At 63.2% G+C, this 102,839-nt stretch carries 97 protein-coding genes and 3 pseudogenes (1 of these 100 only partly in view); 51 read left to right on the forward strand and 49 right to left on the reverse strand.

What is annotated here, in order from left to right; genetic code table 11:
- Positions 1-429, reverse strand: partial view of a DUF1524 domain-containing protein gene (locus CXY74_RS06470; protein ID WP_104199674.1) — the beginning only. Its footprint begins 534 nt before the window's first position; the window shows 429 of its 963 coding nt (coding positions 1-429); it begins with the start codon at positions 427-429; the stop codon falls past the left edge of the window.
- Between the two features lie 160 nt (positions 430-589).
- Between CXY74_RS06470 and CXY74_RS06475 the strand changes: the two genes are divergently transcribed.
- Entirely contained in the window at positions 590-1,321 is a 732-nt protein-coding gene (locus tag CXY74_RS06475; RefSeq protein WP_104199675.1) for a hypothetical protein, read from the forward strand.
- Here the strand turns inward: CXY74_RS06475 and CXY74_RS06480 are convergent.
- Positions 1,318-1,533, reverse strand: a complete 216-nt coding sequence (locus CXY74_RS06480) for a hypothetical protein (protein WP_146070072.1) — start codon at positions 1,531-1,533, stop codon at positions 1,318-1,320. The genes CXY74_RS06475 and CXY74_RS06480 overlap by 4 nt on opposite strands.
- A 262-nt stretch (positions 1,534-1,795) precedes the next feature.
- Here CXY74_RS06480 and CXY74_RS06485 point away from each other — a divergent pair, with 262 nt between their 5' ends.
- Positions 1,796-2,674 (forward strand): nuclease-related domain-containing protein, encoded by an 879-nt coding sequence (locus CXY74_RS06485; RefSeq protein ID WP_104199677.1) that lies wholly within the window; start codon positions 1,796-1,798, stop codon positions 2,672-2,674.
- Positions 2,675-2,683: 9 nt separating this feature from the next.
- Here the strand turns inward: CXY74_RS06485 and CXY74_RS06490 are convergent, their stop codons facing one another.
- Both CXY74_RS06490 and CXY74_RS06495 read right to left on the reverse strand, forming a co-directional pair.
- The gene (locus CXY74_RS06490; protein WP_104199678.1) at positions 2,684-3,346 is read right to left on the reverse strand and encodes a hypothetical protein; all 663 of its coding nucleotides are present in this window, start codon (positions 3,344-3,346) and stop codon (positions 2,684-2,686) included.
- Positions 3,347-3,472: 126 nt separating this feature from the next.
- On the reverse strand, positions 3,473-3,943 hold the full coding sequence (locus tag CXY74_RS06495) for an L-lactate permease (protein ID WP_104199679.1): 471 nt from the start codon (positions 3,941-3,943) through the stop codon (positions 3,473-3,475).
- Positions 3,944-4,106: 163 nt separating this feature from the next.
- On the opposite strand from CXY74_RS06495, the gene CXY74_RS06500 reads away from it, so the two are divergent.
- Positions 4,107-5,900, forward strand: coding sequence for an L-lactate permease (locus CXY74_RS06500; RefSeq protein WP_104199680.1), 1,794 nt, complete (start codon positions 4,107-4,109; stop codon positions 5,898-5,900).
- Positions 5,901-6,054: 154 nt separating this feature from the next.
- On the opposite strand, the pseudogene CXY74_RS06505 reads toward CXY74_RS06500, so the two are convergent.
- The 4 genes and pseudogenes from CXY74_RS06505 to CXY74_RS06520 all read right to left on the reverse strand — a co-directional run bounded on the left by CXY74_RS06505 (position 6,055) and on the right by CXY74_RS06520 (position 12,566).
- Positions 6,055-8,989: pseudogene (locus tag CXY74_RS06505) on the reverse strand (FAD-binding and (Fe-S)-binding domain-containing protein).
- Between the two features lie 50 nt (positions 8,990-9,039).
- Positions 9,040-10,818, reverse strand: coding sequence for a glyoxylate carboligase (gene gcl / locus CXY74_RS06510; RefSeq protein ID WP_104199681.1), 1,779 nt, complete (start codon positions 10,816-10,818; stop codon positions 9,040-9,042).
- A 16-nt stretch (positions 10,819-10,834) separates the two neighbouring features.
- Positions 10,835-11,734 carry a 2-hydroxy-3-oxopropionate reductase gene (locus CXY74_RS06515; RefSeq protein WP_104199682.1) on the reverse strand — a complete coding sequence of 300 codons (900 nt, stop codon included), beginning with the start codon at positions 11,732-11,734 and terminating at the stop codon, positions 10,835-10,837.
- A gap of 16 nt (positions 11,735-11,750) precedes the next feature.
- A complete protein-coding gene (locus CXY74_RS06520; protein WP_104127448.1) occupies positions 11,751-12,566 on the reverse strand; it encodes a hydroxypyruvate isomerase family protein in 816 nt (271 codons plus the stop codon).
- 192 nt (positions 12,567-12,758) lie between these two features.
- On the opposite strand from CXY74_RS06520, the gene CXY74_RS06525 reads away from it, so the two are divergent.
- Positions 12,759-13,520, forward strand: coding sequence for an IclR family transcriptional regulator (locus CXY74_RS06525; protein WP_104199683.1), 762 nt, complete (start codon positions 12,759-12,761; stop codon positions 13,518-13,520).
- A gap of 185 nt (positions 13,521-13,705) precedes the next feature.
- On the opposite strand, the gene CXY74_RS06530 is transcribed toward CXY74_RS06525, so the two are convergent.
- Complete coding sequence (locus tag CXY74_RS06530) at positions 13,706-14,359, reverse strand: hypothetical protein (RefSeq protein WP_199183161.1); 654 nt, start codon at positions 14,357-14,359, stop codon at positions 13,706-13,708.
- Positions 14,360-14,447: 88 nt separating this feature from the next.
- Here CXY74_RS06530 and CXY74_RS06535 point away from each other — a divergent pair, with 88 nt between their 5' ends.
- Positions 14,448-14,657: a hypothetical protein gene (locus CXY74_RS06535; RefSeq protein WP_104199685.1), complete on the forward strand. Its 210-nt coding sequence runs from the start codon at positions 14,448-14,450 to the stop codon at positions 14,655-14,657.
- Between the two features lie 115 nt (positions 14,658-14,772).
- On the opposite strand, the gene CXY74_RS06540 is transcribed toward CXY74_RS06535, so the two are convergent.
- Positions 14,773-15,012, reverse strand: coding sequence for a hypothetical protein (locus CXY74_RS06540; protein ID WP_104199686.1), 240 nt, complete (start codon positions 15,010-15,012; stop codon positions 14,773-14,775).
- A 50-nt stretch (positions 15,013-15,062) separates the two neighbouring features.
- Here CXY74_RS06540 and CXY74_RS06545 point away from each other — a divergent pair, with 50 nt between their 5' ends.
- The 4 genes from CXY74_RS06545 (at position 15,063) to CXY74_RS06560 (ending at position 18,697) form a co-directional block, all read left to right on the forward strand.
- Entirely contained in the window at positions 15,063-16,223 is a 1,161-nt protein-coding gene (locus CXY74_RS06545; protein ID WP_104199687.1) for an ROK family protein, read from the forward strand.
- A 134-nt stretch (positions 16,224-16,357) separates the two neighbouring features.
- Positions 16,358-16,837: a PTS sugar transporter subunit IIA gene (locus CXY74_RS06550; RefSeq protein ID WP_104199688.1), complete on the forward strand. Its 480-nt coding sequence runs from the start codon at positions 16,358-16,360 to the stop codon at positions 16,835-16,837.
- Positions 16,834-17,106, forward strand: a complete 273-nt coding sequence (locus CXY74_RS06555) for a PTS sugar transporter subunit IIB (protein ID WP_104198216.1) — start codon at positions 16,834-16,836, stop codon at positions 17,104-17,106. The genes CXY74_RS06550 and CXY74_RS06555 overlap by 4 nt, the downstream gene beginning before the upstream one ends.
- Positions 17,107-17,152: 46 nt before the next feature.
- Complete coding sequence (locus tag CXY74_RS06560; protein WP_104199689.1) at positions 17,153-18,697, forward strand: PTS ascorbate transporter subunit IIC; 1,545 nt, start codon at positions 17,153-17,155, stop codon at positions 18,695-18,697.
- Positions 18,698-18,767: 70 nt separating this feature from the next.
- Here CXY74_RS06560 and CXY74_RS06565 read toward each other — a convergent pair whose 3' ends face one another.
- Positions 18,768-19,745, reverse strand: coding sequence for an NAD(P)H-quinone oxidoreductase (locus CXY74_RS06565; protein ID WP_104199690.1), 978 nt, complete (start codon positions 19,743-19,745; stop codon positions 18,768-18,770).
- A 330-nt stretch (positions 19,746-20,075) separates the two neighbouring features.
- On the opposite strand from CXY74_RS06565, the gene CXY74_RS18195 reads away from it, so the two are divergent.
- Positions 20,076-20,198 carry a hypothetical protein gene (locus CXY74_RS18195; protein ID WP_255409522.1) on the forward strand — a complete coding sequence of 41 codons (123 nt, stop codon included), beginning with the start codon at positions 20,076-20,078 and terminating at the stop codon, positions 20,196-20,198.
- Between the two features lie 41 nt (positions 20,199-20,239).
- Positions 20,240-21,382 (forward strand): MFS transporter, encoded by a 1,143-nt coding sequence (locus CXY74_RS06570; RefSeq protein ID WP_158252309.1) that lies wholly within the window; start codon positions 20,240-20,242, stop codon positions 21,380-21,382.
- Between the two features lie 110 nt (positions 21,383-21,492).
- Here CXY74_RS06570 and CXY74_RS06575 read toward each other — a convergent pair whose 3' ends face one another.
- From CXY74_RS06575 to CXY74_RS06590, 4 genes are all read right to left on the reverse strand, one after another.
- The gene (locus tag CXY74_RS06575; protein ID WP_104199692.1) at positions 21,493-21,987 is read right to left on the reverse strand and encodes a DNA alkylation repair protein; all 495 of its coding nucleotides are present in this window, start codon (positions 21,985-21,987) and stop codon (positions 21,493-21,495) included.
- Positions 21,984-22,625 carry a hypothetical protein gene (locus tag CXY74_RS17680; RefSeq protein ID WP_199183162.1) on the reverse strand — a complete coding sequence of 214 codons (642 nt, stop codon included), beginning with the start codon at positions 22,623-22,625 and terminating at the stop codon, positions 21,984-21,986. Before CXY74_RS17680 ends, CXY74_RS06575 begins: the two co-directional genes overlap by 4 nt.
- Positions 22,626-22,768: 143 nt before the next feature.
- Positions 22,769-23,392 carry a LysE family translocator gene (locus CXY74_RS06585; protein WP_104199693.1) on the reverse strand — a complete coding sequence of 208 codons (624 nt, stop codon included), beginning with the start codon at positions 23,390-23,392 and terminating at the stop codon, positions 22,769-22,771.
- Positions 23,393-23,491: 99 nt separating this feature from the next.
- Positions 23,492-24,289, reverse strand: coding sequence for a hypothetical protein (locus tag CXY74_RS06590; RefSeq protein ID WP_104199694.1), 798 nt, complete (start codon positions 24,287-24,289; stop codon positions 23,492-23,494).
- A 296-nt stretch (positions 24,290-24,585) separates the two neighbouring features.
- On the opposite strand from CXY74_RS06590, the gene CXY74_RS06595 reads away from it, so the two are divergent.
- Together CXY74_RS06595 and CXY74_RS06600 are read left to right on the forward strand one after the other, a co-directional pair.
- Positions 24,586-24,840 carry an AbrB/MazE/SpoVT family DNA-binding domain-containing protein gene (locus CXY74_RS06595; RefSeq protein WP_104198208.1) on the forward strand — a complete coding sequence of 85 codons (255 nt, stop codon included), beginning with the start codon at positions 24,586-24,588 and terminating at the stop codon, positions 24,838-24,840.
- An 8-nt stretch (positions 24,841-24,848) separates the two neighbouring features.
- The gene (locus tag CXY74_RS06600) at positions 24,849-25,232 is read left to right on the forward strand and encodes a PIN domain-containing protein (protein ID WP_233193247.1); all 384 of its coding nucleotides are present in this window, start codon (positions 24,849-24,851) and stop codon (positions 25,230-25,232) included.
- Between the two features lie 89 nt (positions 25,233-25,321).
- Here CXY74_RS06600 and CXY74_RS17685 read toward each other — a convergent pair whose 3' ends face one another.
- Positions 25,322-25,660: a hypothetical protein gene (locus CXY74_RS17685; protein ID WP_199183163.1), complete on the reverse strand. Its 339-nt coding sequence runs from the start codon at positions 25,658-25,660 to the stop codon at positions 25,322-25,324.
- A 417-nt stretch (positions 25,661-26,077) separates the two neighbouring features.
- Here CXY74_RS17685 and CXY74_RS06610 point away from each other — a divergent pair, with 417 nt between their 5' ends.
- The 11 genes from CXY74_RS06610 to CXY74_RS06660 all read left to right on the forward strand — a co-directional run bounded on the left by CXY74_RS06610 (position 26,078) and on the right by CXY74_RS06660 (position 38,125).
- Complete coding sequence (locus CXY74_RS06610; protein WP_233193255.1) at positions 26,078-27,145, forward strand: thermonuclease family protein; 1,068 nt, start codon at positions 26,078-26,080, stop codon at positions 27,143-27,145.
- A gap of 97 nt (positions 27,146-27,242) precedes the next feature.
- Positions 27,243-28,037 carry a nuclease-related domain-containing protein gene (locus CXY74_RS06615; protein ID WP_233193248.1) on the forward strand — a complete coding sequence of 265 codons (795 nt, stop codon included), beginning with the start codon at positions 27,243-27,245 and terminating at the stop codon, positions 28,035-28,037.
- 85 nt (positions 28,038-28,122) lie between these two features.
- Positions 28,123-28,521 (forward strand): (deoxy)nucleoside triphosphate pyrophosphohydrolase, encoded by a 399-nt coding sequence (locus tag CXY74_RS06620; RefSeq protein ID WP_104199699.1) that lies wholly within the window; start codon positions 28,123-28,125, stop codon positions 28,519-28,521.
- Entirely contained in the window at positions 28,518-31,409 is a 2,892-nt protein-coding gene (locus CXY74_RS06625; RefSeq protein ID WP_233193249.1) for a DUF3427 domain-containing protein, read from the forward strand. Before CXY74_RS06620 ends, CXY74_RS06625 begins: the two co-directional genes overlap by 4 nt.
- A 322-nt stretch (positions 31,410-31,731) precedes the next feature.
- Entirely contained in the window at positions 31,732-34,515 is a 2,784-nt protein-coding gene (locus CXY74_RS06630) for a UvrD-helicase domain-containing protein (RefSeq protein ID WP_104199700.1), read from the forward strand.
- 116 nt (positions 34,516-34,631) lie between these two features.
- Entirely contained in the window at positions 34,632-34,880 is a 249-nt protein-coding gene (locus CXY74_RS06635; protein WP_104089781.1) for a type II toxin-antitoxin system Phd/YefM family antitoxin, read from the forward strand.
- The gene (locus CXY74_RS06640) at positions 34,877-35,134 is read left to right on the forward strand and encodes a type II toxin-antitoxin system RelE/ParE family toxin (protein WP_104199701.1); all 258 of its coding nucleotides are present in this window, start codon (positions 34,877-34,879) and stop codon (positions 35,132-35,134) included. The genes CXY74_RS06635 and CXY74_RS06640 overlap by 4 nt, the downstream gene beginning before the upstream one ends.
- A 151-nt stretch (positions 35,135-35,285) precedes the next feature.
- Positions 35,286-35,582: a hypothetical protein gene (locus CXY74_RS17530; RefSeq protein ID WP_158252311.1), complete on the forward strand. Its 297-nt coding sequence runs from the start codon at positions 35,286-35,288 to the stop codon at positions 35,580-35,582.
- Positions 35,583-35,767: 185 nt separating this feature from the next.
- Entirely contained in the window at positions 35,768-36,103 is a 336-nt protein-coding gene (locus tag CXY74_RS17535; RefSeq protein ID WP_158252312.1) for a hypothetical protein, read from the forward strand.
- 828 nt (positions 36,104-36,931) lie between these two features.
- Complete coding sequence (locus tag CXY74_RS06655) at positions 36,932-37,282, forward strand: hypothetical protein (RefSeq protein ID WP_146070074.1); 351 nt, start codon at positions 36,932-36,934, stop codon at positions 37,280-37,282.
- 432 nt (positions 37,283-37,714) lie between these two features.
- Positions 37,715-38,125 carry a DUF2256 and DUF3253 domain-containing protein gene (locus tag CXY74_RS06660; protein ID WP_104199705.1) on the forward strand — a complete coding sequence of 137 codons (411 nt, stop codon included), beginning with the start codon at positions 37,715-37,717 and terminating at the stop codon, positions 38,123-38,125.
- A gap of 52 nt (positions 38,126-38,177) precedes the next feature.
- Here CXY74_RS06660 and CXY74_RS06665 read toward each other — a convergent pair whose 3' ends face one another.
- Positions 38,178-38,552, reverse strand: a complete 375-nt coding sequence (locus CXY74_RS06665; protein ID WP_104199706.1) for a YccF domain-containing protein — start codon at positions 38,550-38,552, stop codon at positions 38,178-38,180.
- Between the two features lie 9 nt (positions 38,553-38,561).
- Entirely contained in the window at positions 38,562-38,888 is a 327-nt protein-coding gene (locus CXY74_RS06670) for a hypothetical protein (protein ID WP_104199707.1), read from the reverse strand.
- Positions 38,889-39,058: 170 nt separating this feature from the next.
- Between CXY74_RS06670 and CXY74_RS06675 the strand changes: the two genes are divergently transcribed.
- The 3 genes from CXY74_RS06675 (at position 39,059) to CXY74_RS06685 (ending at position 43,040) form a co-directional block, all read left to right on the forward strand.
- Positions 39,059-39,607, forward strand: coding sequence for a PadR family transcriptional regulator (locus CXY74_RS06675; RefSeq protein WP_104199708.1), 549 nt, complete (start codon positions 39,059-39,061; stop codon positions 39,605-39,607).
- Between the two features lie 4 nt (positions 39,608-39,611).
- Positions 39,612-41,318, forward strand: coding sequence for an AarF/ABC1/UbiB kinase family protein (locus CXY74_RS06680; protein ID WP_104199709.1), 1,707 nt, complete (start codon positions 39,612-39,614; stop codon positions 41,316-41,318).
- Between the two features lie 138 nt (positions 41,319-41,456).
- Complete coding sequence (locus tag CXY74_RS06685; RefSeq protein WP_104199710.1) at positions 41,457-43,040, forward strand: HNH endonuclease signature motif containing protein; 1,584 nt, start codon at positions 41,457-41,459, stop codon at positions 43,038-43,040.
- Positions 43,041-43,148: 108 nt separating this feature from the next.
- Here the strand turns inward: CXY74_RS06685 and CXY74_RS06690 are convergent, their stop codons facing one another.
- From CXY74_RS06690 to CXY74_RS06720, 7 genes are all read right to left on the reverse strand, one after another.
- Positions 43,149-43,694: an HAD domain-containing protein gene (locus CXY74_RS06690; protein WP_104199711.1), complete on the reverse strand. Its 546-nt coding sequence runs from the start codon at positions 43,692-43,694 to the stop codon at positions 43,149-43,151.
- Between the two features lie 456 nt (positions 43,695-44,150).
- Positions 44,151-45,365 (reverse strand): M20 family metallopeptidase, encoded by a 1,215-nt coding sequence (locus CXY74_RS06695; protein WP_104199767.1) that lies wholly within the window; start codon positions 45,363-45,365, stop codon positions 44,151-44,153.
- A 61-nt stretch (positions 45,366-45,426) separates the two neighbouring features.
- On the reverse strand, positions 45,427-46,197 hold the full coding sequence (locus CXY74_RS06700; RefSeq protein WP_104199712.1) for an amino acid ABC transporter ATP-binding protein: 771 nt from the start codon (positions 46,195-46,197) through the stop codon (positions 45,427-45,429).
- Positions 46,194-47,156 carry an amino acid ABC transporter permease gene (locus CXY74_RS06705; RefSeq protein ID WP_104199713.1) on the reverse strand — a complete coding sequence of 321 codons (963 nt, stop codon included), beginning with the start codon at positions 47,154-47,156 and terminating at the stop codon, positions 46,194-46,196. The genes CXY74_RS06700 and CXY74_RS06705 overlap by 4 nt, the downstream gene beginning before the upstream one ends.
- Before the next feature lie 2 nt (positions 47,157-47,158).
- Positions 47,159-48,091: a transporter substrate-binding domain-containing protein gene (locus CXY74_RS06710; RefSeq protein WP_104199714.1), complete on the reverse strand. Its 933-nt coding sequence runs from the start codon at positions 48,089-48,091 to the stop codon at positions 47,159-47,161.
- Between the two features lie 115 nt (positions 48,092-48,206).
- Positions 48,207-49,067, reverse strand: a complete 861-nt coding sequence (locus tag CXY74_RS06715; RefSeq protein ID WP_104199715.1) for an IclR family transcriptional regulator — start codon at positions 49,065-49,067, stop codon at positions 48,207-48,209.
- The gene (locus CXY74_RS06720; RefSeq protein ID WP_158252314.1) at positions 49,064-50,341 is read right to left on the reverse strand and encodes an amidohydrolase family protein; all 1,278 of its coding nucleotides are present in this window, start codon (positions 50,339-50,341) and stop codon (positions 49,064-49,066) included. Before CXY74_RS06720 ends, CXY74_RS06715 begins: the two co-directional genes overlap by 4 nt.
- A 353-nt stretch (positions 50,342-50,694) precedes the next feature.
- Between CXY74_RS06720 and CXY74_RS06725 the strand changes: the two genes are divergently transcribed.
- Positions 50,695-52,053 (forward strand): M20/M25/M40 family metallo-hydrolase, encoded by a 1,359-nt coding sequence (locus CXY74_RS06725; protein ID WP_104199717.1) that lies wholly within the window; start codon positions 50,695-50,697, stop codon positions 52,051-52,053.
- On the opposite strand, the gene CXY74_RS06730 is transcribed toward CXY74_RS06725, so the two are convergent.
- Complete coding sequence (locus tag CXY74_RS06730; protein WP_146070075.1) at positions 52,050-52,292, reverse strand: hypothetical protein; 243 nt, start codon at positions 52,290-52,292, stop codon at positions 52,050-52,052. The two genes, CXY74_RS06725 and CXY74_RS06730, sit on opposite strands and share 4 nt — an antisense overlap.
- Positions 52,293-52,565: 273 nt before the next feature.
- Here CXY74_RS06730 and CXY74_RS17690 point away from each other — a divergent pair, with 273 nt between their 5' ends.
- Together CXY74_RS17690 and CXY74_RS06740 are read left to right on the forward strand one after the other, a co-directional pair.
- Entirely contained in the window at positions 52,566-53,456 is an 891-nt protein-coding gene (locus CXY74_RS17690) for a phospholipase (RefSeq protein ID WP_199183164.1), read from the forward strand.
- A gap of 353 nt (positions 53,457-53,809) precedes the next feature.
- On the forward strand, positions 53,810-58,660 hold the full coding sequence (locus tag CXY74_RS06740; RefSeq protein ID WP_104199768.1) for an NAD-glutamate dehydrogenase: 4,851 nt from the start codon (positions 53,810-53,812) through the stop codon (positions 58,658-58,660).
- A gap of 76 nt (positions 58,661-58,736) precedes the next feature.
- Here CXY74_RS06740 and CXY74_RS17540 read toward each other — a convergent pair whose 3' ends face one another.
- The 4 genes from CXY74_RS17540 to CXY74_RS06755 all read right to left on the reverse strand — a co-directional run bounded on the left by CXY74_RS17540 (position 58,737) and on the right by CXY74_RS06755 (position 60,132).
- A complete protein-coding gene (locus CXY74_RS17540; RefSeq protein ID WP_158252315.1) occupies positions 58,737-58,892 on the reverse strand; it encodes a hypothetical protein in 156 nt (51 codons plus the stop codon).
- 241 nt (positions 58,893-59,133) lie between these two features.
- The gene (locus tag CXY74_RS06745; RefSeq protein WP_104199719.1) at positions 59,134-59,457 is read right to left on the reverse strand and encodes a hypothetical protein; all 324 of its coding nucleotides are present in this window, start codon (positions 59,455-59,457) and stop codon (positions 59,134-59,136) included.
- A gap of 56 nt (positions 59,458-59,513) precedes the next feature.
- Entirely contained in the window at positions 59,514-59,786 is a 273-nt protein-coding gene (locus tag CXY74_RS06750) for a glutaredoxin domain-containing protein (protein ID WP_104199720.1), read from the reverse strand.
- A 49-nt stretch (positions 59,787-59,835) separates the two neighbouring features.
- Positions 59,836-60,132 carry a hypothetical protein gene (locus tag CXY74_RS06755; RefSeq protein WP_104199721.1) on the reverse strand — a complete coding sequence of 99 codons (297 nt, stop codon included), beginning with the start codon at positions 60,130-60,132 and terminating at the stop codon, positions 59,836-59,838.
- A gap of 62 nt (positions 60,133-60,194) precedes the next feature.
- Between CXY74_RS06755 and CXY74_RS06760 the strand changes: the two genes are divergently transcribed.
- Positions 60,195-60,485, forward strand: coding sequence for a hypothetical protein (locus CXY74_RS06760; RefSeq protein WP_146070076.1), 291 nt, complete (start codon positions 60,195-60,197; stop codon positions 60,483-60,485).
- 77 nt (positions 60,486-60,562) lie between these two features.
- On the opposite strand, the gene CXY74_RS06765 is transcribed toward CXY74_RS06760, so the two are convergent.
- Both CXY74_RS06765 and CXY74_RS06770 read right to left on the reverse strand, forming a co-directional pair.
- A complete protein-coding gene (locus tag CXY74_RS06765) occupies positions 60,563-61,339 on the reverse strand; it encodes an ice-binding family protein (protein WP_104199723.1) in 777 nt (258 codons plus the stop codon).
- 265 nt (positions 61,340-61,604) lie between these two features.
- Positions 61,605-62,204, reverse strand: a complete 600-nt coding sequence (locus CXY74_RS06770) for a histidine phosphatase family protein (RefSeq protein WP_104199724.1) — start codon at positions 62,202-62,204, stop codon at positions 61,605-61,607.
- A gap of 221 nt (positions 62,205-62,425) precedes the next feature.
- On the opposite strand from CXY74_RS06770, the gene CXY74_RS06775 reads away from it, so the two are divergent.
- Positions 62,426-63,187 (forward strand): endonuclease/exonuclease/phosphatase family protein, encoded by a 762-nt coding sequence (locus CXY74_RS06775; protein ID WP_146070077.1) that lies wholly within the window; start codon positions 62,426-62,428, stop codon positions 63,185-63,187.
- Positions 63,188-63,212: 25 nt separating this feature from the next.
- On the opposite strand, the gene CXY74_RS06780 is transcribed toward CXY74_RS06775, so the two are convergent.
- Positions 63,213-63,956, reverse strand: coding sequence for a sulfite exporter TauE/SafE family protein (locus CXY74_RS06780; RefSeq protein ID WP_104199725.1), 744 nt, complete (start codon positions 63,954-63,956; stop codon positions 63,213-63,215).
- A 129-nt stretch (positions 63,957-64,085) separates the two neighbouring features.
- Between CXY74_RS06780 and CXY74_RS06785 the strand changes: the two genes are divergently transcribed.
- Complete coding sequence (locus CXY74_RS06785) at positions 64,086-64,766, forward strand: HAD-IA family hydrolase (RefSeq protein ID WP_104199726.1); 681 nt, start codon at positions 64,086-64,088, stop codon at positions 64,764-64,766.
- 248 nt (positions 64,767-65,014) lie between these two features.
- Positions 65,015-65,854: a DarT ssDNA thymidine ADP-ribosyltransferase family protein gene (locus tag CXY74_RS06790; protein ID WP_146070078.1), complete on the forward strand. Its 840-nt coding sequence runs from the start codon at positions 65,015-65,017 to the stop codon at positions 65,852-65,854.
- Positions 65,855-65,918: 64 nt separating this feature from the next.
- Here the strand turns inward: CXY74_RS06790 and CXY74_RS06795 are convergent, their stop codons facing one another.
- Positions 65,919-66,476 carry an MOSC domain-containing protein gene (locus CXY74_RS06795; protein WP_104199728.1) on the reverse strand — a complete coding sequence of 186 codons (558 nt, stop codon included), beginning with the start codon at positions 66,474-66,476 and terminating at the stop codon, positions 65,919-65,921.
- 137 nt (positions 66,477-66,613) lie between these two features.
- Between CXY74_RS06795 and CXY74_RS06800 the strand changes: the two genes are divergently transcribed.
- The 3 genes from CXY74_RS06800 to mgrA all read left to right on the forward strand — a co-directional run bounded on the left by CXY74_RS06800 (position 66,614) and on the right by mgrA (position 68,653).
- On the forward strand, positions 66,614-66,916 hold the full coding sequence (locus CXY74_RS06800; RefSeq protein WP_104199729.1) for a hypothetical protein: 303 nt from the start codon (positions 66,614-66,616) through the stop codon (positions 66,914-66,916).
- A gap of 158 nt (positions 66,917-67,074) precedes the next feature.
- Positions 67,075-67,554 (forward strand): Dps family protein, encoded by a 480-nt coding sequence (locus tag CXY74_RS06805; protein WP_104199730.1) that lies wholly within the window; start codon positions 67,075-67,077, stop codon positions 67,552-67,554.
- Positions 67,555-67,627: 73 nt separating this feature from the next.
- Positions 67,628-68,653, forward strand: coding sequence for an L-glyceraldehyde 3-phosphate reductase (gene mgrA / locus CXY74_RS06810; protein WP_104199731.1), 1,026 nt, complete (start codon positions 67,628-67,630; stop codon positions 68,651-68,653).
- On the opposite strand, the gene CXY74_RS06815 is transcribed toward mgrA, so the two are convergent.
- The 4 genes from CXY74_RS06815 to CXY74_RS06830 form a co-directional block, all read right to left on the reverse strand.
- A complete protein-coding gene (locus CXY74_RS06815; RefSeq protein WP_104199732.1) occupies positions 68,654-71,341 on the reverse strand; it encodes a DEAD/DEAH box helicase in 2,688 nt (895 codons plus the stop codon).
- 4 nt (positions 71,342-71,345) lie between these two features.
- A complete protein-coding gene (locus CXY74_RS06820) occupies positions 71,346-73,472 on the reverse strand; it encodes a S9 family peptidase (RefSeq protein ID WP_104199733.1) in 2,127 nt (708 codons plus the stop codon).
- 44 nt (positions 73,473-73,516) lie between these two features.
- A complete protein-coding gene (hutI, locus tag CXY74_RS06825) occupies positions 73,517-74,698 on the reverse strand; it encodes an imidazolonepropionase (protein ID WP_104199734.1) in 1,182 nt (393 codons plus the stop codon).
- A 342-nt stretch (positions 74,699-75,040) separates the two neighbouring features.
- Positions 75,041-80,113 (reverse strand): multicopper oxidase domain-containing protein, encoded by a 5,073-nt coding sequence (locus tag CXY74_RS06830; protein ID WP_104199735.1) that lies wholly within the window; start codon positions 80,111-80,113, stop codon positions 75,041-75,043.
- Between the two features lie 348 nt (positions 80,114-80,461).
- On the opposite strand from CXY74_RS06830, the pseudogene CXY74_RS18370 reads away from it, so the two are divergent.
- Positions 80,462-80,645 (forward strand): annotated as a pseudogene (locus tag CXY74_RS18370) (ISAzo13 family transposase); the annotation flags it as partial.
- Between the two features lie 26 nt (positions 80,646-80,671).
- Positions 80,672-80,899: pseudogene (locus CXY74_RS18375) on the forward strand (hypothetical protein); the annotation flags it as partial.
- On the opposite strand, the gene CXY74_RS06840 reads toward CXY74_RS18375, so the two are convergent.
- The 4 genes from CXY74_RS06840 to CXY74_RS06850 are packed head-to-tail and all read right to left on the reverse strand — an operon-like array spanning position 80,859 to position 84,151.
- Entirely contained in the window at positions 80,859-82,202 is a 1,344-nt protein-coding gene (locus CXY74_RS06840; protein ID WP_233193250.1) for a formimidoylglutamate deiminase, read from the reverse strand. The pseudogene CXY74_RS18375 and the gene CXY74_RS06840 overlap by 41 nt on opposite strands.
- Positions 82,199-82,321 (reverse strand): hypothetical protein, encoded by a 123-nt coding sequence (locus tag CXY74_RS18200; protein WP_255409523.1) that lies wholly within the window; start codon positions 82,319-82,321, stop codon positions 82,199-82,201. Before CXY74_RS18200 ends, CXY74_RS06840 begins: the two co-directional genes overlap by 4 nt.
- 2 nt (positions 82,322-82,323) lie before the next feature.
- The gene (hutU, locus tag CXY74_RS06845; protein ID WP_104199738.1) at positions 82,324-83,988 is read right to left on the reverse strand and encodes a urocanate hydratase; all 1,665 of its coding nucleotides are present in this window, start codon (positions 83,986-83,988) and stop codon (positions 82,324-82,326) included.
- Positions 83,939-84,151, reverse strand: coding sequence for a hypothetical protein (locus CXY74_RS06850; RefSeq protein ID WP_104199739.1), 213 nt, complete (start codon positions 84,149-84,151; stop codon positions 83,939-83,941). Before CXY74_RS06850 ends, hutU begins: the two co-directional genes overlap by 50 nt.
- A gap of 85 nt (positions 84,152-84,236) precedes the next feature.
- On the opposite strand from CXY74_RS06850, the gene CXY74_RS06855 reads away from it, so the two are divergent.
- A complete protein-coding gene (locus CXY74_RS06855; RefSeq protein ID WP_104199740.1) occupies positions 84,237-84,509 on the forward strand; it encodes a DUF2277 domain-containing protein in 273 nt (90 codons plus the stop codon).
- On the opposite strand, the gene CXY74_RS06860 is transcribed toward CXY74_RS06855, so the two are convergent.
- From CXY74_RS06860 to CXY74_RS06870, 3 genes are read right to left on the reverse strand one after another with little or no spacing between them, the layout of a single operon-like run.
- Positions 84,506-84,943 (reverse strand): hypothetical protein, encoded by a 438-nt coding sequence (locus CXY74_RS06860; protein ID WP_104199741.1) that lies wholly within the window; start codon positions 84,941-84,943, stop codon positions 84,506-84,508. The genes CXY74_RS06855 and CXY74_RS06860 overlap by 4 nt on opposite strands.
- A 16-nt stretch (positions 84,944-84,959) precedes the next feature.
- Positions 84,960-85,454 carry a hypothetical protein gene (locus tag CXY74_RS06865; protein WP_104199742.1) on the reverse strand — a complete coding sequence of 165 codons (495 nt, stop codon included), beginning with the start codon at positions 85,452-85,454 and terminating at the stop codon, positions 84,960-84,962.
- Between the two features lie 39 nt (positions 85,455-85,493).
- Positions 85,494-86,591, reverse strand: a complete 1,098-nt coding sequence (locus CXY74_RS06870) for a type I restriction endonuclease (protein WP_104199743.1) — start codon at positions 86,589-86,591, stop codon at positions 85,494-85,496.
- A 278-nt stretch (positions 86,592-86,869) separates the two neighbouring features.
- Between CXY74_RS06870 and CXY74_RS06875 the strand changes: the two genes are divergently transcribed.
- The 5 genes from CXY74_RS06875 to CXY74_RS06890 all read left to right on the forward strand — a co-directional run bounded on the left by CXY74_RS06875 (position 86,870) and on the right by CXY74_RS06890 (position 92,588).
- Positions 86,870-87,217: a hypothetical protein gene (locus CXY74_RS06875; protein ID WP_104199744.1), complete on the forward strand. Its 348-nt coding sequence runs from the start codon at positions 86,870-86,872 to the stop codon at positions 87,215-87,217.
- A gap of 83 nt (positions 87,218-87,300) precedes the next feature.
- Complete coding sequence (locus tag CXY74_RS17545) at positions 87,301-87,477, forward strand: hypothetical protein (protein WP_158252316.1); 177 nt, start codon at positions 87,301-87,303, stop codon at positions 87,475-87,477.
- Between the two features lie 41 nt (positions 87,478-87,518).
- Entirely contained in the window at positions 87,519-89,486 is a 1,968-nt protein-coding gene (locus tag CXY74_RS06880) for an Ig-like domain-containing protein (protein ID WP_104199745.1), read from the forward strand.
- Positions 89,487-89,511: 25 nt separating this feature from the next.
- Positions 89,512-90,666: a threonine synthase gene (locus CXY74_RS06885; protein WP_104199746.1), complete on the forward strand. Its 1,155-nt coding sequence runs from the start codon at positions 89,512-89,514 to the stop codon at positions 90,664-90,666.
- 305 nt (positions 90,667-90,971) lie between these two features.
- Positions 90,972-92,588 carry an isocitrate lyase gene (locus CXY74_RS06890; RefSeq protein ID WP_104199747.1) on the forward strand — a complete coding sequence of 539 codons (1,617 nt, stop codon included), beginning with the start codon at positions 90,972-90,974 and terminating at the stop codon, positions 92,586-92,588.
- Between the two features lie 131 nt (positions 92,589-92,719).
- On the opposite strand, the gene CXY74_RS06895 is transcribed toward CXY74_RS06890, so the two are convergent.
- Positions 92,720-93,622, reverse strand: coding sequence for a DUF808 domain-containing protein (locus CXY74_RS06895; RefSeq protein ID WP_104199769.1), 903 nt, complete (start codon positions 93,620-93,622; stop codon positions 92,720-92,722).
- A 239-nt stretch (positions 93,623-93,861) separates the two neighbouring features.
- Here CXY74_RS06895 and CXY74_RS06900 point away from each other — a divergent pair, with 239 nt between their 5' ends.
- The 3 genes from CXY74_RS06900 to CXY74_RS06910 are packed head-to-tail and all read left to right on the forward strand — an operon-like array spanning position 93,862 to position 97,097.
- Positions 93,862-94,956: a permease gene (locus tag CXY74_RS06900; protein WP_104199748.1), complete on the forward strand. Its 1,095-nt coding sequence runs from the start codon at positions 93,862-93,864 to the stop codon at positions 94,954-94,956.
- 58 nt (positions 94,957-95,014) lie between these two features.
- On the forward strand, positions 95,015-95,695 hold the full coding sequence (locus tag CXY74_RS06905) for a TIGR03943 family protein (RefSeq protein ID WP_233193251.1): 681 nt from the start codon (positions 95,015-95,017) through the stop codon (positions 95,693-95,695).
- Positions 95,685-97,097 (forward strand): Ig-like domain-containing protein, encoded by a 1,413-nt coding sequence (locus CXY74_RS06910; protein WP_146070080.1) that lies wholly within the window; start codon positions 95,685-95,687, stop codon positions 97,095-97,097. The genes CXY74_RS06905 and CXY74_RS06910 overlap by 11 nt, the downstream gene beginning before the upstream one ends.
- A 300-nt stretch (positions 97,098-97,397) precedes the next feature.
- On the opposite strand, the gene CXY74_RS06915 is transcribed toward CXY74_RS06910, so the two are convergent.
- Together CXY74_RS06915 and CXY74_RS17695 are read right to left on the reverse strand one after the other, a co-directional pair.
- On the reverse strand, positions 97,398-97,889 hold the full coding sequence (locus tag CXY74_RS06915; RefSeq protein ID WP_146070081.1) for a hypothetical protein: 492 nt from the start codon (positions 97,887-97,889) through the stop codon (positions 97,398-97,400).
- 52 nt (positions 97,890-97,941) lie between these two features.
- Positions 97,942-99,300, reverse strand: coding sequence for a hypothetical protein (locus tag CXY74_RS17695; RefSeq protein ID WP_199183165.1), 1,359 nt, complete (start codon positions 99,298-99,300; stop codon positions 97,942-97,944).
- A gap of 666 nt (positions 99,301-99,966) precedes the next feature.
- Here CXY74_RS17695 and CXY74_RS06925 point away from each other — a divergent pair.
- From CXY74_RS06925 to CXY74_RS17550, 3 genes are all read left to right on the forward strand, one after another.
- On the forward strand, positions 99,967-100,449 hold the full coding sequence (locus CXY74_RS06925) for an HIRAN domain-containing protein (RefSeq protein ID WP_233193256.1): 483 nt from the start codon (positions 99,967-99,969) through the stop codon (positions 100,447-100,449).
- 261 nt (positions 100,450-100,710) lie between these two features.
- Entirely contained in the window at positions 100,711-101,163 is a 453-nt protein-coding gene (locus tag CXY74_RS06930; RefSeq protein WP_104199753.1) for a hypothetical protein, read from the forward strand.
- Positions 101,164-101,473: 310 nt separating this feature from the next.
- Entirely contained in the window at positions 101,474-101,695 is a 222-nt protein-coding gene (locus CXY74_RS17550) for a hypothetical protein (RefSeq protein ID WP_158252318.1), read from the forward strand.
- Positions 101,696-102,283: 588 nt separating this feature from the next.
- Here the strand turns inward: CXY74_RS17550 and CXY74_RS06940 are convergent.
- On the reverse strand, positions 102,284-102,839 hold a 556-nt coding region (locus tag CXY74_RS06940; protein WP_146070082.1), incomplete at its 5' end, for an STAS domain-containing protein.

Raw genomic sequence — 102,839 nt, forward strand, 5'->3', positions numbered from 1 at the left:
GGTGTACGGTCCGAGCAGGGTGCCGCCCTGCACCTCGCAGCCGCCGTCGACTACGAGGGCGCTCAGGTCGCGGGCCAGGATGTCGTTGCGGGTGTCGCATCCGTTCTGGTCCACGTCTTGCCAAGCCGATCCGAAGCTTTCCTCGCGGTCGTAGCCGGTCTGGGGGGCGCGCCCCTTCACCGGCAGGGTCTCCAGCACGGACAGGGCGGCGGTGTCGGTCGTGGCCGTCGCTTCGGCGGTCGAATCGGGCGTCGAATCGCGCGTCGGCGCGGGTTCGGCTGTCGCTGTTGGCAGCGCGCTGTTTGTCGGGACGGCCAGGTTCGACGAAACGGATGATCCCGCCACCGCGGTTCCCACCAGGATCGACCCGAGCACAGCCGCGACCAGCCCCATCACCAGAAAGGATCGGGTCGAGCGTCGAACGGTCATGATGCTCCTTCTGGCCGCACGGCACGACCCTCCGAATATACGTGGTGCGGCGTGGTCGCCTCGCACCAGGGCAGCATCCGTTTCGTAAAACGTCCCCCATTCTGGGGGTCTTGTGGCAGGGGCGGCACTGGCAAGATATAAAACCCGGCGAGGAGCACTGATGATCCACATACTCTCCACGTGGCGGCGTCGTTCGATGCCCCCGGAATCACTCGAATCGAATCGCACCGCACCGCCGCAATTATTGGTCGGGCCAGCCTGGCTGCCCGGCTATGCGCCCCGCCCTGCGGTCACGCCGATCGACCTGGCGTTGGCCAGAGCTCGCAGTGAATCCGCCATCGATACGCTCCTCGCGACGCTTCCCGAAAACTGGGCCGCATTCACGTTGCCCAGGTTCGGCGGTGATGGCGCGGGCGTGGTGCGCCTGCTGGTGGGCCCCGGCGGGGTTCTTGCCCTGCATGCACGGCTGTTCGACGGCCAGATCGCCTGGGTGCACCGACAGACTGTGTTCGTTGCCGGGCAGCGCTCGCCGGATTTCACGGTGGCCACAGCCGGCGCGAACCGCCTCACGGTGCGCCTGCGCGGTCGACTGCCGCTGCGCACCGCGGTGCAGCCCGCACTCGTTCTGCTGGGCACCCGCGCGCTATGGATCACCGGGCGTTCCGGGTTGGTCAAGTCGGGTTTGGGGAAGGCGGGGCCGGCCAAAATGGTTTCTGTCAGGACACCATTGGTGCCGGTGCTCGGTGCTGCAGCGCTCGGCGACTGGTTGGTCGCACGCCCACAGGTGCTCCGCCCGATCGAACGAATGGAACTCGCCGCCGTGATCGACAACCCGCTGACCTGGGGTATTCGTCCGACGATCCTGCCCCAGCCCGGTAGCGTGGGGGTTTAGCGCACGCGCTTCGCCGGGCCGTTACCCTTGGCCGACAGCAGTCGCGCGCGCACCGAGAACGCGCCACCGACGACGAGCGAGACCACGGCGGCCGGTAGAATCACGTCGACGAACTGGTTACCCGAGAGCAGGTTGGCCAGCAGCAGAAGCACTGCCAGGCCGCTGAAGGCGAGTCCCGCGATCGCGCAAACATTGAAAGTCAGGTGTTTCACGAGTGAATCCAATCGGTGGGGTGATTTCAGGCTAGCCGACGTTGCCCTACTTAGTGGGGGAGGCCCCGGCAGGGGGCCCCACCTTATATTGACAGCGGATGCTTTGCACCAGCCTCGGGGGTCGCCTCGGAGCGTGAATGAGAATTACTTAACATTTGCTAACTAAAGCTGTGATGCAGCCGATTGTTAGGACGGGATCGGCAGGTGTCGGTGGCACGATAATACGGGGTTCGAACCCGTGGTAAGGCAAGTGAACGTGGCTATGACAACTCTTGGTGCTGGACTGCAGGCTCATGATCACGAGCCGGCAGTCTCTGTGGCGCGCAGCATGCCCACGGTGTCCATCGCCCCCGGTCGGTTCGCCGGTCAATCCGTTGTCGAGGAACTGCTGCGCCAGCACGAAGACCGGCCGCCGCAGTCCTGGTTCGCACGCACCCTGGGCGTCGCGCCGCTCGATGCGAATGGACTGGGCTGGCTCCGCGCTGCGCAGGCCGAGATGATTGTCGGCGACATTCTCACACGGCTGCCCGATGGCTACAGTGTCTACCATTCTCTGCCCATTCGCAGTACGGCGTTCTGGGTCGACCACCTCGTCGTGGGTCCGGGAGGAGTCTTCTCGATCAATGCGAAAACTCACTGGGACCGCGACCTGACCGGGTCGCCGCGCTCGATTCCGATCGGCGACCACGCCATGCCGTACCTGCGTGATGCGCGGTTTGAATCGGCCCAGATCACCGCGTTGCTGGCAGCGGTGATGCCGGCAGCGAGCGTTGTTGAACCCATGATTGTGCTGGTCAACCCGCACAAAATTCTGCTTGCCCGCAAACCCAATGCCGTCACGGTCATCGATTCGCCTCGCCTGCGCCGGTGGCTCGTGGCGCGCCCGCGAACGTTCACCCCGGAGCAGCAGGCCGCGGTCACCGCGGTCATCGACGACCCCGCGACCTGGCGAGCAGCTCCCCAGCCGCTTGCGCCAGCGCACCTGCACGCCCGGTTCACCGCGCTCGAACAGCAGGTCGCGGCCGCCCGAACGCGACGTACCACGTTCACGGTACTGGCCGCCGCGGCGGCCGCGGCCCTGCTTGCCGCCCTGACATCGCCCCTCATCGTCGCTGCCGTCGAGTACCTCGCCGTGCGCTGAGCCAATGGGTCAGGCGAGGCGCTCGAGAACCGTGCCCTCGCGCATCCGCTCGACGCGTACGACGTGGTCGCGCAGGTCACGCACCCCGCGCACGATGGCCAGTTCGGCGATGTCCTGTCCCTTGGTCACCGCGTGAGAACGGGTGGGGTGCCGGTAGTCCTCGATCGATTCGAAGGTGCCCCGCCCGCGCGGCTCCTTGCTGTGCCGCTGCGCGAAGCCGGAGTTGATCCCGCTCAGCTCGATCTCGTCTTCGTGGGCAGCGACCAGGCTCCTGGTGTTCACGGTGATCACCGTGTGGGCATCGTCGCGATAGGAGCGGGCGTTCAACAGGTCGCGCAGCAGCCGTGGCTGCAGGTGAAAGAAGACGCGGTCGTTCAGCGCCGCGTACCATTCGGCCAGTGTCAGGTCTTCGAGGGCATCTTCGAGCGACGGCTCATGGATGGCCTTCTGATGACGGATGACCGCGGTGCCGAATTGGGAATGCTCCAGCACGCGCGACTCGCCTCGGCGCTTGCCCAGAATGGCAGCCTGAGGGGTACCCTGCTTGACGCCCCATCGGGTGACGAGCGCGGCTGGACTGAGCAGCCCGTGCCGCCAGATGGCGGGCCAGCTTCCATCGGCGGCCACGTGATAGAGCTCGGGGTATAGACGAATCAGCTCGCGAGACAACACATTTCGAGCGTACTCGCCGCCGGAGCGGCCCCGAGCCAGCCCGAAAGTTCACCGTCAGTGCTGTCAGCGCAGGCGGCGCAGTCAGTCGGGGCAGTCGGGGCAGGTCGAGCGTTGCGAGCGCCGTCGTCAGGGCACCATCCAGCCGAGCACGGGGGTCGATTGCAGCCAGATCACGAGGGTCATCAGCACGAGGAGGCCCAGACTCCAACCGATCAGCTTGCGGAGGAGCGTGCTCTCCGCCCCAGCGAGCCCGACAGCGATGGTCCAGCGCAGCTGCATCAGGGTTTCCCGGTAGACCCGCAGTCCCTGGCGGGGCGTGATCTTGTATAAGGCCATCAGGACCGCACCGGAGATCAGCACGGATGTGCCCGCTGCCTTGAGATGGTCCAGTTTGAAGAGCTGAGCGACAACGGGATTGCCAGCCGGGTCGATCACATTCTGCCCCGGCCACCGGAACGTCACGCTGCCGAAAGCGGTCAGCCAGGCCTTGACTATCGGCACTTGGGCAATCGAGAAGATCACGATGATGATCAGGTAGGGGGCAATAGCCGTCCAGACCTGGCGCGCGGCAGGCCGCGTCTCTGGTGCACCGAACATCGTGATGCGCTGGCTCTAGACCGTGGGTGCGGCCTTGTCAGTCATCCCCTGAGCCTAAAGACGGCACATCCGTTGACCCTGAATGAAGCGACGCTCTAGGATGACATCCACAACACAATATTAAAATTTCACCATACGAAAATTGGTCAGAGAGGACCTAATCGTGGACAATCTCGCTGTGCTGAGCCTTCTGGCGCTGGCACCAATTCTGGTGGTGGGCATTTTGCTCGCCGGATTTCGATGGCCCGCCAAGTACGCCATGCCAGTGGGCTACATCGCGACCGTGATCGTAGCCCTCGTGGTGTGGAAGATGGACTCTCGCGGAGTCATCGCCGCTTCGCTCGAGGGAGTGATCATCGCGGCAACCCTGCTGTACATCGTGTTCGGTGCCCTCCTGCTGCTGTCGACGCTGACGGTCGGAGGGGCGATGTCCAGGATCCGTGCCGGGTTCAACAACATCTCGCCCGACCGGCGCATCCAGGCGGTCATCATCGGGTGGCTGTTCGGAAGTTTCATCGAGGGCGCTTCGGGCTTCGGTACTCCCGCCGCGGTCGTCGCGCCGCTGCTGCTGGCGATGGGCTTCCCGGCGATGGCCGCCGTTATGGTGGGCCTCATCATCCAGAGCACGCCGGTGAGCTTCGGTGCGGTCGGCACCCCCATCATTGTGGGCGTCGGCGGCGGACTCGGCGGCGATCCCGCGGTGGCCGAACGCCTCTCCGTACTTGGTGTCACGATGCCTGAGTTCGTGGTCTCGATTGGATTCCAGGTGGCGTTGATCCACGCGATCGTGGGACTGCTCATTCCGCTGATTCTCGTCTGCATGCTCACGGGCTTCTTCGGCCCCGAGCGCCGTTTCCGTGACGGGCTCGCGATCTGGCCGTTCGCGCTATACGCCTCGGTCGCCATGACCATCCCCTCGGTTCTCGTGGCCCGTTTCCTCGGCCCGGAATTCCCCTCGCTTTTCGGCGGCCTCTTCGGACTCATCCTGGTGATGTTCACCTCAAGCAAGGGCTTCTTGATGCCGAAGAAGACCTTTGACTTCGGTCCGCGCGCCACGTGGAGCCCGCGCTGGATGGGCACTATGGAGCCGGCGGCGGCACCCGCCGCATCCGCTCGCCCCATAAGTATCGTGAGTGCCTGGGCGCCCTACGTGCTGATGGCTGTGCTCCTCGTGGGCAGCCGAATAATCGTCCCGGCCAAGGAATTTCTCACCGGCATCACCATCCCCTTCAACAACATTCTGGGCACCGACATCTCCACCGCCGTGCAGCCGTTCTACTCGCCAGCCTTCCTGCTCATTCTGGCGTCACTGTCCGCCTATGCACTTCACCGCATGAACGGCAGACAGATTCGCGAGACCTGGGCTGTCTCCGGCAAGCAACTCGCTGGAACCGCCGTGGCCCTGCTGTTCGCCGTGCCGCTCGTGCGCGTGCTGATCCAATCTGGGCCGGACCTCAACGCGTCCGGTCTCTCGAGCATGCCTGTGACTCTTGCCGAAGGTGCCGCGGCCGTCTCGGGCAGTTCCTGGCCGTTCATCGCCCCGTTCATCGGAGCGCTCGGAGCGTTTGTCGCCGGTTCCAATACCGTGTCGAATCTCACGTTCTCCCAGTTCCAGTTCTCCACCGGTAACGCCATCGGAGTGAACCCCGAGCAGGTAGTGGTCGCACAGGCTGTAGGAGGCGCCGGCGGAAATCCGATCGCCATCCACAACATCGTGGCAGCCTCGGCGACGGTGGGACTGCTCGGCCGAGAGGGAGACCTGCTGCGCAAGACGATCCTGGTCACGCTGTACTACTGCATAGCAGCCGGCTCGATCTCGTTCATTTTCATCTACGGCCTCGGCTTCAACCTCGGCTCAATCATGCTCGTGCTGCTCATGACGACGCTCGGGCTGATCGTGCGCTGGATGTTGCGCCAGAAGGCAGCCGTGCTGGCCCCCGAACCAACACACGTTTAGTACCGTCACCCGAAGAGCGGGCGGCAGCGGAGGCATCCGTTGTCGCCCGCTGTGTTGTTCCGGGCACGCACAAAAAACCGGAGAATGTGAGACACACGAAGCGGGTTGGTTCACCGCGGTATGTCTCACAAACCCCGGTTTCAGGGACGTGGGCCTACGGCCGGGTGACCTCTTCCAGGATCTCGAGTACATGACGATACGGTTTGCCGGTGGCACGCGTCATTCCGAGTTCGCAGGTGCGGTTGCAGGAGGCGTGGGCGGTGGCGCCCATGGCGACGACGTCCGCGGCCTGAGCGCGGGTTGCGGATGCGGTGAGTTCAGGATGGAGCATTCCTCGGTCGCCGGCGAACGCGCAACACCCCCAATTCTCCGGGATCTCAACACGTTCGGCGATGGCGTCGGCGATGGTGTCGAGGGCCGGGTTGATGCCCAGTCGGGTCGAGGAGCAGGTGGGGTGCAGCGCCAGAGACTCGATTTTGTGATACCCCGGCAGGCTCGGCAGGATGTGGGTGGCTGCGAACTCCACCGCGTCGATGACGGTCAGGGGCCGCGCGCTGGTATCGCCCTCGATGATGTGGCGAAGGCCCTCGGTGCAGGAGGAGGCATCACAGACGACGGGCAGGGCGCCCTCATTGGTGGCGGCACGCAGTACGGCAAGGGTTTTGTGGCTCATGGTGGCGAGCCCGTCAGCCATGCCCTTGGACGACCATGGTGTGCCGCAGCACAGCGCGTCGATTCCGGCCGGAACGAGAAGGGTGATGCCGGCGCGTTCGCACAACTGCTCGAAGCCGACCTGCACGCCGCAAGTTCCCGTGGTGGCCGGACCGAACATTGTTTGCACGCAAGCGGGAAAATAGACGGCCTGCGGCGCATTTGTTGGCTGGGTACGCTGCCGGGTGGTTTCCGACGGTGGATTACGCATGTCTGGTTTCGCTTTCTTCGACTGTGATGGACGGGCGTGCCTTGGGCGCAGTCGTCACCGCCCGATGTTTGCGGCTGGCGCCGCCACCGGGCAGTTCGGGGGAATAGAGGGGGACGGCGTCTGTGCCGAGCACGGCGCGGGCCAGCTTGTTGGGCGCGAGGATGACGCCGACGGGTACCGTGCGAACCACATTCAAGGCCACGCCGGCAACCCGGGTCACAGCGCCCCAATTCTTCGCGGCAACATTCCAGATGGCCTTCTCGACCGGATTGGCGTCATCTCGGCGCAGGCGCTTCATGAGGTCGCCGGTGTTGATCGTCACCGGGCAGGCTGTCTGGCACATGCCGTCGGCGGCGCAGGTCTGCACGGCGTCGTACTCGTAGTCCTTCTCCAGCTCGGCCACCAGGGCGAGATTGCCATCGAGCCGGGCCTGTTCGATTGCACGCAGCGACACGATGCGCTGCCGGGGGGTGAGCGTCACATTGCGGCTCGGGCACACCGGTTCACACCAGCCACACTCGGTGCAGCGATCTACTTCACTTGCCACGGCAGGGATGGCCTTGAGATCTTTGAGGTGCGCGTTCGGGTCGTCATTGATGAGCACACCCGGGTTGAGCAGGCCGGCCGGGTCGAACAACACCTTGATGCGCCGCATGACGTCATAGAGCTCGTCGCCGTATTGGCGTTGCACGTAGGGTGCCATGACGCGCCCGGTGCCGTGCTCGGCTTTGAGCGAACCACCCTCGCCGAGTACGAGGTCGACGAGGTCTTCGGTGAACTGGCTGAACCGTTCCAGCCCGGTCGGGCTGCCGAAATCGTCGGTGAGCATGAAGTGCACGTTGCCGTCTTTGGCATGACCGAAAATCATCGAGTTCTCGTACTCGTACTTGGCGAATAGTCGCATGAGCTCCATGCAGGTGCGGGCGAGCGCCGGCACCGGAACCACGATGTCTTCGAGCAGGGCGCTCGTACCCTGCGGCCGGGTGCCGCCCACGGCTGGGATGATCCCCTTGCGCAGGTACCACAGTTGGCCGCGAATGCCCGCATCGGTCGTGAAATCGGCCGGCAGGGTGAGATCCAGCGTGTTGACGGTCTGCATGCCGGTCTCGAGCAGCTGCGCCAGCTTCTCGGACGACTCGGCGTGGTATTCCACGAGGAGGGCAGCGTGCTCCTGAACAACGAGGTCGAGCACGATGGCCGGGGCACCGGGCATCTGCTGCCCCACAGTCAGCGATAACGCGTCCATCAGTTCCAGGGTGGCCGCGCCGGTCGCCACAAGGGCCGGCAGCGCGGCTGTGGCGGCCTCGAGCCCGGGAAACACGAGCAGCGCCGTCGTCACGTGCGGCAGTTTGGGCACGGTACGAAAAACCGTCTCGGCCACGAACCCCAGCGTGCCCTCGCTGCCCACAATCAGGTGCGCGAGCATGTCCACCGGCCGGTCGAAGTCCAGAAGAGAGTTCACGCCATAACCCATGGTGTTCTTCATCGAGAACTGCTGCCGAATGGTGGCGACGGAGGCCGGATTGCTCCGGGTGCGCCGTGCCAGTTCGAGCAGGCCGTTATATAAAACCGGCTCCCGCCGGAGGAGCTGATCGTCGGCATCCGCTGCACCGGTGTCGACGACGGTGCCGCTAGGCAGCACCACGACGACCGATTCGAGGGTCTGGTAGGTGTTATCGACGGTGCCGCACGCCATTCCGGAGGAATTGTTGGCCACGACGCCGCCGATGGTAGCGGCGGACTCGCTGGCCGGGTCTGGCCCGAACTTGCGGCCGTACTTGGCCAGCCGGGTATTCACGGCCCGCACGGTGGCGCCCGGCTGCACCCGCACCCGGAGCCCCCCGTCGAGCACCTCGATGTTTTTGAAGTTGCGACGCACATCGACCAGTACCCCGTCGGTGATGGCCTGCCCGCTCAGGCTGGTGCCTCCCGACCGGAACGTGAGGTGTACGCCCTGCGCGGCAGCAACGCGCAGGAGCGCGCCGACCTCCGCAGCGTCCGTGGCTACCACGACCGCCTGCGGGATCAGCAGGAAGTGCGAGGCATCGTGGGCATTGGCGTAGAGGTCGATGGCCCGGGTTTTCACCCGGGCCGGATCGGTCACGGCCGCGCGGAGGGCTCCGAATACGGTACTGCCGGTCTGGGCACTAACGGTTGTTGTACTCACAAGAACTCCTTTGTTCGTGAATTGCACGTGCACTCAGTCAATGGGGCGAGTCAGGCCATAAAGGAGAGCGCGGTGGGCACATCGGCCGCTGTCTCAGCCAGGGCTTCGAACTCGGTCACGGCGTCGATCTCGGCGGCGGCCATGGAGATATTCGTGACTCGCTCGAGGATGACCTCGACGACCACGGGTACCCGGAACTCGGCCATCCATTCCCGAGCCTGGGCGAACGCTGCCTGCAGATCATCGGCTTCGCGCACCCGGATGGCCTTGCAGCCGAGGCCCTCGGCCACCTTGACGTGGTCGACGCCGTACCCCTCGAGCTCGGGCGAATTGATGTTCTCGAACGCGAGCGACACCTGATAATCCATGTCGAACCGGCGCTGCGCCTGCCGGATCAGGCCGAGATAGGAGTTATTCACGACGACATGGATGTACGGGATGTGGAATTGGGCCCCCACCGCCAGTTCTTCGATCATGAACTGAAAGTCGTAGTCGCCGCTGAGTCCCACGACCGTTTTCGTCGGATCGGCCACCGCTACGCCGAGGGCGGCGGGCAGCGTCCAGCCAAGGGGACCGGCCTGGCCGCAATTGATCCAGTGCCGCGGGTGGAACACGTTCAGAAACTGTGCCCCGGCAATCTGAGAGAGCCCGATCGTGGTCACATAGCGGGTCTCGGTGCCGAACGCCCGATTCATCTCCTCATACACGCGCTGCGGCTTCATCGGTAGGTTGTCGAAGTGGGTCTTGCGCTGCATCGTGTTCTTGCGGTGCACGCAGCTCTCGACCCAGCTCTCCCAATCGGGCAATCCGCCTTGGGCCTTGCATTCCCGTGCCAGCTCAACCAGACCGCGAAGGGCAGCCCCGGCATCGGAGACGATGCCGAAGTCGGGGGAGAAGATGCGCCCGATCTGGGTGGGCTCGATGTCGATATGAATGAAGGTGCGACCCTTCGTGTACGTGTCGAGGCCGCCAGTGTGCCGGTTGGCCCACCGGTTGCCGATGCCGAGTACGAAATCCGATTCGAGCATGGTCGCGTTGCCGTAGCGGTGCGAGGTCATCAGTCCCACCATGCCGGCTGCGAGCCGGTGGTCGTCGGGAATGCTGCCCCAGCCCATCAGTGTGGGAATCACCGGAATATTCAACACCTCGGCGAGCTGCACCAGCTCCTCCGAGGCATCCGCGTTGATCACGCCGCCGCCGGCGATGATCACTGGGCGCTTGGCCAGCAGCAGCATCGCCAGTGCCTTCTTCAACTGGGCAGCCGATGCCGCGGGCCTGACCACCGCCAGTGGCTCATAGGTGTCGATGTCGAACTCGATTTCCGTAAGCTGCACATCGATGGGCAAGTCGATCAGCACCGGGCCCGGGCGGCCGGAGCGCATCAGATAGAACGCTTTCTGGAAGACGCCGGGAACCTGCCCGGCCTCGAGCACGGTGACGGCCATTTTGGTGACGGGGGCCGCAATAGAGGCGATGTCGACGCCCTGGAAGTCTTCCTTGTGCAGCTTGCTCACCGGCGCCTGGCCGGTGATGCAGAGGATGGCCGTGGAGTCGGCCCACGCGGAGTAGAGCCCGGTCATCATGTCGGTGCCTGCCGGTCCGGAGGTGCCGATGCACACGCCGATGTTGCCGGCTTTGGTGCGGGTGAATCCCTCGGCCATGTGCGAAGCGCCCTCGACGTGGCGGGCCAGGATGTGGTCGATGCCGCCATGGGCGCGCATGGCGGAGTAGAACGGGTTGATGGCGGCGCCCGGAACGCCGAAGGTTTGGGTGGCTCCCTCTTTCTCGAGGATGGCGACGGCAACGTCGACTGCACGCATTTTAGACATGTGGTTCTCCTTGGAGCTAAATAGTTGGTGTGTCGACGGGTGAGCGGCCGGACATCTGCTCGACCAGCAACAGCAGAGCCGAGTGATCGAGCGAACCGTGGCCTTCGGCGCGCAGGGCGCCCATCAGCTGGGCCACCACCGCACCCAGCGGAATGGCGACACCGGCGGCGCGGGCGGCGGCGGTGACGATGCCGAGGTCCTTGTGGTGCAGGTCGACCCGGAAACCCGGTTCGAAGCGGCGTTCCAGCATCGAGGCGGCCTTGCGGTCCAGGATGCGATTGCCGGCCAGCCCGCCGGCTAGAACCGTGACAGCGGCCTGGGTGTCAACCGAGTGTGCCTCCAGAAAAACGAGCGCTTCGGCGACGAGCTGGATGGTACCGGCGACGATGAGCTGGTTGGCGGCCTTGACCGTCTGGCCGGACCCGGCCGGACCGACGTGTACGACGGTGCTGCCCATCGAGTCGAGCACGCCGCGAATGGCCTCGACGTCGGCGGCATCCCCGCCGACCATGATCGACAGGGTGCCCTCGATCGCACCGGCCTCACCGCCGGAGACGGGGGCGTCGACGGCTCTGAGGCCGGCCTCCCGTGCGGCGGTGGCGAGGCGAACGGTGACGTCGGGACGGATGGTGCTGGTGTCAATCCAGGTGGCGTCGGCGGGGGTGTTGGCGAAGACGCCGTCCGGGCCGCCGACGACGTCCTCGACATCGGGCGAGTCGGGCAGCATCGTGATCACCACATCGGCTTCCCGCACGGCTGCGATGATGTTGGCCGCGCCGCGGCCGCCCGCGGCCACCAATTGATCGATCCGTGCCGGACTGCGGTTGAAGCCGATGACGTTATGGCCGGCCTTGACGAGATTGATCGCCATGGGAAGGCCCATGATTCCCAGGCCGATGACGGCAACATTGGTCATTTTCGTTGTCCTTTTCTCACTGGTGGTGGATGCTTGTGGCCGGTTGGACAGCGTCGAGCCAGGCAAACGGATTCGCTGCGGCCGTCTTGTACTCCAGCCCGATGACGCCCTGGTAGCCGAGCCCCTGACTGTGCGCGAGCCACTCCTGAATCGGCAACGTGCCCGTTCCTGGTTCGCCGCGGCCCGGTGCATCGGCAATCTGGATATGGCCGAATTCGTGGGCGTGCTCGATGATCACAGCGTCGACGTCGTCGCCGTTGACGGCCAGGTGGTAGAAGTCGGCGAGCAATTTGATGTTCGTGTCGCCGGTCTCGGCGCGTACCCGGTCGATGACGGCCAGCACGTCGGCCGCCGTTCGCAGGGGATACCTCGGTGCACCGCTCACCGGCTCCAGCAGCACGGTGCCACCGATCGGGGCGACGGATCGCGCGGCGAGGGAGAGGTTTTCGACAGCCAGCTCGTCTTGTTCCTCGGCGGTGACGCCGTCGATGCGGTTTCCGTAGAGGGCATTGAAGGACGTGCAGCCGAGGCGCCCGCCGATACCGGCCGCGACCGCCAGGTTGTCGCGGAACTCGTGGGAACGGGCGGGCCAGGAGACCAGGCCCCGGTCTCCGGCCGGCATGTCCCCGGCCGCGAAATTCAAACCGGTCAGCCGAACATCGGCATCCGTGATCGCGTTTTCAAAGTCGGCAATGTCCGATTCGGTGGGAACCGCGGCGGCAAAGGGCCACCAGAACTCGACCGCGTCGAAGCCGGCGGCCTTGGCGGCGGCCGGGCGCTGGAGCAACGGCAGCTCGGTCAGCAGGATGGAGCAGTTTACGGTGTACGGCATGGGCGTCCTTGCTCGAGTCGACAAATCAGCGACTTCGTTCCAGATGATTTCGTATTATGGAAGTTAGTTTCTGTTATACGAAAAGAATAGGGTCGGTGCGGCCCCGCGTCAACTGCTGTGTACTCTGAAGAACCCGGCGACGATTTTCGCAGTGCAGAAATCTGTTGTCACACACGGTCTGGAGAATGGCAGATGGCGGAACGCGGCGCTGGTAGCGGTGTGCAGTCGGTGGAACGGGTTTTCGAGCTCCTGGAGCTGATCACGGCTGCCGGTGGAGAGGTGATGCTGAGTGAGCTCGCGGCCTCTACCGACCTGCCGCTGCCCACCATCCATCGGCTGCTGCGCACGCTGATGGCCAAGGGGTACATCCGCCAGCTCGCCAATCGGCGGTACGCCCTGGGCCCCGGACTCATTCGTCTTGGAACGGCAGCAAGCCAGCAGCTTGGTGTCCTCGCCGGCCTGCAACTTCGTTCGCTGGTCGATCAGCTCGGGGAGACGGCGAACATGGCCGTTCTCGATGCCGACATGGCGCTATACATCGCCCAGGCTCCGTCCAAACACTCCATGCGCATGTTCACGGAGGTCGGCCGACGCGCGCACACTCACGCCACCGGGGTCGGCAAGGCGATCCTGGCGCAGCTGGGCGATGACGCCGTGCGCGCCATTATGGCCAGGACAGGCATGCCGAGGCCCACGGCCATGAGCATCGGAACGGTGGATGATCTGCTGGTGGACCTGGCCCGAATCCGGGAACGCGGTTACTCCATCGACGATGGCGAGCAGGAACTCGGTGTGCGCTGCTTCGCGATGGGGGTTCCGAATGCGCCGACGCCCACCGCCATCAGCGTGTCCGGGCCGGTATCGCGGGTCGATGATGCGTTTGCGCAGCGTGCCATTCCCGCGCTGCGCGCCGCTGCGGACTCCATTTCTCTGGACCTGAACCCCGCAGCCTAAGTGGCTTCGGGTGCGGTGTCGCACCGCACCTCCGCTCGGACGCACCCATTCCTGTCGCTCTAGCCCGCCGAACCCCGCCGATGGTGGCGGTCACGGCAACGAAGGTGGGGCGACCGGTGCGCTCGGCGGCGAGCCGCAGCATCTGGCTGGGTACGAGAGCGAATGCTCGTGCCTGCAGGTGAGTGTCAGTCCGGCAGCACCGTGACCGTTACGAGCACCTGGGGCGCGGATTGCTGGGACCAGATGCCGGTGACGGTGGCGGTGTCCTTCCTGCGTGGCGCCGTTGACGTGCCGTCGAGTACCCGCACGACGGTTACGCGCAGGGCGCCGGCCGTTGCGATCGTGGTGCCCGCCGTCGAGGTGGTCTCGATGGTCGCAGAAAGTTCCGGAACTGGTGTTTCGGGGATGCCGTTGCCGCGAACGGCGGCGCTCGACGCGACCGGAATAAGGTCACCGTCGAGCTGCTCGAATTGGTCGGCCTCGTGCCCGCCGTTCAGGGCTACGGTCGCAACCGTCGCCAGATAGATCGGGTCGCCGGTGGCATCGTAGATCCAGCGGTCACCGAGCACGGAGTGCGTCATGGTGCCGATGAGCCAGTTCTCGCCGCCATCTATCGGTGCGCCGCGGTAGGTCAGGGGAATCTGCAGAAGGGGCCCGGTGCCAAATCGCAGCAGGAGCGTTTCGACGCCGACCTCGCCGTCGGGGTCGTCGAAGCGAAACGATGCGACTCGCTCGACGGTGGCCGCCGCGTCGCCGACGAACCACGTCTGCGTCGGTGCCCACGCGGCGATGAGCTCAGACTTGGAGGGCCGCAGAACGGCGTCGTAAAGAAGTGCCATAGCTTCGATCGTAGGTGTTGTGCGGCATCCGTCTCAGAAACATCAACGTCTCTTGACATCAAGTGAAACGTCAATCCATGCCGACGGAGTGGGTGAAACAACAAGCGACACGATCGGCCATCTCGTGGCCCTGCGCGCAGTCGCCGCAGCCGGCCGCGACATCGACGACAGTGAGTATTTTTACGTGCTGCACGCCCACGCACTGGGCGCAAGCCGGGAGGAGATCGCATCGGCTCGTGGAGTCACGCACCAGGTCGTGCGTCGAAGTGCCGGTATTTTTCCCTGGTTTGCTTTGTGACGTCGATGCAATCGGTCACGAACACGGTAGGCGGGGTGGGGCTTCGAATTATTCGCTACACGCTGAGGGGAATGGTCCAGCACGGTGGCATGCACGAGCGCTAAGGAGCTCTATTTCAATTGTCGAGACAGAGCGTGCCGGCCAGGCTCGAAGCCTCGGCCGAGACGCCCTCCTGCAGGCAGCCGGCGCCAGCGACGGCCCAGACGGTGTGGTCGAGCAGGCTCGATGCGGGGGTAAACGTGGCAGCCTCTTTGCGCGCGGCGATCGCCATTTCCACAGCGGCGGCCACTGCCCGAGCTTCAGCGGCACGATCAACATCGACATCGATGGTGACACGGCGAGGTTTCCCAGTCATACTTCACACATTGGTATATAAATATACTTAAGTCAATCAGAGGAGTTCCGGTGGCGCACGCCATGTCGACCGGGTCGGGCGTTGTGCTCGACTTCATTCGCGCGGGCACGGCCACAACCCGGCCGGCACTGATCGACGAGCTGGGCTGGTCACGCATCACGCTGGCTCGCCGGCTCGACGAACTGCTCGCGGCCGGCATCATCATCGTGGCCGGCCAGAGTGACTCGCGCGGCGGCCGACCGGCCGAAAGCTTCGCGATCAACAAAGACGCCGGCCTGCTCCTCAGCGTCGATATCGGCGGCTCGCACACCCGCGTCGCCGTCACCGATCTGGTTTCGACGATCCTCATTGAAGACGAAGCCGACATCGGTCTCTGTGAAGGCCCGGACACCGTTTTTACCTGGGCCAACCAGGTCTTCGACTATCTGCTGCGCCAGCTCGGCAAGACTCGCGCCGAGGTGCGGGGGATCGGCATTGGCGTACCCGGTCCAGTGGATGCCGCCACGGGCCGGCTCGCTGCCCCCCAGATCGACGAGCAGTGGAACGACGTCCTCGTGCAGAACTATTTTCCGGCCGACTTCACTGCAATTTTCGCCGTCGACCGTGACGTGAACATCATGGCGGTCGCGGAATCCCGGCTCGGCTGGCCCGAGCACCAGGACCTCACCGTGCTCAAGATGGGGCTCGGAATCGGCTGCGCCTTCGTGCTTGACGGCCGGGTTTACCGCGGTGCCCGCGGCGGTGCCGGCGACTTCTCACACAGCTATCGCTTTGGCGCCGAGCAGTGCAGCTGCGGGCAGAACGGCTGCCTCGAGGCTGTCGCGAGCGGCTATGCCATTCGCCGCGAGCTCAATGCCCTCGGGTATCGCGTTCGCACCACCGGCGACATCGTGGCGCTGTCGCGCATGGGTTCACCCGACGCTGAACGACTGCTCGCGGCGGCCGGCGCCGAGATCGGGCAGGCCCTCGTCGACGTCGCCGGGCTTCTGAACCCCGCCATGATCGTCCTCGGTGGCCAGCTGGCCGAGGCCGGTGACCCCTACCTGTCGTCGCTGCGCGAGGCGCTACTGGCGCAGGCGCGCGCGTTTTCCGGCTCCGGCCTCACGGTGGAGCCGAGTCGCCTCGGGAACAAGGCGGGTGTGCTGGGCGCCTCGCTCATTGCCCAGGATGCTCTTTTCGACGCCGACCGCATCAGCCGTCTCACCCGTTAGAGTCTGTCGCCTCGACTTTGGATCACTTGTAGACAAAAGTTTCGAATTCGCATTAGGCTCGGGGCACGGCACCAAGTATTTTGGCGCAGACGATGTGGTCTTGCAGTGTGAAGGCCGGAATCAGGAGTCACCGCATGGCAGCCAATCTCGCTTCCAACCTCGACCAAGCGTCCGTTCGCACGCACGTCGTCGCTGCTGATTGGCAGGCTGCGATCACCCTGGCCGGCGATGCGCTCGTGGCTGGTGGCGTCACTACCGACGAGTACACGGCAGAAATGATCGCCGCCGTCGATAAGCTCGGCCCGTACATCGTCATCGCGCCCGGCCTGGCCATCGCCCACTCGCGGCCTTCGCCCTCCGTGCTGCGCGCCGGGCTCAGCTGGGTCACCCTCAAAGAACCGGTGAGCTTCGGTCACAAGAAGAACGACCCGGTGTCGCTCGTCATCGGGCTGGCCGCCCCAGACCATGAAGGCCACCTCGAGATGATGCAGGCCCTCGCCGGGGTACTCATGAACTCCGACCTGCTCGTCGCGCTCAAAGCTGCCGGCTCGCCCGCCGAGGTGCTCGCTCTCCTGTCCAACCCCGAACTGCTCACAGAAAAGGCACAGTCATGAAGATCATCGCGGTCTGCGGAATGGGGATCGGCACATCCGTTCTCCTGAAAATGAACACCGAAAAGGTACTGCGCACTCTCGGCATCGACGCCGACGTTGAGGCCGCTGATATCGGCGTGGCCCGCGGCATGGCCCGCGACGCAGAGATCGTGCTCACGAGCGAAGAGCTCGCCGAGGAAATCGGCGACGTCGAGGCCCAGGTCATCGTCATCGACAACTTCTTCGACCTCGACGAGATCACCGAAAAGCTCACCAGCGCACTCGAATAATCCGTTCTTCAACCGCACGACTGAGTAAGAGAGGAAGCGCCCCGACATGGAGTGGTTCTTAGTCATTCTGGATTTCATCGGCCAGCAGATTTTGAATGTGCCGGCCTATCTCGTGGGCATCATCACCGCCGTCGGGCTCATCGCCTTGCGCCGGCCGGCGGGCGCCATCATTGGCGGCAGCCTCAAGGCAGCCCTCGGCTTTCTCATTCTCGGCGCCGGTGCCGGCGTGGTTGTTGCCTCGCTGACCCCCCTCGGGGACCTTATTCTGAAGGTCACCGGCGCGCAGGGCGTGATCCCCACCAACGAGGTCATCACCGCTCTAGCGGCCGAAGAATTCGGAGCGACGAGCGCCTACGTGCTCGTGGTGGGATTCATCGTGATGCTTCTGCTCGCCCGGTTCACACCGCTCAAGTACGTGTTCCTCACCGGACACCACATGGTCTTCATGGCCATGATGCTCGCGGTCGTGCTCTCGGTTGGCTTCGGTTCCGAGCTCAGCTGGCTCGTCGTCGTCATCGGCGGTGGCCTGCTCGGCGTGATCATGGTGGTCATGCCGGCCTTCGCCCAGCCGTGGACCAAGCGCATCACCGGCGACGACACCATCGCCATTGGCCACTTCGGCACCCTCGGCTACATCGCCGCCGGTGCCGTCGGCCAGGCTGTCGGCAAGCGCAGCAAAAGCACCGAGCACATCGACTTTCCGCAGAACCTGCGGTTCCTGCGTGACTCCATGGTGGCCACCTCGGTCTCGATGGTTGCCATCTACATGGTCTTCGCCATCTGGGGCCTTATCGCCCTTCCTCGAGCGGATGCCCTCGGCACCTTCGGTTCCATCGATGCCGGCGCGTTCATCATGGCTGCCTTCGCCCAGGCATTGCAGTTCGGTGTGGGTGTGGCCATCATTCTCTATGGTGTGCGTACCATTCTCGGCGAGCTCGTGCCCGCCTTCCAAGGTATTGCCGAGAAGGTTGTTCCCGGCGCGCGCCCGGCGCTCGACATTCCGATCGTCTTCCCCTTCGCGGCAAACGCCGTGCTCATCGGGTTCCTCGCGTCTTTCGCCGGCGGCCTGCTCAGCCTCGGTGTGCTGGCCATTTGGCTTGGGCCGGTGTTCGGTCTCGCGCTGATCCTGCCCGGCATGGTGCCCCACTTCTTCACGGGTGGTGGAGCCGGTGTCTACGGCAACGCCACCGGTGGTCGCGTCGGTGCCATGGTCGGTGGTTTCGTCAATGGAATTCTCATCACCATCCTGCCCGCCATCCTGCTGCTGGTACTGGGTAGCTTCGGCTTCGCCAACAGCACCTTCGGCGACACCGACTTCGGCTGGTTCGGTGCGCTCATCGGTGTGAGCCTGTCTGGTGACAACACCGCCATCGGTGTGCTTCTCACCGTGTTGATCGGTGTGGTGCTGGTGCTCACAGCTTGCCTGTTCCAGGTGAAGGTCGTCAACAAGGGTTGGCTGCCCGGTGGGAGGCACACTGCGTTCGTCGACGCGATCGACGCCGACCTCAAGGCAACCGCGGCCGCAGCCAAGGCCGAGGCTAAAGCTGCACGTGCGGCCGCGGCGGCCGAGCTGGCCGACAAGCCGGCGTAGTCGTCGAGGCTGGCCAAAGAGGGGTTGCGCCAATTGGTGCGGCCCCTCTTCGGGTACAGCCTCGTCGAGGTCAGGGCACCAGCACAATCTTGCCCACGTGAGCGGATGCTTCCAGCCGGCGGTGCGCATCCGCTGCATTCGCGAATGAGAATCGATCGTCGATCACCGGTCGAAACTCGCCCGAGGCGATCCACGGCCAGACCGCCGACTCGAGCGAACGCATGATGGCGACCTTTTCGGCGTGCGACCGCGCGCGCAGGGTGGTGCCCCAGTAGCGGGCGCGTTTTTGCATGAGGCGAAACGGGTCGAACGTGGCCGGTTCACCGCTCTGGTTGGCGAGCACCATGATGCGCCCGTTCACCGCGACCGCCTCGATGTTGCGCGCCGCATAAGAGCCACCCATGATGTCGAGGATCACGTCGGCGCCCCGCCCGTCGGTCGCGGCGGTGGTCTCGGCGACGAAGTCCTGCTCCCGATAGTTGATCAGGACTTCTGCCCCGAGGCTCTCACACACGGCGAGTTTCTCGGCTGACCCGGCCGTCACGGCCACGCGCGCATCCAGGAGCCGGGCGATCTGAATGGCGGTCGTACCGATTCCGCTTCCGCCGCCGTGCACGAGCAACGTTTCCCCGGGCTGGAGCTCAGCGGCCATGAACACGTTCGACCACACGGTGGCCAGGGCTTCCGGCAGGGCTGCGGCGTCGATGAGGTCCATCGACAGTGGCACCAGCAACGCCAGGTCTTCGTGCACCACAGCTTCGGTGGCGTAGCCGCCGCCGGCGAGCAGCGCGCAGACGCGATCGCCGATGCCGAACCGAGTCACGTCGTCGCCCACCTCGGTCACCACGCCAGACACCTCCAGCCCCGGCCACTGGGGTGCGCCGGCGGGCGAGGGGTAGCGGCCCCGCCGTTGCATGATATCCGCTCGGTTCACGCCCGCCGCAGCGACCTCCACCCGAATGTCATGGGCCCCGACTTCCAGGTCGGGCAGGGTCGAGAGGGTGAGGGCATCCGGCCCGCCGGGGGAGCTTACGATGATTGCGCGCATATGCGCAGCCTACGCGCAGGGTGAGACAGGGCTGCCGGGGGCCGAGTACCCCAACTGCGCTCGTGCACACCCCGTAATCGTCAACGTTGGTTCCCCGCCCAGCCCCTAGCGAGGCGCCGTAAAACTGAACCGTACCGGCCTGCGCCTCGGCCGCCCGCTCCCAGGTGGCCTCGTACGGCAGCGTGCGATCCACGAAGTTGCCGGCGTCGCTCATCCGTTTATTCGGCCCCGCGCAGCGTGCCAGGGCTGCGCTTGGATTATTCATCGGATGCCCCGACCTCGCCGGTCGTGTGGCCCGGACGATACTGTCCTCCGGCCTACGATGGAAGAATGTGGCTAGATGTGGTGCCCGCCGACGCGGTCGATTCAGCGAATGGCACCCCGCTGCACAGTCAGGTGGGGGCGAGCATCCGTTCTCCCAGCGCCGACACGCGAGCGCTCGTGCGCAAGTGATGCTCCGGCGCCAGTCGGGCACTCGCGCGGTGGTTCTCGCAATGGGCGCCACCATCACGGGCGGCCTGCCGGTGTTTTTGCTCGGCGCCCTGTTCGTGCGGATCCAGCTCGATATTCCGGCGCCGCAGTGGGTGCTGGGCGCGGCCGTGGCCAGTTACTGGGCCGCCGCCGCGATGATGTCAGTGCTCGCCGGGCGCGTAGTGTCTTGGTTGGGAATTCGTTCCACAACGTTGTTCGGGGTGGCGGTGGGCGCCCTGAGCCTGGTTGGATCGGCTTTTCTGGTGCCGTCCTGGGCCTGGCTGCTGGTGTGGGCCGCGGTTGGTGGTGTGTGCAACGGCATCAGCCATCCCGCCGCGAATCAGCTGATCAACCTACGGGTACAACGCGGAATGCTCGCGACCGCGTTCGGCATCAAGCAGTCGGCGATTCCGTTTGCCGCGTTCCTGGCCGGGCTGGCGGTGCCGGCGCTCGCGCTCACCTTGGGCTGGCACTGGGGGTTCGGTCTCGCCGGCCTCTTCGCGCTCGCCGTAGGGGGCCTGTTCTGGTGGTCTGTGCCGCGGGGGGAGCTCGCGCGTCCCCGGCTCGGCGGTTCGCACGTGCCGCTGACCCCGCCGCTGATGAAATACCTGCTGCTGATGGCCAGCGTCACCACGCTCTCGGCGGCTGCCACCGGCGCCGTGACTGCGTATGCGGTGATCACAGGCATCGAGCGCGGGCTGCCGTTGGCCGGGGCCGGCATTTTGTTGAGCGTCGCCGGGCTGCTCAGCGTCGTCGTGCGCGTTGTCGTCGGCCGAATCGCCGACCGGGCCAACAGCACGTTCGCGCTCGCCACCGTGGCCGCCATGATGTTCATCGGCGGTGCCGGAGTATTGCTCATGGCGGTGGACACCCAGTGGACGTTCGTGGCGGGCATGCTGCTGGCCCTCGGTATCGGCTGGGGGTGGCCGGGGCTCACGCACTTCGTGGTGTCCCGGGTGGCGGGTCCGGCCACCCCGAGCGCGACCGGCGTCGTGCAGATCGGTACCTATGTCGGCAGCGGCGCCGGCCCGCTCGCCTTCGGACTGCTCTACGCGGCTCTACCGCAGACGACGTTGTGGATCATCGTCGGCGCGGTGCAGATCGTAGCCGGGTACATCGCGTTCGTGCTCGCCCGAAAGACGCCGCCCGCTGTGCCCGTCAGCTAGGGACGATTCGCAGCCTCAGTAAAACCCATCCAGACCCTGCTGTTCCGGGGCTTTCTCGATGATCTCGGCGCACCTCAACTCCGATGAGGAGTTTTCCTTGGTGTTGGCAGTCACGCGCGAGCGATTTTCGTGTTGACGCCGTGGGCCGCGCGGCGCAGCCACGGGTCACCGTCGCCGGCCCAGCGCGCCAGGGACGCATTTGCTCGGGCACGATTCGCGCCGGTCAGCGCCTGCACCAGGGGCAGCACCACGGTGAAGGTGAGCGGATCCGCGAGCTCTGGCAGCCCCGCTCCGCGCAGAAACCCTTCAATGCGGGTGAGATCGGTGTTGTCGAGCCGGGTCACGTTCGATTGCAGCAGCACGATGGCGGCGAGGCGGCGCTCGAACACCGGCACGTTCCAGAGCTCGGAACTCAGTGCGGTCACCTCGTCGTGGCTCATGTTCTTATGCCGGCGGGCCAGGTCGCGGATGGTTCCCCGCACGGCGCCCACCGAGGCGCCGTAGAACTCGAGATCGTTCCCGTACCGGGCCTCTGCCTCAGCCGCCCGCTCCCAGGTTGCTTCGTACTGAAGCGTGCGGTCCACGAAGTCGCCGGCATCGCTCATCCATCTATTCTGCCTCGGTCAGTGTCTCGGGCGGCAGCCGTGCGTGCGGCGCGAATAATCAGCACGATCAAGGCGAGCAGGGCGGCGGCACTGATCAGGTACAGCACGATACCCCACGGGGCGTGATCCCCGCCCGAAATCATGAACGTGTCGGCGATCGACATGCCGGGCCCGAAAGCCACAAAGAAGTGCCCGGGAGCCGCAAACACGAGCAGTACGAGATAGGCCGCCACAACCAGCCCGACCGCACTCATGTTTCGCACGATCGTCACCACGAGAACCGCGGCGGCGAGCGCCATTCCTATCGCCGCCCAGATGACGACGCCGTTCGCGACAAGCGGTTCATTCGCGAGGGTCATATCCGCGCGAATTTGCGCGAGCGTCGCGCCCGGCACGGCCGCCAGCGGATTCCACACCAGTATCTGCAGAACCCCGACGAGCGCGTACAGCGCAACGGCCCCGAAGCCCACGGCTGCCGCCCTGATGGCGCGGCGCGGTTGTCGTGTGTCGGTGTTCGTCATCTTGCCAGCGTACCGACCGGCCGCGCCTACTCCGAAGCGGATCCCGCCCAGCGGCTCGACGCCGCGACCGTACTGCTGTCTGATCGAGCACATGCGGGCCGACGTCGTAGACGTCATTACAGAACTGCGCGATAAGACCACGCGCAACCGTTACACGGTGCACGCTCGCCAGCCCGGCCGGTCAGACGATCTGTTCGCCGCGCGTGAAGCGGCAAGTATGGCCGCGATTCCTGAAACCGAATGGTGCGGCCGATGGGCGCTCAGTGCACCAGCGCCAGCAGCAGGGCAACGGTCACGAAGAGTCCGCCGAAGGTGCGGTTGAGAATGAGTTGCCCGCGGGCGGTGTTGGTGAAGCGCTGGAACGATTTGGCCGCCACCGCGAAGAAGAACCACATCACGACGATGTCGATCAGTACCACGGTGACGGTGAGCACCACGTATTGGGGGAGCAGCGGCTGTTCCGGCCGAATGAATTGCGGCATGAACGCGAGAAAGAACACGAGTGCCTTGGGGTTGAGCAGGTTCACCCAGAAGCCGCGGCGAAACATCGACCTGGCTGGCTCCCTGATCAGCGGCATGGTCGGGTCCCGTTGGGAGCCGGGCTTCTGCAGAATCAAGCGGATGCCCAGATAGACCAGGTAGGCGGCGCCGGCATAGCGAATGACGTTGAACAGCACGGGGGAACCCGCGACGAGTACCCCGACACCGAGCGCGACAACGATGATGTGCACGATGAGCGCAGCCTGCTGCCCGAGGATTCCCCAGATCGAGCGCCGAAATCCGCTGGTCAACGAGTTGTTCATGGTGTTGATCGCGCCGGCGCCCGGGGTGAAGCTGATCAGTACGCCGGCACCTGCAAGGGCCAGCCAGAGGGAAAGTTGCACACGTCAGCGTAGCGCGGGCGGGTCGTGCCGATGGCACAACGGCACCGGCCTCCGCCTTCGTACGTCGCCCGGTGAGGACGCTGCCATCGGTGGTGCTGTTTATTCGCGGTTAAAGAAATTGCCGAGTGCCGAGAGACCGGGGATCTCAAAGTTCGACCCTAGATCGGACACCTGCTCGCCGAGGCCGGTCGCATACTCGCCCGCTCCGTCGGCGACGCCCTGGGTGACTCCTTCGAGACCACCGGTGACGCCCGCGAGTCCGCCGGCAAGGCCTTCGAAATCGACGCCCAATCCCGCCGCTTGTTCCAGAAGGGGGCCAGCCACATTGCTGAGCACCGCTCCACCGGCGACGGCGGCGAGTAACCCGCCAGCACCGAGCCCGAGGGCGGCGACCCCCGCTCCGGCAAGGGCGCCGCCGGCTCCTCGGCCGGACGGCTTGGCGAACAGTTTCTTCAGTAGGCCGGGCTTCTGAGCTTCGCCGCGGGTGGCCGACCGGGCCAGGTCCTCGGGGCTGGTCGATGCCGGGTATTCGTTGGCGGGCAGCTCGGTGCGCAGCTGGGCGTCGACCTCGTCGCGTTGCGCCGGGGTGAGCCGCGCGAACGCATCGCGGTGCACCTGTTCAAGCTGCCGGGGCTCTGCGGTCTGCAGCAGGTAGTCGTAGCGGGCGATGGCCGCGCGGTCTTCGGCGCTCACCGCCGGCGACGCGTGCGACCCAGAACGTGGAACGGCACTCCGCTGCACATTGCTCGCCGGGGGCCGGGTGTCTCCGGTGACCTTGTCGGCGGCGGTGCGCGCCATCTCGCGCCAATCCGTCTTGCCTGACCCGACGGAAGACGGCTGCCCCTTCTGCTCGAGGGCCTTCGATGCCATGCGCAGAATGCGTTGGAGGTTGCTCATTGGGGGCCTTTCTGTTTGATTGGGTCCTCAAGTGTGCCTAGCGCGCCTGAGTAAAGGCTCCCAGCCATCCCGACGTGCGGTACCGAGCGCCGCGGTGCAGAGCGGGCAGCCAGAGTGACACGTGCACACGGCAGCGAATCGCAGGTGCGCGTCGATGCACGGATGGTCCCGCTCGCGCTGCATTCCACACGGTGGCCACCATATCGACGCAGCTGCGACGCGAGTGCGCTTACTCTTACCCACGCCTGCACGACAGACCGTAGCCATATTGACTTACGTGTCATAAACTGTAAGACATGAAGACCGTCGTAACGTTGAGCAGCAAGGGGCAGCTAACGCTTCCCGCGGCCGTGCGTAAGGCCCTGCGACTCGAACAGGGTGATCGATTTGAAATCTCGATCGACGAAAAGACCGGCACGATGAATATCGCACCGGTTGCCGGCATCGAAGCGCTCAGCGCGCTAATCTCCAGCTACGCGACCATCATCGAGCCCGTGACAGACGTTGACGCCTATTACCAAGAACATCGGAACGGCGAGCGCGCAAATTGAGCGCATCCTTGGATGCAAATGTCGTTCTCCGATTGCTACTCAACGATGTGCCCGAGCAACATGACGCCGCTGTGGTCCTGCTTCAGACGGGCGGCACGTTTTTCGTATCGGACATCACACTCGTCGAGACAATCTTCGTGTTGGGCCGCGCCTACGGGCTGAATCGAGAGCAGCAGCAAGAAGCTATTCATGGCGTCGTGAATCTCCCCCAGATCGTCGCCAACGCGTCACTGTTTGATCGCGCGTTGACCCTGTATGTCGGGCACCCCAAATTGTCCTTCGAAGACTGCTATCTCGTTACGGCGGCAGACGTGACGTCGAACCAGCCGCTGTATACATTTGACCGCAAACTGGCCAGCCAAACAAGAGCTCGCCTGCTGGCGACGGGCTAAAGTCTCCGAAACAGGCTGGCTCAGGACGGCCCCTACCCATCTGAACCGCCCGTTTCCCGCGTCGACGCCGCTGCTTGTCGCCGACAGGCCTACGCGCCCCACCAATCCCGGTCATCATCCCGCTCCTGACCAACCGCTGCGGCCGTGACCGCCGCTTTCAGATCATCCCAGGCGGTCGCGCCGCCTGACAATGATTTCACGCGCGCGATTCCGAGGCTGTTCTGATCGGTCAAGGCCAAATCGATGCGTGGCACCACGTAGAAATCCCATTGGGCCACATTCAGCTGGTCGTAGACATCGTGTGAGGTCGCGGTCTGAACGCAGAACACGTAGACCATGGCGTTCAGCCGCCGGTCGAGAATCACCCAGGCCTGCAAGCGCTCTGGCACAAAGAGCCCGCCGAGCGCATCCGCCGTACCGACCACCAAGCGGATGCATACTAGCAAGTCGCCGCGGCACTCGCGTGAGCGGTTCTGCCGGGCTAAAGTCCTTGAGTGCACCAGCGCTAGCAGTAGGGCGACGGTCACGAAGAGCGCGCCGAAACCCGCTCTTCAGCGAATTGTTCATGGTGCTGATCGCGCCGGCGCGCGGGGCGATGCTGATCAGCACACCGGCCCCTGTAAGGGCCAGCCAGAGGGAAAAGTGCGGGCGGTAGCGTAGGGCGGGCACAGTCGTGTCCATGGCGACACAAGCTCCGGCATAATCAGGATCACTGCAGGGTTCGATACCGCACGGCGATCGTTCTTGTCTGCAGTCGTATTGGGGGCGCAGTGTCATTCGTATCGTCGAGTTCAAATCGTCACCGTTGGTTGTCTGCCAAGGCCTCAGCCGCCGCAACCGTGTTGATGGTAATCGCTGGAATCACGTTCACTGCTGCGCCGGCCAAGGCCGCCAAAGACGATCGTGCGGTCGTGGTCCGTGTGATCGATGGCGACACCGTGGTGCTAAAAATAGATTCAAAAGAGACGCGAGTGCGCCTGCTCAACATCGACACCCCCGAAACAAAAGACCCGACCGAGCCCGTGGAATGCGGAGGCTTAGTAGCCTCGGCTTACCTCACTGCATTACTCCCTGTCGGGGCCAAGGTCACCCTGAAATACGACCGGGAGCGACTCGATCGCTACGGGCGCACGCTGGCCGCTGTCTACACCGCCGACGACAAGTTCATCAGTGAGGAAATCGCTCGACAAGGCTATGGAATGGCGGTCACCTTCGGTGCCAATGACAAGAATTTCAAAACCGTGCAGGCCGCCCAGAAAATAGCTCAGACGAAGTTCCGGGGCCTCTATTCAAAGACAACGGACTGCACCGTTCGCACCCAGGTCAAGGCCTTGAAAGCCGAGACGCAGCAACTCGCGGCGGTCGACAGCGGGACCGCTCCATCCGGCGAGGTGACAGCGCTGGTCGCGCGGGCCGCTGCACTCATCGCCGGCATCGCGGCACTGCAACGTCTTGCCGATCTGGATCAGCCGTCTATCGCCATGTCCATCCTGCTGGCCACGCCCAAGATCGGCTACGGCAAGGGCTTGAGAAACATGGACACCAAGGCGCGTTCGATACACAAGAAGCTCGTGACGGCTGAGACCGGCGCAGTGGCACGCGAGGCGGCGGCCGCAGAACAGGCTGCCGCAGCGAAGGCCGCCGCAGACGCCGCGGCCGCAGCGAAAGCCGCTGCTGACGCACGGGCCGCTGCCGACGCACAAGCTGCCGCTGACGCACGGTCTGCTGCCGACGCGAGAGCTCTTGCCGCCCAGCGTGCTGCCGAGCAACCGTATGTCGCTCCTTACGTTGAACCGTACGTTGCGCCCGCGGTTCCCAGCGTCGACACGTACACCGGATGCCGCGCCTACGGCAACAACGGAACCTCCGTCGACGACAAGGGTCGCCGGTACACCAAGATCCCCTGCCCGTAGGGTTAGGCGGCGGCCGACTCCAGTCTTGGTAGCGACGCTATGCCCGCTAGATTGGCTCTAAACCATCGGGGGCTGCATGACAACACAGGCACCGGGTATGCGCGATCAGATCGCCGCCCAATCGGTCATCGAAGAGTTGCTCCGCCAGCAACAAGCTGTGCCGCCACGCTCGCGTTTCGCTCGGTTCTGGGGATACTCCCCGCTGGCCGCCGACAGCGTCGCCTGGTACCTCGGCGCTCAGGGTGAGATTGAGGTTGGCAGGATTCTCGACCGCCTCCCGCCCGAATGGAGAGTTTTCCACGCTCTTCCGATCGGCAACGCCGGCGCCGACATCGATCATCTCGTGCTCGGCCCGGGCGGAATCTTCACGATCAACACCAAACACCACCGCGGCAAGAAGATCTGGATCGCCGAACGGTCGTTCCTGGTCAACGGCCAAAAGCAGCCCTACCTCCGCAACTCGAAATTCGAGGCCACTCGCGTCACGAAAATGCTTCGAGAGCGGATGCCGCAGCTTCCGCCGGCGCAGGCTGTGATCGCGCTGGTCCGCCCGGGGCAGATCACGATCAGGAAGACGCCCGACGCGGTCACTGTTCTGGATGCGGTCAGTTTGCGCCGTTGGCTGCTAAAACAACCAGTTTCTCTCGTCGAAGTCGATCTGGTCGAACTTGAAGCGATAGTTGACGCGCCAGGGACCTGGACTGCACTCGCATCGCTACCGAATCCGAGTTTGATGGCGAAATTCGCTGTGATCGACAGCGATGTAAAAACAGCGCGCGTGCGGCGAGTCTCGTGGACCCTGCTCAGTTTCGCGACAGTTGCGACACTCGGAGTGTTCGGGGGCTTGCCTCTCTACAACAAGTTGGTCCTCGGAATCATCGGCGGTCTTTAAAGCCCCTGCGGCTGCTTTGATCACCAGCGCACCGCGCTGGCTAAGCTGGCGTTACGGATTGACGGCTAGGCATCGGAGTTCACCTGTGAAAAAGAGAATCAATGTCGTCGGCGCCGTCCTCACGCGGGGCCAGACAATTCTCGCGGCACGTCGTAGTTCGACAATGTCCCTGCCCGATATGTGGGAGTTTCCCGGGGGCAAGATAGAGATGAACGAATCACCCGAGCAGGCTTTGCTCCGCGAACTCGAAGAAGAGTTGCTCTGTACAGCGGAGATCGGCGCGCGCATCGAAACCACCGAGCACGAGTACGACTTCGGGATCGTTATCCTGACGACTTATTACTGCTCCCTAACCGGCGAAGAGCCCCGACTTACCGAGCACTCAGAAATTCGGTGGGTTCAGGCTGCAGAGCTTGACCAGCTCGATTGGGCACCTGCTGACATTCCCGCAGTGGTTCAGGTCATGAAAGACTTTCACGAGTGAGTGCGACTCGCCGCCAGCTGACCTTCGACAACAACTTCGGATTTCTCAACTCGCAAGTCAAGGCCGATCAAGTCTTTAACCCGACACTCGTATCAAATACTGACGGCAACACCATGCTCCGAGCGATTCGTGAAGAGCTAAAGCGCTCGCGTCGCTTCGTGTTCTCTGTCGCCTTCGTTACACCGAGCGCGATAGCCCTGCTAAAGCAGGCAATTATTGACTTTCAAGGGTCGGGCACAATAATCACATCCACGTACTTGGGATTCAACTCGCCCGCGGCCTTTCGGGAACTCTTCAATCTCGATGGAATCAACGTTTATGTGCATCCAGATTCCGCCGCTGGGTTTCATGCAAAGGGATACGTTTTCGAGCAGGAAGCGAGTACAACCGCGATAGTAGGAAGCTCAAACCTGACGGATCGTGCGCTTCTAAACAACCACGAGTGGAATCTACGCTTTTCGGCTCTCCCGGATGGGGACATAGTCCAGCAGCTTAATCGCGCTGCGCAGGCTCATATTGATGCTTCGATTCCCCTTACCAAAGACTGGATCGACGCCTACGCGCTGACGTGGATCGCACCCTCATCTTCACCCGCAATCGACCCGATCGACCCGGTGACTGATCTGCCGGTCAATGGAGTCATTCGGCCCAACGAGATGCAGGTCGAGGCGCTCGCTGAGATTGCGGCATTGCGCGACATTGGGGAGAAACGCGCGGTCGTTATTTCTGCGACAGGAACTGGAAAGACCATCCTCTCGGCGCTCGACGTGCGGGCATGTGCACCGAAACGGATGTTGTTCGTGGTGCATCGTGAGCAGATCTTGGACCGTGCCATATTTGAATTCAAGCGTGTCTTAGGAGCCCCAGACAGCGACTTTGGCAAATTTGTGGGAACGAAAAGGGAGCTTGATCGTCGTTATGTGTTCGCCTCGATTCAATCACTATCAAGACCGGCGAATCTCGCTGGGATCGAGCCTGATGCATTTGACTACGTTCTGATCGACGAGGTGCACCGGGCGGGCGCCGAGAGCTACCGGAGTGTGATCGAACACCTCCAGCCGAAATTTCTGCTCGGAATGACAGCGACGCCCGAGCGAACCGACGATTTCAACGTCTTCGAGCTGTTCGATTTTAATGTGCCATACGAAATCCGATTGCAAAAGGCCCTAGAGGCAGACATGCTGGCACCCTTTCACTACTACGGCGTGACCGATTACGTCAAAGACGGTGAGGTAATAGACAAGCTCTCGGACCTTAAGCACCTTGTTGCCTCTGAACGCGTTGACTACCTCGTAGCCACAATCAAAAAGTATGGACACGCCGGCGCACCGGTACGTGGGCTAATCTTCTGCAGCAGGAACGATGAGGCGATGGACCTTTCGGCACTTCTCAACCTGCGCGAGGTTCATGGGAAGCATCTTCGAACGCGCGCGCTGAGCGGGTCCGACTCGGTGGACGAACGAGAGGCGGTCGTGCAGATGCTCGAGCGGGGCGAGCTTGACTATATAGCCACTGTCGACATTTTCAATGAGGGGATCGACATTCCCTCAGTCAATCAAGTCGTTATGCTGCGTCAGACACAATCGAGTATCGTGTTTACCCAGCAGCTCGGACGGGGACTTCGTAAGGCCGCGGGCAAAGAGCACCTAGTAGTTATCGACTTCATCGGCAACTACGAGAATAACTATTTGATTCCCATAGCGCTCTTCGGAGACAGCAGCCTTAACAAGGATTCGATCCGCAAGAAAATCATCGACGCACAAGAGGCTGGTGCCATAGCCGGCCTTTCCAGCGTCAACTTTGATGCTATTGCAAGAGAGCGAATTTTTGCATCCCTTGCAACGACGACTCTCGACAGCATGTCGAACCTTAAGAAGTCTTTCCTCGAGTTGCAGAACCGCCTAGGCCGAGCCCCTATACTCGTCGACTTTGCGCGCTTCGACTTAGTGGATCCCACAGTCATTGCAACAAAGGCAAAGAATTATTGGCGATTTCTCCAAAAAGTCGGTGCCTTTAACGTTCCGGCCGGAGAATACGCAGACAGAGTTTTGACCTTTCTTTCCGGCGAATTACTGAATGGGAAGCGGCCTCATGAGCTACTGCTGCTCAAAGAGCTTTTGTCCAGCGCGAACGGTCTAGAGGTCCAAGACTTCACGCGACTGCTTGATAAAAGTGCTCTGGCAACCGATCCGGCGACACTTGCCTCCGTACTGGGCGTCTTGAGTTTAGAATTCTTTACCTCAGCAGAAGCCACAAAGTACGGCGGCGCACCGGTCGTCACTTTTAGTGACGGCGTGTACAACCTCAACGTAAAGTTCGTCGTGGCTTGGAACAGCGATCTTATGTTCCAAGAGCACGTCAACGACGTTGTAGAGACCGGGCTGTACCTCGCGCGCCATCGACACAATTGGACCGGACGTCTTGAGGTGGGCCAGCGCTATTCCCGCAAGGACGCTTGCCGTCTTCTGAATTGGAAATCGAACGAACAAAGCACGATATACGGCTATAAGGTCGATTTTGTCTCAAACACCTGCCCGATATTCGTCACGTACCACAAGGGGTCTGAGGTGTCCGAAAGCACCAATTATGGAGACGAGTTTATCAACCCTTCGACATTGACCTGGTTCACCCGAAGCAGGCGCACCCTTGCGAGCGGTGAGGTGAAAGCGATTGTTGAGAACAGTCTTCCCCTTCATGTTTTCGCAAAGAAAGATGACGCAGAAGGAACCGATTTCTACTATCTCGGACGGGCGACATCGCAGGATGCCCGTCAGACAAAGATGTCGGGAGACGGTGGCCATGATGTGGTGTCAATGACGCTGGGTCTCGCGACTCCTATTGAATCAAGTCTTTACGAGTACTTCGCGACACGCGCACTGGAGTCCTAGCGCGCGATCGGACCATCACAACTCACTGCTGGCGTCTCGGTGGAGCGGTCGATCATGCCTCGCGTTCCCGTCTCTCAATTATTGCCGGATCGTCTTTTACAATCGGTATATCGGCCCACTGTCCAAGCGAACGCCCCGTCTGAGGGCCGCGTGCGTAGCTGGTGTATCGCTACAATGCGATGTATATATTTGGCTTCGCGCGAACGAGGTTTGCTTTATGGGAACGCGAATCCGATGAGGCGACTTCATAGCTACGCATCTATCGGCTTTTACGGGACGACACAACTGGGGGACCAACCATGAGTGCAAGAAGCTCTTTTTGATGACGAAACACGCACTCCCGACTTGGCAGCCCTCCGCCTGGGGCAAAGCCCTCACCGGCTCCGGCGACTGGAAACTGGCCCTCCACGACGACATCGTCACGGTCACCATTGACGGCGCCGGTATCGCGACCGCGGTCGTGGATGTCGGGACGGTGATCGTCACCCGCGGCTTGTTCTGGAGTCAGATCGAGCTACAGGTGCGCGAGCAGGCGAGCCTGCTCCGCGGCATCCGCTCGAAAGACGCTGCCGCCTTTGAGCACGCCTTTACTGCTTCGCGGCAATCGTTGGAGCTGCGGCAGCTCACTGCGGAGTTTGATGCGGCAGCCCGCCAGGCCACGCTTTGGCTGAATAGCTTCACAGCCGCGCTCACCGAACACCTGCAAGTTAAGGGGTGGCTTACCACCGAGTTTGGCACAGATTGGGCCGTCCGCAAGGCCGCCGTGGGCTTCAGCTACCTGCTCGACGACGGAGCCTTGCGCTCCTATATCGCCGCTCAGCCAGCAGACATCGCGGATACGATTGCCCACTGGTCGGAAGACGTGCACGTCGTTATTGCACGTGAAAACCAGAACCACCTCGGGCGCGAAACCGATGAGTGCCGCGAATTCTTGGACAACGTGGAATCCTCTCCGCTGACCCCAGAGCAGACCCGCGCCGTGATTTGCTTCGACAACCGCATGCTCGTCGTCGCATCAGCCGGCTCTGGTAAGACCTCCACGATGGTGGCCAAGGCCGGCTACGCGCTACAGCGCAACCTCATTCCCGCCGACAAGATACTCATGCTCGCCTTCAACTCGGCGGCGGCCAAACAATTACAGCAGCGCACCCGCGACCGTCTGACCCCTCTCGGCCTCAACGCCGACCAAGTCGTTGCCCGCACCTTTCACGCCTTCGGTCTCGAAATAATTGGTAAGGCCACCGGCAAGAAGCCGTCGTTGGCACCATGGCTCGAGGGTGGTAAAGATATTGAACAACTCGGCCTGATCGTCGACCGGCTGCGCGCCACCGATGTCATGTTCCGCTCGGAATGGGACTTCTTCCGCGCTGTGCTGGCCCGTGACTACCCTGACGACAACGGCGAGAAATCCGAAGTTAGCGAGGGGTTTCAGACTTCCCGCGGCGAAACCGTCAAGAGCGCTGGCGAGCGGATGATCGCTGACTGGCTGTTCTTCAACGGTGTCGATTACATCTACGAGAAGCGCTACGAAATTGAGACCGTTGACGCCGAGCATGGACAGTATCACCCGGATTTCTACTACCCAGCCATCAACGCTTACCACGAGCACTGGGCTATCGATGCTGATGGATCGTCGCCCTTTGAAGGCTATTTAGATGGCGTGGCGTGGAAGCGCAAAATCCATCGGACCAACGGCACCACTCTGCTGGAAACCACTCGATCCGAGCTCTGGAGCGGAAGAGACCTCACTCGCCTGGGTACTGAACTGACCCAGCGCGGCATCTCACTCCAGCCTGACGCCGACCGGCTCGCCGTCGGCCAGAAACCGGTCGAGAATGCACTCTTGCTGGGCACCTTTCGCACGTTTCTTATCCACGCGAAGAGCAATTGCCTCACCGATGAGCAGCTGAGCGTTCGCCTCGCAGAATTCGCTCACGGTCCGGTGCGCTATCGCGACGCATCGTTTCTGAGACTGTTTGGGGCCATTCGTCGGGAATGGGACGAGAAACTGGCAGCGGATGACTGCATCGACTTCGAGGACATGCTCACGCTCTCGGCGCAACATCTTGAAGACGGAGACTGGGTCAGCCCATATGACCTCGTGATGGTCGACGAATTTCAGGACGCCAGCTTCGCCCGCGCCCGCCTCGCGCGGGCGCTCGTAGCCGCACCCGGGCGCTACCTATTCGCGGTCGGCGACGACTGGCAGAGCATCAACCGCTTCGCCGGTGCCGATGTGTCGGTCATGACGGGCTTTGAAGACTGGTTCGGCCCGAGCGACATCATGCGGCTCGAACGAACATTTCGTTTTCCGCAATCAATAGCGGATGTCTCCAGCACCTTCGTTATGCAAAACCCCGTGCAGATCGCCAAAAACGTAGTCTCTTCGACGGCCGAGTATGCGCCGACAGTGGGGATCATGACGGTTGCAGCCGATAATGCCGTGGCAGCAGCCATCCGTCATCGTTTGACCACTTTGCACAGCTACGTCGCGAGCGGCGCGATTCCCAGTGTGCCTGGCCGTAAGTTGTCAGTGCTCGTGCTCGGTCGGTATCGGCACCAGAGTAGCTATCTGGACGGCTGCACTCAGCTTCGGGATCTGCTTGACATCTCGTTCATGACCATTCACGCATCGAAAGGCGGCGAGGCCGACTACATTGTCATTCCTGGCTTGGTGTCGGGAAAAGGGGGGTTCCCGAGCACCATCCCGAACGACCCTGTGTTGCGCCTCGCCATGCCAGCAGCTGAAGAATTTCCGAAGGCCGAAGAGCGTCGCCTGTTTTATGTCGCGCTGACCCGCGCGCGGCGCAGCGTGCTGCTGGTCACTATCGACAAGCGCGAATCACGCTTCGTCATGGAACTCATTCGCGACCATGGCGTGGTGCGTACCAACGCCATCGGCGAAGAATTGAAGTCCATCGTCTGCGCGCGCTGTGGTCGTGGGTTCATGGTCGAGCGCACCGGCAAGAGCGGCCCCTTTCTTGGCTGCGCCCGCTATCCGCGCTGCAAGACGACGCTGGCGCTCGACGGCAGCGAATCGGTGCCGGTCGTGAAGCAGGTCGGCGGGTACCGCAAGCCGTTCACGCCGCACCGTCGCAACCGTTGACACCCGGTTATCCGGTGACATTGTCTTTCGCGAACGGTTATGACCAAGTTCGTGCGCCCGGCTGCAGACCGACACTGCACATGTACATCGCAATCACGCTGATGTACATTTGAGGCATGTCGAAGTCAAGCGTCACCGACGCCAGGGCGCGCCTTCCCGAGTTGATTGCCCAGGCCAGCTCAGAGGCCGTCTTCTTGGAGCGTCGCGGAAAAGTCGCTGCTGTGCTGGTCAGCCCCGAGCAGTATGCACGCATGCAAGAAGCGCTTGAGGATGCTGAGGATGTCGCGGCGTTTGATGTGGCGATGGCCGACGAGGGCGACAACATTCCCTGGGAGCAGGTCAAAGCGGATCTCGGCTGGATGTGAGCAAATACCGGATCGAATTGCGCCCGGCAGCGGTCAAAGCGTTGCGTCGCATTGATCCGCAGGACCGCGGTCGGGTACAAGGCGCCATCGCCCTGCTGGGCGAAGACCCTCGCCCGCCGGGGGCGAGAGCGTTGCAAGGACGGGACGGCTATCGGGTGCGGGTGGGCAACTATCGGATTATCTACACCATCCGCAACGACATCCTTGTGGTGGTCGTGGTCACCGTCGGCCATCGCCGGGACGTGTACGAGTAGCGCGTGGTGCTGCTCGACGGCCGCGTTATCGTGGCCCACAACGCCGCCTTTGACGTTTGCTTTCTCCTCGCCGAACTTGGCCGCGCCGGCTACCTGATTACCGTTCCGGTGATCAGCCTCTGCACCTGGCCCGCGACTTTCTCCCGGCACCGTGCGCTCGCTCGCCGACTGCTGCGCCGCCTACGACATCGATCTCATCGGAGCTCACCGAGCCTCCGTCGACGCCTACGCCACCGCCTACCGCTGGCCGATTCTGCCGTCATCGGCGCGTCCATGGTACGCGCGGCCGGATTTCGCGATGGAGCAGACGGCATCCGCTTTTCTGGAACGTATCAGCGTGAGGCTGCCCGAAATTACGGGACCGGCCGAACAGCAGGACTACCTCGCGCTGCTCGACCGCTGCCTGCTCGACCGGCAGCTCTCCACCCACAAAGCCGTGACGCTCTGATTCGCGAGAACCTCCCTAAATCAGCCCTGTCCGAGGGCCGCGGGCCGGCTACGTCTTCACTAGAGTGCGAAGTGCGGGCTGAAACCCGCCTCGCGTACTCAGGACGGTTGCTGGAATGCACGGCCATTCGGCCGTGGGCCCTGCAACCGGATCGAACTCGCCGAGCTAGCGAGAGGACAGCCAGCATGCCGCCGACTTGGCAGCCATCCGCCTGGGGCAAGGCCCTCACCAGCTCCGGCGACTGGAAGCTCGCACTCCACGGCGACGCCGTCACGGTCACCCTGGCTGGCGTCGCTATTGTGACCGCCATTGAGGACGTTGAGGCTGTCGTCGTCACCCGCGGCCTGTTCTGGAGTCAGATCCGGATCGAGGTGGGGGAGTGGGTGAGTCGGCTCTACGGCATCCGCTCGAAGGACGCTGCCGCGTTTGAACGAGCCTTCACCGCGTCCCTCAAGGCGCTGCAACTTCGGCAGCGCAGCGCGGAGTTCGATGCGGCGGCCCACCGAGCGGGCCTTGACTGAACGGCTTTACTGTCGCGCTCGCGAAACACCTGCAGATCAAAGGCCGGATCACCGCCGGATTCAGCACCGAATAGGCGGCCCGCAAGGCTGCTGTCGGGTTCAGCCAACTGCTCGACGACGAGGTTGTGCGCCCGTATATTGACGCCCAGTCTGCCGACATTGCCGAGACGCCAATGGGAGACGCTCATCGACCTCGGGCGTCAGGACATCCATCGCGTGCGCGCCGCCGAAGTGATGCACGCTCCCACCTTCGCCGAGGTGGCCCCGCTGCTCGACGGCCGTGGTCCTTGCTCGCGTGGTTCAGTTGCTCCGGCCAGTAACGGGAGTTCGTGTCGCCTGTCTTCAATGGGCTGAAGGTCTGCTCCCAGAAGAGCGCTACGTGAGTCTCAGGAGTATGCTGCCTGCGTCGATTCGGATGGGAGCTGTGGCGATGCATAAAGTGGGCGCACACGAACCGAGCAACACTGTCCTCTCCGTCACGGGCGGTGTGCTCACTGGTGTCCTGGGCGCTCTGACGGTTCTAGCCGCACAAGACCTACAGGCAAACGCCCAGCTGACCCGTGCGGAGATCGAATCAGAGCAGAAGAAAATGCAGACGACACCGGTGCCAGAACCGCGTTCCGGATTCGTTTCGGACGGTCTAGCCAAAGAACGAGCACCGGCGTCGCCGGAGAAACCAGTGAATAGGGTGGGATCGACATGACACATAAGAGCATCCGCTTACCATCGGCCAAGCGGCCGCACGCCTCAGCCCGCACGTTCTTGGTGCTCGTACTTGCTGGGTTTCTCCTCACGGGCTCCAGTTGCGCTCGGAGTGGCACGAGCAGCTTGGATGACCTGGGTCGCATTCTCGGCCGATCTGCAAACGAGACCGAACGTATTGTAGGAGGCGGTTCTGCTGGCGCGGAGAAGAATGCCGCGCGTTGGCTCGAGGAGATCGAGGCCTATGGTGACAGCGACATGCGTGCCGCCTGCAACCTTGCCCTGGCCATGTCGGGCTTTGGAACACCGAAGACTCAGGCCGATCTTGAGCAGCTACTGCAACTTACATCTGCCATCACGAATCCCACGGCTGAAGTGACAAACCTGCGGGACACGACGGCGTCTGCATTGATCGAGGATTACCAATCAGCCTCCCTGGCCGCGGCAATAACGGTGTTCGACGAGACCCTCTGCTGACCAGACGTGCGTGGTCAGGTGAACGTTGACCAGCGTGATGAGTAGACGCAACTAAAGCAGAAACCGCGGCCGGATATTCTCCCACTCGAAGGCTGGAGGAGAGTTGCCGATGCGCATTTCGGTCGTCCACGTAAGATTCGCTGTTCTGGTCACCACCTGTGGTGGGCGCGCGCCGTTGCTCGGCACTCTGAGGGGCGTTGGTGAGCACCACCGCCGCAGCTGCATACTCAGGATCAGTGGTGCGCGCCATAACCGGCCAGGTGCTGCTTACCGATATGGTTCGAGGAGGGGCTTGACGCGGCGATCTGTTGTGGGCATTCCACACCGCGGAATTGCGAGGGCGTTTCGAAAAGAAGGCACCGGTCTGCTCTGGCACCGCGCACCAAGAAGCAGGCCTGGCAGGGTGCCGTGTTGTCGCGCAAGATAGAAGGTATGGCACACCGTCAACCAAAGCCCGCCGATGCTGACCCCGCAGCTGCCCGGGCGGAGAAGACGTGCGCCTCGTGTGGGCGGCGCATCGAGTGGCGCGCGAAGTGGGCCAAAAACTGGGATTCGGTGAAGTACTGCTCGGCAGCGTGCCGGTCACGCGGCGTCAATGCGACCGACCTGCAACTTGAAGCGACCATCGTGACGCTGCTCCAGGCGCGCGCGCACGATTCCACGATCTGCCCTTCTGACGCGGCGCGAGCCATCGGCGGCGAGGACTGGCGCGAGTTGATGGAGCCGGCCCGCCGAGCCGCACGCCGCATGGTCGCCCGCGACGAATTGCAGATCACGCAGGGCGGAGTCGTGGTCGATCCGTCGACTGCGAAGGGAGCGATCCGGTTGCGAACGCCGCGGTAGAGCGTTACGGAAGGTGCGGGTCGGGTGATTGCCCCCGTGCTACCGGTGAATCCTACGGCGTGTCGACGATCTGCTTGCCGAGCGGCATGAGCGCGACCGGGATCAACTTGAAATTGGCGATGCCAAATGGGATGCCGATGATGGTGATGCAGAGAGCGATGCCTGAGAGCAGATGCTCTAGGGCGATCCACCAGCCGGCCAGAATGACCCAGACGACGTTGCCGAGGAGCGACGCGACCCCGGCGTTCGGCGTCTCAACCACGGTCTTGCCGAACGGCCAGAGGGCGTAGACGCCGATGCGTGCCGCCGCGATCCCCCAGGGGATGGTCACGATGAGAATGCACATGATGAGAGCCGCGAACATGTAGCCGAGGAACAGCCAGAAGCCTGAGAGCACAAGCCAGATGATGTTGAGGAGGGTCTTCATGGTGGTTTCCTAGCCGATCGAGGTGAGCATCAGTCGTGATTCCTCGATCGCTTCGACCTCGTGCTCCAGGCTGGCATCGAGTCGAAGCAGGGCGCCGGGAACGAGGTCGGTGACCTGCCCGCCAGCCGTGACTCGCAGGCATCCGTCGAGGGCTTGCATGAGCAGAATTTTGGGCGCTGAGTGCTTCTTGAGTGTGAAACCGGCTTCGAAGGTGAGCACGACCACGCGCACCCCAGGGGAGAAGAGAACCGTGCTGTGACCGAGTCGACCGGGTTCAACCGCGGCGTCAGCCCGAATATCTGCGATGTGCGTGAGGGGCAGCGTTGTGTGTTCCATGATTCAACGCTAGACCCGTGCACGCCTTTCTCGTGATCCACGGTGATAGCTAAAATGAGACTGACTGGGAGCCGGCCCTGAGCATCGGTGTGAGTGTGTCGCTCGAAGGCGTCGCTGGGTATCGTTAACCTATCGCTGTATATCGTTCGCAATACTTACAGGAGGAAATCATGGGCAATTCATTTCCAACAAGCGGGTTCAACGCTGGCAACATGGATGGCATCTGGCAGGCGATGGAGCAGTTTCGTTCGCGGTTCGAAAAGCAGAGCGGTACCCGCGCCGGCCGTGGTGAGGTGCGCACGGCGGTGCTCGCGCTGCTCGCTGAGCAGTCGATGCACGGCTACCAGATCATTCACGAAATCGAGGAGCGCAGTGGTGGCAGCTGGAAACCCAGCGCCGGCTCGGTCTACCCGACCCTGCAACTGTTGGCCGACGAGGGCCTCATTAGCGCCGAGGAGTCCAATGGTCGCAAGATCTACTCCCTGACCGATGAGGGCCGCGCCGCTGTCGCTGACTCCGACATGAGCGCGCCGTGGGAGACTACGGCGTCGACTTCCGGCCACGGGCATGGCCATGCGGCATTGCCGAAAGCGGGGATCGAGCTCGCCCAGGCAGCGGCGCAGGTTGGTCGCACCGGTTCGCCGGAGCAGATCAAGCAGGCCGTCATGGTGCTCGACGACGCACGTCGCAAGCTCTACTCGATCCTCGCTCAGGACTGACGGGGTGCCACTGGTTCGTCGAGGTAGCTACGATTCGAACTCGGGCGCGGGAAACTTGCGCGCCCGCTACCGCCGCATTCTGCGTTTCGCCAGCTGGTATCTGGCCATAACGTGGTGGTTCGAGTTGTTCCTGCCCCGCATCGGGCTGGTGAAAATCGCCGAGCGCACTCGCTCTAAGCGGATGCAACGCTTCGCCAAGGGCTTTTACGTGCTCGCGTCCGACCTCGGTGGCCTGATGATCAAGGTCGGGCAATTCATGTCATCGCGCCTCGACGTGTTGCCGCCCGAGATCACCAGAGAACTCGAGGGCCTGCAAGACGAGGTCGCGCCGGTATCGTTCGCGGCTATTCGCGCGGCCGTCGAGGCAGAGCTGGGCATGCCGCTCGAGCGGGCTTTTACGTCGGTCGACGAGACGCCGGTGGCTGCTGCATCCCTCGGTCAGGCGCATCGGGCGCGATTGACCGCGCTCGATGCTGCCGACACGGGGCTCGACGGGGTCATCATCAAAGTGCAGCGGCCGGGTATCGACGAGATCATCGACGTCGACCTGGCCGCCCTGCGCAAAGTGGGCGGGTGGCTCAGCCATGTGAAACTCGTCTCCAACCGCGTCGATATGCCGGCGTTGGTCGAGGAATTCGCCCAGACCAGCCTCGAAGAAATCGACTACCTGCACGAGGCAGCCAGCTCTGAACGCTTCGCGGCGGCCTTTCCCGACGACGACCGAGTGAGCGTACCCGTCGTTGCCTGGGAGCGCACCACCCGCCGCGTACTCACCCTCGAAGACGTCACGGCGATCAAGATCACTGACGTCGACGCCCTGGTCAAGGCCGGCATCGACCCCGTCCAGGTGGCGCCCATCTTCGCTGAAGTCATGTTCGACCAGATGTTCACCATGGGGTTCTTCCACGCTGACCCGCACCCCGGCAACATCTTCGTCACCCCGCACGCCGACACCGAGCGTGGCTGGAAGCTGACATTCATCGATTTCGGCATGATGGGTGAGGTTCCTAAAAGCACGCGCACCGGGCTGCGCAAAATGCTGATCGCCGCCGCCTCACGGGACGGACGCGGACTGGTCAACGCCATGAACGACGTGGGAGTGCTGCTGCCCTCGGCCGAAACGACCGAACTCGAGCGCGCAATGACGCAGCTGTTCGCCCGATTCGGCGGAATGGGATTCGCCGAACTGCGCGAGGTCGACCCCCGTGAGTTCCGCGAGTTCGCCGTGCAATTCGGTGACGTCGTGCGCTCGTTGCCGTTTCAGCTGCCCGAGAATTTTTTGCTCATCATTCGGGCCATGTCCCTCACCTCCGGAGTCTCAAGCGCGCTCAACCCCGCATTCAACCTGTGGGACTCGGTCGAGCCCTACGCGGCGCAGCTGCTGCGCGATGAGGGCGGCAACCTGGTGCAGGACTTCGCCAAACAGGCGTTGGAGACCGCCGGTCTCGCGTTTCGCCTGCCAAAGCGGCTCGACGGGTTGATCACCCGCATCGGAGACGGCACCGTAGCGGTCGCTAGCCCGGTCCTCGAAAAAAGAGTCGCGCGCCTCGAACGCACCGTGCGGCAGGCGATCTCGGCGCTCGTCTTCGGCGCACTGCTCATCGCTGGGGTCCTTCTGCGAGCGGATGACGCGGTGCTCGGCACCGTACTGATGGTCGCGTCGATCGCCCCCCTACTGCACGCCCTGTTCGCGGGGCGCCGCGGGTTCTAGACGAGGGGCGTGACAGCCGTCGCCGCGAACGCGACCCGATCGAAGAAACTTCTGATCTGGCATCACTTTTATGCTGAGATTTACTCGCTTACATGGTTGATTCGGGCTAGACTTGGGGGTGAAGGAGGCACTGACGCCATGACCCTCACCGCTCCGCCCGCTGCAACCGGCTCTGTGCCGGAACCTGAGGGTTCTCGGGTTTGGGGCATCGGTCAGGCTGGTGCATTGCTGGGCTCTGTTCTGGATGAAACACGGTTTGGTCACCTGGATGATGCTGAAGCCATCGCGGTACTGGCAGCGTTGGAAGAGCTTGGTCGCAAGGTTGATGGTGCGAGGCTACGAGCCACCACCGACATCGGCGTGCGCGCTGAGACCGACCGTGGCAACGGGTCCCTCGCCTTCCAAAACGGATGCCGTAACCGGGTTGAATTCATCACCCAACTCGCCGGTATCTCCAGCCGCGAAGCGAAACGTCGTCTGAAGCTGGGCGAAACCGTCGTGGAACGCACGCCCATGGGCCTGCCCGTACCCGCGCGGTACCCCGTCATCGCCGCAGCACTGGTCAGCGGCAACCTCGGCCTGGAAGCGGCAGAAATCATCGCCAGTACGTTGACCGCGCTGCACGGAAAAGTGCTGCAGGATGACCTCGACCATGTGGAACGTGCCCTGGTCGCCTCCGCGACCGGCGCGATCACCCCGGAAACTGCCGGACTGCCCGGGGCCGGCATCCGCTTCGCCCCTGACCTGTTGCGGGCACAGGCCTTGGAGTGGCAGGGCCGGCTCGATCCCGACGGTACCGCCCCCAACGACGACACCGTCGAAGCGAAGAGCACGTTGACGTTCGGGCTGCTGCACCACGGGCTCTACCCGCTGCGCGCCGACGTCACTCCTGAGCTGCGCGGCATCATGGACACCCTCTTCGACACCTACCTGTCAGCCCGGTCTCGCACGCCCCGGTTCGAACCCACCGAACCCCTCGACCCCCTCGACGGCACCGAACCCGGTGCCGGTACCGCGTTAGACGGTCTTCATATCGGCGACACGAGCGTGGACGGTGAGCGATTCAGCGCCGACCACTTCAGTGCCGACCCGTTCACCGGCGACGCCCGCTACGACGGCGACTGCCGCACCGCCGGCGAGAAACGCGCCGACATCCTCCGCTGTGTGTTCGAAGCGGCCGCGCGCGATCCGAAGACCCCCACCATGGGCGGCGCCGCCCCCACCGTCATGATCCACATCAACGCCACCGACCTTCAACACGGTCGCGGCGTCGGCTGGATCGACGGCGTCGACGCCCCCATCTCGTTTCGCCGGGTGAACGAAGCCATCTGCGCCGGCGGCGCCCAACACGTCATCTTCGGCACCACCGGCAACATCCTCTACCTCGGCGACACCGTCCGCTGCTTCACCGCCAAACAACGCGCCGCGATCGCCGCCCGCGACGACGGCTGCATCATCCCCGGCTGCACCACCCCCGCCCGCTGGAGCGAAATCCACCACGTCATCCCCTGGCACCAACACGGCCCCACCAACATCGACAACGGCGTCCTCCTCTGCTGGTTCCACCACCACACCATCAACACCAACGGATGGACAATCCGCATGATCAGTGGCAGACCCCAGGTGCGCGGCCCACTGCTCTGGGACCCCACCCAAACCTGGCGCCCCACCCACAGCCACCGCGCCAACATCCCCAGCCCAGAACCACCCTGGCGCAGCTAGCTGAACCTGGCCGCAGCTGCTAGCCGAACCTGGCCGCAGCTGCTAGCCGAACCTGGCCGCAGTGGGTCCAGTCGTGGCGCGCGGGGCAAGACGAGTGCTCAGACTGAACTAGGGCAGTTGCTCGAGCCAGACGCGCATCAGGGCGATGTCGTCGACGGTGATGCCTACCTCGGAGCGCGGCGGAATTAGCAGCGACGGTGTCTCCAGCGTGGCGTTGCGTACCTTTTCCCCGTGCAGCTGCACGTCGGCATCGTCGATCCAGATGAACGGTGCCGGCACGTTCTGGTCTTCTTCGATGCGCTCGGACTTCCAGAGTCCCGTCTCGCCATCGGTGCGGCCGGGGCGTTTCGGCGGAGTCGTCACGTCGAGCATGCGCCCGCCGGCCAGTCCGTGCAGCTCGGGCACGAGCAGCTGCCGGGTGGCATCGAACTCGTTCCAGGAGGTCAGCCAGACCAGCTCGACTCCGTACTGCATCAGCAGGGAGTCGAGTGCCGTGATCAGGCGGGGAGCCCAGCGCACGTCACGCGTTGCACCGTGACCGTCACCGTACTCGATGTTGATCGATGCCTGGGCTACATCTCCCCAGGCCGGGTCTGGCTCGGAACGGGGGCACAGGCATCCGTTGACAGAGAGGTAAAGTCGTGGAACGCTCATTTTGCCTGCCCATCGTGATGAGTGGCGCGGTCGGCATCAACGATGCGTACTCGGTCTGCCGTATCGGCCATGGTGGTATCGCTGTTCAGCGTGAAATCGTAAATTGTCGGACTCCCAAATATATGCTTCTGCATATAGCTAAGCACGCACGAGCGACGTACGCCTCCCCGCGAACTGGGTGAACTTCAGGGCCGCGTCAGGCGGCTTTTCCGTGACGTTTGCGCATGACGAGCATCCGCTTTCGTGCGCGCACCGACTATTTGCGCGAACCCGACGACACGGTAAGCGCGTCGGGTGTGACACCGGCCAGAAGGCGGAGGCCGAGGCCCGCCGCTCCAGCCCTCCCGCCGCCCAGGCCCAGGTCCGCCCAGGCCCAGGTCCGCCCGCCGCTCCGGCCCTCCGCCGCCCAGCGCTCCCGCCGCCCAGGCCCAGGCCCGCGCCGAAGATGGCTCGGGCTTAGCCCGCCAGTTCGGCCATACGCGACAGTGCCAACTGCGTGTACAGGGCCGTGCCGTCGGCCAGGACATCGTCGTCAAAGGTTGCTGCGGGGGAGTGATTGAAGGCGGGGGTGGGGGCATCCGCTTGTCGCGACATGGCCGAGAGAAATACAAAGGTTCCCGGTACCTGTTGCAACACTCGCGAAAAGTCCTCGGAGCCGCTCAGGGGGTTGACCATGCGGGTGAACCGCTTTTCACCGAAGAGTTCACCGACGACGCGCTCGGCGCGGCTGGTTTCGCCCTCGTCTGTGACGGTCGATGGATATTCGGTGGCGTAGTCCACCGCTACTTCAACGCCGTGCGCTGCCGCGATTCCCTCCAGCAGCCGGGGGACCACGCGCGCCAGCTTGGCACGCGACTGGGGTGTGTATGACCGAACGGTCGCTTCCAGTCGCGCGGAGTCGGGGATGATATTGCGCTTGGTGCCGGCCTGCAGCACCCCGACCGAGAGCACCACCGGGTCGAACATGTCGAATTGGCGGGTGACCATCACCTGCAGGGCGGTGACCATCTCAGCAATCACCGTCACCGGATCCTGCGCTTGGTGCGGGGCCGAACCGTGCCCGCCGGCCCCGTGCACCGTCACCGTGAGGCTATCGCTGGCCGACATCAGGGTTCCGGCGCGACTGGCGAATTGCCCGTTGGGTGCGCCGGCCGACATGACGTGCAGGCCGTAGGCGGCGTTCGCCCGGCGGCCGGCGGCGTCGAGTACGCCCTCGCGAATCATCACTCCCGCCCCGTCGTACCCTTCCTCACCCGGCTGGAACATGAGCACGACGTCTCCGGCGAGTTGGTCACGGTGGTGGGCGAGCAGCGTCGCCGCGCCCACAAGCATGGACGTGTGCAGGTCGTGACCGCAGGCGTGCATGGCGCCGTCAATGCGCGAGCTGAACTCCAATCCGGTACGTTCCTGAACTGGAAGCGCGTCCATGTCGCCGCGCAGTAACACCACGGGCCGTGAAGCGGATGCCCCGGCGCCGGTTCCGCGCAACACCGCCGTCACCGAGGTGGTGTCGGTACCCAGACTGATCTCGTACGGAAGGCCCTGGAGGGCCTGGAGTACCTTCTCCTGCGTGCGTGGCAGCTGCAGCCCGATTTCAGGTTCCTGGTGCAAACGGTGGCGCAGGTCGGTGATGTCTCCGGCAAGTTCACGGGCATCTGAGAGTACGGTCATGGTTTCTCCTTTGAAGGCCACTGGTGGTTCCAGTGTGAGCCGCAGCGGGAGGGTTGTCGAGTCACACCAGCGTCTGGCGCAAGAACTCCCGGGTGCGCGGTTGCTGCGAGTGGTCGAACACCTCGGCCGGCGAACCCTGCTCGAGAATGACGCCGTCGTCCATGAAAACGACCCGATCGGCCGCTGCCCGAGCGAAGCCCAGCTCGTGGGTGACCACGAGCATGGTGGCGCCGCTGGCGGCCAACGCGGCCATGACATCGGTGACTTCGCTGACGTTTTCCGGATCGAGGGCCGACGTCGGTTCGTCAAACAGAAGCAGGGCGGGTTCAAGGGCCAGTGCCCGGGCGATGGCGACGCGTTGCTGCTGCCCGCCGGAGAGCTGGCGAGGGTAAGCGTTGGCACGATCAGCCAATCCCACCCGGGTCAGCAGTGTCATGCTGCGCTCGATTGCGTCGGCCTTGCTCAGTTTGAGAATTGAGCGCGGTCCGTCGGCAATGTTCTGCAGCACGGTCCAGTGTGGAAACAGGTTGAAGTTCTGAAAAACCATTCCCACTTGGCGACGCTGCACGGCGATCTGGCTTTCGGTGAGCCGGCGCACGGTCCCTTTAGACTCTTGCCGATAGCCCATGAGCTCGTCGCCTACCCAGATCGACCCGCCGCTGGCAACCTCGAGGCAGTTCACGCAGCGCAGCAGGGTGGATTTTCCCGACCCTGACGAACCGAGGATCGCGACAGTTTCGCCGACGTGCACCTCAAGGTCTATGCCCTTGAGTACCTCGACCCCGGAGAAATGTTTGCGCAATCCGCTAATGCGCAGAATGGGCAGAGTCACGATTCCATACCTCGATTCAGGTTGCGCATGGCGGCTCGTCGATCGAAAAACCTGGCAATAATGGAGGAGCTGCCAGTGCGGCTGGAACCCCGGCCATAGTGACGCTCAATGAAGAACTGCACGCCGTTGAGCACGGTCGTGATGAAGAGGTACCAAATGCTCGCGACGATCAGCAGTGGCACGGTTTGATAGGTCTGGCTGTAGATCTCCTTGACCGAGAACAACAACTCGGCTCCGCCGATCACGCTCACCAGCGAAGTCCCTTTCACCAGCGCGATGATGGAGTTGAAAGTGGGCGGAACGATGAAGCGCATGGCCTGGGGTAGCTGGATTCGAAAGAAGACGCGAACCGGCTTCATGCCCAGGGCTTGTGCCGCCTCGAGCTGCCCCTCGTCAACCGAAATCAGCCCGGCGCGATAGATCTCGGCCTGATAGGCGGCATCGTGCAGTCCAAGACCGACGATGGCCGCCAACAGTGGCGTCACCAGGGTGTTGGACTCGATGGAGGCAAATGTCGGACCAAACGGAATCCCGATACTCAAAACCGGCACGAGCAGGCCGATGTTGAACCAGAAGATCAGTTGCACGAGCTGTGGTGTACCCCGGAAGAACCAGATGTACGACGAGGCGAGCGCGCGCAGCAGGGCGTTGTCTGACAGCCGGCACACTGCCAGAACGCCGCCGAGAACCAGACCGATCGTCATCGCCGTCACCGTGAGGAAGAGAGTCATGACAACGCCCCGGAGCACGGTTTCACTGTTGAGGTATTGCCCGACGACGTCCCAGTCAAAGTTGGGGTTCGTCAGCAACAGATTCACGATTTGTGCGGCGACGACCACGGTAATGATGGAGAGCACCCAGGTAGCGGGCCGCCGGGGAGCCAGCGCCCGTGCTACGTCCACAGGGTGTTGCGGGTGAGGCAATTCGATGTCGGTCTGGTTACTCGGCAGGTTTGCCATGACTATTGCGGGTTTGCGACGAGCCAGTCGGCGTACAGGTTGATGCCGGGCTGTTCGATAATCTCTCGATCGAGACCGTACTTGGTCATGATCTTCTCGTAGTCACCATTGTCAAAGAGCACTTGAAAGCTCGCGAGTAGCGGGTCGGAGAGCTCGGAATCTTTCGGGAGCAGAGCCCCCATGAACTGACCGGCGAACCCGTTGGCAAACTCGTCGCCGACGACTTCCAACTCGCCGTTGGATTCTTTGGCCGCGTAGAACAGTGAGGCTCCGCCGGTGAAGAATGCATCCGTTCGCCCTGATCGCAAGGCCAGCACGCCGTCGGGAACGCTCGTGACACTCAGCACGGTGAGGTCCTTACCCTGCTCCTGGCACTTCACTGCCTGCGCCTCGGCGACTTTGTAAGTGGCGGCGTTGGCGAGTGCTGCCACGGTGACATCACACAATTCGTCCATGTTGGTGACGTTCTTGGGGTTGCCCTTCTCGACGAGAAAAGGCACGACCTCCTGGAGAACGTCAACGAATTCGGCGCCGGGGCGCTCCCTCGGTCCGCCGACCGAGTCGGCGTAGGGAAAGAAACCGAAGGCGTAACGTTCGGCGCTGATCGCGGCGAACGCGCCGGAAATGTCCGGCACGGTGGCGACCTCGACATCCACGCCCATGACCTCGGCGATGGCCTCCATGAGCTCGGCGCCGGCGCCGGTGTACGCGCCGGTTTTTCCGGGCGTCGTGACCCACCATGGCGGGTTTGCACCGCTCGTGACGACAGTGAGTTCGCCGGCGTCCTGAATGTTTTGGGGTAGGGCGTCGTGAATGGCTTGGTCCATGCCAGAGGACACTGTGGGTTCCGCCGGTTCGACCGCTGCGCTGCAACCGGCTAAGAGCGAGACCGAGAGGGCCATGCAGAGGGTTTTTGCGACCTGGATACGATTCATTGACAGTGTTCCATTGCTGTAGTTGATTAGGTGAACTCAACACGCCTGCGTACAGGCCTGCGCCGATCTAGTGAAAAAGACGACGGAGCGCTGGAATTGCGCGGGAGAAGCGCCGCTATTTTCGGGGGTAGCCGAGCGTTGCAGAGATACGGTGGGCGGCGCTGACGACCGAATCTCTCCACGCACCCTCGACATTGCCCGACACCCGCGACATGGCACCCCCAATTACCAGGGCCGCGATCATGTCTCCAGAATAGTCGTAGACAGGCGCCGCAACGGCCCCTGCCCCAGAATCGACCTCGCCGAGACTGAGGCTGTAACCGCGTTGGCGAATCTCCTCCAATTGTCGGCGCAACTCGGCCTCGTCGGTGATGGTGTGTTCGGTGAACGCCGGCCCCCGGTGCTTGAGCACCTGGGTCAGGCGTTGCTCGTCCTGGCCCGAGAGCAGCATCTTCTGCCCAGCCCCCGCATTAAGTGGCCGTTTTTTTCCGACATCAACTGAGATACGCAGGGAATGGGTGCTCTCAATGCGGGAGATGCAGATCGCTTCCATGCCCACCGGAGTCAGCAGATAGACCGTCTCATTGGTCTGCGCCTGCAACGCCTCCAGTTCGGGCTGCGCGGCGGCCCGCAGTGCCTCGATCGGTTGAATCGCTACTTCGCTGAGCGTGAGTAATCGACTGCCCACCCGGTAGCGGTCGCCGATACGCTGCAGAAAACCGCGCGATTCGAGGGTTTTGATCAGGCGGAACGCCTTGTTTCGGGTCACTCCAATGCGCCGGGCGATGTCGGCGACGCGCAGTTCCCGCTGCCCGTTCTCGAACTCGAGCAGGATGTCGAGGGCTGCGGCGACCGGCCCGATCGTATAGTCGGTGGCCGGGCCCGTTGCGACGGTCGGTGCCGTCGAAGCCTCCAAGGCGTCCAAGGTGTCCGAGGTGTCAGGCGCGTCCGGGGTGTCAGCGGTGTCAGTTGTCATGCAGTCACCGCGGTCGTTCGGCGACTGTGCGCATCCGCTATAGAAAGAAGTGAACCGCTCATGAACTGGCCGCCTTTCAGCACGGCAGTGCGACGGCTCGCATCCTGCAACAAGCGGATGTCCCGGTGCGGGTCGCCGTCCACGATGAGCAGGTCGGCGAACTTGCCCGCCGCGACGGTACCGACATCGGCTGACATACCCAGGCACTGGCTGGAGTGGTCGGTGGCCACCGTGACCGCTTCAGCTTCGGTCAGGCCGGCCTCGACCAGCAGTTCTAATTCCATCCCGGTGCGCCCGAATCCGTGGAACGGATTGGTATCTGTGCCCGCAGCGATGCGCACGCCGAGTCGTACGGCCCGAGCAATGCTCTCTCGATGGCGCGCAGGCATGTCGGCGGTGTGGGCGCGCACGCTGGCCTGAGACAGGGTGCTGTGCCATTCAGAGATGCACATTGTTGGAACGTACCATGTGCCGCGATCAGCCATTTCGCGCGCGCACTCTTCAGTGAGATAAGTCCCGTGCTCAATGGTATCGACCCCGGCCCGGACGGCCAGGATCGCGCCGGGGTCGCCGTGGGCATGTGCGCACACCGGGATCCCCTCGATGTGCGCCTCGTCCACGATGGCGGCGAGTTCCTCCGAGGTGAACAACGGGCGGTGCGGTCGTCGTGCGGCAAACGTCATGCTCCCCGTCATCGCAACCTTGATGACATCCGCGCCCATGCGAATAACCTCTCGAACCTTGGCCCGAGCAGCCACCGGGCCGTCGCACCAGGGTTCGGGCAGACCGGGCCAGATCTCGTACCGCCCGCGGGAGTTGATTGCGCCGCCCGACACCGGATGGTGATCCATTAGCGAGTTGGTCGGCGACACAATGATCAGCGAGGTCTGCAAACGCGGACCGGGAATGACTCCGCGGTCAATGGCGTCGACGAAGCCGCGTTCCAGACCCCCGAGGTCGCGGGCCGTAGTGATTCCAGCCTCCACCGTCACTTTCAGGGCCGCCACGGTCTGGGACACCAACAGTCCGAGCGGTTCCGGGTGCGTGACAAGGCTCTGCGCCCACGCTGCATGGTGCGTGTGGCAGTCGATCAGGCCAGGCATCAGGGTGGCGCCGCCCAGATCGACGACCTCGACGGTGACGGGAAGGGGGCGATCGTCGGTCACCTCGACGATACGTTCGCCGTCGATAATCACGGTCGACCGCTCGCGGGCCGGGCTGCCAGTGCCATCGATCAGACGAGCGTTGACAAGGGCACGCAGCTGGGTGGTCATGAAATGGGCTCGTTTCGGGAGGGTGAAAGAAGAGTGGATGCGCGGGCCTGGTTTCGCGCACTCGCCAGCGTCGACCGCCGCATCGTGCCTGGTGTAGATGGCGGAGTTTCGTAGGACAAAGGGATTGTCTAAATTGTATCGCTGCATAGACAGTTGATCTATATGATAAACACGAGTGGCCATTAATGCTCGCCGTGAGGGGTTGCGCAAATGTTGATGACAGAACATGAACGGGAGATTTTCCTCTCGGGGGTGGCTGAAGAGCCATTGGGGGAGGTGCGGGACATGAAGACAACAACTCCCCAGTTTGAGCAGCCATACGGTCTACCGGAACCGATCGGGCCCGTGACATCATGACCATCGAGGATGTCTACGCCCACATTGATGCGGGATTTGCCGCAGCGCTCGACGAACTCGCCCGTCTTGTCCGCATCGCCGGCGTGAGTGCTCAGCCCACGGATGACCTTGTCGTGTGCGCCCAGGTCGTGCTGAACAGTGTCTGTGCAAGTGGTCTGCGCGCCCACCTGATCGAGGGCTATGGACCGCCGGCGGTGTACGGCGAACGCATCGTCGACCCCGGTTTGCCGACCGTGCTCATTTACGGGCACTACGACGTGCAACCGGCAGATTTTGACGCGCACTGGCAGCATGATCCGTTCGAGTCAACCATTCGAGACGGCCGCATGTACGGGCGTGGTACCAGCGACAACAAGGGCCAGCACCTCGCACAGCTCTGCGCGCTCCGTGCTGTACTTGCCGCCCACGGCGAGCTGCCGGTGAATGTGAAGGTGCTCATTGAGGGCGAGGAAGAGATCGGAAGCCCGCATCTGGCCGAACTCGTGCGCGATAATCGAGACCTGTTGGCGGCCAATCTCGTCATCACCTCGGATGGTCCCGTTCATCGCAGCGGCACTCCGCAGCTCGTTCTCGGCACTCGCGGACAGCTCGGCGTTGAGCTGCGCACCCGTGGTGCGAACCGGGAGGCGCACTCTGGCAGCCTCGGCGGGCTGCTGCCCGACGCCGCCCAGCATCTCGTACAGGCGCTGGCGACGCTGTGGCAACCCAGTGGTGAGATCGCCGTTGCAGGCTTTTTCGATGACGCGCTGCCCCCGACGCGAACCGAAAGCGCGAATCTGGCAGGGTTGCCCCTCGACCTGAACGATCACTTGACGGACTTCGGCATTTTCGAGCTTCCCGAACCGGCGGGAATCGGCTATTACGAACGGTTGATGCTGCAGCCGACCATGACCATCACCGGTCTGGCTAGCGGCTATACCGGACCAGGGATGAAAACAGTCATTGCCAACGGCGCCCGAGCGCACCTTGATATGCGGCTGGTACCCGGGCAGAAACCCAATGAAATATATCGGTTGCTCGAGGCGCATCTGGCGGTGCATGCTCCGGATGTCGAGCTGACCCGGCTCAGCTCGGTTCCACCATCGCGCACGGCGCATGGCAATCGCTACGTCGCGATCGTGGCTGGTGCAGTAGAGCGTGCGACCGGCGTGGCTCCCTTCATCGTGCCGAGCCTGGGCGGCTCGCTGCCGAACTTCGTCTTCACGGATATCCTGGGCATTCCCTCAATTCTCGTGCCCTATGCCAATCCGGACCAGAACAATCACGCCGCGAACGAGAATTTCGAGCTGTCGCGGTTCAAAGACGGGATGAGAATTTTTGCCACCATACTCGACCACGTCGCCCGCGCGAACTAGTCGAGTTGCAGCGCGAGGCGCAAAGCATCGTCGATCTGGTCGAGTTCTGTTCGGCTGAAGTGGCCCACCAGTATGCCGAGGCGCTCGGGCGCGACGGCCGAAGTCTGCTCGAACGGAAACGTGCGCCTGAAACAGGAACGCATCCAATGGAATCTCGCGTTGGAGCGCTTGCTCGCTAAAATTCGTGCAAAATAATTTTCGGTTTTTTTCAGCCTGAAGATCGCGCTCCACTCGGTCATTATATCGACCGATACGACGATGATCAGGCTAAACGTTCCGTCGTAACTATGAATGAACCCACCAGCAGTCGCAAAGTATGCCATGACGGAACGCGCGTGACCGAAAATCAGGGGTTTCGGAGAATATCGTGAGGTTTTGTTCAAAAAGGCCGGGCATGCTGGCGGCCTTGTCCGTGCCACCCCGAAGTGCACGGACCAAAAACCCAGCGAACGGGCGTACCTAGCGCCCATCATTCGCGCCAGATGAAGGATATGCGCCCAAAAAACACGGAAATGCCTCATGCCCACGTTGCCCTCAAAAACACTCATATTCACCGTAAGCGCCGCAAACCGCGAACCCGCCGACACGAGATCGTCGCGGCGACCGGTACCCTACTCGTTATTGCCGGTCTGGTCGCCAGCAGCGGATTCGTCGCCCAATCGGCCGATGCCAGGCAAGACAGCGTCGCCGCCACGACCATACTCACCGAAAGTACGGGACTGCAGAGCGATCAACTCGACTTCTACGTGCAGCGCGGTGAGACGATCACTCGCGATAACGCATCCGTTGCCCTGAGCGCGGCCCACGTCGTCATCGCTGCCAGTCAAAGCAAAGTGGATGCCACCACTCTCACCTCGGTGGCCAGCTCCCTTGCCAGCTACGCGGTCCTGCCGATCGAGCGGGTGGAATCGCTCACGGCCGAGGCGAAGGCGGAGACCGCGTCGGTCGCTGCCGCCACGGCTGAAGTAGACCGCGTCGCCGCCGAGGCTGCTGCGGTGGCTGCTGCGGCCGCGGCTGCTGAAGCAGCAGCGCAAGCCGCGGCGCAGGCAGCGGCCGAAGCCGCTCGCGTGCAATCCCTCGCCGGCGGTAACTCCGTTGACGGTGCGCGCGCCACAGCGCGTTCGATGGCCGCCTCGCAGTACGGCTGGGGTGAGGACCAGTTCAGCTGCCTCGATCGGTTGTGGCAGAAGGAATCGGGCTGGAACTACGCGGCCATGAATTCCAGCAGTGGTGCGACCGGAATTCCTCAGGCACTTCCCGGTAGCAAGATGGCGTCGGCCGGCAACGACTGGGCTACCAACGCCACCACGCAGATCACCTGGGGTCTCGGCTACATCAAGGCCTCGTCCTACGGAACGCCGTGTGCGGCCTGGTCGCACTCGCAGTCTGTCGGCTGGTACTGAAGCGCTAGTGGTCGGAGGTTTACGCCCCGGTCACGACCGAATCGACGAGCAGCAGGTTCTTTCTAAGTGGCCGGCCGCAGGTTCTGCGGCGACCAGACAGGGTGCAGGGCCCGGCGCTACGATGGGCATATAAGGACTCCATGATTGAGTTCGGCGAGGCACACCGATGTGCCCGTCGCAGGAGCCCGCACTCAGAGTTCGTCTGTGTTCACAGTGCGCTGATTGTTGTTCGTAGGCTGCCCGGTCATTGCCGTGCCGGATTCCCACCCGGGAATGCCGGCAGTGGCCGGTAGCCCGTGAGCGTGAACAAGCCGCACCAGCACGGCGATGAATTTGATGGAGGCGTTTTTTCAATGTCGTCTGGTTTCACCCGAACGGGTCCGTCGCCGTCGGATCTATCCCCATCAGGCCCAACGCTCGAAACGTTCATCGTTGATTACTATGAGCATCTGACAGACGAAGATGCGGCGGTCTATGCCCCTGAGCTTCTGGGAGCTCGGGCGCGTACCCATTGGCGAGTCGCGCAGCGACGGGTACCCAAGACCGCGGCCGTCGAGATCCACAATGAATCCGGTCGGAGTGTCGTCTATATCGTCACCGACGACATGCCTTTTCTCGTCGACTCGGTCACGGCTGAGCTGGTGCGCCAGCACTCCGCCATTCACCTGGTCGTGCACCCCCTCCTCATCGTCGCGCGCAGCAAGGCCACGAACGACCTCGTCGATATCAACCGCATCCCGGCCAGCGTCGGCGTCTCCAGTGCCGGCGTCTCCAGTGGTGACACCTCGGCCATGCCCAATATCGCCCACCTGATCGCGACCGGTGATGATGCCTCACACCTCGAGTCCTGGATCGCCATCGAGATCGACAGCGCGAGCGACGATGAGCAGGCCAGCCTCATCGCCGGGCTGGCTGCTGTGCTCAGCGACGTGCGGGCCGCGGTCGAAGACTGGCCGCTCATGCGCACCAAGGCCATGCAGATCGCACTAGCGCTCGACACAATCGTTGATGGCGAGCACATCAAAGACCTTCACCAGACCCAGCAGCTTTTGCAGTGGCTCGACGAGGGCAATTTCGCTTTTCTCGGTTACCGCGAATACAACCTCGAAACGCAGGGCGGTGAGGACGTGCTCACTCTCGTCGAGGGCAGCGGCCTCGGCCTGCTGCGTTCCGCCGACGACCGTCACCAGATCCAGCACCTGACAGATGCCGGCCGTCACAAGGCGCGCGAGCGTACCGCCCTGGTGATAACCAAGGCCAACTCGCGGTCCACCGTGCACCGTCCCGCCTACTTCGACTACATCGGAATCAAGAGTTTCGATGCCGCCGGCGAGGTCGACGGTGAGCAGCGGTTTATCGGCCTGTTCGCTGCGAGTGCGTACACCAGCTCGGTCACCGCAGTTCCGGTGCTGCGCGAGAAGGTCGAGGCTGTCATGACCGAGGTCGGTTTTCCGCCCGAGTCGCACAGCGGAAAAGACTTGCTCGGCATCATGGAAACGTATCCTCGTGACGAGCTCTTCCAGATCGAGGTGCCCGCCCTCGTCACAGCGTCGCTCGCGATTCAGCGTTTGCAGGAGCGTCGTCGTACCCGTCTGTTTCTGCGACCCGATATTTACGGCCGGTTCATGTCGGCGCTGGTCTATCTTCCGCGTGACCGCTACAACACCGGCGTGCGACTGCGCATCGAGAAAGAACTACAAGAGACGTTCAACTCGGAGTCGCTCGATTTTGAAGCGCGAATGACCGAATCTGCGCTGGCGCGATTGTTTTATCGCATCCGCCTACCCAAAGATGTCCTGGCGGACTCCGTCGATATCGCGGCGCTGGAACAACGCCTGGCCAGAGCCGTTCGATCCTGGCCCGAGGGGATCAGTGACGAACTGTGCAAGACACACTCGGTCGACGATGCGGAGCGGTTGGCCGACATGTGGGCCAACGCATTTCCCGCCAGTTACCGGGTCGACTACGAAATTACTGACGCGCTGCAAGATATCGGGCGATTCGAGGCCTGTGCCGCGAAAATCAGCCGCCCCGGGCTGTACGTGTACCTGCCCAGGACGGCTGGTGACCCGGGCGAAGACGCCCGCATCAAGCTCTACATGACCGAACCGAAAAGCCTCAGCCAGATTCTGCCTTTTCTGCAGAACCTCGGCATCGAGGTGCTCGATGAGGTGCCGTTTGAAATTCAGGCCACCGATGAGCGCCGCTTCTACCTCTACGACCTCGGCCTGCACTACCCGGCCGGAGTCGACCCGGTCGCGACCGGCGCGCTGCTGGCAGACTCCTTCGGCGCGGCCATCAGCGGCGCCATCGAATCCGACAGCCTCGACCGCCTGGTCTTACAAGACGGATTGCCCTGGCACCGCGTGGTCATTCTTCGCAGCTACGCCAAGTACCTGCGCCAGATCGGCAACACCAACTCCTACGGTTTCGTCGCGAACGCCCTGCTGGCTAACCCGGCCGTCACGCGCGGCCTCGTTGCCCTGTTCGAGGCCCGATTCGATCCGGACCTGGCCGACGACGAGCGGATGCTTCGCGTCGCTGACGTACGCGAACAGCTGCGGGTGGCAATGGAGCAGGTCGCCACCCTTGACGCCGACCGGGTGCTGCGCACGCTCATCACCCTGATCGAAGCGTCGCTGCGCACGAATTTCTTTCAGCACAAGCCTTATCTCAGCATCAAACTCGACCCGTCACAGATCGCGCAAATGCCCTCACCCAGGCCCATGTACGAAATCTGGGTGTACTCGCCGCGCGTGGAAGGTGTGCACCTGCGCTTTGGCAAGGTAGCCCGCGGCGGGCTGCGCTGGTCCGACCGCCGTGAGGACTTCCGTACCGAGGTGCTCGGCCTGGTCAAGGCCCAAACGGTCAAGAACGCCGTCATCGTCCCTACCGGCGCCAAGGGCGGATTCTTCGCCAAGAAGCTACCCGACCCCGGTCGTGACCGTGCGGCCTGGATGGCCGAGGGTATTGATAGCTACAAGACCTTCATTCGTGGACTGCTCGACCTGACCGACAACCTGGTGGCCGACGTCGATGGCGAACACGTCGTTGCACCGCACCGGGTGGTGCGGCATGACGACGACGACAGCTATCTTGTCGTCGCCGCTGACAAGGGCACGGCATCCTTCTCCGACATCGCCAATGGGCTGGCCGCCGAGTATGGTTTCTGGCTCGGCGACGCTTTCGCCTCCGGTGGTTCGGTCGGCTACGACCACAAGGAGATGGGCATCACCGCCAAGGGAGCGTGGGAGTCGGTCAAGCGCCACTTCAGCGAACTCGGTGTTGACACTCAAACCGAAGACTTCACCGTCGTCGGTGTCGGCGATATGTCCGGTGACGTGTTCGGCAATGGCATGCTGCTGTCCAAGCACACCAAACTCGTCGCGGCTTTCGATCACCGGCACATTTTTCTCGACCCCAACCCCGATCCGGCGCTCTCTTTCACAGAACGCACCCGGTTGTTCGAGCTGCCGCGCTCATCCTGGGCCGACTACGGGACCGATCTGATCAGCGCCGGTGGTGGCGTCTTCCCTCGCCAGGCCAAGGTCGTTCCCATCTCGGCTGAGGTGCAGGTCGTGCTCGGGCTGCCAGAGGGGACCAGCCAGCTGAGCCCGCCGGAATTGCTGCGGGCGATTTTGCTGGCGCCCGCTGACCTGCTCTACAACGGCGGCATCGGCACCTACGTCAAAGCGAGCAATGAATCGGCTGCGCAGGTTGGCGATAAAGCCAACGACGGCATTCGGGTCGACGGCAGGGACCTGCGGGTCAAGGTCGTCGGGGAGGGCGGCAACCTCGGGTTCACTCAACTCGGCCGCATCGAAGCCGCGCTTGCCGGAGTCATCCTCAACACCGACGCGATCGACAACTCGGCCGGGGTGGACTGCTCCGACCACGAAGTCAACATCAAGATCTTCGTGGACCGAATGGTCGCAGCCGGCAAACTCGACCCGGCCGAGCGGGCCGGGTTCCTCGCCGAGATGACCGACGAGGTCGGGCGGCTGGTGCTGGTGGACAACGTCGACCAGAATATTCTGCTGCTCAACGACCGCATGCTCGTGAACAACTGGAGCCCGAGCTACGAGCGCCTCATGAACTGGCTTGAAGAATCGGGAGATCTGCAGCGCGAGCTGGAGGCTTTACCGACGACAGCAACGCTGCGGGAGCGTCTGGACCGCGGGCAGGGACTGACCAGCCCCGAGCTGAGCGTGCTGGCCGCCTACGCCAAGATCGAGCTGGCTACCGCGCTGCGGGGCAGCGACCTGGCTGATGACCCGTGGTTCGGTCGTACGCTGCGCGGATACTTCCCGAAGCACCTGTCCGAACGTTTCGATGCTGAGCTGGACACGCATCCGCTTCGCCGGGAGATTATCGCGACGATCGTCGCGAACGACATGATCAATCTCGGCGGCATCACCTTTGCTTTCCGTGCGATGGAGGAGACCTCGGCTAACTCGGCGACGATCGCGCGTGCTTTCGTGGCTCTGCGCGAGGTTTTCGACCTCGACTCGATGGTCGACGAACTCAACGCGTTGCCATCGTCGTTCCCGACCAAGAAATGGACGTCGATCCACCTGGACATTCGCCGTCTGCTCGACCGTGCCGTGCGTTGGCAGGTCAATCAGGGCACCAGCATGCCCGTCGGCGCGGTCATTGTCGCGTACAAGCCGCAGATCGCGCTCGTGCGCGCGCACCTCGGCGACTACCTGCAGGGTGCCGATCGCGGGCGCCTCGAAACGCAGGAACAGAAGGCCAGGGAGTGGGGTCTGCCGGACGACCTCGGTCGCCGCTGGTCGGAATTGTTCGAAGCGTACGCTCTGCTTGATGTGGCCATGATCGCGGCCAGGGCGAACGTGCAGGTCACCCGGGTCGCCGAAATCTATTACACGATCTACAACCGTTTCGGCGTCGACAATCTGCTCGAGCGCATCACCAAGCTGCCGCGCAAGGACCGCTGGCAGGCCCTCGCCCGCGCAGCTCTCCGCGACGACCTCTACTCGACCGTCGCAGACATGACGCGGTCCGTGCTCGACGAAACACATGCCGGAACTGCCGACGAGCGCCTCCTCGCTTGGGAAGAACTGAACGCCGAACAGCTCGGCCGGGCCCGTAGCGTGTTTGACGAGGTCAATTCGCTCGCGCAAGACGACATGGCGTCGCTTTCGGTCGCCGTACGCCTGCTGCGTTCCATCGTGCGCCGCTGAGCATCCGGTGACGGCGGGTGCGACTCAGCGTGGCTAACGCTGCTGGTTGGCGCCCCGGCGGTCCTGACACCGGCGCTCAGGCATCCCAGCCGCGCGCCGGGAGATTGTCGAGCCAGTCCTCGAGCGGGGTCGAGGTAATCGTGCCGCTGCCGAGTGGGGGGCCGTGCGCTGGCGGCACGCGAGACGATGATTGCTGATCGAATTCGACGACCGGAGTGATGGTCACAGTCATCGGCGGAAGAGCTATTCCAACGGAGGTCCATGCCTCGCCGGACAACCTGCTGATCGGATGTAGGTACGTGTGAAACATCAAAACCCCTGACTCGATGCGGTCAAAACCGCTACCGGGGTCTGGGGTAACACTCAAACGCTACGCGTAAAGGTGTCAAAACATCAAGAGTTCTGCATTAACGGTAGGAGAACTCGCCGCCAAAAATGCCAGTAACCTCTGCCCGAGAGAGCGCCGGGTACGGCTAGGGCAGGGAGGCAATCACAATGGCGGCGGCCATCCAAAGTGGCATCGCTAAGACCATGAGTCCGAGGCCGACCCATTGCAGCCGCGCGTACGGTCGATTGATGCCGCCGCGATTACGAGTGCGCACAATATCGACCACCGAGATGACCATGCCGACGAACATGAGTGGAGAAACCGAAAGCAGCACAAGAACGTTGAGCGGGTCATCGCGCACAGACGAGCACACTGCGACGCCTGGCACGCAGTAGATGACGAACAGTGCCGCGCTGATCCAGAGCGAAATGGGAATGTGCCGCGTCGAAGTCGTGATAGTTGCGTGCATGATGCGACCCCCGTTAGTGCCTGCGATTTCTGACAGTAGCACGGGGTGAGGCTGGGTCAGACTGTGTAGCCGAGTTGGGTGAGCCTGGTGCGCACCTCGGCGTCGCTCGGCTCGACCAGGTGCGTGTCGTCGGGAAACACGATAACGGGAATGTTGGTGCGCCCGCTAATGGCGCGGGCGCGGTCGGCGCCGTCCTCGACGAGGAGCAGATCGACGTAGTCGTAGTCCACCTCGAGGCGGTCGAGCAGCGACTTGGAACGACGGCAATCGCTGCACCACTGCGCTCCATACATCGTGATGCGCGACGCGGTGGCAGTCGATTCAGTCATATCTCCGAGTGTAAGCGGCGCACCTGAGCGTCGTGGATGGGCGTGTACTTTAGTCGTGCAGGTGGTCGACCTGCCAGCCGGTGGATTGCTCGAGCAGATCCAGAATGTTCTGAGCGGATGCCCGCGCTTCGGCCTGGCCGCGCACGTCCACCACGTCGATGGTCAGGGGCAGGCTTTCGCCGAACTTGGGAATCTCCACGTCAATCCGGCCGCCGTCGGGCAGCGCGATGAAAGCGTGCGCTCCAGCCGGGTTCTCGACGTTCGTACCGAGGGCGGTAGCGATGGCCGCGAGGGCATCGGGCTTGGTGCGCTGAACCTGGGCGATGATCGTGGCAGTGAACGTCATGGGGCTCCGAATGTGAGGGGTTGAGGACTCGTTCAGTAAAGCAGTACCCGTACCCTGAATCCATGCCTTCTTATCGCGTCACCATGAGTATCGAATCCCTGCACCCGGGAACCATGCCTGCTTCGGTCGTGCCCCGGGCGGCGGCTGCGGCCGCCGAATTCACCACGGTGGAAGCATCCGATCTGACGATCGTCGCCGGTGCAGCCCGGGTCATCGTGCGTTTCACGGCGGATGACTCGGCGTCGGCACTGCAGATCGGCGCCCACGTCGTGGCAGATTTGCGGGTCGTCGCCGAGTTGCGGGCGTCGCTGATCACCGAGCGAGTCAAAGGAACCTGGGTGCCGGTGCACTGACCTCGACGTTCGTGCGGTGTCGCACGCGGGCGCGGGCGACACGAAGTCGGCCGCGCCCGTGTGCATATTTTGCGAAGCTACTCGACGGGCGCGGTGACCGTGTTGCTCTGCAGCGTGACGGCCGTCTGGGCCAGGAGGCGTCCGTTGATGGTCGCTCCAGTCTTCATGGCGATCATCGTCTGGCTGAGGATGGTGCCTTCGAAGTGCGCGGTCGTGCCGATGGCGACGGATCCGGCAACCTGCCAGAACACGTTCTTCGCCTGCACGCCGCCGGCGAGAATGACGTTCTGAGCTGAAGCCTGTTCCAGGTCCTGGGAGATCTGAAAGATGAAGACGTCATCCGCGGTGCCGGTGAGGGTGACGTCGGTGGAGATGTTCACGTTGGTGCCCCACTTGTAGAGGCCCTGGGTGAGGGTCAGGCCACCGATTTCGCCGGCGCCCAGGTTGATGAAGTCCGGAGTGGTGCGCCCGGCGGCATCGGTGTAGGCGATCTCGAGGTCGCTGACGGCCTCGGTGAGGTACGTGGCATCGGTCACGATGCAGGAGGGGCCCTCGGCGTCCACGCTGTAAATCGTGCCATTGGTCACCTCCGGGCAGGTGACGTGAATAGCGGCTCCCGTGATGGGGCTCGCTCCGACGTTTCCGCTGATCGCGGATGTGTAGACATCCGTGATGCCGGACTTCGAGAGGATAGCAAAGGTGCCGGCCTCTCCAAGGTCGACCACGGCGCGCGGTGCGGGCTCGGATGCGACGGCTCCGCCGACTCCGATGCTGCCCACTCCGATGATGCCGACGACCAGGAGGGCGCCGAGAAGTCGCTTGCGCGACGATGAAAGCTGTGTGAACGAACTCATATTTTTTTCCCTCTCCAAAGACCCGCACGATGCGGGTCGAGGCAGGGCCACGTGCTGATATGGCCGCCGGTGCTGCACACCGGGCTTCTCCCGTTGACCGGGCTCGCGAGTAGGTGACGCCCCCAAGCCCCAACTGTCGTGCCCTCCGGGCGCAATACGCACATACGTTCGTGCGCCCCCACGACAATGATTCCAACGAATAGAATCTGTCTAACCCCAGACTAGGGGTAGTACGGCCGTTTGCCGTGCTTCGTTCGCCGTACGACTAGACGATAGGGTCCATCGAGCTCAGGTGCGAGGAGTCGTTCCACATCTGCAACACGCGGTTCTCGCGCTCCCAACCGAGCGTTGACACGGTTGCGGTGCCGAGGCTCAGGCTCTTGCCCGCGACGGCGGGCAGGCCCATCCAGCGCGCGGTCATAATGCGCAGAAAGTGTCCATGGGCGAAAATGGCCACCCGGCCCTCGGCTGCGAGGCAGGCGTCGATGGCGAGATCGGCCCGTGCGCCCACTTCCTCCACGGATTCACCACCCACAATAGGATCACCCCACACGGTCCAGCCCGGAATTTCCGAGCGGATGTCCGCGGTTCGGCGTCCCTCGTACACCCCGTAATCCCATTCCAGTACGTCGTCGGTGGCCACGCCCTGCGCGCCGTAACCGGCCCGTTCCATGGTTTCCCAGGCACGCACCAGCGGGCTCGAGTAGACCCGATCGAAGTGTCGACCGTCCAGCATCTCGCCGAGAGCATCCCCTTGACGGCGCCCGAAGTCGGTCAGTGGAATGTCGGTGCGCCCGGTGTGCTGACCGGAGATGCTCCACTCGGTCTGCCCGTGGCGAATAAGAACGATGTCGTTCTGGGTCATGCGGCTCCCTCGCGTGTGCCGCAGGAACGCGGCCGACCAAGTCTATGTTTCGTGCGCCGGGCAGCCCCGACCGGGAACGCCTCGGCGTCGACCCTTCGGTCCGAAAAAGTCGGCAGGCTGGATGCCACCTGCGCATGTGTGAACTGACCCCGGATGTTCAATTTCGACCCCGGTGAGAGTCGTAGGCTGGAGGTCTAGCCATTGAGTCTGAGACGGGTGCCATGAGGGTCATTAGTTACAACCTCCGCAAGAACCGTGCCAGCGGCGAACTCGTCGCCCTGGCCGAACGGTACAGTCCCAACATTCTCTGCCTGCAGGAATGCAACACCATCGATCTGCCGGCCGAGGTCGGAAACCTCCATCTAGCCGATTCGACTCATCGCAATCGCCTCGGCCTGGCCATCTACTATCGCAGGGACCGCTTCACGGCGATCAGGACGCAGACCTTCGCGCTCAAGAAGTCGCTGCACGACCGTGTCGCCGCGCCCGCGCACGAGCGCCTGATCGCCACTCGCCTGATTGATAATGTCGCGCAGCGGGAGTTCGTCGTGGCATCGTTTCACGCAGCGCCGCTGACCGCGCTCAATTCTCTGCGCCGCAACCAGATTCGCAGCGCCCACGAAGAGTTGAGCGTTCTGGGCCCCGGCCTGCCGACCCTCATGGTCGGCGACTATAACTATCCCATCTTCCAGGGCAAGCTCGGTAATAAGGTGAACCAGTCCGGCTACGATCTCACGCTCAGCGATACGCGCACGTACACCCGTTATAAGTTCTTTCGCGGACACTTCGACCTGGCGACCTCGATGGGCTTGATAATTTCCAATGTCGAGACCCTCCCGCAGGGCACCTCAGATCACATGCCCATTCTGGTAACGGCTACCTATTCCGACGAACCTAGGATGCAGACGGATGCCGCACATCACCTTGCCAACCCGGCCGCCTCCGAGTCGGTGTCCATCGAGCGCGCCGACTTCACCATCTGAGGTAGTGGCCAAACCGCCGCACGCCTTAGACGAGCAGCTCGATTATTCCGCGCGCGATGGTTGCGAACGACCCGAGATAGGCAACGATTACGAGCAGGCGGCGGGCTACGTGCGGCTCGACCACAATGGCCAGCCGGTCACCGATGATGAGTCCCACGATGCAGGCGCATCCGATGAGCACCCAGACCGGCACGGGCAACTGGGGCAGGTCGGCCGATCCCAGGGCGAATTTTGAGGCCAGGGACGCCAGCCCGATCGTGAGAAAGTACGGTTGCATGGTCGCGGCGAAGGACCGCTGCGGCCATGCAGTGGCAATCGCGTAAATGCTCACCGCCGGACCGCCGACGCCGGCCGTCGTGTTCATGAACCCGCTGGTCATGCCGGCCATCACGCGAAAACCGAGTCGGTCGCGCACAACGACCCGGCCGAGATTCACCGATATGGTCAGACCGGCTGCCACGAGTACGCCGATCGAAATTTCGAGCCAGGATAACGGAATGAACTGCAAAACGTAGGAGCCGGGCACGATGCCGACGACGGCGCAGAGCGCCAGAACTATGTAGCGCCGCCAGTCCACCTGCCGAAATACTCGCGTCAAGATGATGCTCGCCGTGAGCACCCCGCACACGTTGACCACGATGACGCCGTCAACCGGCCCGAGCAATAAAACCAGAAAAGGCGCCGCTACCAGGGCGAAGCCCATGCCCGTGATGCGCTGCATGCTCGACCCCACCAGCACGGCCACAATCACCAGAACGGTCGTCCACACGTCAAGGTCTCCCAGTTCGGTTGTTGCTATCCACGATACCGGCCCGGGCCGCACCGAATGGCGTCGGTGATGCTGGGTGGCCTACCGTTGACACATCGGCAGGTAGCCGGCGCGACGAAAGGACAACGGATGCCCGACCTCAGTTTTGCCACCGAGAACGTTTTGCAGGGGCGCACCTTCGACGCCGTACTGTTCGACATGGACGGCACCCTCATCGATTCCACGCCGGCGGTCGACCGTTCGTGGGCCGTGTGGAGCCGGGAATGGGGCGTGGCCAAGGACGAAACCGCCCACGGTCGCCCGGCGCGCGACATCATCGCAGAACTCGTGCCGGCCGCCCGCGTCGACGAGGCAATCGACCGCATTCTCGCCCTCGAAACCGCTGACACCCAGGACATCACCGTGTTGCCCGGCGCCGCAGCACTCCTGAACAGCCTGCCGGAGAGTCGACGGGCGATCGTCACGTCCTGCGCGCGGCCACTGGCGGTCGCACGGCTGGCGGCATCCGCTTTGGTGGCACCGAGCGTGATCGTGACCATCGATGACACCCCGCGCGGCAAACCGTTCCCTGAACCGTTTCTGGAGGGAGCCGCGCGGCTCGGCGTCGACCCACGCCGGTGTCTGGTGATCGAGGATGCGCCCGCCGGGTTGCAGGCCGGCCGCGCCGCTGGCTGCACCACGATCGGAGTCGCCGGAACCTATCCAGCGGGCGAACTCGAGGCCGACCTCGTCGTGCCCGGGCTCGATCATCTGCGCATTGACTGCACTGACGACGGTCTCATTGTTCGGTTCGAGTTGCCGAAAAACTAAAGAACGGTCAGCGCTGCCACCCAAATGAACGTAACGTTAATGGGCGGTATGTGCGTTCGGCTTTTCCGAGTGGCGCGAGCCGCGTAACGAAAGGTTTTTCCCTCTTGGACGACGAATGCATCCATGGACTCGAGGGCCAATTGTGCGCTCTGTGCTTTCCCAAAGTTGTTACTGAACCCCTCACTCCGGTGAAAAAGACCCGCGCACCGAAGCTGTCCTCGCTGCGCGACCCACTTCCGACGGCAGCTATGCCCGCCACACGCACGGCTCGCCCGGTTCGCGTCGCTGGCGCACCTCGCCCGGTGCGAGCTGAGAAGGTCTCGACCGACAACGTCGACGAGCAGCGTGTGTACCACCTCACGCACATCAGCAATCTCGGCGCCATTCTGCAGGACGGACGCCTACTCGCCAACGACGCCCTCACCGCGCGGCCCACCGTCGACATCTCCGCACCGGCCACTCGCGACCTGCGCCGGGCTGCCCGCGTCTCCGGCGACGGTCGCAGTGTAGCTGAGTACGTTCCCTTCTTTCTGTCGCCGAACGCGAGCGTCTGGGAGAGCGTGCGCGCCGAAGCCGCTGACCCGCGCCTGGCGCGCGATGCCCACGGCTCTGAGGCCTTCGACTTCGTCATGCTCGTGAGCACGGTCAAGAAGATCAACGAGGGGATGGCGGCGCGTGCCGCAGCTGAAATTATCTCGGCCAAGGCCCCGGTAGCCAAGGCCCAGGTAGACTCCGCCCAGGATCTGACCGCCCAGGATGCTGACGCCGCCGAGGAGGCGGTTCCGTTCGTTGCGAGCGTGATCGCCGTCACCAACGGTGATGCCGCCGGCGCGCTGACCCGGTTCGGCGCCACGCCGGCCACTGCCGAACGTATGCTGCAGACCCTTCGCGCCGAAGCAGACGGCGCGATGATTCTCGAAGCCGAGCTACTCGTTCCCGACGCCGTGCCGATGGACCTGATCACGCTCATCGGCGTCTGCAACGACAATGTGCGCGAAACTGTGCGCGGAATCCTGAAGGCCAGCTCGTATAAGCCCAAGGTCGCGGTCTACCCGCCGTGGTTCCACACCTCCGCTGATCCCCAGTAAGGCTTGGTCGTCGGGCCGGATCCGGAGAGTAGTCCCCTGATCTGGCCTGATCGTGAATCCAGACCTAGACGACCCCGAGCGGGAGATGCTCCCCGATGGGCAGCTCCACCCGGATCCGGTCGCCCGGGTGCACGATGCCGCCGGTCACCACGACGCCCATGATTCCGCCGCGGCGTTGAACTGAGCCGGCGGCATCCGTTTTGATGAGCTGCTTCATCAGGCCTTTCTGGTAGCCGTTGATGAGCGAGCAGGGGCTGCGCACGCCGGTGATCGAGACCACGGCCTCGCTGCCGAGGTGCAGTCGGGTTCCGAGCGGCAGCGTCATCAGATCAATTCCGATGGTCGTCACGTTTTCGCCCAGCTCGCCCGGTGCGACCGTATACCCGGTGGGTACGAGGTCGTCGAACAACTCTGCGGCCATGAAGTGCACCTGGCAGAGGTTGGGCGCCGTGGGATTACGTTTTTTGGCGTAGCGGTGCTGCACCGTGGCGCCCGCGTGAGAATCGCCGTCGACCCCGATTCCAGCCAGCAAACGGATGCTTGTGACCACCGGCTTGCTGAAGCGGTGCGCGTCATCGCGGCTGACGGAAACGACCGCGCCGGGACGTCCCTCGAGTGCCATGCCCCCGATTCTGCCATAGCGCACGCACGTTCGAGGGAACGCATACAAGACCGACTGCGCAGACGTCAAAATGTTTGCGGTAAATGGTTGACGCACCATCACGCTGGGCCTACATTTCATCAGTGGAAAGGTTGCCGATGACTAGTGTTGCCCCCGACAGTCACGACCAGGCCGATGAGGGTACGGCTGAACCACCGCCACTACCGACAGACGAAACCGCCCCGCATATTGCCCGGCCCTACCGAGCCCTGGAGCGAGAGTTGGAACGCGCGGTGCGCGATCGCGTCGACGTCAACCTGCGAGTCACCGCGGCGGTCAACGCCATGCGCGACGGCGGCTGTTCCTGGGCCGATATCGCACGCCTCCTTGGTACCGCCCCGCAGACCGCGCACAAGAAATACAGCAAGCCGCGCCCGCCACGCGCCCCCAAGGACACCTGACGAGATCAGAGCGTGCCCAACGCCGCGCCCGCGATAATCCCGCGTGCCGGGGGCTGCACGTCGGGTTTGCGGCCCTCGGTCGGGTGATTGCATTGCGGCCCAGATCACACGGTCGTGATATAGCCTTGAGGCGAATTCTCCCTGATTGAAAGGACACCATGCACGCCTCCGAGACACTCAGCAACAACCTGCAGTCCGTTCTGGTCGACCTGATCGAATTGCACGTGCAGGGCAAACAAGCGCACTGGAGCGTCGTTGGAAAGAACTTCCGCGACCTGCACCTGCAACTCGATGAGATCATCGTCGATGTGCGTGAATTCTCCGACCAGGTCGCCGAACGCATGCGCGCACTCGACGCGATGCCTGACGGTCGCAGCGAGACGGTCACCAAGGCCACCAACCTGCCGAAGTTTCCCGACGGCGAAGTCGACACGGCCGAGACGGTCAACCTCATCACCGAACGGCTCGACGCCACGGTCGCCAACATGCGCAAGGTGCACAATGAGGTCGACGAGGAAGATCCCACCAGTGCCGATCTTCTTCACGCTTTCATCGAGAAGCTCGAGCAGTATTCCTGGATGGTCAGCGCGGAGAACCGCAAACCGCGCAAGCGTTCCGAGGTGAAATCCGCGCACTGAGCTTGCTGACGCATACTCCAGGTTTCTCCTGGGGTAGCGTCGGTGTGGAAGAGAAAAGTGCCATCATGATCAAATGACCTTTCTCGCGAATGAATCCCGTTATGAGTCCATGCCCTACCGTCGTGTCGGGCGCAGCGGCCTCAAGCTTCCCGCCATTTCGCTCGGTCTGTGGCAGAATTTCGGCGATGACAAGCCGCTTGCCACACAACGAGCTATTCTTCGCCGGGCCTTCGACCTGGGCATCACCCACTTCGACCTGGCCAACAACTACGGTCCGCCCCCTGGGTCGGCCGAAACGAACTTCGGCCGGCTGTACCGCGAAGATTTCAGCGCCCACCGCGACGAACTCGTGCTCTCGACCAAGGCCGGCTACGACATGTGGCCGGGCCCGTATGGCAACTTCGGCAGCCGTAAATACTTACTGTCGAGCCTCGACCAGTCGCTCTCGCGCATGGGCGTTGACTACGTCGATATCTTCTACTCGCACCGTGCCGACCCCGATACCCCGCTCGAAGAGACCATGGGCGCACTGCACACCGCCGTCACGAGTGGCCGCGCCCTCTACGCCGGAATCTCGTCGTACTCGCCCGCACGCACCCGAGAAGCAGCCGCGATTCTGGCCGACCTCGGCACCCCGCTGTTGATTCATCAGCCTTCCTACTCGATGTTCAATCGCTGGGTCGAGGACGACCTGCTCGATACGTTCGACGACATCGGCGTCGGCTGTATCGCGTTTTCGCCGCTGGCCCAAGGGCTGCTCACCGACCGTTACCTCAGTGGTATTCCGGCAGACTCCCGGGTCGCCCGGGACGGCTCGGCGAACAAGTCCATGGTGAGCGCGGAGGCGCTGACCCGTATCCGCGCCCTGACCGAGATCGCCTCCGGACGTGGTCAGTCACTCGCCCAGCTGGCATTGGCCTGGGTGCTGCGCAATTCAGAGGTGACCAGCGCGCTTATCGGGGCATCGTCGGTCGCCCAGCTCGAGGCCAACGTGGGGGCGCTGCACAACCTCGACTTCAGCGCCGAGGAACTGGCAGCCATCGACGAGCACGCCGTCGATAACGGCATCAACCTGTGGGCGGCGTCGAGCGCGGTCTGATCACGGCTCGAGGAGACCGCGAATGTCATCGGCGGTCAGCGCGGTGCTGAACATGGCATCATCGTCGAGCACAGCGTTGAACAGCTGCGATTTTTGCTTCTGGAGTGCCACGACCTTCTCCTCGATAGTGCCGGTCGCGACGAGGCGGTAGACCATCACGTTGCGGGTCTGGCCGATGCGGTGGGTGCGGTCGATGGCCTGCGCCTCGGTTTGCGGGTTCCACCACGGGTCGAGCAGGAAGACGTAGTCGGCTTCGGTGAGGTTGAGACCGAAGCCGCCGGCCTTGAGACTGATCAGGAACACCGGCGCCGCACCGCTTTTAAACCGGTCGATCACCTCGCTGCGCCGCAACGTCGACCCGTCGAGGTAGCAATACGGAACACCCTGCGCGTCGAGCCGGGCGGCGGCGAGCTTCAAAAATAACGTGAACTGGCTGAAGACAAGAGCCCGGTGTCCCTCGCTGATGACATCGTCGAGCTGTTCGAACAGGGCATCCAGCTTACTCGAACGCACGCCCGCATACTTCTTGTCGACGAGGGAGGCGTCGAGGCTCAGCAGGCGCAGCAGGGTGAGCGAGCGAAAAATGATGAACCGGTTCTTGTCGAGTTCCTCGATCAAACCGTAGAGCTTCTGCCGTTCGCGCTGCAGAAACGTGTCGTAGAGCTTCTGGTGCGCCGGGTTCAGCGCGATCTGCAGCTCCTGCTCCTGCTTGGGCGGCAGGTCACGGGCAACGACGTCCTTGGTCCGGCGCAAAATCAGCGGGCGGATGCGCCGCCGCAGCTTCGCGAGTCGCTCGGGGTTCTCACCCCGGGTTACCGGCCGTACGTAGTCCTCGATGAATTTGCGCGATGAGGCAAACAGGCCCGGCGCGACAATACTGAACAGCGACCACAGATCCATCAGGTTGTTCTCCAGCGGAGTTCCCGTGATGGCCAGTTTGAACGGCGTGTTCAGCTCCTTAGCGCAGGCATAGGCACGGCTCGTGCGGTTCTTCACGAATTGCGCCTCATCGAGAATGAGGCCAGCCCAGGCCACCGCCTGGTACGCGTCGAAATCGAGACGGAACAACGCGTACGACGTGATGAGTACGTCGACGTCGGTGGCGGCATCCGCTATGAGCGTGCGGCTTTTTACCTCCGTCGCCGTGAGAGTGCGCACCCGCAGCCCGGGCGTGAACCGAGTCGCCTCGTTCTGCCAGTTCGCCACAACGGATGTCGGTGCCACGACCAGGAACGGCCCCGGCCCAGAGGCGCTCGCGTGCACCAGCAGCGCCAGGGTCTGAAGTGTTTTACCGAGGCCCATGTCATCGGCGAGTACCCCGCCCAGCCGGTGCTTCCAGAGAAATGCGAGCCAGGCGAACCCCTCCTGCTGGTAGGGGCGCAGGGTGGCGCGTACGCCGCTCGGAAGCGAAGTCGGGTCGATGCCGGCCAGATTTTTGAGCCCGGCGGCGGCTGCCCGCCACGAGATTGCCGGCACTGTCTCGTCGGCGAGATCCTCGAAATCGCTCCATAAACTGGTCTGGTAGCGGCTGATGCGCAGGCCGGTCTCCCACTCCTGCAGTGCGCGGGCTTCGTTGATGAGTTCGTGCAGCTGCTCGAACTCGGGGCTCTGCAGGGAGAGATAGCTGTTGTCGACCAGTTTCAGGCGCGTCTGGCCCTTCGCAAGCGCCGTGAACAGTGGGCCGAATGGCACCGTGATCGCGCCGACGGTGACGATCACGCCGAGGTCGAACCAGTCGCGCTGGTCGGTCTCCACCGTCGTGATCACCAAGTGCGGCACTTCGGTGCGCTCAAAGTCGTCGGGCAGCACCTCGGGAAAGCGCACCGAGGCGTCCGTGCTGGTGACCAGGACCGTGCGTTGCAGCGCCGGATAGACGGAGCCCAGAAACTCGGCCGTATCCTCTGCGGGGACCATCGCCGCCTCGACGCGCCCGACCAGGTGACGCTGCTCGCGATTCAGCGGGCCAGCGGTCGGTGCAAGCGTGAACACGGTCGGTATGCCGAACCGCACACTGTAGATGCCATGGCCGGCGATGATTCCGGCAGCCTCGAGGGGGTGGTTCTCCCCGTCGATGTGCAGGCGGGCTTGCAGAACCAGGGGGCCGACAGCATCCGTTCGGGAGGCGTCGAGGCTGATCTCGGCGAGCGAACCGACCCGCACACCGACGCCTTTCTTGGCGCCGACGAAGCCGATGCCGAGCTGTTCGGCCTCACGCAGCAACGGCCAGAGCAGCGGGCTGGTGAAATTGTCGAGGTAGATCCAGTCGGTCTCCTGGCTCGTGTACACCTCGCGCACGGCCCTGTAGAGGGCGGCGAACTGCGAGATCCAGCGGTGATGTTCGGGGTCGAGGTTGAACCGGTTCAGCTGAAAGGTGAGGTGGCTCCAGGTGACATTGCTGCGCACCCAGTTACCCTTCGCATTCGAGATAACCGGCCGCACGCCGAGCCGAAACTCGCCGTGGCCGGGCTCGAGCGTTTTCACCGGCTTGGCCGTCGGCCCACGCCACCGGTCATTCGTGCGCGGAGTCTGCTCGCGCAGCTCGAACTGCAGCCCCATCGCCACTTTCGGTCCGGTAGCCAGTGCACGCGGTTGCCCGAAATTACCGATTCGCGGCAGAGCGGATGCCGGCGGCTCGGGCGCCTGCACCAGCCGCTTCCACGCGGGGGTCAGGTCTGGGCCGTTCGACATTCCCCTAGCTGTCGCTCTCTGACGGATTCAGACCGGCGGTGCCCAGCACCCAGGCGTAGTTGAACGCGCGCTCACGCCACGCGCTGTAGCGACCGGAAACGCCGCCGTGGCCGGCCGACATTTCGGTCTTGAGGAGGGCATCCGCTCCGACTTCCCGGAGCTTAGCCACCCATTTTGCCGGCTCGACGTAGAGAACGCGGGTATCGTTCAGGCTGGTCACGGCGAGGATATGCGGGTAGGCGACGGCGCGCACGTTCTCGACCGGAGAGTACGACTTCATGTAGGCGTACACCTCGGCATCGTGCAGGGGATCGCCCCACTCGTCCCACTCGATCACGGTAAGCGGCAGTGAGGGGTCGAGAATCGAGGTGAGGGCGTCGACGAATGGAACCTCGGCGAGGATGCCGGCGAACAGCTCGGGCGCGAGGTTCGCCACGGCGCCCATGAGCAGCCCGCCGGCGCTGCCGCCCTCGGCGACCAGTTGGTCGGGAGTCGTGAAGCCCGAGTCGATGATGTGCCGGGCGCAACTCACGAAGTCGGTGAAGGTGTTGCGCTTGGTCAGGGTCTTGCCGGTTTCGTACCAGGTTCGGCCGAGTTCGCCGCCGCCGCGCACGTGCGCGATGGCGAAGATCATGCCGCGGTCGAGCAGGCTGAGCCGGGCAATACCGAATCCGGGGTCGATGCTGTGCTCGTACGATCCATAGCCGTAGAGCAGTGTCGGCGCCGGGGTGCCGGGCAGGACGAGGTCGCGGCGGTAGACCAGCGAAATGGGTACCCGGGTGCCGTCTTCGGCGGTCGCCCACTCACGGCGCTGTTCGTACAGCGTGGGGTCATAACCGCCGAGCACCGGCTGCTGCTTGAGCAAGCGGCGCTCGCCGGTAGCCACGACGAGGTCGTACACCGTTGACGGGGTGACGAAGCTCGTGAAGCCGAATCGAATGGTCGGCTGCGTCCACTCCGGGTTGCCGGCCGCGCCGACGGCGAACAACGGCTCGTCGAAGTCGAGCTCGGTCAGTCCGCTCTCGTCGTGCCGATCGATGGCGATCCGGGTGAGGCCGTCCCGGCGGTACTCCACGACCAGAAAGTCAGCGAACGCGTCGACGCTTTCGAGGCGGATCTGTGGGTCATGCGGCAGCAGCATCCGCTGGGTGCCCCGCGGATCTTCTACTGCGACGCTGACCAGCTCGAAATTGACCGCGCCGCCGCCGTTATGCACGATCAGCAGGCGGTCTTCACCGTTGACGATGGCGTGCTCAACATCGTATTCGGTGTGGTCGTGGCGGGGCCAGACCACGGTGAAGTCACCGGTGGGGTCGCTCGCATCGAGCAACCAGGATTCGGTGGTGACGCTCGAGCCGGCCTCGATCATGAGGAATTTGCGGCTGCGAGTGATGCCGACGCCGACCCAGAACCGTTCATCGGGTTCGTGAAAGATGCTGGTGTCAGTGGTTCGTGCGGCGCCGATTTCGTGCCGCCAGACGGTGTCGGGGCGCCAGGCGTCGTCGACGGTGGTGTAAAAGAGGTAGCGTCCACTCGGGTCGAACAGGGCGCCGGCGCTCGTGTTCGGGATAGTGTCTGGCAGGTTCTCGCCGGTCGCGATGACGCGTACCCGGATCGTATAGCGTTCGTCGCCCTCGACATCGACGGCGTAGAGCAGTTGGGTGCCGTCGTCGCTGAGGTCGAAGCTACCGAGGGAAAAGAACTCGTGGCCTTCGGCTTCGACGTTGTCATCGAGCAGGATCTGCTCGCCGGTCAGGCCAGTCTGGTCGCTGCCGCTGATGAGGGGAGCGGCCCAGTCGCTCGGGCTGCTGATCGGCGCGCGACAGTGAATGCCGTACTCCTGGCCCTCGACCGTGCGGGTGTAGTACCAGTAGTTTCCCCGGCGCACCGGAACACTCAGGTCGGTCTCCTGGGTGCGGTTTTTGATCTCGTTGAAAATCTGCTGCCGGAGCGGTTCCTGGTGGGCGGTGCGGGCATTTGTGTAGCTGTTCTCCGCTTCGAGGTGGGCGATGACCTCGGGGCTGGCCTTGTTACGCAACCACTCGTAGTCGTCGATATAGACGTCGCCGTGGTGTTCGCGATTCTGCGGCTTCTTGTGTGCCAGGGGAGGTGTGCTCGGGCCAGAGGTCATCCCCCCAGCGTAGTTTGCGCGCGGGCGCGCGAGGGATGCCGTGCTCAGGAACCACGGCGTAGCCCGTGCCTCCAGACGGCGCCGGTCAGGGGAACCCCGGGGCGGTAGGCCAGGTGCGAAATCGAGGGAGCGTTCAGAACCTGCAGGTCGGCGCGGCCGCCGACCTGCAGGGAGCCGACGGTATCCGCTCCCTGGTCTTGGCTGAGCGACCGGGCCGCACCGCGAGTCGCCGCCCAGACGGCCTCGCCCACGGTCAGGCCCATTTGCAGCACGGCCGTCGCCACGCAAAACGGCATCGACGTTGTGTAGGAGGTCCCCGGATTGCAGTTGGTCGCCAAGGCGATGGTCACGCCGGCGTCGAGCAGTCGGCGGGCCGGCGGAAACGGCTGCCGCGTTGACAGGTCGCAGGCCGGCAGCAGGGTGGCCACCGTCGTTCCCGCGGCCAACGCGTCGATGTCGGCCGGCTCCAGGTAGTTGCAGTGGTCGACGCTCGCCGCGCCCAGCTCGGCGGCGAGTTGCACGCCACCGCTGGAGCCGAGCTGATTGCCGTGCACACGGATTCCCAGGCCGGCGGCCCGGCCGGCCAGCAGCACCTCTCGGGTTTCCTCCACGTCGAACGCGCCCTGCTCGCAGAACGCGTCGATGAACTGCACATAAGGTCGCACGGCAGTGAGCATCGGCCCGGTCACGAGGTCGAGGTAATTGCGACGGTCTATCCCGACGGGCACGATGTGGGCGCCGAGAAAGGTTACGACATCGGCCACCTGGGCGGCAGCGCGCGCCGAACGTGTTTCGCTGTCGACATCGAGCCCGTATCCGGTCTTTGTTTCGAGAAAGGTGGTGCCCTGCACTTCGGCCTCGTGGCGCAAACGCTGTGCCGTTGCCACGAGCTGTTCCTCGGTCGCGGCCCGTGTGGCGGCGACGGTTGTGTTGATGCCGCCCGCGGCATAGGGGTGGCCGGCCATGCGGGCCTCGAACTCCGCCGAACGGTCCCCACCGAACACGAGATGGGTGTGCGTGTCGACCCAGCCAGGCAGAACCGCGCGTCCGTCGACATCCGTTCGACGATCGGCCGCGGGAGCCTTCGCCGCGGCGCCGATCCAGAGAATGCGACCCGCACCGATCACGAGGGCGGCGTCGCGGCGGCGTTCGCCCGATTCGTCGTGGGTGGTCAGCTCACCGATTCCCGTCACTAGCTCGGTACCGTCAGGCTCGGCCACAGACATCTTTCGACCCTAAGGGCTCGTAAGTACATAACCTAGACGTATGCCGTTTTGGGCGCCACGGTTGTGCTCTGTCGGTTTCCGTGGAGGTCGAAGAGTTGTTGGCGGCGAAGTTCGCCGCGTTGTCTTCTGGGTGCGTGGGATGCGGCGCGCTCTCTGAGGACACGAGGTTCAGGATATCCGGCCCACGGGCCCCACTCGGCGGCACTGCTGGGTCCAGCGCGCCCAGCAACGCGCGTGAGCCGGTGGCACTGCTGGGTCCAGCGCGCCCAGCAACGCGCGTGAGCCGGTGGCACCCGAGGTGCCGCCGGCTCACGTTCTCACGCTGTTCTCACAATGGATGGACTACTGGAGAGGCTTCAGGTCTGCCTTGGGCGAGCCCTCCACCCTGAAGATGCCCCACAGGCCCTGGTTGACCTGGTTCTCCAGACCGCCGTCCCGGTAGAGGTAGTCCCCGGGAAGCTTCTGGCGTCCACCGGCCCCACCGAGCAGGTTGAAGTTGAAGGCGTTGCCTGTGAGCAGACCGCCTTCAGCTGTCTTGATCATCGCGTTCGGGTCGCTTGGCTGGTAGCGCCAGCCGTGCCCGTTCAGGCTGAAGGTGTGTGGCCGGTCGCGGTCACCACCCGATACGAGCCGCAGGTGCGTCTCGTCTCCGACATAGGCCCGCACGAGCGGTGTGGCCGGGTCGCCGTGCACCACCGACGACATGACGTTGGCCACCTCTGGGTCCTTCGCCAGGCGAGGGGCGAAACGCTCGGTCGTGTAGTTGATACCCCGGTGCCCCTGGTCGCTGGGTTCGCCCTCCGCTGGGTAGGGGAGGATGGCCCCGGCCTTGTCTCGCAGGATCAGACCGTCGACCCAGTTGAGCACAGCCTCGCGGAAGCTGCGTTTGACGCCGGCGGCGTCGGTGTAGGTGACGTTGGCCTGTGCGCCCGAGGTGATCGCAACCCCGGAGTTGGGGTTGACGTATGTCGAGCCCTTTGGCTCGATCAACAGCGCCCCGTAGGACCCGTGGTGGCGACTCCCACGCCGGTCAGCGAAGTCGAGCAGGTTCGCTGCGCCGTCCTCGACCGCGGCATGGACGTACCACGTGTACTTTGTCGTAATTCCTGGCGCCACGGTCTGGTCGTAGTTGTACCCGACCGTCGCCCCGTCGGAGTCAATGACATTGTAGGTCAACAGGTTCGGGTGCATGGACACCCGGTTGGAACGTGGGAAGTTCGTCACGTCCGCAGGCAACGGTAGGTCACCGGTGTGCGCTGCGGGCGTCCGCGGCAGCTCGTTCTTGAGCGTCACCGTGACGCAGTCACCCACATTCGCTCGGATCACCAGGGGCTCGGTCTTCATGGCACCCGAGCGAACCTTAGTCACGTCCTCGCTCCGCACGAACATCGTGCCGTACGGGTCGTGGTCACCTGACTTCGCGTTGTACACGATGTCCTTGGCGATGGCCGACACGTTGACGGCGACCGCCCTTGACCCTGTCGGGCACGGGGTGACCGAACCCAGCGATCCTGTTGGGGCAACCTTGAGCGCGTCACCGGGTTTAAGGGCTGGCCACGCGTCGCCACTTCCAGGAGCTGGCCGGTCGGGCAGCGGCTGGAGATCGGAGACCGCGTTCTTGGGAACCCGGAACAGACCCCACATCCCCATCCACTGGTCCTCAAGCAACGGGGAGCCATACAGGTAGTCACCGGGGGAACCGGCGCCGTCCTGCAGGATCGACGGGGTGCCGTTGGCGACGCTGTTCGAGGCTCTGGCGACTGTTGCTGCAGCACCGGGGTTGGTCTTGACTACCTGCGAGCCCTGCAGCTCGTAGTTGAAGTACTCCGCGAGCGAGAGGGTCTGGGTGTCAACCGTCCGAGACAGGGGATTGTCCGGCTCATTCAGCCAACGGTGACCGTGAAGGTTGAACTCGTGCATCTCCTCGTGGGAGCCAGCCACGTTGCGGATGACCACAGGGTCCTTCGAGTACGCCCTCAGGAGCGGCGTATCGGGATCGCCGTTGACCGCGGATGAGTAGGTGTACGCGGGGTCGCCCTTAGCGCCGTGAACCCCAGGTTTCGTCCGGATCTGGAACGGGGCGTTCTTGTAGTTGATCGAGTAGCCGCCCTGGTCCTGGCCGTAGTTGTCCGGTGCCGAAGGTGGGTTGATCGGTGGACCAGTGCCGTTGTCCTTCCACATGGGCGTTCGGTCGGAGTAGAAGATGGTCATCTCCCGGAAGTCCGGGCCGCTGGCTGAGCGGATATCGGCCATGGGGCCGACCCCGTTCGTCGCAGCACCAGTCTTCGGATCGTGCCACGTGGCGTCAGCGGGCTCGACGTTCATCGCGGCATAGAGGCCCTTCTGCTGGTGCAGGTTGGCGTACTGGTGGTCGTGGAAGAAGGTCGTCCGCAAGGCTGTGTCCACGAACCACCGATAGCCGTAGGTCTGGCCAGGCATCGCCGAGGAGCTGTAGTTCCAACCCACGCTGGTGCCGTCGGAGGCAACCTGGTCGAACTTGACCAGGTGCACGTGTGTCGAGACCTCGGATGTCTCCTCGGCGGACATATAGTCACCGTCGAGGCGGTTCACGTGGTCGAGGGGGACGTTGGGATTCTCGTCGAGGTGCAGGTCATTGGTGGTGAACAGCTGAACGCACTCACCAACCCTGGACCGGATGGTGTACGGCTCGGGTGCCTTCTGTCCTGTCCGCACAGCGACCGCATCGGATTCCTCCGCGTAGACCCTTCCCTGCCTGTCCTTCCAACCCGCGGAGTTGTAGGTGATCGGGGTGTCGATCACGTGTGGCCGGTAGACCCGTGTTGGTGCAGTTGCCGGGCACGGGTCGATGTAGCCGTTGCCGGGCTTGTCCGGGTCAAGAGCAGGCATCCCTGCGGCCTCAAGTGCCGTCGGGCCACGGGGGGCGTCGCCGGGGCGACGGATAGCAGCGAAGGTGTCTTTGACCACCGCGTTCGGCGGACGGTAGGCACGCTGGCCGACGTCACCCTTGACGAACAGTGGGAAACCGGGCTGTGCTGCGGTCGGGGCCGCCGTGGCGCCTGCCCGGTTCGGCAGCTCCTGCAGTGCCTCCAAAGGTGTGCCGTCGGCATACTGTGCCGTGCCGTCGCGCAACTTGTCGAAGATCCGCAGGTGGCCCCAGAAACCCTGGGCGAAGTGCGGGTAGAGGTGGCAGTGGAAGATCGTGTCACCGACCGTGCCCTGGGTGCCGCCGGCACCTCCCTCGATCTTCAGCTCCCGAGCCTCATGTGGGCCAAACGACTGGACGTCGTTGAGCGGTGACTTCGGGTTATTCGGGTCGGCGTTCCAGCGCTGGGTGTGCTGGTGCCAGGGGTGGGTTTCCTTGGCGCCCGGGTGGACGACGTGGAACTTCAGCGGGTCACCGACGTACCCCTTCGGGATCAGGTTGTCCGAATCGGTCACCTTCACGCCGTCGACGGTTCGGGTCAGCTTGCCCTCGTCGCCGAAGACCCACGACTGCAGGTGGGACTCCTCGCCCATGCACTTGGCGCCGGGGTCGTCGACGACCTTGCCGAGCTCGGGTACGTAGCCGTTGCAGAAGTTGTCACTTGGGGCATAGGTCTTGCCGTTGGGGAGCGTGATGGTCTTGGCGACGCCACCCGGGTTCTCCGGAGTGACGGTCCCACGGTGCTCGAGGATGGCCCGCAGCCGGTTGCGCAGCGGCTCCGAGCGGTAGTTGATGCCGAAGCTCGAGTCCTTCAGCCCGGTCGTCGGGAAGGTCGGTTGCTTCCCGTCCCGGTCCAGGACGTCCTCGTTCTCGTCGAGGAAGATCATGACGGCCGAACGGGTCGAGGCCGCGCCTGCCCGGATGTCGGCGAACAGCTGGGACTCGACGGCGCGCCCGCCCATGAGCAGGTTGGCCCCGGTGATCTGATTGTGCCAGGTCGAGTCCTTCGGGTGCACGACGACCGCGCCGTACAGGCCGTTCTGCACGGAGGTGTGCTTCGGGTCGTTCGGGTCGAGGTTGGCGTTGTCGTACAGCGGCGCCTCGCCCTCCCGGTCGGCGTACCAGGTGTAGGTGCGCTCGGTGCCCGTGGAGATGGTCGTGTCCGGGTTTAGGCCCACCCGCGCGCCGTCGGAAGTCTTCACGTCCGCTTGAACGAGGCCCTGGGTGGACAGGCCGATTCGCCGGCCCGCGATGTCGTTGCGTACCTTGACGGACACGCAGTCACCGACGTTGGCGCGCACGACGAGCGGCTGGGTGAGGTTGGGGTTGGCAAGGATTTTTTCCTTGTTCACCCGTGCGTCGGCGTTCTTGAGGGCATACATCAGGCCGTTGGGCAGCTTGTCGCCCCAGCCGTTGAGAGGGATGGTCACCTGGAAGGCGGCCAGGTCGTACTCAACAGCGCGGGCACCGGCCGGGCAGACCCCGTTGGCCGAAGTGATCGGATCGCCAATGATAGCTGTCGCCGAAGAGGAACCCAGCAGAGCGGAAGTCGTCATCACGACGACACCGCCCGCCGCCACGGCGATAACCAGGCGAGAGCGGCGTGGCGTCGGGGCCACGACAGACCGGGCACGCCGTGCCGGCGTCGGGGTCACGACAGACCGGGTACGCCGTACCGGCTTCGGGGCATACCCACCGGTCACGTCATCGCTTCGGCGCATGCCCAGGACGAGGCCTGCCAGGGCGAGGAGCAGAAGCACCGGGAACACGCGAGCGGCCTCGATGGCTCCGTGCTCGAAGAGTGCAGCACCCGAGGTCGCCTCCATGTGGCCGCCCGTGGCCGATTCGGCTACCGCTGCGCCAGGAGTACCAGCGGAAGAGGCTGCGCCGTTGTGCGCATCGTGCGGGTCGGCAGCGGCGGCGGCGGCGGCAGCGGTCGGGGCCTCAGCAGCGCCGTTGTGCGCAGTGTGCGGGTCGGCAGCGACTTTGGCGGAGCCATTGGCTTGTCCCGTCTTGGCCAACCACGCCGCCGAGGGCTGGTGCGGGTGGAACCCGGGCTTGGTCGCGGCAGCGACTGGGGCACCTGGCGCGCCAGGGGGCGGGACAGCACCAAGTGCGACACTAGCGCCAGGAGCTGCCTGGGCAGCCGGTGCGACAGCTGAGGCAACCGCCTGGGCGGTGGAGGCATGCTCGGAGGGGAAGATCAGCGTGTGGCCGATCGCACCTGACATGAACACAGCCGTGCTGACACCGACGACCGCGACCGTGGCGCGAGCCAAGGAGATCATCCGAGATGCCGGCCGCAGGCGAGCGATCATCGCGAACACGACCAGGACGGCCGGGACCACTAGCAAAAGCGACAATGTCCCGTCCCGAAGAAAGTGCAACGCTGAGGTGCCCCAACTCCAATCTTGCTGGGCAGAGGCTGCGTGAAGCCCGTGGAGCCAGGCCGTGCCGCCATAAGCGAGCACCACCCCCATGCCGACGCGAGCTCTCATAGAAATGTTCATCGGTCTCCCTGTAACGGCATTGATGGTGTGCTGAGGTCAAGCCGAACCTCTGAGCTGGAACAAATCAGGGCGGAGTGGCTTGGTCACGGGTGTGGAGATCCACGGGACAACTTTGCTCGGCCGACCTTGAGAAAACCTTGAGTTAGAAATCGTCATCAGGGAGTCGAGACCCTGCTCCCGGGTGGTGTGGCAGTAGTGCTCGATCGAGCTCCCCGCTGTCGCACGTCAACAAGCCACCAAGGTCGACAGGCGCACAATGCGCAAGGCCGCCACGGGACTGCCCTAGGGCGCTGGTGGCGTCGACTCTTGAGATCTCCTGACGGTTCCTCCTTCGCGGCGTGAATCCGGTTGCCGTGGAGATCGAAGAGTCTGCGCCACCTGGCCGACGAGCTGGCCGAGCAGGGTCACCGGGTGTCCGCGCCGACCGTGGCGGGCCTGCTGCGGGAGGAGAGTTTCAGCCTGCAGGGCAACGCCAAGACCATCGAGCGTGGCCGTCACCCGGGGCGGGAGGCCCAGTTCGCCCACATCAACGCCGCGGCCGAAGAGCACCTAGCAGCCGGCCAGCCGCTAACCAGCCACGAAGTCATCGTCAACCTCATTGCCGGTACCACTACCCGTACAGGCCTAACCGTCACAGCCAGTGTCGACGACACGATCTACCCCAAAGGCATCACGATCACCGTCTGCCGCTTCCCACCGGGCACCTCCAAGTGGAACAAGATTGAACACCGCCGGTTCAGTCAGATCAACCCTGAACTACGCGTGTTGTCGATTTACAGGCCCTAACGAGCGCGTCGGTCATCAGTGCTGCCGGCCGCTCACCGCCGATCAGTTGGCCACACTCGGCTACCAGTCGTCCGCCCACGAAAACGCGCAGAACATCGGAGGCCGTGGCGGTCAGCGGCAGCTGCCCGGCGAGGGAGCCGACCGTGCGCACCCCGGTCGTGCTGATCTCGACGAGATCGCATAGATCACCCGGTTGCAACCGGTGGCGTCCGAGTCCGAGGGCGGCATAGCCAGCGGTCGATGCGGCTGCCAACAAAGCGGCGGGGGTGAAACGTCCGCGCTGCTGCGAGACGAGTCTTTCACCCATTTCCAAACCGCGCATCTCCAGGAACGGGTCGATGACCGCGTTCTGATCAGAGCCGAGCGCAATCGGCGAACCGGCCGTGGCCAGAGCGTGCGCCGGGCCGACGCCGTCGCCGAGGTCGGCCTCGGTGGTCGGGCACATCACCACGGTCACCCCGGCGTCACCGAGCAGGACCCGGTCGGTGTCGCTGAGGTGCGTAGCGTGCACGACACTCAGGCGCGGCGCGAGTGCCCCGACCGACTCGAGCAGGCCGGTCGGGGTCAGGCCGTAGGCGGCCAGGCAGTCCTTGTTCTCCTGCGGCTGCTCCGAGAGATGGATATGCAGGGCTACCTCTCGTGGCAGCCCTGCGAGCACCTCCCGCATCGCGTCGGGCGTGACGGCCCGCACCGAGTGCAGAGCCGCCCCGAGAGTCACCAGGCCGTCGCCCCCGAGCTGCGCGCGCAGGGACTGCCAGCGGGCCAGCCACCCGGCGGCACTTCCGTCGCTGAACGCGCGTTGCTCCGGCGCCAGCTCCCGACCGATGCCGCCCGTCAAATAGAGCGTGTCGAGTAGCACCAAACGGATGCCCACGGCCCGCGCCGCCGCCGCAAGCGCCAGTTCCATAGCGTGCGCTGGTTCGTACGGTGCCCCGTCCGCGCGGTGATGCACGTAGTGGAACTCCCCGACGGTCGTGTAACCGCTCACGAGCATCTCCGCGAACACAGCGGTAGCCAGCGCCTGGTAGTTCGACGGGTCGAGCTGGGCGGCGACCCGGTACATCCGCTCGCGCCAGAGCCAGAAATCACCGCCATCCCCGTGGGTCTGGCCCCGCAAGGCCCGATGAAATGCGTGCGAGTGGGCATTGCCGAACCCCGGCAGAACCGTTCGCAAGCGGATATCCGCCGCCTTCGCAGGCTCAGCCTGAACGCGCGTGATGCGACCGGCCGGGTCGATTTCGAGCCGCACCCCTGCGACGTGGACCCCGTCGATCAGCAACGATTCGCACCAGAACGCGGTCACCGCAGATCCCGCACGCGTTGTTCGAGGGCGTCGATTCCGGCCACGCGGTCCGCGGCTGCGGCGAATTCCTCGGTGAAGCTGGTGGAGCATCCGTTTTGTTCAGCAGGTTGCTGGGGCATTTTTACTCTTCCCACATGGGCACGCGCAGGCCGCGCTCGCGGGCCACCTCTTCGGCCCGCTGATAGCCAGCATCGACGTGACGCATGACCCCGGTACCCGGGTCGTTGGTGAGCACCCGCTCGATCTTCTCGGCGGCCAGCGCGGTGCCGTCGGCGACGATGACCTGCCCGGCATGGATGCTGCGGCCCATTCCCACGCCACCGCCGTGGTGAATGGATACCCAGGTCGCGCCGGAAGCGGTGTTCAGCAGTGCGTTCAACAGCGGCCAGTCGGCGATCGCGTCGGAGCCGTCCTGCATATCTTCCGTTTCGCGATAGGGCGAGGCGACCGAGCCGGAGTCGAGGTGGTCGCGGCCGATCACGATCGGCGCGCTGAGTTCACCGGAGGCGACCATCTCGTTGAACTTCAGCCCAGCGCGATGTCGTTCCTGGTAACCGAGCCAGCAAATGCGCGCCGGCAGGCCTTCGAACGCCACCTTCTCCTGGGCTTTGGTGATCCAGCGGTGCAGGCCGGCGTTGTTGGGAAACAGTTTGAGAATGGCTCTGTCGGTGGCCAGGATATCGGCCGGGTCGCCCGAGAGCGCCACCCAGCGGAACGGACCTTTACCCTCGGCGAACAGCGGACGAATGTAGGCGGGCACAAACCCGGGAAACTCGAAAGCTCGCTCGCAGCCGCCGAGCTGCGCCTCGGCGCGAATGGAGTTGCCGTAGTCGAAGACCTCAGCGCCGGCATCCTGAAATTCGACCATGGCCTGCACCTGCTTGGCCATCGTGGCGCGAGCACGCGTGGTGAACTCGTCCGGTTTCTCGTCCGCGTAGCTGTGCCATTGGTCGACCGTGACGCCCTCGGGCAGATAGGAGAGCGGGTCGTGCGCGCTGGTCTGGTCGGTGACGATGTCAATGGGTACCCGGCGGGCCAGCAGCTCCGTGAATACGGTCGCGGCATTGCCGACCAGGCCCACCGACAGCGCCCGGCGTTCGGTCCTGGCTGCGAGCACCCGGGCGATTGCCTCGTCGATATCGTTGGTCATCTCGTCGAGATAGCCGTGGTCGACGCGGCGTTGCAGTCGGGCCGGGTCGACGTCGACGATGAGCACGACACCGTCATTCATGGTGACGGCGAGCGGCTGTGCGCCGCCCATGCCTCCGGCCCCGCCGGTCAGGGTCAGTGTGCCGGCCAGGGTGCCGTTGAATTTTTTGGTAGCGACGGCACCAAAGGTCTCGTAGGTGCCCTGCAGGATGCCCTGGGTGCCGATATAGATCCAGGATCCGGCGGTCATCTGCCCGTACATGGTCAGCCCGAGGTGCTCGAGGCGGCGAAACTCGGGCCAGGTAGCCCAGTCGCCGACGAGATTGGAGTTGGCGATGAGTACGCGCGGCGCCCACTCGTGGGTGCGAAAGACGCCGACCGGTTTGCCCGACTGGACGAGCAGGGTTTCGTCTTTTTCCAGCGTTTTGAGGGTGCGCACGATCGCGTCGAAGCATTCCCAATTGCGGGCGGCCTTGCCCGTGCCGCCGTAGACCACGAGGTCGTCGGGGCGCTCGGCAACGTCCGGGTCGAGGTTGTTCATGAGCATGCGCAGCGGTCCCTCGGTCTGCCAACTTTTCGCGGTCAATTCAGTGCCGCGGGCGGCGCGAATGGGGCGTGCGGTGTGGGGGACTGTCATGGGTATCTCCTTTGATAACAAATCCGGCGACGCGATGGTCGACCATGGCGTTGAACTCGGCCGACGACGGCTCGACCGAGAGCAGCAGCTGGGCCTCCTCCTCGGCGAAGACACAACCGGCATCGCGCAGCCGCGCGATCAGGTCGACCAAGGTTGCTGGCATGGACGTTTCCTGTCGAAGCCTGCGAAGCAGGGGCATCTTACGCCCGGGTCTTGAAGGGTGCGCACGCCGTGATTACCCTGAAGGCATGTGCCGAAACATTCACGTCTTGAGTAACTTTGAACCCGCCGCGACCGACGATGAAGTTCACGCGGCCGCGCTGCAATACGTGCGCAAGATCAGCGGGTCGGCGCACCCGTCGAAGGCCAATGAAGAAGCCTTCGACCGCGCGGTGCACGAGATCACTCATATCTCCCAGCACCTGCTCGAAGACCTCGTGAGCGCCGCACCGCCCAAAAACCGGGAGATCGAGGCGAAAAAGGCCAAGGCGCGTTCCCAGAAGCGGTTTGCTGCGGCTTAGCGGCTTAGCCTTTCCGCATAGAGCACCATGACGGCCGCCACGACGCTGGCCGCCGCACCGAACGCCAGGCCGAACGCAATGGTGATGCCGGCATACAGTCCGTCGTCCATCACCGATAGCACAGCCGCGATGGTCACGGACAGCAACACCACACCGCCCATCGCGCCGAATGCGGCCACTGTGACGCGCAGGCGCCGCGATTTCGTCAGGTGCCGATCGGCAATCGCTATTGCGGCGAGCCCGCCCAACAGTGCGACCGCCCCGATAACGAAGCCAATCACGCCGTAGTTCGCCATGGAACGCACGACGAACCAGAACCGAAATTCGGTTTCTCCACTACCGGCGTCGGTCATAACGACCGCCACGCCGGCCGCGAGCAGAAACCCCACGAACGGTGCAAACACCGCGATGCGCCAATAGCGCCGAATAACCATGTGCCCACCCTACGGTCTAGAAGTCCACCCAGGCACTGGGTAGCGGATGCGCGACGCGATCTGGCCGGGTGCGCTCGCGTCGCTCGGCCCAGTGAACCAGAATCGCGGCGACGCTGCCCGCCACGCTGGCGACGACCAGGCTGATAATGACCAGCAGGTAGGACCAACCGCTGTTTCCAACCGTCTCCGGCACGATCGCCAACACGATCTCCAGAATCAGCACGCCGCCGGCCGCACCGAGAGCGGCCAGTGCCGTGCGAGTGCCCGATGATTTCGTGAGGTGCCGGTCGAGGCAGCCGACCAGAACGAAGCCGCCGATCAGCGCGGCGCCGCTCACCACCAGACCGACGGCGCCGTAGTTCAGAATCGCCCGCACGACATCTCCGGCGCTCTGGCCGGTTCGCGTGAAGGGATTACCGCCCAGGGCTATCACCCCGAACACACCTGCCCCCAGCAGAAACCCGATTACCGGCGCGACAAGCAGGATGCGCCAGTATCGGTGAATCATCATGGTTCTCACCCTAGGGCGTCTAGCATGGCGTCAAATTGTTTAGTTCTGGTAGCTCTTAATCGTTTCGCGAATGTCCTGCGCGAAGAGGTATATCTCGTCAAGGGTGTCGATAGGGTGGCGAGTCTCGACCTTGTCGGCGTCGAAGACTCCAAGGTACTTCTGCTTCCGCCCATTAAAATGAAGTCGCGCCACCGGCTTGCGATTGTTGTCATCGAGAAGCACTGCGAAATAGGATTTTGAATCTCTATGCATCACTCGCTGTGGCTTTACTTCGCTGCAGGCAATCGCTTTGACGATTTGATACCCCTCTAGTTCTTCAAGAGTCGTCTCGATCTCGGTGTCTCGGGCGAGATCGATCTCAACTATGTCGTGGCTGTTAATGACTTCGCCGCGCACTTCTGGCGCTGCACCCGAAAAATTCGAACCGCCCAGCGCTGTTTTCAATCGGTCGTTAACCTGATCGTTCAGGAACTGCTTTGTCGATTTTGCCACCAAGGACGTAAATTGCTCACGGATCTTTTGCGTAAAAGCACCGTCGTAAACTCGTGTCGTGAAAAATCGAATCCAGTCGTCTTCAGGCTCCGTAAACTGAGCCGCGATAGTGCGCTTTATCTGACCGATGTACTTGAGCTCTTCTGCTGAGTTAATGATGGAGTCGAGGTCAAAGACGTCCTTGGTCAGTTTCCTCAGTTCCGGAATCAGCGTTTCGTCGATGTCCATCAAATCCAGAACCAAAAACGGCTTTTCATCCATACGGTTGGGCGCGTCTAAGTCCGTGTAAAACTGGTAAATCTCGCCATTTGTGAGAACGGCGATACGCGCATTGGTGACTGCGAAGTAGCGGAACAATTGTGAGGCGTGTTCAATCTTCAACGCTTCCGTGGACTTCTTACATTCGACGAGGATCTGGACTTCGCCGTCGCGCATAATCGCGTAGTCGACCTTTTCCCCCTTTTTCACGCCGACATCGGCGGTGAATTCGGGGACGACTTCCAACGGATTGAAAACGTCATAGCCCAAGATGGTCGAGATGAACGGCATGATAAAAGCGTTTTTGGTAGCTTCTTCAGTCTGAATTGCTCCGCGCTGGTTTCGTACTTTGAGAGCCAATGCCCCTATTAGTTCTGCAAATTCCATAGTTCCCCCGATTCGTGATTTTCTACCTCCGACCTTATCGGCTCGACCTAAATCGGACGAGCTTCGGTTTGATTTGGTGCAGCGGGGCGCGATCCTCTCCTTCCTGAATCGTGGTTAAGTTGCCCGTGGAATACGAATGCGGTGCCCGAGTGTCCTAATCTGGTCACACAATTCTTTCGCACGTTCTGATCGACGGACTCAGGCTGGGAGAGCCCGACAGCTTCGACGCTCACACTCCAGCGTATGATCGACTCGTTCTGGGCGGGTGCGGTCGAGCCATGGCGGCGACCGCCGTACGGGGCATCCGTCTGTTGGCTTCCGGGAGGGCAAGTTGCGGCGGATCGACCGAAAGTGATGTCGGCCTCGCTTCTTCCGCCGGAGCGGAGGGCCTCGTCGATGACGACCTGGCCTTCGTTCTGCCGTGGGGTTTCAGCGTTGCGGACATCGTGACCCCGTTCTCTACCCGCAGGTGGTCGGAATCAGTGCGATGCCGCCTACCCGCGCGCGCTACCTGGCTGCTGCAAAACACACCAGAGGCGGAAGGTGTGGCGGCGGCCTTAGACGTGCGCATCGCCATTCTGGGCGCCTGCGCGGTCGTGTTGGATTGGCTGCACTCCTTACTGTGACAGGGCGCGCCGGGGCCTTGTCGGGTCGGCTGAACCGCATTACTGTGACGAACTCGTCGTGGTCAGCACGGAAGGACCTGAGAATGAGGTTCGTTCGTGCTCCAAAGCTATCCCGCATCATTCGCCGAGCACTCGGCGCGCTCGCCGTGCTCGTTACTATCGCCGCCTCGTTTACGCTGTTGCCGACCGATGGCGCTGATGCTTCCAGCGTTCCCGCCTCAACCGCGCGCATCGTGCGGACCACCCCCGACCTGGCCTAACTCTGCGCCCGCCTGAAGATCACGGTTGCCAAAACCACCCTGTGCAGCTACGGGCCGAGCGGGGCCTGGGCCCGGTGAATTACCTCGCGAACGACCGCTTGTACATCACCTACATCGACCAGATTCAGGATGTCTACCCGTACGGCGGTCAGGGCGAGCTGACGGGCGACGATCAGCCGAGTGCCGCCGCCAACGCCAATAACGATTCACGGCCGCGCTATTCCATGTCGGCCTACCTGGACATGCCCGTGATCGCCCACGAGATTGGTCACAATATTGGTGCCGTGCAAGATTCGGCGCCGCACTCCACCAAGGGCGGCCACTGCTACGACGAGATCAACCTCATGTGTTACGACGACGGAGGGCCCTATTTTGCCCTCGGCGGCCGGCTGACCTTCACCTGTGCGGGGCTCGCCTCGGCCGTCGACTGTCATAGCGAGGACTACTGCTACCCGGGCACGCCGCCCGCGTCGAACTATCTCGCCACCCACTGGAACACCGCTAACAGCGGATTTTTGAGCCCGATCGTGTCAGTGATCAAACCCACCCCGCCGACCGCCGTCACGGCGATAGCCGGCGATGCCCGACTGTTTGTCGGATGGGCCGGGGCTGCTGCCAGGGCACCGGTGGTGGATCTCTACCACGTGGTTGTCACTGCGCCTTCCGGTGACCAATGGCTGTGGGCCGGCGATGGAAGCGAACGAACTGCAACCATCAACGGTCTCACTAACGGGACGCCCTACAGAGTGTCCGTATCCGCAGAGAATTCGTCCGGATCCAGTGCCGAGGTTTCAGCCCCCACCACCGTGGTCCCGAAAGTCGCGGCCATTCGCGAAACATTTACCTCGTCGGCCGCGAACTTCACGGAGATTCGCGGCGGCACGTGGGCTGTGGCGTCGGGCCGGTATTCGCTCACAGCCCCGTCGACAGCTGCCGTGCCAAACGCTAACCTCGCTCTGCAGAAAACAGTGATGTCCAGGGATTTATCGGTCATGGCCGCCGGCCTGACCGTGGCCTCAACGTCACCGTGGAACGATTTCTCGATCGTCTTCGATTACCGCGATGCGCTCAACTGTTACTTCGCGAACTTCAGTGAGGGACAAGATACCGCCAGCGACGGTCTGTTTCGCGTTTCGCGCGGTGTTGCCGCCCAGATCGCTGACTTCACCCCCACGATCACGGCAAACACCTTCTACTCGATTCGCATCGAACGGCAGGGTGCGGCCATTCGCGTCGTTCGTGGCACCACCCTCCTCGCGGCAACTGCCGACGCGACCTTCTCTTCCGGCCGAGTCGGCTTCGGCAGCAAGAACGACGCCGCCAAATTCGACGATCTCATCGTGACCGGAACAATCGGAGGAACCGATACGATGCCTCCCCTGGTCGCGGTGAAATCGCCGGTGAGCCTGGCCACCCGGGTCGCGCAGACCGCCAATGTGACGGAAACATACAGCGAAGCCGTGCAGGGGGTCTCGCCGACCACGATGCGGCTGAAAAACGCTGCCGGTTCGACTGTCTCTGCCGCGGTCAGCTATGACGCGGCGACGCGAATTGCCACTCTCAACCCGAGCGCGAGTCTCGCCCCCGACACGAAATACGTTGTCAGCCTCACCGGGGGAGCTACCGCGATCCGCGACGGGGCGGGCAATCCGCTGGTGTCGACGGGGTGGAGCTTCACGACCCGGCCGGCGCCCACGATCACCACCCGTACCCCCTCCAGCGGGGCCACGGGCGTTAGTCGTACCGCGAGCGTCTCGGCGACGTTCAGTGCGGGGATGGCCGGAGTTGCCGCATCCACTTTCACGCTGAAGAATACCGTGACCGGCGTACAGATCGCCGGCGTTGTCTCACGCGGCGGTACGACCAACAAGTGGATCCTGAACCCTAGTTCCACGCTCGCAGCCAGGACCAGTTTCACCGTCACGGTTACTGGCGGCACCACGATGGTGCGTGACCTGGCTGGCAACCCCGTCTCGATGAGCACCTGGAAGTTCACCACGGGTAGTTGATGGCGGGGCCAGTTAGTCTGAAGCGATGCCCGCTTTACCTGACCTTGTCTGCTCCGAGTGCGCCGCAATCTATCCGGTGGCGAGCCTGGTCTGGAGGTGCAGCTGCGGCGGTCTCCTCGACGTGGTCGATTTCGTGCTGACGATGGATGCCGCGGCTCTGCCCGGCCGCAGCCCCTCACTCTGGCGCTACACCGAAGTCCTACCCATCGCGGTGGATCCCACGGTTACCCTGGGGGAGGGGTTCTCGCCCCTTGTGCCCTCCCGCGCGTTCCCTCACGTGCAGTTCAAGCTTGACTTTTTGTTGCCGACGCTGTCGTTCAAAGACCGCGGCGCGGTCGTGCTCGCAACCCTCGCCAAACGGTTGGGCGTCACACGGGCCATGGTCGACAGCAGCGGAAACGCCGGCACGGCGATGGCCGCCTATTTCGGGCGGGCCGGGATCGGCTGCACGGTATACGTTCCCGAATCCACCTCGCCTGGCAAACTCGCGCAAATGCGCGCGCACGGCGCGACGGTTGAGCTGGTGCCCGGTTCGCGAGCAGACACCTCCGCGGCGGCGCTGCTGGCGGCGGGGCAAGACGGCGTGCTGTACGCGAGCCACGTCTACCACCCGTACTTTCTGCACGGCGTGAAAACCTATGGCTACGAGATCTGGGAGCAGCGCGCGCGCTCGCTGCCCGAGACGGTGGTGGTTCCGGTGGGCAACGGAACGATGGTTCTCGGCTGTTACCTCGCCTTCAGCGAGCTGGTTGCCGCTGGGCTTGCCGAGCGGATGCCGCGCATCGTCGCGGTGCAGGCATCCGCGTGTTCACCGCTGGAACAGGCCATGGCGCAGGGACTCGACGCCCCCCTGGCCGTTCAGAACGGCGCCACGATCGCGGAGGGCATCGCCATCACGTCGCCGCCCCGGGGGAAACAGCTTCTCCGGGCCGTGCGCGCCACCGGCGGCACCATAATCTCTGTCACCGACCAGCAGATCGCGGCCGCACGCCAGGAGCTGGCAGACGAGGGGCTCTTCGTCGAGCCGACCTCAGCGGTCTCGTTCGCCGCCGTGCGCGCCGCCGTCGACCAGACGTATGTCTCCGACAGTCCCACCTGGGCGGTGGCCGCGAGCCTGCTCGCCGCCCAATCGGTGGTCGTGCCGTTGTGCGGTGCCGGCCTGAAATCGCTGACCCGGTGAACGAGAACCCCCTGTGTCCCGCCTGCGGCACCGAGATGATGGCGGACGGCGTAGACACCGCTGAAGGTCTCGAATCCTGCCATCGGTGCCCACGATGCCGGTTGGTCATCCTCGTACCCGGCCTGTGGCCGGAATAGGTGAATTCCTGACGCATAACTTTTTATTTGCAGAAGAAATCTATTTCTTCTGCGCGCTTTTCCTGAGAAGACCGGTTGTTCTTGCGCCAATCTGGATTTAGCAGCCGATACCGGCCAGTTGAGTCAGTTGTCCCGGCTCAGCCCAACTCAGACGTCGAAGGAAATAACATGACTGTGTACCAGAAAGACATCGAGGACGTTGAAGCCCTCAAGCAGCAGGTCGGAAGCAGCTGGGACGCTATCAACCCTGAATCCGTTGCCCGTATGCGTGCCCAGAACCGGTTCAAAACCGGCCTGGAGATCGCTCAGTACACCGCAGACATCATGCGCAAGGACATGGGGGAGTACGACGCTGACTCCTCGATCTACACCCAGTCGCTCGGCGTCTGGCACGGGTTCATCGGCCAACAGAAGATGATCTCGATCAAGAAGCACCTCAAGACCACCAACAAGCGCTACCTGTACCTGTCCGGTTGGATGGTTGCCGCGCTGCGTAGCGAGTTCGGTCCTCTCCCCGACCAGTCCATGCACGAGAAGACGGCCGTTCCGGCCCTCGTTGAAGAGCTCTACACGTTCCTCCGCCAGGCCGACGCCCGCGAGCTCGACCTGCTCTTCACCGCCCTGGACAATGCTCGCATCGTTGGCGACGACGCCAAGATCGCCACGCTCACCGATCAGATCGACGCCTTCGAGACGCACGTCGTGCCGATCATCGCTGACATCGACGCCGGTTTCGGAAACCCCGAAGCGACCTACCTCCTGGCCAAGAAAATGATCGAGGCTGGCGCCTGCGCGATCCAGATCGAAAACCAGGTCTCGGACGAGAAGCAGTGCGGTCACCAGGACGGCAAAGTCACCGTTCCCCACGAAGACTTCATCGCCAAGATCAACGCCGTTCGATATGCGTTCCTCGAGCTCGGCATTGAAAACGGCATCATCGTGTCCCGCACCGACTCGCTCGGTGCCGGCCTCACGCAGAAGCTCGCCGTGACCAACCAGCCCGGCGACCTCGGAGACCAGTACAACTCGTTCCTCGATGTCGACGAGATCACCGAGGCCGACCTGGGCAACGGCGACGTCGTCATCAAGCGGGGCGGCAAGCTTCTGCGCCCGAAGCGCCTGGCCAGCAACCTCTTCCAGTTCCGTTCCGGAACCGGCGAGGCGCGCTGCGTGCTGGACAGCATCACGTCACTGCAGAACGGCGCCGACCTGCTCTGGATCGAGACCGAGAAGCCGCACATCGGCCAGATCGCGGCCATGATGAACGAGGTTCGCAAGGCCATCCCGAATGCCAAGCTGGTCTACAACAACAGCCCGTCGTTCAACTGGACCTTGAACTTCCGCCAGCAGGCATACGACGCACTCCTCGCCGAGGGCAGGGACGTCTCCGCTTACGACCGCGCCAAGCTCATGAGCGTCGACTATGACGAGACCGAACTGGCCCTCAACGCCGACGAGAAGATTCGTACCTTCCAGCGCGACAGCTCGGAGGAGGCTGGTATCTTCCACCACCTCATCACTCTGCCGACCTATCACACGGCCGCGCTCTCGACGGATGATCTGGCCAAGGGCTATTTCGCTGACCAGGGCATGCTCGCCTACGTCAAGGGCGTGCAGCGACGCGAAATTCGTGAGGGAATCGCCACGGTCAAGCACCAGAACATGTCCGGTTCCGACCTGGGTGACAACCACAAGGAGTACTTCGCCGGCGACGCAGCATTGAAGGCTGGCGGCGTAAACAACACGAGCAACCAGTTCGAGGAACCGGCTCTGAGCAGCCACTGACTCCCACGGAGTGCATAACGAAGAAGCCCCAGTCAATCGACTGGGGCTTCTTCGTTGACAGACCGAGGGAGATGCGGGAATAGCTGTGGAGTTGTAACGTCGCGACTGACCGCCGCCGCAATCGGCGCGTGTCAGACCAGTCCGGGCACATTGCCGTCTGGTCGGTTCTGCTTGAGAAGGCGCGATATTCCCAGAACGATCACGACAATGATTAGACCAAGAATGAGGCCGAACACGGCCGACATGGCGGTGTCGATGACCCAGACGACGACGGGTCCGGCTGTTTCGACGGTTTGGGTTGCCGCGTGCAGCACGTCGTAGGGTGCTTGCCAGAACGTGTCGGCCAGGTTTGAGATAACCAGGTGGCCGCCAACCCACAACATAGCGACGGTCCCGATGATGCCGATCACCCGAAACACACCGGGCATTGACCGCACGATGCGCGCACCGGTGCGTCGCAGCCATCGGGCTGAGTTCTCCATCAACGTCAGTCCGACGTCGTCGATTTTCACCAGCAAAGCGACTGCGCCGTAGACGAGCACCGTCATGCCGAGGCCGATCACCACCAAAGCACCGAGCGTCATCCAGATCTCGAAATCAGGATCCAGGCCTGCCAGCGAGATGAGCATGATCTCTGTGCTGAGGATGAGATCGGTGCGAATGGCGCCGAAGATGAGCTTGCGCTCATCCCTCGCTTCCGTCTCGCCAGCGTCATGATGAAAGCCGAACCATTCAGTCACTTTCTCGGCACCCTCGAAGCACAGATAGGTGCCGCCAAGGATCAGCAACCACGGCAACACCCATGGCGCGAACGCAGACAGGAGTAGTGCCAGCGGGATGATGATGATGAACTTATTGAACAGGCTGCCCAGTGCGATCCGCCAGACCACGTGAAGCTCGCGCGCCGGCGACAGCCCCTGAACGTACTGCGGGGTAACGGCAGCATCGTCGATGACGACGCCTGCCGTCTTCACACTCGCCTTGAGGGCGGCGGTGAGTATGTCATCCACTACGGCAAGCAGGCCGACCGACATCTGGTTCTCCTCGGATCGGGCATCGCCCTGGTGCAGGGCGACGGCATTGGTGTCCACAATACTGCGTGGCGGAGGCGGGGGCTTTCCGTGCTGAGGCACGATCAAATAAGCAACGCCGCCGGGTGTCTCAAGCTCGGGTGGTGAGACCGTGTGTGAGATGCTCTTTCTGTACCCGGATGAATTGTTGGGTCTAGAACTGTCTAGCCGCGCGTGGGTCGGAACAGCGCTTCACAAACGAAATGAGCAGAACTATCGGTACTCAGCGAGAAGATTCCGTGCTGTTGACCGATGGGGCTGCGGCAGAGCCACGTAAAGCTGCGCAACGGGGTGGTGAAAGAGTCAGGGACCAACGTCGCGGACTGAAGGGCTTGCTCTTTGGGTTAGCCGTGTTAGCTCTCCTTGCTGTACTGCGCATGTCGGCACCTCAGTCTGTGGCTGCAGGGATGTCGGACTCGGCCAAGGACTTCGTCACACTTGCCGTGAGCGTACTTATCGAGTCGCTGCCGTTTGTTTTCTTGGGCATATTTTTGTCTGTCGTCGTACAGGTTTGGCTTCCGGATGGCTTTTTGCTTCGTCACTTGCCGCGACGGGGAGTATTGCGGCGGTTTGCGGTTTCGCTGATCGGCGTTCTGGTGCCTGTTTGCGAATGCGGAAACGTACCGCTCACCCGCGGCCTCATCATGAAGGGGCTCACGGTAGCCGAGGCGATGACGTTCCTTCTTGCCGCGCCAATTCTCAACCCGATCACAATCATCACGACGTATCAAGCGTTCGGCTGGGAGAACGGAATCCTGGTCAGTCGTATCGCTGGCGGGTTTTTAATTGCAAACCTCATCGGTTGGATATACAGCCGTCACCCCCGTCAGGAGGCCCTTCTCACGTCGCAGTTCCAAGCGGCCTGCGCCAGCAAAGGGGAGCATCACGCTGCCGCTGGCAAGCTCCAGCGCAGTGTTCGTCTCTTCACGAAAGAGACCAGCGCGATGATGCCGGCGTTGTTCATTGGTTGCGCTATTGCCGGAGCGATCCAAGTGGGGATACCCCGTGACGTGTTAGTTACCCTGGGCACCAATCCGGTGTGGTCCGTCCTGGCGCTTATGGCGCTGGCCTTCGTCGTATCGATTTGTTCGAACGTGGACGCGTTCTTCGTGTTGTCGTTTGGAGCGACGTTCCTTCCGGGTGCGATCGTCGCTTTCCTGGTCTTCGGCCCGATGATCGACATCAAAATGCTCGTTCTGATGCGAACCACGTTCACGGCGCGAACATTAGTCCAAATTACGAGCGTTGTGGCTCTCTGTTCGGCCGCGCTGGGGCTGGCGGTGAACTATGTCGCTTAGCCATCTGATCACTCGATGGCGGGGAGCCCTGTTGAGCTTGATCGGAATTGTCGCGACAGTGTGGCTGGGCATCACCGGTCAATTGGGCCTCTACATTCATCCCCGGTATTTTGCTTTTTCGATCATCATGGCGGTCGTAGCCGCCGCTGTCGTTATCGTGTCATTCGCGCTGTCCCCAGGTGACGAACACGCAGGGCACGAACACGAAACCGGGCACAAGCGTTTCTGGGCTGGCGCAAGCAGCGTAGTGATCGCCGCCTCTGCGGTAGCTCTGTTGGTTTTGCCACCCACGACCCTAACGACAACCACCCTGGAGCAACGCGACTTGAATGGTTCCGCCGCAGCGCTGACCGAGGAAGCTTCGGCAAAGTTGACAGGAGGGGACGCATCAAAATTCTCTGTGAAAGACTGGGCCTCACTGCTGCGACAAGGCGCCGGGGTCGAATTTTACGCGGGAAAAAAAGCCCAGCTCACCGGATTCGTGACGCCCGACCAGGATGATCCAGAGAACGTGTTCTACGTGGCACGATTCGTCGTGAGCCATTGCGTGGTCGATGCCCAACCGGTGGGAGTGCCGGTGTACCGGCCGGGATGGCAGGACGAATTTCCGCTCGACAGTTGGGTGGGCGTTTCTGGCGGCCTGACCGCGAATCCCAGCGTCGCCAGCAGTGAGGGAATAGTCATCATTCCTGAAGCTGTAGCCGCCGTCGACCAACCCCAACAGCCGTATGTCTACTGACTTCACCCGATCCGGCCGAGACTTCACCCGGATGTTGCTCACGACCGTCATCGTCCTCGCCGTGCTGGCGGGCGCACTGGCACTGCTCAACACCACACGAGGACCCAGATTGGAATCGGCGGCCATCAACCTCGGAAGTGTCATCGATCACTCGGGGCAACGATTGTTGCTCAACACCGACCAGCCGATATCCAGCATCGATCGGGATCAGATCACGGTGACCCCGGAGGTCCCGGTATCCGTTGCCGTCGACGGCACAGTCGTAACCATCACCTTCGAAGAGGCCCTCAACTACAACACCGATTACCGGGTCAACATCGACCCGGTAATCGGATTGTTCCAAGGTGCCCAGTCGTCCATTGAGTATGACTTCACCACCGACGATGTGGACCTGTACACCCTGCATCGCGACTCAAGAATCACCGATGATGGCACGAAGCGACCGGACAAAATACGGCGCGACACACTTCTTGGTACCGACGTGGGGCGAGCACTATTCACAGCGGAGCGGATACAGGAATTCGCGGTGCTTCCCGGGTATCTCGCCGTGGTCACGCTAGATCAGGAAAATAGAAATCACCTCACACTGTTTTCTCTTACAGAGGAGACCGAGCTTGAGATTGTGCTGCCCTCCGATACGGTCCTGAAAGATCTTCAAACATCACGCACGACAAATCTGATCGGCTTCACGCTAACTAGCGGGCTAGATAGTGGGGACCACGATCTGGTTGACATTCTCTATACCTACGATGTCAACGCGCAGACAGCAGTGCCACAACCAGTTTTTGGGGTTGACCAGCGGCCCCTATCGGTAACGGACTACGTTTTCGTTCCCAACACCACATCGCTGGTGGCGCACGGTCCAGACCAGGTCATATATCTGATCGATGTGACTGTGGAGGGTGACATAGTTCCCCTCGGCCAGCACGTCGAGATGCGGGGCCTTATCCCGGGAACAAACTCTCTGGTCGTTGCTGACCCGACCCAAGGCGCATCGATAGATCTGCGCGACAGTACCGTGACCCCTTTGGACTTACCTGCCGATGATGAGCTCGGTGATGCCATCCCCGCAAAACTTGAAGTCCTCAACCGGGAGGGCAAGTACGTTCGTCTGTATTACGCGTGGGGCACCGATGGAACGTCCCGCCCGCTCCTGGCTCTCACCGACCGCGACGGCAGCTCGTTCGTCTACGTGCCAGCCTCACCGGACACCGACATTCGTGATTTTTGCGTCTCCCCGAACGGTCAATATGTGGCCGTGGAAACCTTCCCTCGTGACGGAGATAGTGATCAATACCCGACTCTGCCTGGCTCTTCCACAATGATGACCACGTTCGTAGACCTGAGCACCGGTGTCAGTAACCGCAGCATCAACGGATTCCAACCGCACTGGTGTAAATAATTCGACTCGCTGGCAAACAAAATTCACCATCCCCCAACTGCCAGGACCCTGACAGGATGCCCCTGGACGGCTACGGAAGCGCCCTCCGACACGCTCGATTCTTCACCTTCCACTCGGGCTAAGGCTGATCTCAGGCGACCCGTTACCAACCGGCTCCCTGCTACTCGTGCACCGGCCCCTACAGATCAAAGTCCAACAGGTCGGCCTCGGTTCCCGGGCCTTCCCGGCTGGGCAACTCACGACGCAGCGGACGGTATCGTGCCGTGCACGGTGTCGCGCGGGTACACGGTGGGGTGGGAGCTATCCGGGTGGCTTGGTGGCCCCGACGCGTACCGGCTCGGTCCAGGGAGTCACCGTGCCGTCGTCAAGCACGGCACGGACGCGGTAGGCCAGTGTGGAGGCCTCGGCCAGCTGGATGTCGCGTCCGAGCATCCCGGCAGCCGCGTCGTTGACGCCCCTGGCGATGTCGAGTTCCAGACATTGCCCGTCCAGCTCCCGGAGGCTGGTTCCGGACCCTTCTGTCGTCACCGCCTGCGCCTCGAACCGTGTCGTGTCGCCCCCGTCCTGCTCGAAGCAGGCCCGCCAGGTGGTGGTCCAGGATATCCGGCCGTTCTGCTCGGTGGTCATCTCGTCGTTGAGGAGGGCCTCGACCACCTCAACCGGTACGCCGGCCTCCACGGGTTCAACCGGTGATGTCTCCGGCTGCGCGGTGCCCGCCGGGGTCGAGCATCCGACCAGGAGCAAGGCGAACAGACCCAGACCGGTCAGCAGCGCGACCGAGCGCGGGTGCACGTGATGAGGCGGCAGGCGCCGCCCCATCACGTGGCGTTTCCTCAAGGTGTCGTCACCACTCGACGTCGCCGAACTTGACGCCGTTGATGATGACCGTTCGCGGCGGGACCTCGGTGCCGGGCGCCAGCTCGCTGCCGACGACCACGCTGCGCTGACCGATCACGCTGCCGGCCCCGATGGTGCTGCGGAACACGATGGACTCGTCCTCCAGCATCACGTCGTCGCCCACCAATGTGGGCTCCTCGGGCTCACCGGCAATGACCACCCTGCCGCCACCGTGCACGACGACCTTGTCGCCGTACTCCACGCGATCACCGACGACCAGGTCAGCTTCTTCCAGCGCATGGAAGATTACGTCATCGCCCATCCGGTCAACCGACCCGACTCCGAAGGGCTCACCTTCGTCGGCCCGTAGCGAGATCCGTGCGCCACTGACGCTGGAGAAACGACTGAAGGTGTCGATCAGGTTCAGGTCACCGATCAGCCGATTCCGGAACCCGGGCACCCGCTTCTCCTGTCCGGCGAAGCTCGGCAGGTCGCGGTCGTGGTTGAACTCGGTGTGCCCCGGGTCGAAGTTCACGCCGCGCACGTTGCTCGGGTTGTCCCGGTACAACCGGGTGTACTCTCGCGCAAAAGCGATGTTCACTTCGATGACGGCCTCGTTGAAGGCCACATCGGCCTCGTTGATGAGGCGCACCTTGCCCAGCGCAGGGTCGTCAGCCTCCGTCTGGGTGGTGACGTTCTTGCCGGGCAGCACGATGAAGCCGCTGCGCAGCCGCACGCCGGGGCCGACCCGTCCCAGCGCGCCGACACCGGTGTTGCGTTCCAGGACAGCACCGTCCACCTGGCTCGAGAACGACAGGAAGACCTCCTGGTCGCCGGCGGGGTCGGCCGGAATGTCATTGCCCTCGACACCGATCTGGGCCGGTCCGATCACCGAGACGCCGTGCGCCAGGATGACGCGATCGCCGATCTCGACGCCGGGCTCCGCGTGCCCTTCGCCGCGGACGGTTTGGCGCCCACCGTCACCGTCGGAGTCGGAGTCAGAGTCGGAGTCGGAGTCGGAGTCGGAGTCGGAGTCATCGTCGTCGTCTCGTGCGCCGAGGATCAGGACGTTGTCCTGGACGTTGCTCTCGTCGCCGATGCTGATGGGGGCATCGTCATCGGCAACCAGCTCGGCGAACGGGCCGACGTACACGTGTTCGGCCAAGCTGATGTGCTCCGGCGCCTCGACCTTTGCTGTGGCGTCCAGGAAGGTCGCGGTCTCGGCCGGAGATCCAGCCTGGCAGACCGGACGGTTTTCCTTGGTCGGGTGGCAGCCTTCGGGCTCGGCGGCCGTGGCGCTCAAAGACACCAGCCCCGTCAGCAACAGTGCCGACGCGGCGCCGCCCGCCACGAGTGTACGTCTCATGATTCTCCCTCTCATGGGTCTTCCTCTCATGGTTCTTCCTCTCATGGTTCTTCCTCTCACATCCCTGGCGCTCAACCCCGTGATAGCGGATGTGGCGCGACGTCAATTCGTCAGTGAGCGTGGTGTGCGCCAGTGTGGCACAAGGGCTTTCCCGTTAGCTACCCCGATTTATGGGCTTGTTTTTTGAGAAATGGGGATGTCCTGGGCTGCTTGGCCGTATCGGCGGGGGCCAACGTGAAAGCACTTCAACGAATGCTTGGGCACGCCTCAGTGAAAGAGACGTTCGACACCGACGCCGACCTCTGTGAGGTTGACTTAGACAGCGTTGCAGCGTATCTGAATCAGGTCATGACAAAAATGAACACGGCCAAGATGTGGGCAAATGATGAATTGCCGACGTCTGCAACAACAGCTGATGGGGCATAGATCGGCGTAATCACGCGGATCTGGCGAGTGTTGTCACGTGACACGCTAGTTCGGACAAATCGCCACGGCCGGACATTGGAGTTCTAGTGGATGTGGCAGGCAGTACTGACGCAATTTTTGCCAAACTACCTCGGACAGGCGCGTGGGTTCGCGCCCCGCAATGGGGCACTCGGGCTCACGCCGCATGTAGCCGAACGACATAGGATCGAAAAGATTAGTCAGGGTCGGGCATTGGACGAAATGGAACTGCTGTGGGTTGTCGGGAACGAATACTTCGGATCGTCGTTCGCTAAGTGTGGGTTGGGCGGGACCACAGTTCCAGCTCGGCTAGCGCGAGAGCCGCAGAACCGCGCCGACAAGAATGCTGTCGGCGCGCACATCGGTAGGGCTCAGGTCGGCTACTTGTCAGCTGCCAGAGCAGAGAAGATCGTCAGATGGATCGACTCAGTAGGCGGGTCGTTCGACACGACAGTGACATACCGCGACGGCGGTGCTGACGTCTTTGTCCTCGCTGATTGGGTGGCGACACCTCGAGCCGAGAAGGTCAATGTCCAGCAGACCAAGAAGTACCAGAGCGAACTCGTTGCGTTGGGCGTGGGCGACCACCAATGCAAGGTAGTCGCCGATGGTGAGCAGGTGAACGTTGTTGTCGGCGAGGTCGTCGTCGGAAGACTGCACCCGAAGCAACTCGGCCTAAGCTGGCGCGAGTATTGCCCTTTTTGAAAGGGATCTTCTCCCGTTAGTCGAGCGTGTCCTCGAGCCCATAGCTGCGCCGACCGGGGCTCGCTCCGGGCTTACGATTCCGGTGAAATGGCCAGCTTCAAGCCGTGAATCACCGCGAAAAAGGGAGATCGATTGTCATACACAGACACAAAAGCGCCGTGGCATTCAGGGCGACGGGTGATTGAGGGCGCTCTCGTTTTGTGCCTGATCCTCCCTCTTTCGGCGTGCTCAGGCTCGCGCCCGGATATCCGAGAGGAGGCCATGTTCGAGGCTCGGATCACCATAGAGAAGGTTTCCGCCCTCGCCGTCGAAAGCGCTATTGGTCACAACCTCGACAGCTACTTGGATGCGGTGTCCACAGGAGACGTCTGGCCCAAGCCGGCATTCGCCACAATCCGCGAGGACACAGATGAACAGACCCCCAGCTGGGCTCGCGGTGCGGCATTCGGGGCGGTAGTCGATCGATCAAAGTCCTATCCGAAGGTGCTGGTTAGCTACGCCGCCTCGGGGCAGAGCTCCACTGGAAGCGGATTCAATACGTGGGTTGCCGACGTGTTGGTTTGCGTCAGCATCGAGGTCGAGTTCGTGGGCGACCGGGTTGATTCATACATGCCACCGTCTATCGTTGCCGTGGAATGCCCCGCCGACGTACAAAAATACTTTGGCGGAAACGAATTGGTCACGCTTGAGGAAGTGTTCGCAGCATCTCCATGACGTTGGCGATCTCACCGGAATCGTAGGGCTGGCTCGCTCGTCCGGGAAGAAATTCGTCGCATTCTCCTCAGAGAAAGGAGGAGATTCAATGGCTGGCCGGGCAATCGCAGTTTCGCTTATCTCGATCGCACTTGCTTCAGCTTTGACGGGCTGCTCATCTCCATCCGAGCCGGCGCCGTCTGCCGAGACCATCGTCGACACCTTCGTCTCGGATGGGCTCGCGATAACGGAGCCTCGTGACAACACCGATGTGTGGTGCCGACTCAGGGTGCATGTAGGTGATTGCGTCCAATTCTTCACTACGGAGGAAATGCAGATAGTGACGTACTCGTCAGCAGACGACGTGGCCGAATTCCGCTACGGAGTTGTCGGCCATACGGTTGCAACGTCAGAGGCAGCAGCGGAATACTATTTCGCCAGCAACGGCAACGTTGTCCTCTCCTCTGCGGGCAGGGAATTGACCCCGGAGCAAGCCGCCGGGTACCTCAACTCTCTGGAAGCATTTCTCGCGTCGACGGAAATTTCGCAATAGGCAAGCTTCTCTCCGAGCGACAAATGTCGCCGGTCCAACCCGCAAGCGACGCCGCCGCGTAATTGCGCTGGTCGCCGGACTGTCCGCACTTCGTGGCAGGAGTCCGAGCTGGACTGTCACGTGACAGGTGTGCCCCCAGGCAGATTCGAACTGCCGCCTCTGCCTCCGGAGGGCGAACCACGCTGCAGACGTGGTCAGTGACCAAGAACAAAATACCCGATTCGAGGCCATTTATGGATCACACAAATGTCCACCACTACTCATGCACTGCCTGCCAGTTGTGGGCAGAATGTGGGCAGAATTCGAGTCGTCCGCCTGAGCGTCAGAACACGCGGGGTTGCGTCGTTCGCCCGCCGCGTTGCGGGCGAACTTACGGCGGTGTGCGAAGCTCGACAGGGGAAGGGGAAGGGGAAGGGGGAGCATTGAATGGGTGGTGACCGTCTGGAGGTGATGCACTTGGCCGAAAATGGCGTTGCTGCCTGGCCTGATCGGCTGTATGTCGGCCTGGAGCTCGTCGACGGCCCGCACTGAGTCGTCAGGCCGTCGAACCGTCAGCGCCGGTGCGCGGTAACGATGCAGCTGACCCGGCTAGTGCTCGCCGCCGAGGTTGCCGGCGAGGCGGGAATGTAGTTCGTGGCTCGCCTCGTTCAATCCCTCGATGACGACGCGCTTGTCGTGCCGCTCATACTTGTGGGTGATGGCGTCGAGGGTGGCGACGGTGGAGGCATCCCAGATGTGTGATGCCGATAGATCGATAATGATGCGGTCGGGGTCGTCGGCGTATTCGAACTGGGTCATGAGGTCGTTGCTTGAGGCGAAGAACAGCGCTCCGGTCACGGTGTAGTACGCGGTCGGCACGGGTTGGTCGAGTTCAACTGTGCGTTCCACCCGGGCTAGGTGGGCGACTCGGCGCGCGAAGGCGACCATCGCCACGATCACGCCGGCGACGACGCCGATGGCCAGGTTGTGGGTGAGAACGATGATGACGACCGTGGTGATCATGACGGTGGTCTCGCTCCCCGGCATCCGCTTGAGAGTTGACAAGCGGATGCTGTGCCAGTCAAAGGTCAGATACGACACGATGATCATCACCGCGACTAGGGCGGCCATGGGCACGACGGCGAGTATGTCGCCGAGGCCGAGT

Origin of the sequence: Cryobacterium sp. Y29 (assembly GCF_002929825.1) — a bacterium.
Lineage (GTDB): Bacteria > Actinomycetota > Actinomycetes > Actinomycetales > Microbacteriaceae > Cryobacterium.

Coding starts and splice junctions, on each gene's coding strand:
- CXY74_RS06705 (WP_104199713.1), bottom strand. CDS start 47,156: ATGGCAAACCTGCCGAGTAACCAGACCGACATCGAATTGCCTCACCCG.
- CXY74_RS06895 (WP_104199769.1), bottom strand. CDS start 93,622: ATGTCGGTCGGCCTGCTTGCCGTAGTGGATGACATACTCACCGCCGCC.
- CXY74_RS06925 (WP_233193256.1), top strand. CDS start 99,967: ATGGAACTGCTGTGGGTTGTCGGGAACGAATACTTCGGATCGTCGTTC.
- CXY74_RS06690 (WP_104199711.1), bottom strand. CDS start 43,694: ATGAGCGTTCCACGACTTTACCTCTCTGTCAACGGATGCCTGTGCCCC.
- CXY74_RS06570 (WP_158252309.1), top strand. CDS start 20,240: ATGGGCGCCACCATCACGGGCGGCCTGCCGGTGTTTTTGCTCGGCGCC.
- CXY74_RS06695 (WP_104199767.1), bottom strand. CDS start 45,365: ATGACCGTACTCTCAGATGCCCGTGAACTTGCCGGAGACATCACCGAC.
- CXY74_RS06725 (WP_104199717.1), top strand. CDS start 50,695: ATGACCATCGAGGATGTCTACGCCCACATTGATGCGGGATTTGCCGCA.
- CXY74_RS06565 (WP_104199690.1), bottom strand. CDS start 19,745: ATGCGCGCAATCATCGTAAGCTCCCCCGGCGGGCCGGATGCCCTCACC.
- hutI (WP_104199734.1), bottom strand. CDS start 74,698: ATGTCTGTGGCCGAGCCTGACGGTACCGAGCTAGTGACGGGAATCGGT.
- CXY74_RS06815 (WP_104199732.1), bottom strand. CDS start 71,341: ATGTCGAACGGCCCAGACCTGACCCCCGCGTGGAAGCGGCTGGTGCAG.
- CXY74_RS06800 (WP_104199729.1), top strand. CDS start 66,614: ATGACTAGTGTTGCCCCCGACAGTCACGACCAGGCCGATGAGGGTACG.
- gcl (WP_104199681.1), bottom strand. CDS start 10,818: ATGTCTAAAATGCGTGCAGTCGACGTTGCCGTCGCCATCCTCGAGAAA.
- CXY74_RS06795 (WP_104199728.1), bottom strand. CDS start 66,476: ATGGCACTCGAGGGACGTCCCGGCGCGGTCGTTTCCGTCAGCCGCGAT.
- CXY74_RS06590 (WP_104199694.1), bottom strand. CDS start 24,289: ATGAGCAACCTCCAACGCATTCTGCGCATGGCATCGAAGGCCCTCGAG.
- CXY74_RS06785 (WP_104199726.1), top strand. CDS start 64,086: ATGCCCGACCTCAGTTTTGCCACCGAGAACGTTTTGCAGGGGCGCACC.
- CXY74_RS06910 (WP_146070080.1), top strand. CDS start 95,685: ATGTCTACTGACTTCACCCGATCCGGCCGAGACTTCACCCGGATGTTG.
- CXY74_RS06730 (WP_146070075.1), bottom strand. CDS start 52,292: ATGACCGAGTGGAGCGCGATCTTCAGGCTGAAAAAAACCGAAAATTAT.
- CXY74_RS06560 (WP_104199689.1), top strand. CDS start 17,153: ATGGAGTGGTTCTTAGTCATTCTGGATTTCATCGGCCAGCAGATTTTG.
- CXY74_RS06475 (WP_104199675.1), top strand. CDS start 590: ATGATCCACATACTCTCCACGTGGCGGCGTCGTTCGATGCCCCCGGAA.
- CXY74_RS06875 (WP_104199744.1), top strand. CDS start 86,870: ATGGCGGCGACCGCCGTACGGGGCATCCGTCTGTTGGCTTCCGGGAGG.
- CXY74_RS06760 (WP_146070076.1), top strand. CDS start 60,195: ATGCCTTCTTATCGCGTCACCATGAGTATCGAATCCCTGCACCCGGGA.
- CXY74_RS06710 (WP_104199714.1), bottom strand. CDS start 48,091: ATGAATCGTATCCAGGTCGCAAAAACCCTCTGCATGGCCCTCTCGGTC.
- CXY74_RS06485 (WP_104199677.1), top strand. CDS start 1,796: ATGACAACTCTTGGTGCTGGACTGCAGGCTCATGATCACGAGCCGGCA.
- CXY74_RS06495 (WP_104199679.1), bottom strand. CDS start 3,943: ATGTTCGGTGCACCAGAGACGCGGCCTGCCGCGCGCCAGGTCTGGACG.
- CXY74_RS06855 (WP_104199740.1), top strand. CDS start 84,237: ATGTGCCGAAACATTCACGTCTTGAGTAACTTTGAACCCGCCGCGACC.
- CXY74_RS17680 (WP_199183162.1), bottom strand. CDS start 22,625: ATGACGTCTACGACGTCGGCCCGCATGTGCTCGATCAGACAGCAGTAC.
- CXY74_RS06665 (WP_104199706.1), bottom strand. CDS start 38,552: ATGAAGACCCTCCTCAACATCATCTGGCTTGTGCTCTCAGGCTTCTGG.
- CXY74_RS06635 (WP_104089781.1), top strand. CDS start 34,632: ATGTCGAAGTCAAGCGTCACCGACGCCAGGGCGCGCCTTCCCGAGTTG.
- CXY74_RS06770 (WP_104199724.1), bottom strand. CDS start 62,204: ATGACCCAGAACGACATCGTTCTTATTCGCCACGGGCAGACCGAGTGG.
- CXY74_RS06745 (WP_104199719.1), bottom strand. CDS start 59,457: ATGCACGCAACTATCACGACTTCGACGCGGCACATTCCCATTTCGCTC.
- CXY74_RS17540 (WP_158252315.1), bottom strand. CDS start 58,892: ATGACTGTGACCATCACTCCGGTCGTCGAATTCGATCAGCAATCATCG.
- CXY74_RS17535 (WP_158252312.1), top strand. CDS start 35,768: ATGCCGCCGACTTGGCAGCCATCCGCCTGGGGCAAGGCCCTCACCAGC.
- CXY74_RS06575 (WP_104199692.1), bottom strand. CDS start 21,987: ATGAGCGATGCCGGCGACTTCGTGGACCGCACGCTTCAGTACGAAGCA.
- CXY74_RS06860 (WP_104199741.1), bottom strand. CDS start 84,943: ATGGTTATTCGGCGCTATTGGCGCATCGCGGTGTTTGCACCGTTCGTG.
- CXY74_RS17695 (WP_199183165.1), bottom strand. CDS start 99,300: ATGAGACGTACACTCGTGGCGGGCGGCGCCGCGTCGGCACTGTTGCTG.
- CXY74_RS06515 (WP_104199682.1), bottom strand. CDS start 11,734: ATGACCAATGTTGCCGTCATCGGCCTGGGAATCATGGGCCTTCCCATG.
- CXY74_RS17690 (WP_199183164.1), top strand. CDS start 52,566: ATGCCTCATGCCCACGTTGCCCTCAAAAACACTCATATTCACCGTAAG.
- CXY74_RS06890 (WP_104199747.1), top strand. CDS start 90,972: ATGACTGTGTACCAGAAAGACATCGAGGACGTTGAAGCCCTCAAGCAG.
- hutU (WP_104199738.1), bottom strand. CDS start 83,988: ATGACAGTCCCCCACACCGCACGCCCCATTCGCGCCGCCCGCGGCACT.
- CXY74_RS06525 (WP_104199683.1), top strand. CDS start 12,759: ATGGCGGAACGCGGCGCTGGTAGCGGTGTGCAGTCGGTGGAACGGGTT.
- CXY74_RS06740 (WP_104199768.1), top strand. CDS start 53,810: ATGTCGTCTGGTTTCACCCGAACGGGTCCGTCGCCGTCGGATCTATCC.
- CXY74_RS06520 (WP_104127448.1), bottom strand. CDS start 12,566: ATGCCGTACACCGTAAACTGCTCCATCCTGCTGACCGAGCTGCCGTTG.
- CXY74_RS06885 (WP_104199746.1), top strand. CDS start 89,512: ATGCCCGCTTTACCTGACCTTGTCTGCTCCGAGTGCGCCGCAATCTAT.
- CXY74_RS06630 (WP_104199700.1), top strand. CDS start 31,732: ATGACGAAACACGCACTCCCGACTTGGCAGCCCTCCGCCTGGGGCAAA.
- CXY74_RS06930 (WP_104199753.1), top strand. CDS start 100,711: ATGTTCGAGGCTCGGATCACCATAGAGAAGGTTTCCGCCCTCGCCGTC.
- CXY74_RS06685 (WP_104199710.1), top strand. CDS start 41,457: ATGACCCTCACCGCTCCGCCCGCTGCAACCGGCTCTGTGCCGGAACCT.
- CXY74_RS06555 (WP_104198216.1), top strand. CDS start 16,834: ATGAAGATCATCGCGGTCTGCGGAATGGGGATCGGCACATCCGTTCTC.
- CXY74_RS17545 (WP_158252316.1), top strand. CDS start 87,301: ATGAGGTTCGTTCGTGCTCCAAAGCTATCCCGCATCATTCGCCGAGCA.
- CXY74_RS06775 (WP_146070077.1), top strand. CDS start 62,426: ATGAGGGTCATTAGTTACAACCTCCGCAAGAACCGTGCCAGCGGCGAA.
- CXY74_RS06715 (WP_104199715.1), bottom strand. CDS start 49,067: ATGACAACTGACACCGCTGACACCCCGGACGCGCCTGACACCTCGGAC.
- mgrA (WP_104199731.1), top strand. CDS start 67,628: ATGACCTTTCTCGCGAATGAATCCCGTTATGAGTCCATGCCCTACCGT.
- CXY74_RS17550 (WP_158252318.1), top strand. CDS start 101,474: ATGCAGATAGTGACGTACTCGTCAGCAGACGACGTGGCCGAATTCCGC.
- CXY74_RS06765 (WP_104199723.1), bottom strand. CDS start 61,339: ATGAGTTCGTTCACACAGCTTTCATCGTCGCGCAAGCGACTTCTCGGC.
- CXY74_RS06900 (WP_104199748.1), top strand. CDS start 93,862: ATGAGCAGAACTATCGGTACTCAGCGAGAAGATTCCGTGCTGTTGACC.
- CXY74_RS06790 (WP_146070078.1), top strand. CDS start 65,015: ATGCCCGCCACACGCACGGCTCGCCCGGTTCGCGTCGCTGGCGCACCT.
- CXY74_RS06850 (WP_104199739.1), bottom strand. CDS start 84,151: ATGCCAGCAACCTTGGTCGACCTGATCGCGCGGCTGCGCGATGCCGGT.
- CXY74_RS06865 (WP_104199742.1), bottom strand. CDS start 85,454: ATGATGATTCACCGATACTGGCGCATCCTGCTTGTCGCGCCGGTAATC.
- CXY74_RS06540 (WP_104199686.1), bottom strand. CDS start 15,012: ATGACTGGGAAACCTCGCCGTGTCACCATCGATGTCGATGTTGATCGT.
- CXY74_RS06830 (WP_104199735.1), bottom strand. CDS start 80,113: ATGAACATTTCTATGAGAGCTCGCGTCGGCATGGGGGTGGTGCTCGCT.
- CXY74_RS06550 (WP_104199688.1), top strand. CDS start 16,358: ATGGCAGCCAATCTCGCTTCCAACCTCGACCAAGCGTCCGTTCGCACG.
- CXY74_RS06720 (WP_158252314.1), bottom strand. CDS start 50,341: ATGACCACCCAGCTGCGTGCCCTTGTCAACGCTCGTCTGATCGATGGC.
- CXY74_RS06805 (WP_104199730.1), top strand. CDS start 67,075: ATGCACGCCTCCGAGACACTCAGCAACAACCTGCAGTCCGTTCTGGTC.
- CXY74_RS06750 (WP_104199720.1), bottom strand. CDS start 59,786: ATGACTGAATCGACTGCCACCGCGTCGCGCATCACGATGTATGGAGCG.
- CXY74_RS06820 (WP_104199733.1), bottom strand. CDS start 73,472: ATGACCTCTGGCCCGAGCACACCTCCCCTGGCACACAAGAAGCCGCAG.
- CXY74_RS06615 (WP_233193248.1), top strand. CDS start 27,243: ATGCGCGATCAGATCGCCGCCCAATCGGTCATCGAAGAGTTGCTCCGC.
- CXY74_RS06595 (WP_104198208.1), top strand. CDS start 24,586: ATGAAGACCGTCGTAACGTTGAGCAGCAAGGGGCAGCTAACGCTTCCC.
- CXY74_RS18200 (WP_255409523.1), bottom strand. CDS start 82,321: ATGCCCCAGCAACCTGCTGAACAAAACGGATGCTCCACCAGCTTCACC.
- CXY74_RS06870 (WP_104199743.1), bottom strand. CDS start 86,591: ATGGAATTTGCAGAACTAATAGGGGCATTGGCTCTCAAAGTACGAAAC.
- CXY74_RS18195 (WP_255409522.1), top strand. CDS start 20,076: ATGTGGCTAGATGTGGTGCCCGCCGACGCGGTCGATTCAGCGAATGGC.
- CXY74_RS06610 (WP_233193255.1), top strand. CDS start 26,078: ATGGTAATCGCTGGAATCACGTTCACTGCTGCGCCGGCCAAGGCCGCC.
- CXY74_RS06755 (WP_104199721.1), bottom strand. CDS start 60,132: ATGACGTTCACTGCCACGATCATCGCCCAGGTTCAGCGCACCAAGCCC.
- CXY74_RS06660 (WP_104199705.1), top strand. CDS start 37,715: ATGGCACACCGTCAACCAAAGCCCGCCGATGCTGACCCCGCAGCTGCC.
- CXY74_RS06530 (WP_199183161.1), bottom strand. CDS start 14,359: ATGGCACTTCTTTACGACGCCGTTCTGCGGCCCTCCAAGTCTGAGCTC.
- CXY74_RS06670 (WP_104199707.1), bottom strand. CDS start 38,888: ATGGAACACACAACGCTGCCCCTCACGCACATCGCAGATATTCGGGCT.
- CXY74_RS06675 (WP_104199708.1), top strand. CDS start 39,059: ATGGGCAATTCATTTCCAACAAGCGGGTTCAACGCTGGCAACATGGAT.